Annotated in this window: 92 protein-coding genes, 1 tRNA gene and 4 pseudogenes; 54 read left to right on the top strand and 43 right to left on the bottom strand. The window is 72.9% G+C overall.

The features are described 5' to 3' along the window. From ACZ58N_RS32670 to ACZ58N_RS32660, 3 genes and pseudogenes are all read left to right on the top strand, one after another. Window positions 1-103, top strand: a pseudogene (locus ACZ58N_RS32670) (ABC transporter ATP-binding protein); the annotation flags it as partial. Beyond that, window positions 90-992: an ABC transporter permease gene (locus ACZ58N_RS32665; RefSeq protein ID WP_471167327.1), complete on the top strand. Its 903-nt coding sequence runs from the start codon at window positions 90-92 to the stop codon at window positions 990-992. The pseudogene ACZ58N_RS32670 and the gene ACZ58N_RS32665, both read left to right, overlap by 14 nt. 5 nt (window positions 993-997) lie before the next feature. After that, window positions 998-1,768: a sirohydrochlorin chelatase gene (locus ACZ58N_RS32660; protein WP_471167325.1), complete on the top strand. Its 771-nt coding sequence runs from the start codon at window positions 998-1,000 to the stop codon at window positions 1,766-1,768. A gap of 61 nt (window positions 1,769-1,829) precedes the next feature. On the opposite strand, the gene ACZ58N_RS32655 is transcribed toward ACZ58N_RS32660, so the two are convergent. Continuing rightward, window positions 1,830-2,831 carry a ketopantoate reductase family protein gene (locus tag ACZ58N_RS32655; RefSeq protein ID WP_471167322.1) on the bottom strand — a complete coding sequence of 334 codons (1,002 nt, stop codon included), beginning with the start codon at window positions 2,829-2,831 and terminating at the stop codon, window positions 1,830-1,832. A 44-nt stretch (window positions 2,832-2,875) separates the two neighbouring features. Between ACZ58N_RS32655 and ACZ58N_RS32650 the strand changes: the two genes are divergently transcribed. Then, on the top strand, window positions 2,876-3,724 hold the full coding sequence (locus tag ACZ58N_RS32650) for an aldo/keto reductase (RefSeq protein WP_471167319.1): 849 nt from the start codon (window positions 2,876-2,878) through the stop codon (window positions 3,722-3,724). A 28-nt stretch (window positions 3,725-3,752) separates the two neighbouring features. On the opposite strand, the gene ACZ58N_RS32645 is transcribed toward ACZ58N_RS32650, so the two are convergent. Next, window positions 3,753-4,328: a DUF1697 domain-containing protein gene (locus tag ACZ58N_RS32645; RefSeq protein ID WP_471167317.1), complete on the bottom strand. Its 576-nt coding sequence runs from the start codon at window positions 4,326-4,328 to the stop codon at window positions 3,753-3,755. Between the two features lie 69 nt (window positions 4,329-4,397). Continuing rightward, window positions 4,398-5,635 (bottom strand): annotated as a pseudogene (gene mgt / locus ACZ58N_RS32640) (macrolide-inactivating glycosyltransferase). A 263-nt stretch (window positions 5,636-5,898) separates the two neighbouring features. On the opposite strand from mgt, the gene ACZ58N_RS32635 reads away from it, so the two are divergent. Together ACZ58N_RS32635 and ACZ58N_RS32630 are read left to right on the top strand one after the other, a co-directional pair. Next, window positions 5,899-6,396: a hypothetical protein gene (locus tag ACZ58N_RS32635; protein ID WP_471167314.1), complete on the top strand. Its 498-nt coding sequence runs from the start codon at window positions 5,899-5,901 to the stop codon at window positions 6,394-6,396. Continuing rightward, entirely contained in the window at window positions 6,389-7,660 is a 1,272-nt protein-coding gene (locus tag ACZ58N_RS32630; protein ID WP_471167311.1) for an MAB_1171c family putative transporter, read from the top strand. Before ACZ58N_RS32635 ends, ACZ58N_RS32630 begins: the two co-directional genes overlap by 8 nt. 117 nt (window positions 7,661-7,777) lie before the next feature. Here the strand turns inward: ACZ58N_RS32630 and ACZ58N_RS32625 are convergent, their stop codons facing one another. Continuing rightward, complete coding sequence (locus ACZ58N_RS32625; protein WP_471167309.1) at window positions 7,778-8,668, bottom strand: helix-turn-helix domain-containing protein; 891 nt, start codon at window positions 8,666-8,668, stop codon at window positions 7,778-7,780. A 246-nt stretch (window positions 8,669-8,914) separates the two neighbouring features. Here ACZ58N_RS32625 and ACZ58N_RS32620 point away from each other — a divergent pair, with 246 nt between their 5' ends. Further along, window positions 8,915-9,769 carry a phosphotransferase enzyme family protein gene (locus ACZ58N_RS32620; protein WP_471167307.1) on the top strand — a complete coding sequence of 285 codons (855 nt, stop codon included), beginning with the start codon at window positions 8,915-8,917 and terminating at the stop codon, window positions 9,767-9,769. 53 nt (window positions 9,770-9,822) lie between these two features. On the opposite strand, the gene ACZ58N_RS32615 is transcribed toward ACZ58N_RS32620, so the two are convergent. Beyond that, entirely contained in the window at window positions 9,823-10,536 is a 714-nt protein-coding gene (locus ACZ58N_RS32615) for an exonuclease domain-containing protein (protein ID WP_471167336.1), read from the bottom strand. 372 nt (window positions 10,537-10,908) lie between these two features. After that, window positions 10,909-12,168, bottom strand: a complete 1,260-nt coding sequence (locus ACZ58N_RS32610; RefSeq protein WP_471167304.1) for an SAV2148 family HEPN domain-containing protein — start codon at window positions 12,166-12,168, stop codon at window positions 10,909-10,911. A gap of 306 nt (window positions 12,169-12,474) precedes the next feature. Between ACZ58N_RS32610 and glgX the strand changes: the two genes are divergently transcribed. Beyond that, on the top strand, window positions 12,475-14,589 hold the full coding sequence (glgX, locus tag ACZ58N_RS32605; RefSeq protein ID WP_471167301.1) for a glycogen debranching protein GlgX: 2,115 nt from the start codon (window positions 12,475-12,477) through the stop codon (window positions 14,587-14,589). Here glgX and ACZ58N_RS32600 read toward each other — a convergent pair. Beyond that, window positions 14,574-15,860: an MFS transporter gene (locus ACZ58N_RS32600; RefSeq protein ID WP_471167298.1), complete on the bottom strand. Its 1,287-nt coding sequence runs from the start codon at window positions 15,858-15,860 to the stop codon at window positions 14,574-14,576. The two genes, glgX and ACZ58N_RS32600, sit on opposite strands and share 16 nt — an antisense overlap. Window positions 15,861-15,942: 82 nt before the next feature. On the opposite strand from ACZ58N_RS32600, the gene treY reads away from it, so the two are divergent. Beyond that, entirely contained in the window at window positions 15,943-18,261 is a 2,319-nt protein-coding gene (gene treY / locus ACZ58N_RS32595) for a malto-oligosyltrehalose synthase (protein WP_471167295.1), read from the top strand. Window positions 18,262-18,384: 123 nt separating this feature from the next. After that, window positions 18,385-19,665 (top strand): M14 family zinc carboxypeptidase, encoded by a 1,281-nt coding sequence (locus tag ACZ58N_RS32590; protein ID WP_471167293.1) that lies wholly within the window; start codon window positions 18,385-18,387, stop codon window positions 19,663-19,665. 202 nt (window positions 19,666-19,867) lie between these two features. Here the strand turns inward: ACZ58N_RS32590 and ACZ58N_RS32585 are convergent, their stop codons facing one another. Then, window positions 19,868-20,275 carry a GNAT family N-acetyltransferase gene (locus ACZ58N_RS32585; protein ID WP_471167290.1) on the bottom strand — a complete coding sequence of 136 codons (408 nt, stop codon included), beginning with the start codon at window positions 20,273-20,275 and terminating at the stop codon, window positions 19,868-19,870. A 76-nt stretch (window positions 20,276-20,351) separates the two neighbouring features. After that, on the bottom strand, window positions 20,352-20,915 hold the full coding sequence (locus ACZ58N_RS32580) for a DUF1707 and FHA domain-containing protein (protein ID WP_471167288.1): 564 nt from the start codon (window positions 20,913-20,915) through the stop codon (window positions 20,352-20,354). Between the two features lie 110 nt (window positions 20,916-21,025). Between ACZ58N_RS32580 and treZ the strand changes: the two genes are divergently transcribed. The 4 genes and pseudogenes from treZ to ACZ58N_RS32560 all read left to right on the top strand — a co-directional run bounded on the left by treZ (window position 21,026) and on the right by ACZ58N_RS32560 (window position 24,020). Continuing rightward, window positions 21,026-22,777: a malto-oligosyltrehalose trehalohydrolase gene (treZ, locus tag ACZ58N_RS32575; RefSeq protein WP_471167285.1), complete on the top strand. Its 1,752-nt coding sequence runs from the start codon at window positions 21,026-21,028 to the stop codon at window positions 22,775-22,777. Between the two features lie 39 nt (window positions 22,778-22,816). Further along, on the top strand, window positions 22,817-23,179 hold the full coding sequence (locus ACZ58N_RS32570; protein WP_471167283.1) for a hypothetical protein: 363 nt from the start codon (window positions 22,817-22,819) through the stop codon (window positions 23,177-23,179). 9 nt (window positions 23,180-23,188) lie between these two features. Beyond that, a pseudogene (locus ACZ58N_RS32565) lies at window positions 23,189-23,872 on the top strand (glutamine amidotransferase-related protein); the annotation flags it as partial. Between the two features lie 75 nt (window positions 23,873-23,947). Further along, a tRNA-His gene (locus ACZ58N_RS32560) sits at window positions 23,948-24,020 on the top strand. Window positions 24,021-24,111: 91 nt separating this feature from the next. Here the strand turns inward: ACZ58N_RS32560 and ACZ58N_RS32555 are convergent. Beyond that, window positions 24,112-24,867 (bottom strand): alpha/beta fold hydrolase, encoded by a 756-nt coding sequence (locus tag ACZ58N_RS32555; RefSeq protein WP_471167280.1) that lies wholly within the window; start codon window positions 24,865-24,867, stop codon window positions 24,112-24,114. A 155-nt stretch (window positions 24,868-25,022) separates the two neighbouring features. Beyond that, window positions 25,023-27,086, bottom strand: a complete 2,064-nt coding sequence (locus ACZ58N_RS32550; RefSeq protein ID WP_471167277.1) for a phosphocholine-specific phospholipase C — start codon at window positions 27,084-27,086, stop codon at window positions 25,023-25,025. 424 nt (window positions 27,087-27,510) lie between these two features. Here ACZ58N_RS32550 and ACZ58N_RS32545 point away from each other — a divergent pair, with 424 nt between their 5' ends. The 7 genes from ACZ58N_RS32545 to ACZ58N_RS32515 all read left to right on the top strand — a co-directional run bounded on the left by ACZ58N_RS32545 (window position 27,511) and on the right by ACZ58N_RS32515 (window position 36,519). Beyond that, window positions 27,511-30,339 (top strand): GTPase-associated protein 1-related protein, encoded by a 2,829-nt coding sequence (locus ACZ58N_RS32545; protein WP_471167275.1) that lies wholly within the window; start codon window positions 27,511-27,513, stop codon window positions 30,337-30,339. 164 nt (window positions 30,340-30,503) lie between these two features. Then, window positions 30,504-30,974 carry a pyridoxamine 5'-phosphate oxidase family protein gene (locus ACZ58N_RS32540; protein ID WP_471167273.1) on the top strand — a complete coding sequence of 157 codons (471 nt, stop codon included), beginning with the start codon at window positions 30,504-30,506 and terminating at the stop codon, window positions 30,972-30,974. A gap of 157 nt (window positions 30,975-31,131) precedes the next feature. Then, a complete protein-coding gene (locus tag ACZ58N_RS32535; protein ID WP_471167271.1) occupies window positions 31,132-32,154 on the top strand; it encodes a 3-oxoacyl-ACP synthase III family protein in 1,023 nt (340 codons plus the stop codon). Continuing rightward, window positions 32,151-32,897: a glycosyltransferase gene (locus tag ACZ58N_RS32530; protein WP_471167267.1), complete on the top strand. Its 747-nt coding sequence runs from the start codon at window positions 32,151-32,153 to the stop codon at window positions 32,895-32,897. Before ACZ58N_RS32535 ends, ACZ58N_RS32530 begins: the two co-directional genes overlap by 4 nt. Beyond that, complete coding sequence (locus tag ACZ58N_RS32525; protein ID WP_471167264.1) at window positions 32,897-34,393, top strand: AMP-binding protein; 1,497 nt, start codon at window positions 32,897-32,899, stop codon at window positions 34,391-34,393. The genes ACZ58N_RS32530 and ACZ58N_RS32525 overlap by 1 nt, the downstream gene beginning before the upstream one ends. 93 nt (window positions 34,394-34,486) lie before the next feature. Further along, a complete protein-coding gene (locus ACZ58N_RS32520) occupies window positions 34,487-35,605 on the top strand; it encodes a cytochrome P450 (protein WP_471167262.1) in 1,119 nt (372 codons plus the stop codon). Further along, window positions 35,602-36,519 carry an NAD-dependent epimerase/dehydratase family protein gene (locus ACZ58N_RS32515; RefSeq protein ID WP_471167261.1) on the top strand — a complete coding sequence of 306 codons (918 nt, stop codon included), beginning with the start codon at window positions 35,602-35,604 and terminating at the stop codon, window positions 36,517-36,519. The genes ACZ58N_RS32520 and ACZ58N_RS32515 overlap by 4 nt, the downstream gene beginning before the upstream one ends. Here the strand turns inward: ACZ58N_RS32515 and msrB are convergent. The 4 genes from msrB to ACZ58N_RS32495 all read right to left on the bottom strand — a co-directional run bounded on the left by msrB (window position 36,491) and on the right by ACZ58N_RS32495 (window position 39,787). Then, window positions 36,491-36,907 (bottom strand): peptide-methionine (R)-S-oxide reductase MsrB, encoded by a 417-nt coding sequence (gene msrB, locus ACZ58N_RS32510; protein ID WP_471167258.1) that lies wholly within the window; start codon window positions 36,905-36,907, stop codon window positions 36,491-36,493. The two genes, ACZ58N_RS32515 and msrB, sit on opposite strands and share 29 nt — an antisense overlap. A gap of 15 nt (window positions 36,908-36,922) precedes the next feature. Next, on the bottom strand, window positions 36,923-38,317 hold the full coding sequence (gene murC / locus ACZ58N_RS32505; RefSeq protein ID WP_471167256.1) for a UDP-N-acetylmuramate--L-alanine ligase: 1,395 nt from the start codon (window positions 38,315-38,317) through the stop codon (window positions 36,923-36,925). Window positions 38,318-38,387: 70 nt separating this feature from the next. After that, the gene (locus tag ACZ58N_RS32500; protein ID WP_471167254.1) at window positions 38,388-38,855 is read right to left on the bottom strand and encodes an indole-3-glycerol phosphate synthase; all 468 of its coding nucleotides are present in this window, start codon (window positions 38,853-38,855) and stop codon (window positions 38,388-38,390) included. 149 nt (window positions 38,856-39,004) lie between these two features. Next, complete coding sequence (locus ACZ58N_RS32495) at window positions 39,005-39,787, bottom strand: pyrimidine reductase family protein (protein ID WP_471167252.1); 783 nt, start codon at window positions 39,785-39,787, stop codon at window positions 39,005-39,007. A 36-nt stretch (window positions 39,788-39,823) separates the two neighbouring features. Here ACZ58N_RS32495 and zapE point away from each other — a divergent pair, with 36 nt between their 5' ends. The 5 genes from zapE to ACZ58N_RS32470 all read left to right on the top strand — a co-directional run bounded on the left by zapE (window position 39,824) and on the right by ACZ58N_RS32470 (window position 45,014). Beyond that, a complete protein-coding gene (gene zapE, locus ACZ58N_RS32490; protein WP_471167250.1) occupies window positions 39,824-40,927 on the top strand; it encodes a cell division protein ZapE in 1,104 nt (367 codons plus the stop codon). A gap of 59 nt (window positions 40,928-40,986) precedes the next feature. Next, entirely contained in the window at window positions 40,987-41,412 is a 426-nt protein-coding gene (locus ACZ58N_RS32485; protein WP_281210716.1) for an OsmC family protein, read from the top strand. A 173-nt stretch (window positions 41,413-41,585) separates the two neighbouring features. After that, window positions 41,586-42,962 carry an alkaline phosphatase PhoX gene (locus ACZ58N_RS32480; RefSeq protein ID WP_471167247.1) on the top strand — a complete coding sequence of 459 codons (1,377 nt, stop codon included), beginning with the start codon at window positions 41,586-41,588 and terminating at the stop codon, window positions 42,960-42,962. Window positions 42,963-43,113: 151 nt separating this feature from the next. Next, window positions 43,114-44,088, top strand: a complete 975-nt coding sequence (locus ACZ58N_RS32475; RefSeq protein WP_471167244.1) for a PPK2 family polyphosphate kinase — start codon at window positions 43,114-43,116, stop codon at window positions 44,086-44,088. 17 nt (window positions 44,089-44,105) lie between these two features. Continuing rightward, entirely contained in the window at window positions 44,106-45,014 is a 909-nt protein-coding gene (locus ACZ58N_RS32470) for a polysaccharide deacetylase family protein (protein WP_471167241.1), read from the top strand. A gap of 21 nt (window positions 45,015-45,035) precedes the next feature. Here the strand turns inward: ACZ58N_RS32470 and ACZ58N_RS32465 are convergent, their stop codons facing one another. Together ACZ58N_RS32465 and ACZ58N_RS32460 are read right to left on the bottom strand one after the other, a co-directional pair. Next, the gene (locus ACZ58N_RS32465) at window positions 45,036-45,227 is read right to left on the bottom strand and encodes a hypothetical protein (RefSeq protein WP_471167238.1); all 192 of its coding nucleotides are present in this window, start codon (window positions 45,225-45,227) and stop codon (window positions 45,036-45,038) included. 44 nt (window positions 45,228-45,271) lie between these two features. Beyond that, the gene (locus ACZ58N_RS32460; protein ID WP_471167235.1) at window positions 45,272-45,946 is read right to left on the bottom strand and encodes an AIM24 family protein; all 675 of its coding nucleotides are present in this window, start codon (window positions 45,944-45,946) and stop codon (window positions 45,272-45,274) included. 71 nt (window positions 45,947-46,017) lie between these two features. On the opposite strand from ACZ58N_RS32460, the gene ACZ58N_RS32455 reads away from it, so the two are divergent. The 5 genes from ACZ58N_RS32455 to ACZ58N_RS32435 all read left to right on the top strand — a co-directional run bounded on the left by ACZ58N_RS32455 (window position 46,018) and on the right by ACZ58N_RS32435 (window position 52,059). After that, window positions 46,018-46,815 carry a peptidyl-tRNA hydrolase gene (locus ACZ58N_RS32455; protein ID WP_471167232.1) on the top strand — a complete coding sequence of 266 codons (798 nt, stop codon included), beginning with the start codon at window positions 46,018-46,020 and terminating at the stop codon, window positions 46,813-46,815. Between the two features lie 131 nt (window positions 46,816-46,946). Further along, on the top strand, window positions 46,947-48,272 hold the full coding sequence (locus tag ACZ58N_RS32450) for an MbnB/TglH/ChrH family RiPP precursor modification enzyme (RefSeq protein WP_471167334.1): 1,326 nt from the start codon (window positions 46,947-46,949) through the stop codon (window positions 48,270-48,272). Further along, entirely contained in the window at window positions 48,269-49,303 is a 1,035-nt protein-coding gene (locus ACZ58N_RS32445) for a TIGR04222 domain-containing membrane protein (RefSeq protein ID WP_471167230.1), read from the top strand. Before ACZ58N_RS32450 ends, ACZ58N_RS32445 begins: the two co-directional genes overlap by 4 nt. Before the next feature lie 83 nt (window positions 49,304-49,386). After that, on the top strand, window positions 49,387-50,127 hold the full coding sequence (locus ACZ58N_RS32440; protein WP_471167227.1) for a TIGR04222 domain-containing membrane protein: 741 nt from the start codon (window positions 49,387-49,389) through the stop codon (window positions 50,125-50,127). Between the two features lie 174 nt (window positions 50,128-50,301). Further along, window positions 50,302-52,059, top strand: coding sequence for an alpha/beta hydrolase (locus tag ACZ58N_RS32435; RefSeq protein ID WP_471167224.1), 1,758 nt, complete (start codon window positions 50,302-50,304; stop codon window positions 52,057-52,059). Window positions 52,060-52,157: 98 nt separating this feature from the next. On the opposite strand, the gene hemQ is transcribed toward ACZ58N_RS32435, so the two are convergent. Next, on the bottom strand, window positions 52,158-52,871 hold the full coding sequence (gene hemQ, locus ACZ58N_RS32430; RefSeq protein WP_362883806.1) for a hydrogen peroxide-dependent heme synthase: 714 nt from the start codon (window positions 52,869-52,871) through the stop codon (window positions 52,158-52,160). Between the two features lie 23 nt (window positions 52,872-52,894). Continuing rightward, a complete protein-coding gene (gene hemG, locus ACZ58N_RS32425; protein ID WP_471167220.1) occupies window positions 52,895-54,343 on the bottom strand; it encodes a protoporphyrinogen oxidase in 1,449 nt (482 codons plus the stop codon). 140 nt (window positions 54,344-54,483) lie between these two features. Here hemG and ACZ58N_RS32420 point away from each other — a divergent pair, with 140 nt between their 5' ends. Both ACZ58N_RS32420 and ACZ58N_RS32415 read left to right on the top strand, forming a co-directional pair. Continuing rightward, entirely contained in the window at window positions 54,484-55,539 is a 1,056-nt protein-coding gene (locus ACZ58N_RS32420) for a DUF4349 domain-containing protein (protein ID WP_471167217.1), read from the top strand. A 57-nt stretch (window positions 55,540-55,596) separates the two neighbouring features. After that, window positions 55,597-56,976: an FAD-dependent oxidoreductase gene (locus ACZ58N_RS32415; protein WP_471167214.1), complete on the top strand. Its 1,380-nt coding sequence runs from the start codon at window positions 55,597-55,599 to the stop codon at window positions 56,974-56,976. Window positions 56,977-57,069: 93 nt separating this feature from the next. Here ACZ58N_RS32415 and hemE read toward each other — a convergent pair whose 3' ends face one another. Continuing rightward, complete coding sequence (gene hemE, locus ACZ58N_RS32410; RefSeq protein ID WP_471167211.1) at window positions 57,070-58,134, bottom strand: uroporphyrinogen decarboxylase; 1,065 nt, start codon at window positions 58,132-58,134, stop codon at window positions 57,070-57,072. A gap of 91 nt (window positions 58,135-58,225) precedes the next feature. Between hemE and ACZ58N_RS32405 the strand changes: the two genes are divergently transcribed. The 6 genes from ACZ58N_RS32405 to ACZ58N_RS32380 all read left to right on the top strand — a co-directional run bounded on the left by ACZ58N_RS32405 (window position 58,226) and on the right by ACZ58N_RS32380 (window position 65,553). Next, the gene (locus ACZ58N_RS32405) at window positions 58,226-58,882 is read left to right on the top strand and encodes a DUF3000 domain-containing protein (protein WP_471167208.1); all 657 of its coding nucleotides are present in this window, start codon (window positions 58,226-58,228) and stop codon (window positions 58,880-58,882) included. Window positions 58,883-59,158: 276 nt separating this feature from the next. Next, window positions 59,159-59,821: a helix-turn-helix transcriptional regulator gene (locus tag ACZ58N_RS32400; protein ID WP_007267191.1), complete on the top strand. Its 663-nt coding sequence runs from the start codon at window positions 59,159-59,161 to the stop codon at window positions 59,819-59,821. A 92-nt stretch (window positions 59,822-59,913) separates the two neighbouring features. Continuing rightward, window positions 59,914-61,194, top strand: coding sequence for an HRDC domain-containing protein (locus ACZ58N_RS32395; protein ID WP_471167205.1), 1,281 nt, complete (start codon window positions 59,914-59,916; stop codon window positions 61,192-61,194). 110 nt (window positions 61,195-61,304) lie between these two features. Then, entirely contained in the window at window positions 61,305-62,063 is a 759-nt protein-coding gene (locus ACZ58N_RS32390) for a ferritin-like domain-containing protein (protein WP_471167203.1), read from the top strand. A 137-nt stretch (window positions 62,064-62,200) separates the two neighbouring features. Then, a complete protein-coding gene (locus tag ACZ58N_RS32385; RefSeq protein ID WP_281206056.1) occupies window positions 62,201-63,427 on the top strand; it encodes a thiolase family protein in 1,227 nt (408 codons plus the stop codon). Beyond that, on the top strand, window positions 63,424-65,553 hold the full coding sequence (locus ACZ58N_RS32380; RefSeq protein ID WP_471167199.1) for a 3-hydroxyacyl-CoA dehydrogenase NAD-binding domain-containing protein: 2,130 nt from the start codon (window positions 63,424-63,426) through the stop codon (window positions 65,551-65,553). The genes ACZ58N_RS32385 and ACZ58N_RS32380 overlap by 4 nt, the downstream gene beginning before the upstream one ends. 70 nt (window positions 65,554-65,623) lie before the next feature. Here ACZ58N_RS32380 and ACZ58N_RS32375 read toward each other — a convergent pair whose 3' ends face one another. Together ACZ58N_RS32375 and ACZ58N_RS32370 are read right to left on the bottom strand one after the other, a co-directional pair. Further along, entirely contained in the window at window positions 65,624-67,363 is a 1,740-nt protein-coding gene (locus ACZ58N_RS32375; protein ID WP_471167196.1) for a polysialyltransferase family glycosyltransferase, read from the bottom strand. Beyond that, complete coding sequence (locus ACZ58N_RS32370; RefSeq protein WP_471167194.1) at window positions 67,360-68,337, bottom strand: glycosyltransferase family 2 protein; 978 nt, start codon at window positions 68,335-68,337, stop codon at window positions 67,360-67,362. The genes ACZ58N_RS32375 and ACZ58N_RS32370 overlap by 4 nt, the downstream gene beginning before the upstream one ends. A 309-nt stretch (window positions 68,338-68,646) precedes the next feature. Between ACZ58N_RS32370 and ACZ58N_RS32365 the strand changes: the two genes are divergently transcribed. The 4 genes from ACZ58N_RS32365 to ACZ58N_RS32350 all read left to right on the top strand — a co-directional run bounded on the left by ACZ58N_RS32365 (window position 68,647) and on the right by ACZ58N_RS32350 (window position 72,792). Further along, complete coding sequence (locus tag ACZ58N_RS32365; RefSeq protein ID WP_471167191.1) at window positions 68,647-69,921, top strand: DUF6716 putative glycosyltransferase; 1,275 nt, start codon at window positions 68,647-68,649, stop codon at window positions 69,919-69,921. A gap of 106 nt (window positions 69,922-70,027) precedes the next feature. Beyond that, complete coding sequence (locus ACZ58N_RS32360; RefSeq protein WP_471167188.1) at window positions 70,028-70,810, top strand: acylneuraminate cytidylyltransferase family protein; 783 nt, start codon at window positions 70,028-70,030, stop codon at window positions 70,808-70,810. 3 nt (window positions 70,811-70,813) lie between these two features. After that, window positions 70,814-71,734: an N-acetylneuraminate synthase family protein gene (locus tag ACZ58N_RS32355; RefSeq protein WP_471167185.1), complete on the top strand. Its 921-nt coding sequence runs from the start codon at window positions 70,814-70,816 to the stop codon at window positions 71,732-71,734. Beyond that, window positions 71,731-72,792, top strand: a complete 1,062-nt coding sequence (locus ACZ58N_RS32350) for a hypothetical protein (RefSeq protein ID WP_471167182.1) — start codon at window positions 71,731-71,733, stop codon at window positions 72,790-72,792. Before ACZ58N_RS32355 ends, ACZ58N_RS32350 begins: the two co-directional genes overlap by 4 nt. On the opposite strand, the gene ACZ58N_RS32345 is transcribed toward ACZ58N_RS32350, so the two are convergent. After that, window positions 72,766-73,905, bottom strand: coding sequence for a PLL family lectin (locus ACZ58N_RS32345; RefSeq protein ID WP_471167179.1), 1,140 nt, complete (start codon window positions 73,903-73,905; stop codon window positions 72,766-72,768). The genes ACZ58N_RS32350 and ACZ58N_RS32345 overlap by 27 nt on opposite strands. 134 nt (window positions 73,906-74,039) lie before the next feature. On the opposite strand from ACZ58N_RS32345, the gene ACZ58N_RS32340 reads away from it, so the two are divergent. Beyond that, entirely contained in the window at window positions 74,040-75,182 is a 1,143-nt protein-coding gene (locus ACZ58N_RS32340; RefSeq protein WP_471167177.1) for an LCP family protein, read from the top strand. Between the two features lie 46 nt (window positions 75,183-75,228). Here ACZ58N_RS32340 and ACZ58N_RS32335 read toward each other — a convergent pair whose 3' ends face one another. The 6 genes from ACZ58N_RS32335 to ACZ58N_RS32310 form a co-directional block, all read right to left on the bottom strand. After that, the gene (locus tag ACZ58N_RS32335) at window positions 75,229-76,731 is read right to left on the bottom strand and encodes an amino acid permease (RefSeq protein WP_471167174.1); all 1,503 of its coding nucleotides are present in this window, start codon (window positions 76,729-76,731) and stop codon (window positions 75,229-75,231) included. A gap of 130 nt (window positions 76,732-76,861) precedes the next feature. Beyond that, window positions 76,862-78,778 (bottom strand): 1-deoxy-D-xylulose-5-phosphate synthase, encoded by a 1,917-nt coding sequence (gene dxs, locus ACZ58N_RS32330; RefSeq protein WP_281206068.1) that lies wholly within the window; start codon window positions 78,776-78,778, stop codon window positions 76,862-76,864. A gap of 252 nt (window positions 78,779-79,030) precedes the next feature. Next, window positions 79,031-80,311, bottom strand: coding sequence for a sugar ABC transporter permease (locus ACZ58N_RS32325; protein ID WP_471167332.1), 1,281 nt, complete (start codon window positions 80,309-80,311; stop codon window positions 79,031-79,033). Between the two features lie 26 nt (window positions 80,312-80,337). Next, window positions 80,338-81,126, bottom strand: a complete 789-nt coding sequence (locus ACZ58N_RS32320) for an ATP-binding cassette domain-containing protein (protein WP_389701611.1) — start codon at window positions 81,124-81,126, stop codon at window positions 80,338-80,340. Window positions 81,127-81,322: 196 nt separating this feature from the next. Then, on the bottom strand, window positions 81,323-82,432 hold the full coding sequence (locus ACZ58N_RS32315; RefSeq protein ID WP_471167170.1) for a sugar ABC transporter substrate-binding protein: 1,110 nt from the start codon (window positions 82,430-82,432) through the stop codon (window positions 81,323-81,325). A 118-nt stretch (window positions 82,433-82,550) separates the two neighbouring features. Next, window positions 82,551-83,765 (bottom strand): ROK family transcriptional regulator, encoded by a 1,215-nt coding sequence (locus tag ACZ58N_RS32310; RefSeq protein ID WP_471167167.1) that lies wholly within the window; start codon window positions 83,763-83,765, stop codon window positions 82,551-82,553. A 575-nt stretch (window positions 83,766-84,340) separates the two neighbouring features. On the opposite strand from ACZ58N_RS32310, the gene mgtA reads away from it, so the two are divergent. Both mgtA and ACZ58N_RS32300 read left to right on the top strand, forming a co-directional pair. Next, window positions 84,341-87,061: a magnesium-translocating P-type ATPase gene (gene mgtA / locus ACZ58N_RS32305; RefSeq protein WP_471167165.1), complete on the top strand. Its 2,721-nt coding sequence runs from the start codon at window positions 84,341-84,343 to the stop codon at window positions 87,059-87,061. Window positions 87,062-87,092: 31 nt separating this feature from the next. Then, window positions 87,093-87,815: an MgtC/SapB family protein gene (locus ACZ58N_RS32300; protein ID WP_471167163.1), complete on the top strand. Its 723-nt coding sequence runs from the start codon at window positions 87,093-87,095 to the stop codon at window positions 87,813-87,815. A 7-nt stretch (window positions 87,816-87,822) separates the two neighbouring features. Here the strand turns inward: ACZ58N_RS32300 and ACZ58N_RS32295 are convergent, their stop codons facing one another. From ACZ58N_RS32295 to ACZ58N_RS32275, 5 genes are all read right to left on the bottom strand, one after another. Beyond that, window positions 87,823-88,749 (bottom strand): carbohydrate ABC transporter permease, encoded by a 927-nt coding sequence (locus tag ACZ58N_RS32295; RefSeq protein ID WP_471167161.1) that lies wholly within the window; start codon window positions 88,747-88,749, stop codon window positions 87,823-87,825. A 12-nt stretch (window positions 88,750-88,761) separates the two neighbouring features. After that, window positions 88,762-89,706 (bottom strand): carbohydrate ABC transporter permease, encoded by a 945-nt coding sequence (locus tag ACZ58N_RS32290; RefSeq protein WP_471167159.1) that lies wholly within the window; start codon window positions 89,704-89,706, stop codon window positions 88,762-88,764. A 43-nt stretch (window positions 89,707-89,749) separates the two neighbouring features. Continuing rightward, on the bottom strand, window positions 89,750-91,201 hold the full coding sequence (gene ngcE, locus ACZ58N_RS32285; RefSeq protein WP_471167156.1) for an N-acetylglucosamine/diacetylchitobiose ABC transporter substrate-binding protein: 1,452 nt from the start codon (window positions 91,199-91,201) through the stop codon (window positions 89,750-89,752). A gap of 331 nt (window positions 91,202-91,532) precedes the next feature. Beyond that, window positions 91,533-94,247 carry an aconitate hydratase AcnA gene (gene acnA / locus ACZ58N_RS32280; RefSeq protein WP_471167154.1) on the bottom strand — a complete coding sequence of 905 codons (2,715 nt, stop codon included), beginning with the start codon at window positions 94,245-94,247 and terminating at the stop codon, window positions 91,533-91,535. 154 nt (window positions 94,248-94,401) lie between these two features. Then, complete coding sequence (locus ACZ58N_RS32275) at window positions 94,402-95,403, bottom strand: LacI family DNA-binding transcriptional regulator (RefSeq protein ID WP_471167151.1); 1,002 nt, start codon at window positions 95,401-95,403, stop codon at window positions 94,402-94,404. A 190-nt stretch (window positions 95,404-95,593) separates the two neighbouring features. On the opposite strand from ACZ58N_RS32275, the gene ACZ58N_RS32270 reads away from it, so the two are divergent. The 5 genes from ACZ58N_RS32270 to ACZ58N_RS32250 all read left to right on the top strand — a co-directional run bounded on the left by ACZ58N_RS32270 (window position 95,594) and on the right by ACZ58N_RS32250 (window position 102,533). Beyond that, on the top strand, window positions 95,594-97,600 hold the full coding sequence (locus ACZ58N_RS32270; protein ID WP_471167149.1) for an amidohydrolase: 2,007 nt from the start codon (window positions 95,594-95,596) through the stop codon (window positions 97,598-97,600). A gap of 355 nt (window positions 97,601-97,955) precedes the next feature. Continuing rightward, window positions 97,956-99,485: a helix-turn-helix domain-containing protein gene (locus ACZ58N_RS32265; RefSeq protein ID WP_281206080.1), complete on the top strand. Its 1,530-nt coding sequence runs from the start codon at window positions 97,956-97,958 to the stop codon at window positions 99,483-99,485. A gap of 171 nt (window positions 99,486-99,656) precedes the next feature. Beyond that, window positions 99,657-100,148, top strand: a complete 492-nt coding sequence (locus ACZ58N_RS32260; protein ID WP_471167147.1) for an NUDIX domain-containing protein — start codon at window positions 99,657-99,659, stop codon at window positions 100,146-100,148. Between the two features lie 130 nt (window positions 100,149-100,278). Then, window positions 100,279-100,974 carry an excalibur calcium-binding domain-containing protein gene (locus tag ACZ58N_RS32255; protein WP_471167146.1) on the top strand — a complete coding sequence of 232 codons (696 nt, stop codon included), beginning with the start codon at window positions 100,279-100,281 and terminating at the stop codon, window positions 100,972-100,974. Window positions 100,975-101,153: 179 nt separating this feature from the next. Then, on the top strand, window positions 101,154-102,533 hold the full coding sequence (locus ACZ58N_RS32250; protein ID WP_471167144.1) for a cytochrome P450: 1,380 nt from the start codon (window positions 101,154-101,156) through the stop codon (window positions 102,531-102,533). A 108-nt stretch (window positions 102,534-102,641) separates the two neighbouring features. On the opposite strand, the gene ACZ58N_RS32245 is transcribed toward ACZ58N_RS32250, so the two are convergent. Then, entirely contained in the window at window positions 102,642-103,163 is a 522-nt protein-coding gene (locus tag ACZ58N_RS32245; protein WP_471167142.1) for a hypothetical protein, read from the bottom strand. A gap of 74 nt (window positions 103,164-103,237) precedes the next feature. Beyond that, window positions 103,238-104,788 carry an MFS transporter gene (locus ACZ58N_RS32240; RefSeq protein WP_471167329.1) on the bottom strand — a complete coding sequence of 517 codons (1,551 nt, stop codon included), beginning with the start codon at window positions 104,786-104,788 and terminating at the stop codon, window positions 103,238-103,240. A 113-nt stretch (window positions 104,789-104,901) separates the two neighbouring features. Here ACZ58N_RS32240 and ACZ58N_RS32235 point away from each other — a divergent pair, with 113 nt between their 5' ends. After that, window positions 104,902-106,953 carry a S9 family peptidase gene (locus ACZ58N_RS32235; protein WP_471167139.1) on the top strand — a complete coding sequence of 684 codons (2,052 nt, stop codon included), beginning with the start codon at window positions 104,902-104,904 and terminating at the stop codon, window positions 106,951-106,953. Window positions 106,954-107,060: 107 nt separating this feature from the next. Here the strand turns inward: ACZ58N_RS32235 and ACZ58N_RS32230 are convergent, their stop codons facing one another. From ACZ58N_RS32230 to ACZ58N_RS32210, 5 genes are read right to left on the bottom strand one after another with little or no spacing between them, the layout of a single operon-like run. Continuing rightward, entirely contained in the window at window positions 107,061-108,086 is a 1,026-nt protein-coding gene (locus ACZ58N_RS32230; RefSeq protein WP_471167137.1) for an ABC transporter ATP-binding protein, read from the bottom strand. Beyond that, window positions 108,083-109,111, bottom strand: coding sequence for an ABC transporter ATP-binding protein (locus ACZ58N_RS32225; protein ID WP_471167134.1), 1,029 nt, complete (start codon window positions 109,109-109,111; stop codon window positions 108,083-108,085). Before ACZ58N_RS32225 ends, ACZ58N_RS32230 begins: the two co-directional genes overlap by 4 nt. After that, window positions 109,111-110,097, bottom strand: coding sequence for an ABC transporter permease (locus ACZ58N_RS32220; RefSeq protein ID WP_471167131.1), 987 nt, complete (start codon window positions 110,095-110,097; stop codon window positions 109,111-109,113). The genes ACZ58N_RS32225 and ACZ58N_RS32220 overlap by 1 nt, the downstream gene beginning before the upstream one ends. Next, entirely contained in the window at window positions 110,094-111,155 is a 1,062-nt protein-coding gene (locus ACZ58N_RS32215) for an ABC transporter permease (protein ID WP_471167129.1), read from the bottom strand. Before ACZ58N_RS32215 ends, ACZ58N_RS32220 begins: the two co-directional genes overlap by 4 nt. A 22-nt stretch (window positions 111,156-111,177) precedes the next feature. Next, complete coding sequence (locus ACZ58N_RS32210; RefSeq protein WP_471167126.1) at window positions 111,178-112,920, bottom strand: ABC transporter substrate-binding protein; 1,743 nt, start codon at window positions 112,918-112,920, stop codon at window positions 111,178-111,180. 190 nt (window positions 112,921-113,110) lie between these two features. Here ACZ58N_RS32210 and ACZ58N_RS32205 point away from each other — a divergent pair, with 190 nt between their 5' ends. Next, on the top strand, window positions 113,111-113,692 hold the full coding sequence (locus ACZ58N_RS32205; protein ID WP_471167124.1) for an HXXEE domain-containing protein: 582 nt from the start codon (window positions 113,111-113,113) through the stop codon (window positions 113,690-113,692). A gap of 133 nt (window positions 113,693-113,825) precedes the next feature. Here the strand turns inward: ACZ58N_RS32205 and ACZ58N_RS32200 are convergent, their stop codons facing one another. Next, a complete protein-coding gene (locus tag ACZ58N_RS32200) occupies window positions 113,826-114,434 on the bottom strand; it encodes an HhH-GDP family DNA glycosylase (RefSeq protein WP_471167122.1) in 609 nt (202 codons plus the stop codon). Between the two features lie 149 nt (window positions 114,435-114,583). Beyond that, a pseudogene (locus tag ACZ58N_RS32195) lies at window positions 114,584-114,814 on the bottom strand (transposase); the annotation flags it as partial. Between the two features lie 36 nt (window positions 114,815-114,850). Here ACZ58N_RS32195 and ACZ58N_RS32190 point away from each other — a divergent pair. Next, window positions 114,851-115,272, top strand: a 422-nt coding sequence (locus tag ACZ58N_RS32190; RefSeq protein ID WP_471167119.1) for a class I SAM-dependent methyltransferase, incomplete at its 3' end; no start/stop codon positions are given.

Here is a 115,272-nt window from a genome sequence, read left to right as displayed (position 1 = left end):
CATCCCGCAGCCGCGCCGCATCGAGGACGCCGACGTCGCCGAACTGTCCCTGGAAATCACCGAACACCTGCGTGGGGAGATCCGCCGCCATGGCCAGCACTGACACCACCACCGAGGCCTCCGCCCGGCGGAAGGGCGACGACCTGGCCGGTCTGGAAGCGGGCCTCGACGCCCTCGACGCGGTCCAGATCCGCCGCACGCCGATCCGCGAGGTCCTCCTCAAGAAGGTCCTGCCCCCGCTGCTGGCCGTCGGCCTCGTGCTGCTGGTCTGGCAGATCCTCGTCGCGACGAAGGTCACCGACGAGACCAAGCTCCCCGCCCTGTCCGCGGTCTGGGACAGCCTGTCCGACATGTGGGTGAAGGGCACCCTGCTGGAGGTCATCTGGACCAGCGTGTCGCGCGGTCTGCTCGGCTTCCTGCTCGCCCTGGCCATCGGCACGCCGCTCGGCCTGCTCGTGGCCCGGGTGAAGTTCGTCCGCGCCGCCATCGGACCGATCCTCCAGGGCCTGCAGTCCCTGCCGTCGGTGGCCTGGGTGCCGCCGGCCGTGCTCTGGTTCGGCCTGAACGACGCCATGATGTTCACGGTGATCCTGCTCGGCGCCGTCCCGTCCATCGCCAACGGCCTCGTCTCCGGCATCGACCAGGTCCCGCCGCTGTTCCTGCGGGCCGGTCGGACCCTGGGCGCCACCGGCCTGCGCGGGGCCCGGCACATCGTCATGCCCGCCGCACTGCCCGGCTACCTCGCCGGACTGAAGCAGGGCTGGGCCTTCTCCTGGCGCTCCCTGATGGCCGCGGAGATCATCGCCAGCTCCCCCGACCTCGGACTCGGCCTCGGCCAGCTCCTGGAGAACGGCCGCAACAACATCGACCTGCCGGGCGTGTTCCTCGCGATCATCCTGATCCTCGTGGTCGGCATCGCCATCGACCTGCTGATCTTCAGCCCGGTCGAACGGTGGGTGCTCCGCTCCCGCGGCCTGCTGGTCAAGAGCTGAGTCCCGTGTCCCGCGCACTTCTGGTCATCGCCCACGGCAGTCGCGACCCGCGGCACGCGGCGACCGTGCACGCCCTCGTCGGGCGGGCGCGGGAGCTGCGGCCCGGGCTGCGGGTGGAAACTTCCTTCCTGGACTTCAACGGCCCGACCGTCTCGCAGGCCCTGGCCTCGCTGTACCTGACCGGCGTACGGGAGGTCGTGGCGCTGCCGCTCCTCCTGACGCGGGCCTTCCACGCGAAGGCCGACATCCCGGCCGTGCTGGCCGAGACGACGAACCGGCTCCCGGGCCTGTCGGTCCGGGTCGCGGACGTCCTCGGTCCGTCCCCGCTCCTCGTCGCGGCCCTGGAACGCCGCCTCGCCGAGGCCGGTCTCGGCCTCACCCCGGCGGACCGCGCCCGCACCGGTGTGGTGCTCGCGTCCGCCGGATCCTCCGACCCGGAGGCGATCGCAGTGATCGCTGAAATCGCGCGGGAGTGGCGGCACACCGGTTGGTGCGCCGTGCGACCTGCGTTCGCCTCCGCTGTTCTCCCCCGCACCGAGGACGCCGTACGGTCCCTGCGCGCCGAGGGGGTCCGCCGGATCGCGGTGGCCCCCTACGTCATCGCGCCCGGCCGGCTCCCGGACCGCATCGCCGCGGGCGCGGCGGAGTCCGGCGCCGACGTGGTGGCCGACGTCCTGGGCGCGGCACCGGAGCTCGCCCGCCTGCTGCTCCGCCGCTTCGACGCGGCCGTGTCCTCCCGGACCACGCCGGCCGTCCGCGACGCGCTGACGGCCTGACCCGACGGCCGAAACCTGAAGGCCCGGGCCGCGCGGCCCGGGCATTCGGGTTTCGGCGGGGTCAGCCGCGGGCCGCGGCCTCGTCGGCCAGGGCGGTCAGGTCCTCCACGGACATGGCGCCGGGCGGCAGGGACTCCCGGGCGAAGATGTTCGCCGCGTGCCGCAGCACGTCGTTGACCGGGGTCGGCACTCCGTGCAGGCGGCCCAGGAGCGAGATCTCCCCGTTGAGGTAGTCGGCCTCGACGGATCCCGTCCGCCGGGCCAGGCTCTGCCAGGACGACCCTCCCCGCACACCGGCGGGCTGTTCGACCTTCCCGTCCCGGGCGTCCGCCTGCTCGGCCTCGGAGGCGTGGTCGATGCCCGCGGCCCCGAACGCCGCCTTCGCCTCCCGGACGGCGCGCAGCATCAGCGCCGCCTTCGCCGGGTCCGGTTCGGGTCCGGTGGTCGCCTGGATGGCGTTGCCCAGGTTCCCGAGCAGCTTCGCGTACTTCCAGCGCATCACGTCCTCGACGACGGGCGCCCCGAATCCGGCCAAGGCCAGGTCCGCGGCGATGTCCCGGATCCGCCGGTCGGCGCCGCCGGTGGCCTTCCCGAGGTGCAGGATCCCGGTGAGGGGGGCGCACAGCGCGGAGACCACGCCCGGCTCCAGGAAGGTCGCGGGCAGCCACACGCAGACGCCGTACACGCGCGCGAAGCGTCGCAGGGCGAGGCGTTCGCTCTCGACGCCGTTCTGCGCGCACAGCAACGGCAGGCGCTGGGCCGCGGTGCCGCCGCCGTCGACCTCCGCGTCCCCCCACGCGTCCAGCGCGGCGATGGCGTCCTGGGTCTTGACCGTCAGCAGCAGCACGTCGTCGGGGCGCAGGGCGCCGAGTTCCCCGGGCGCGGTGACGACGGGCAGCCGGTGCACCAGCGTCCCGTCGGCGGTGGTGAGGCGCAGCCCGTCCGCGCGCAGCGCCTCGGCGTGCGCGCCGCGTGCGACGAGGACGGTGTCGAGGCCGGCTCCGGCGAGACGTCCGCCGATGGTCGCGCCGATCGCCCCGGCGCCGATGATGATGTAACGCATGCCCCGAGCCTGGCACACCGGGTGGGTCGGGGTACCGTCGGGCCATGGTGGACACGGTGTTCGACGTGGGTGGGGATCTGCCGGTGGGTCGTCTGGGCTTCGGCACGGGCGGTCTGGTCGGGGCCGGCTACTGGGGTCCGCGGGGCGGCCGGGTCGAGGCGCACGCGGTGCTGCGGGCGGCGGTGGAGGCCGGGGTCACCCTGATCGACACGGCCGACAACTACGGCCCGTCGCTGGCGGAGGAGCTGATCGCCGAGGCCCTGTACCCGTACGGGGAGCACCTCGTGATCGCGACCAAGGGCGGGGTGGTGCGGACCGGACCGGACCAGTGGCACGTGGCGGGGCGTCCCGAGCAGTTGCGGGCGATGTGCGAGGCGAGTCTGCGGCGGCTGCGGGTGGAGCGGATCGATCTCTATCAGTTGCACCGTTTCGATCCGGCGGTGCCGATGGCCGAACAGCTGGGCGCTCTGGAGGGGTTGCGGGCGGAGGGCAAGATCCGGCACGTCGGGCTGAACACGGTGTCCGCCGAACAGGTGCGGTCGGCGCTGGAGTTGTCGCCGATCGCCTCGGTGCAGAACCCGTACAACCTGCTGGACCGGTCGTCGGCCGAGGTGTTGGCGCTGTGCGAGGCGCACGGGATCGCGTTCCTGCCGTACTACCCACTGGGCAGCGGGGCCCTGACCCGGGAGGGCGCGGCGGCGGTGACGGCGGTGGCCGCCGCGCACGGTGCGGGCCCGGGGCAGGTCGCGCTGGCCTGGTTGCTGCACCGTTCGCCGGTGCTGTGCCCGACCCCGGGCACCGGTTCGCCCGCCCACCTGGCGGAGAACCTGGCGGCCGGGGCGATCCGGTTCGAGCCGCGGGAGCTGGCGCTCCTCGACGCGCTGGCTCCGTAGGGCCGGCCGGTCGGGGCGGGGCCGGCCGTCAGGGGCGGGTCAGCTCGACGAGTTTGACGACCGTGTTCCAGTTGCGGGTGGTCACGTCGAGGCCCTTGACGACAGCGGGCCGGGCGAGGGCCTCGGCCAGTTTCGAGCGGCCCAGGCCTTCGGGGGCGTAGAGGTAGACGACGCGGTCGCCGATCCGGTACTCCTCGGGGAGGTGGGCGGCCGGGTCCACGGACCGGAAGCGCTCCTCGGCGGGCTGTTCGGAGAAGAAGGTGGCGTGGAGCTGCTTGCCCTCCAGTTCGGCGGCGGGGAAGGGGCAGGCGTCGGCTACGGCTTTCAAGTGGTCCCCGTCCACGACCAGGCACGCCACCCGGAAGCCGAAGTGGGCCTCGATGGCGGTCTCCAGTTCGCGGGCGAGCGCGTCGGGGTCCTGCCGGGTGCTGCTGAAGACGGCGTTGCCGCTCTGCAGGTAGGTCCGCACGTCACCGTGGCCGAGCGCCTCGATGAGCGGGCGCAGCTGCGCCATGGGGACCTTCCTGCTGCCGCCCACGTTGATGCCGCGCAGCAGCGCCGCGTACTTCCGGGGGGTGTTCGGGGTGCCCGTCCTGTTCGTCATGGCGGCACCTTAGGGGCCGGGTACGACACTTCGGGTGCGCCCGTCGCGGCGCGGCGGCCCGGGGCCCGGCTACGGGAGTTCCGCCTCGATGAGGTCGGCGGCCCGGTGGGTGCCGCCCTCGGCGGCCGTGTCCGCGCGGAGGGCTTCGGCACGGACGGCGACCTCGGGGTCGGCGAGCAGGCCGAGGACGGCCTCCCGCAGGGTCGTGGCGTCCGCCTCCTCCATGGGGAGGTGGCGGGCGACGCCGAGGGAGGCGAGCATGTCGGCGTTGCCGAACTGGTCGACGGCCTGGGGGACGGCGACCATCGGGGTGCCGGTGGCGAGGCCTTCCTGGCTGCCGCCGGCGCCGGCGTGGGTGATGAACGCGTCGGCCCGGTGGAGGATGTCGAGCTGGGGTACCCAGCGGTGGACCTCGGCGTTGGCGGGGACGGGGCCGATCTCGGCCTCGTCGGTGAACCTGCCGATCTGCAGGACGACGTGCCAGTCGGGGAGTTCGGCGAACGCGTCGAGGCAGGCCCGGTAGAACGCGGGCTGCTTGGTGAAGGTGGAGCCCAGCGAGACCAGGAGGACCTTCTTGCCCTCGGCGGCGGGCGGGCGGGTCCAGGTGCCCTGGGTGGCGCTGCGGTCGCCCTGACAGGCCCCGACGAAGCTGTGCACGGTGGTGTCGACGCGGTCGGCGTGCGGCTGGAGGGCGCGCGGGATGAGGACGATGCTGCGGCGGGGGCGGCCGACGAAGGGGTCGGGGTCGTCCGCGATGCCGTTCTCGTCGAGCCAGGAGCGGAAGCGGGCGTAGTAGGCCCGGCCGCGTTCGGTGGCGCGCAGTGCGGCGGTCATCGGCTCGGCGACCTCCTCCTCGTAGCCGGTCCAGGCGACCAGGTTCGGGGAGAGGGACACGCAGGGGACGCCCCACCGGCGGGCGAGGACGATCGCCGGGTAGGAGGTGATGTCGTGCAGGACGAGGTCGGGCTCGTCCCCCTCGAAGGCGGCGGCGAGCTGCGGCAGGGCCTGGACGGCGTCGTTCAGGAAGGGCTCGATGTTGTCGATGAGTTCGGTGCCCCAGGCCTCGGGCTCCTCCTCGGTGGGGAGGGTGGAGTTCCAGATCACCGGGGTGGCGCCGGTCTCCGCGATCTTGTCGGCGTACGGAGCGGGGATGGCGTAGCTGACGCGGTGGCCCCGGGCGACGAGTTCCCGGATCACTTCGATGCTCGGGTTCACGTGGCCGGCGGCGGCGATGGAGAACATGGCGATGTGTGCGGGCTTCGCTGAGGTCATGGCAGGAGCCTAACGAGACGAGACGTCTCGTGCAACCCAGTTCCGGCAGTCGACCCGGAGCACCCGCGTCCACCCGGGTGTCCCCGCCTTCGCCCGATCGCGCACACTGGCCTAGGATTTCGAACTTCCGCCCGATGGCGGCGGGGTCGCTTCCGGGACGTCCGGGCAGAGTGCGGGGAGGTGCCGCGGGGTGCCGCGAGGAACGTTCCTCCGTCGATCGGACCGGACCGCGAACGGTTCGCCCGCCCCGGTCCGCAACCGGGCCGTCCGTAGGGAGGCCCGCCGCGCGGTCCGCTCCATGCCACTGCCCCACCCCTTCAGCACGGCCGCGCTGATCTCCGCCATCGAGGCGGAGCGCGGGCGCCGGATCGAGCTGGTGACCGCCCCGGACAGCCTGCTCGGGCAGAGCGACGTATGCGGGCTGTGGGTCCACCACGAGCGGCTGCTCCTGGACCTGATCCTCATCCCGGAGAGCATCTCCGGGTACCACCGGCAGCGGGTCGTCTTCCACGAGCTCGCCCACCTGTGGTGCGACGACCCGACGACACGACCCGACGGGGCGGCCGCCCTCCTGCCGGAACTCCCACCGGAACTGACGGCCCGCCTGACCGGGGCGGGCCCGTTCATGGCCCGCCACCGCTACGACACCCATGTCGAACGGCGCGCCGAGATGATCGCCGACCTGCTCCACGAGGAGGCCTTCGCCACCGACCGGATCGAGGACGGCACCCTGCGCGGCCTCGACGACACCCTCTCCCGCCCCTTCTCCCGACCGGCCAGGAGTGGACTTGTCTGACGTCTTGACCTACGCGATCGTGCTGCTCCTCCTCGTGCAGGCGCTCTGGCGCATCCCTTCCGCCCTGCGCGGCAGGACGAGCGAACGCTCCCTGTGGGGCGCGTTCGCCGTGCTCGGCTGCGCCTGGTTGCTGCGCACCGACCTGGGCCGCCACCTGGTCGACGGCCTGGGCGTGGACGACCTGTCCACGCTGCTCAAGCACTGCTTCGTCGTGGCGGGCATGTGCGTGCTCCTGCGGTACGTCGCCGCCGTCTACCGCGGGGCCGCGGGCGACGGCTCCGCCTCCCGGGGGGCCCGCGTGACGGTGGCCGTCCAACGCCACGCCGTCACCGGGGCCGCGGCGGTCATCGCCGTCATGGCCGCCGTCTTCCTGCTGGTCCTGGATCGCGGTCCGGTGCCGGAGGGCTCGCAGTTCATGGCCCGGCACGCCGGCGAGGCCGGCCTGGCCGTCTACATGCCGCTCTTCTACGGCTACAGCGGGGCCGTGATCGCACTGTGCGGCCACCAGTGGGCTGGCGCCGCCCGCAGGGCCGCCCGCCGGACGCTGCGGACCGGACTCACGGTCATGGCGTTCGGCATGGCCGCGGGCGCGCTGTACGCGGCGGTCCGGGCCGCCTACGCCGTCGTGGTCGCCTTCCACCCGGTCCCGGAGGCCGCCGCCGACTTGCAGGAGACCGCGAGCGACGTCCTGCTGTACACGTCCTTCCTGTGCTGGACCCTGGGGGTCATCGCCCCGGCCGGCCAGGCGGCCGTCAACCGGGTACGGGCGTACCGGATGCTGGCGGAACTCCACCCGCTGTGGCGGGACCTGGCCCTGACCGCCCCGGACCTGGTGCGCCGGGCACCGAGCCGACTGCTGCCCGGCCGGCCGCTCGCCGGCCGCGTCAACACCCTGCGCGACCTGATCGCGCACGACGCGTCCCCCCAGGTGCGGTTGGGGCGGTACGTCACGGAGATCCGCGACGTCATCCACGCCATGCGGCGCCGGGCCCCGGACGACCTGTACCAGGTGTCGCTCGAACTCGCGGAGAGCGAGGGGCACGAGGGCCGGGACGCGGAGGCCGTCGCGCAGGCGTACTGGATCCTGTCCGCGCGGCTGAACATGCGGGACCCGGTCCGCGACCCCGGCGTGCCGGCGGAGTTCCCCGACGCCGGGGAGGACTTCTTCGCGGACGAGGTGCCGTGGCTGCTGCGCGTCGGCGAGGCGTACGCGCGGGCCGATCCCGCGGTCGCCGAGGAGGTGCTGGAGGATTCCCTCGCGTAGGCGGGCGGCCTCCGACGTGACCGGGCGACGAGGGGACCGGGCGACGACGCGACCGGCAATGCGCCGACCGACCGACGGCGGGCCCGTCACCGCGCCGACCGGTCGGCGCGGCGCGCGTCACCTGGGACGCATGCCGTCGACGACGCCGCCGATGAAGTCCAGCAGCTCGGCGGGCAGACCGTCGCCCCCGCCGCGGGCGGCGATGCCCGCCAGGCCGCCGCGCACCAACCGCATGCCGCTGATGATCCGGTGCACCTCGGCGTCGTCGCTCCGGAAGAAGAGCGGCGGCACCGCCAACGCCGCGGCGAGCGCGTCGAGCACCTCCTCGGAGGCCGCCTCCACCTCACCCGTCCGCAACCGGCGGACCAGCTCCTCGCTCAGCACCGCGGACCCGACCTCGGCGTTGCCGCGCGCCGCGATCGCGGCGTCGGAGGGGTGCGGCGCCGTGTAGGTCTCCGTCAGGAGGTGGACGATCCGCTCCGACAGGGTGCCGGGGGGACGTCGACGCGACTCCCCCGCCGCGGCAACCGGCCCGGGCTCCCCCACCGGGGCGACCGCGGCTGCGGGGGCGACCGCGGCGTCCGGCGGTGCGGGGTTGAAGGAGCGTTCCTCCGCGGCCAGCAGCGCCTCGACGCTCACGCCGTACGCCTGCGCGAGGAGCGGCAGGAACTTCTCCGAAAGGCGCCGCCTGCCCCGTTCCGCGTTGGCCACCGGGCCGGCGCTGCGCGTCCCCGTGATCGCCGCCGTCCGGTACTGGGAGTACCCGGCGTCGCAGCGGAGGTCGGCCAGGTCCGGGGGCAGCGAGCGGGGGAACAGTTCGTCCAGGTCGGCACGGAGCGCCTGCGCCAGCGCCGGGAGCTTCTCGCCGTCCGGCAGGGACTTGCCGCTCTCCCATCCGGCGACGGCCGGGACGGTGACCCCGAGCCGGTCCGCGACCTCGCCCTGGGTCAGGTCGGCGGCGCGACGTACTTTGCGGAGCAGGTTTCCGTCGACGTGACGAACCGGCATGGGCTCTCCTGGGCTGGCTCGGCAGGTGCTGCAACTCTAACGAGTGGACCACTTGATCGGTTCTGCAAATTTAGATAACTTCATTTCAGCGAACGGGGGTCGCTCCTCCGGGCCTGGCACCGCGTTGCGGCGCAGGGCCTTGCCGTGGGCCGGCGTGTGGGGGGACGCGTCGGTCCACGGGTCCGGGGACTTCGCACGGGATGCGAGACTGGGCGGATTCACGACGGTCCGGACCCGGAGAACGAGATGGACGAGGCGCAGGCCAGGAACGTGCTGGAAGCAGTCGGCCTGGGCGCCGGCGCCGAGTTGGTGGCGCTCGGCGAGAACGCGGTCTTCGCCGCCGGGGACCTGGTGGTGAAGGTGGGCCGCGCGGATCCGGCGATCGTCGGGCGGGCCGCGCACGAGCTGGCCGTCGCCCACTGGCTGGAGCAGGCCGGCATCCCGGCCGTCACCGCCGCCGAGGCGGAACCCCGGATCGTCTCCGGACACCCCGTGACCCTGTGGCGCCGACTCCCGGACGCGGTCCGACCGGCCGGCCCGGAGGACCTGGCCGGACTGCTGCGGCTCGTCCACACCCTGCCCGCGCCACCGTTCGCCCTGCCGCCTCGGGAGCTCCTGGGCGGCGTGGAACGCTGGCTGCGGCTGGCCGGCGACTCCGTGGACCCGCAGGACGCCGCGTACCTGCGGGCCCGCCGCGACGCCTACGCCGGCGAAGTCGCCCTCCTCACACCCCACTTGACGCCCGGCCCGATCCACGGTGACGCCCTGACCCGGAACGTCCACGTGGGCCCCGACGGACCGGTCCTGGTCGACCTGGAGACCGTCTCGGCCGACCTGCGGGAGCACGACCTGGTGGTGATGGCCCTGGCCCGCGACCGGTACGGGCTGCCCGCCGATTCCTACGAGGCGTTCGTTTCCGCGTACGGATGGGACGTACGGGAGTGGGACGGCTGGCGGGTACTGCGCGGCGCCCGCGAGACGGCCAGCTGTGCCTGGGTGTCCCAGCACGCGCCGGCCAATCCGAAGGCGCTGGCCGAGTTCCGCCGCCGCGTCGCCTCGCTGCGCGAAGGCGACACGGAAACCCGCTGGCACCCGTTCTAGGGACCGTCGCCGGGCCTGCCGCCCCCGGTATCGGGGAGTGCTGACCGGTGCGGTCAGCCTCTCCGGGGGATGAGCGGCCAGGCCGGCTCGACGACCGCCGCCGGATCCACGGCGCGCCGCAGATAGGCCTGCAACGACACCGACTGTTCGGCCGCCGCGCGTATCTGGAGCTCGTGCAGGTCCGCCAACGGCATCAGGCCCACGGGCTCGTGCTTCTCGCCTATGCGTCGCACCACGCGGGCGGCGGCCACGGCGTCGGCCCTCGCGTCGTGCGCGTCGTCGAGCGACACCCCGTAGTGGGCGCACAACGCGTGGAGGGCCCGCTTGCCCTTCCGGTACTTGTCGATGTGCTTGTCGATCACCAACGGGTCGATGACGGGCGAAGGCCCACCGCCCAACCGCTCGCTGATCGACGCGACCTCGTGCCGCCGACACTCGCGGTCCAGCAGGGACAGGTCGTAGCGTGCGTTCATCACCACGAGGGGCGTCCCCGAGAGCAGCCCCTCGGCCACGGCCCGCGCGATCTCCTCGACGGCCGAAGCCGCCGGTGCCCCGTGCTCGCGGGCATGTGCCGTCGAGATGCCGTGGATCGCCGATGCCTGCTCGGGTATGGCCACCCCGGGGTTCAGCAACCACGTCCGCTCGGCCGAGACGGCGCCGGACGCGTCCAGACGCACGACCGCCGCCGTCACGATGCGGTCGGTCTCGACGTCGGTGCCGGTGGTCTCCAGGTCGAAGGCCAGCAACGGCCCACCGATCCAGCCCATCACGCGGCCCTCGTTCCGGCGTGGAGCGTCGACCGGCAGCGCGCCGCGCCGTCCCGCCCCTCGATCACCGATGCCGTCACGATCCAGGATTCCCCCGGCTCCCCACCGGTCGTCCCCGGGTCGAATCCGACCCGTGCTCCCCCGTGCCACGCCACCATGACGTGCCCTCCCCCGTTTGTCCGGTCAACGGGTTTCAGCCTGACACGGCCCACTGACACCGCCGCCGCCGGGGTTCGACCACCGCGTCGGGCGCCGCCGGAACGCGCTCCGGGTCCGCCGGCGCGTCGAGCCCGGACGGCGTGGCCGTGCCCGCCCCCGACCGGGCGCGCCGCCGTGGCCGCGGGCGCCGGCGACCGTGACGCCGGCCCCTCGTCACGAGACCGGGCGGGAGTCCTCCCACACCGACTCGAACTCCTCGCGGTAGGTCGTGAAGAGTCCGTGTTCGGCGTCCTTCGGTACGCCGCGGCCGCCACCGCGCAGCACCAGCACCGGGGCCTCCATGCCGCGGGCCCTGCGCAGGTACGACTGGACGACGGCGATGCCCGAGGTCTCGCCCTCCACCAGGTAGGCGGTGAAGCGCGGGGTCTCGTCGAAGACGTGGATGTCGAAGCGCGAGGGGTCCCGCAGGCCCGCCCGGACCCGGCGCACGTGCAGGATGTTCATCTCGACCGAGCGGCTCAGCTCGCCCTTGCGCAGTCCCAGCTCCCGCTCGCGGCGTTTGACGGCGCTGCTCGCCGGGTTCAGGAACAGCAGTCGGACCCGGCAGCCCGCCTCGGTGAGCCGGACGAGTCTTCGACCGGAGAAGTTCTGCACCAGCAGGTTCAGGCCTATGCCGATGGCGTCCAGCCGCCGTGCCCCGCCGAAGAGGTCCTCGGCCGGGAGCTGCCGCTGGAGCCTGACCCGGTCGGGGTGGACCGAGATGACGTCCGCGTACCGGTCACCGACGAGGTCCTCGACCGCGTCGATCGGCAATCGGTCCGCCGCCGGGCTGCCCGCGCCCGCGCCGAGGACTTCCAGCAGGCGCGCGGAGGCGCGTTCGGCCTGCTCCAGCACGGGGCGCGACAGCGCCCGGTTGCGGGACACCACGTTCCGGGTGACCTCCAGCTCGTCGAGGGCCAGCTCGATCTCCCGCCGGTCGTCGAAGTAGGGCTCGAAGCAGGGCCAGTGCTGGACCATCAGCTCCCGCAGCTGCGGCAACGTCAGGAAGCTGAGTACGTTGTCGTCGGCCGGGTCGAGGAGGTAGCCCTTGCGGCGGCTGACCTCGCGCACCGCGACGGCCCGCTGCACCCACTCCTGCCCCGCGGGGCCGGCGGCCGCGACCACCCAGTCGTCGCCGCCGTGCACGGGTTCGTAGACGGGCCGCAGGACAGCGCCGACCACCGACCGCAGGCGCTGCTCGATCAGGTTCAGCCAGATGTAGGCGCGTCCCGCGCGCTGGGCACGGATGCGGACCTCGCTCCACGCGTCCGCGCCCCAGTCCAGCTCGGCGCCGGCCCGTACGCTCCCGGCCTCCGGCGGGGCCACCGACACCGTCCCGGCCGCCACCCCCGCGGGGGCCCCTCCTGGGGCATCCGCCGGGCCACCCTCGTGACCACCGTCACCAGGGGGCAGCTCCAGACCTCCCGAGCTCACCCGTGCACCGCCTTCTGCGTCTGGACGCCCGTCTCCAGTGATCACGGAAGGGTACTCCGCGCGCGCGGTCCGATGCAGCCCGAAGCGGCCGTCGGGTGAGCCCATGCTCCTTGCCCCGGCAGCCCGTTGACTCATTATGTGATGCGCGGACTGTCCGTTGACCGGCCTATCGGTTCTCCGGGTCACCCGGTAGGAGCATCCCAAGTCCACGCGTGGAGACCCTCTTTCGGGGAAGATCTGGCAGTGACGTGGTCCACGCCGGATCAGCCGGGACATCCTCCGACCCCGAGGAAAGAGTCGTTATCCATGCAAGTCTGGCCGGGACAGGCGTATCCGCTCGGCGCCACGTACGACGGCGCCGGGACCAACTTCGCGGTCTACTCCGAGGCAGCGCGCCGCATCGAGCTGTGCCTGCTGGCCGACGACGGCTCGGAGACCGCCATCGAGCTGCGCGAGACGGACGCCTTCGTCCGCCACGCCTACCTGCCCGGGATCATGCCGGGCCAGCGCTACGGCTTCCGGGTCCACGGCCCGTACGAGCCCGAACGGGGACAGCGCTGCAACGCGGCGAAGCTGCTGCTGGACCCGTACGCGCGCGCCATCAGCGGGAAGGTCGACTGGGGCGAGGAGGTGTACGGCTACCACTTCGGTCGTCCCGACTCCCGCAACGACCTGGACTCCGCCCCGCACACGATGAGTTCGGTCGTGGTGAACCCGTACTTCGACTGGGCCAACGACCGGCCGCCGCGCCACGAGTACCACCACACGGTGCTGTACGAGGCGCACGTCAAAGGCCTCACCATGCGGCACCCGGACCTCCCGGAGGAGTTGCGGGGCACCTACGGGGCCCTGGCGCACCCGGCGGTCATCGGGCACCTGACGAAGCTGGGCGTCACGGCGTTGGAGCTGATGCCGGTGCACCAGTTCGTCAACGACCACCGGCTGGCGAACGACGGCCTGAGCAACTACTGGGGCTACAACACCATCGGGTTCTTCGCGCCGCACAACGGCTACGCCTCGGGTGACCGCGGGCAGCAGGTGCTGGAGTTCAAGTCGGCGGTGCGGGCGCTGCACGAGGCCGGGATCGAGGTGATCCTGGACGTGGTCTACAACCACACGGCGGAGGGGAACCACCTCGGTCCGACGTTGTCCTTCCGCGGCCTGGACAACGCCTCCTACTACCGGCTGGGCGACGACGCCCGGCACTACACGGACACCACCGGCACCGGGAACTCACTGCTGATGAGGTCCCCGCACGTACTCCAGCTGATCATGGACTCGCTGCGGTACTGGGTGACCGAGATGCACGTGGACGGCTTCCGGTTCGACCTGGCGGCCACGCTGGCCCGGCAGTTCCACGAGGTGGACCGACTGTCCTCGTTCTTCGACCTGGTGCAGCAGGACCCGGTGGTGAGCCAGGTCAAGCTGATCGCCGAGCCGTGGGACCTGGGCGAGGGCGGCTACCAGGTGGGCAACTTCCCCCCGCTGTGGACCGAATGGAACGGCAAGTACCGAGACACCGTACGGGACTTGTGGCGGGGGCAGCCGCGGACGCTCGCGGAGTTCGCGGGCCGGCTGACGGGCTCCTCGGACCTCTACCAGGACGACGGTCGGCGGCCCTTGGCCTCGATCAACTTCACCACCTGCCACGACGGTTTCACCCTGCACGACCTCGTGTCCTACGACGAGAAGCACAACGAGGCCAACCGGGAGGGCAATCGGGACGGCGAGACGCACAACCGGTCGTGGAACTGCGGCGTCGAGGGGCCGACGGAGGACCTTGAGGTCCGGGACCTGCGCGAGCGCCAGATGCGCAACTTCACCGCCACCCTGATGCTGTCGCAGGGGGTGCCGATGCTCAGTCACGGGGACGAGTTCGGGCGGACGCAGGGCGGCAACAACAACGCCTACTGCCAGGACAACGAGGTGGCGTGGGTGGCCTGGCCGGAGCCGGGCAAGGAGCCGCCCGCGTTGCTGGAGTTCACCCGGCGGATGGTCTGGCTGCGCCGCGACCACCCGGTGTTCCGGCGGCGCCGGTTCTTCCACGGCCGGCCGGTCGAGGGCACCCACGACGAGCTGTCCGACATCGCCTGGTTCACCCCGCACGGCGAGGAGATGCGGGCCAGGGACTGGCAGGCGCAGAGCGCGCGGGCGCTGACCGTGTTCCTCAACGGGGAGGCGATCTCGGAGCCGGGCACCCGCGGGGAGCGGATCACCGACGACTCGTTCCTGTTGATGTTCAACGCCGGCGCGGAGCACCAGGACTTCACGATCCCGGCCGGGCACGGGGCGCGCTGGCACCTGGTGGTGAACACGGCGCGGGCGGACGTGCTGCCACCCGGTACCGGGCCGCAGTACGCGGCCGGGGACCGGGTGGCGCTGACGGGGCGCTGCCTGGTGGTGCTTCAGCGTCCGGCGTAGGAGGTGCTGTCCTCCCCGACGGCCGGGGAGGCGCTCCGCTGGGCCGGGATGAACGGCTTGGCGGGAGTACGGGCGGACGGGACGCGGGTGACGAGCGCCAGGGTCAGACAGAGGGCGGCCGCCCCGACCGCCACGGCGAACGCCCCCGACGGCCCGTACCACTCGGCGAGCCGACCGGAGACGGCGAGGGCGACGGCCTGTCCGGCGACGAGGGAGCTCGCGGCGTAGGCCATCGCCTCGGCGAGCCGGGCGGGTTCGACGACCCGCTCGGTGAGCGCGAACGCGGTGATCAGGTGGGGGGCGTAGGCCGCGCCGAGCACGGTGACGACCGCGTAGAGCGGCCACAGCGAGTCGGTGAACAGCAGCGGCACCGACAGGACCAGCGCCGCGGCGGTGGCCGCCCGCCAGCGCAGCCGCAACCCGAAGCGGGCGGGCAGCGCGCCCAGGGCGAGACCGACGAAGGCGCTGACGACGCCCATGGCGGCGTACACGAGCCCGGCCTGGCCGGGGACGCCCAACTCGGCGGTCAGCGAGGCGATTCCGGCCTGGCAGGCGCCGAACATGGCGCCTTGGAGGGCGAGGGAGCCGCGGACGGCGTGGACGACGCGGGGATGGCGGTTCCGGCCGCCCGCCTCCGCCTTCGGTCGCGCGGGGGACCCCGGCGTGGCGGCGGCGGTCGGGTGCAGGGCGTAGGCGGTGCCGAAGACGACGACGAGTCCGGCCGCGCCGGCGAGGGCGACGGCCGGGTGCGCGACGAGCGCGGCGAGTCCCACGAGGGCCGGGCCGAGAACGAAGGAGACCTCGTCGAGGGTGCCTTCGAGGGAGTGGACGGCGCCGATGACGCCCTCGTCGGACTCGGCCCGGTGGGCGAGGGCGACGGAGCGGGTCCGGGCGAGCGGTCCGATCAGCGGTACGGACGCGCCCGTGACCGCGCCGATCGCGGCGAGCGGGACGGTCGCGAGGCCGCCGAGGGCTCCGGCGACGAGGGCGGCGGTGGCGACGGCGTTGACGGCCGCCGCGGTCAGGACGACGGGCCGCTGCCCGTGGCGGTCGGCGAGCCGGCCGAGGACGGGACCGAAGACCACCTGGCCGGCGGAGAGGGTGCCTCCGACGATGCCGGCGGTGGCGAGGGAGCCGCTGGTCTGGGCGACCAGCAGGACGCTCCCGAACTGGGACATCGCGACGGGCAGTCGGGCGAAGAAGGAGACGAGGGGGAGTAGGGGCCCGGTCAGGGCGATGACGTTTCGATAGGTGTTGACGGTTCCAACCACTTGATCAACGCTAACCCGCCGCAGTCACCCGGATGCATTGGGTAATGGCACGGAATCCGGCAGGCTGGGTACGTACGTTCTCATGAGCCTGCCGCAGCACAGCACCCGAACGGAATCTGATGTTCCGAAACCTGTCACTCCGGCGTCGACCTACCGCCTCCAGCTGTGCCCGGAGTTCCCGTTCGAGGCGGCCGGGGCGGTAGTACCGCACCTCGCCGCGCTCGGCGTGTCGCACCTGCACCTCTCCCCCGTCCTGGAGGCGGCCCCCGGCTCCTCGCACGGGTACGACGTCACCGACCACGCCCGGGTCCGGGCCGAGCTCGGCGGCGAGCCGGGCCTGCGCGCCCTGGCCGCGACGGCCCGCGCCCACGGACTCGGCCTGGTCCTGGACATCGTGCCCAACCACATGGCGGTGCCGTCGCCGCTGAGGCTGAACCGGGCGCTGTGGGAAGTGCTGCGGGAGGGGCCGCACTCCCCGTACGCCCGCTGGTTCGACATCGACTGGGCGGCGGGCGGCGGGCAACTCCTGCTGCCGGTGCTCGGCGAACCCGCGGACACCTACGACATCCGGGTCGGTGGGGACGTACTGCGCTTCGGGGAGCAGGAGTTCCCGCTGCGGGCGGGCACGGCCGGGTTGCCGCTGCCCGAGCTGCTGGCCGCCCAGTGGTACCGGCCGGCGTGGTGGCGCGAGGCCCGGACCGGACTCAACTACCGTCGTTTCTTCACGATTTCGGACCTGATCGGGGTCCGGGTCGAGGATCCGGCCGTGTTCGCCGCCACCCACGCGAAGGTCCTGGAGCTGGTGCGGGACGGGGTGATCCAGGGCCTGCGCATCGACCACGTGGACGGACTGGCCGACCCCGGGCAGTACCTGCGCAGGCTGCGGGCCGCCGCCGGCGACGGCTGCTGGGTCGTGGTGGAGAAGATCCTCGCCCGCGACGAACGACTCCCGTCGGCCTGGCCGGTGGCGGGCACCACCGGGTACGACGCGCTGCACCGGATCGACGGGCTGTTCACCGATCCGGCCGGCGCGGCCGAGCTGGCCCGCGCGTTCGAGCGCACCACCGGGCTGCCCTCCTGGGAGGAGACCGCCGCGACCGCGGCGCGGGAGGTCCTGACCGTGGACCTGGCCGCCGAACTGGCCCTCCTGGAGCACCGGGCCGGCCCCGGGGCGGCCCCGGCCGTACGGGAGCTGCTGATCGCCCACCCCGTCTACCGCACCTACCCCGACGGACCGGGGCCCGACCCGCAGACCCTGGAGGAGGCCGCCCGGTGGGCCGGGCGGCCCGCGGTGGACGGCGTACGGGACCTGCTGCGGGGGGATCCGGCCTTCGCGGCCCGGTTCGCCCAGACCTCGGCGGCCCTGCGCGCCAAGTCCCTGGAGGACCGGGCCTTCTACCGCTGGGCCCCGCTGCTGTCGGCCACCGAGGTCGGCGGGGAACCGGGCGCGCCCGCCGTGCCCCTCGGGGAGTTCCACGCGTACTGCGCCGCCCTGGAACGGGACTGGCCCGCCTCGGGGACCGTACTGTCCACGCACGACACGAAGCGCAGCGCGGACGTCCGGGCCCGGATCGCGGTGCTGTCCCAGGCGCCGGAGCTGATGGCCGAACCGGGGCCGCGGGCGGAGGACCCCCAGCTCGCGTGGGTCGCCCGGCAGAGCTCGCTGGGGCTCGGCGAGGCCCCCGAGCGGGCGGAGCGGCTGGCCGCCGCCCTGCTGAAGGCGGCCCGGGAGGCGGGGCTGCGCACCTCGTGGACCGATCCCGACGAGGCGTACGAGGCGGGTGTGGCGGCAGCGGTCCCGAAGGGCGGGGACGGGCTCCCCGTCGAGCTGGCGGACGCGGCCCGGGCCGGTCTGCTCGGCATGACCCTGCTGCACCTGACGATGCCCGGGGTGCCCGAGGTGTACCAGGGTGCGGAGAGCGAGTACCGGGCCCTGGTCGACCCGGACAACCGGCGCCCGGCGTACTTCGCCCACCGGGAGCTGGCCGCCCTGGACGCGGGCGCGGACCCGGACGGCGTGTCGCAGGAGAAGCTGGCGCTGACCGCGGCCCTGTTGCGGCTGCGCCGCGACCGGCCCGCCCTGTTCACCGGGTACGCCCCGCTGGAGGCCCGGGGGCCGGCGGCGGAGCACTGCGTCGCCTTCGCCCGTACGGGCGGGCTCGTCGCCGTGGCCACCCGCCTCTCGCACCGGCTGGCCGGCGCCGGCGGCTGGCGGAGCACCACCCTGGCCCTGCCGCCGGGCCGCTGGACGGTGGTGCCGGGCTGCGGCGCCGGCGCCGCGGACACCTCGTACGAGGGGGCCGTGGACCTGGCCGGGCTGCTGGCCGGGCGCCCGGCACTGGCGCTGATCCGCACGGACGCGGGGACGGGCGCGGACGCCGGGCGGGCAGGAGGGGCGTAGGGCGGTTCCCGACGCGGCGGGGCGGGTCGGGGCGGGGGCGCGCAAGGCGTTGGCCAGGGATTTTCGGAGGGGATTCGGAGAAGTGCGGGGTGCGGGGAGCAGTAGGGGGTGCGCGCGGCGGGCATGGCATCCCCTGTGACCCTCCTCCGTGAAATGCGCTACCCGACACCACACGAACTCGCCCTGGCCGCACGCGCGCTGGCGGACGAACACCCCGCCCGGGTCCGGATCCGCCGGGTCGGCACCTCCCGGGCGGGGGCGCCCCTCCGGCTGCTCTCCGTCGACCCCGGCAACAGCGCCCGCGACGTCCTGGTCGTCGCCGGGGCCCACGCCAACGAACCCGTCGGCGGGGCGACGGCCCTGTCCCTCGCCCGTCGGATCGTCCGGGACCCCGCCCTCGGCGCCGGGGCGGGCTGGCACTTCCTGCTCTGCGCCGACCCGGACGGGGCGGAGCTGCACCGCACGCCCCGCCCGTACTCCCTGCTCGACTACCACCGGAACTTCTTCCGTCCGCCGGGACCCGAACAACCCGAGTGGGCACCGTCCTTGCTCGCCCCGGACCGGCTGCCGCCCGAGACGCTGGCGCTGACCGCCCTCATCGACGAGCTGCGGCCCGTTCTCCAGGTCTCCCTGCACGGCACGGACCTCGGCGGGTCCTGGGTACAGCTCACCCGGGACATACCGGGGCTCGCCGGGCCGTTCGGAAGGTCGGCGGCCGAACTCCGCATCCCCGTCGAGACCGGGGCCTCCGACGCCGCCGGCTGGCCCTCCCCCGGGCCGGGGATCTTCGTGATGCCGGAGCCGGGGGCCGGGCCCGGCGGCGCCTTCCACCCCGAGGACACCCGGCTCAGCACCTGGTACCGGGTCCACCGCCACCACGGGACCACCGCCATCGTCGAGGTCCCCATGTGGGCGTCCGACCTGGTGGACGATCCGGCCCCGCACCCGGACCCCCGGCACGCCCTGCGCGTGCTCGCGGCCCGGCTCACCGAGGACGCCGCACGCGTGGCCGGACCACGGGACACGGTCGGGGGCTCCGACCCCGCGTCCGCCGCCCTGCTGCGCGCCGTCGACTGGACGCTCGCCCTGATCCCCCGGATCACCGCCGAATGGACCGGGCCCGGCGCTCCCGTCGACGCCACCGCGGCGGCCATCGGCAGCATCGACGCCTTCGGACGGCGGCTCTCGCTGCGCGCCGCCGCGATGCTCCTGCGGGTCCTGCGCGTCCAGGGCCACCCGGCCGCCCCGGCCCTCGACCGGCTCGTGACCGGCTGGTGCGAGGAGTTCTCGGCCCGCTTCCAGGCCCGCCGGGTCCCGGTGGCCACCCAGGTGGAACACCAGTGCCGGACGGTCCTGGCCACGTACGAGCGGCTCACGCACGCCTCGTGCGCCGAGCGGGTGTAGGCGAGCGGGCGAGGGCCGACCGACCCGTCCGGCACCCGCCGCCCCCGCTCCGACCCGGTGGGGGGGGCGGCCCGCGGCCGTCGCCGGGCCGTCCCCTCCGGATCCTGTCGGACCCGCGCCGCCCGACGGGACCCGGAAGGGACAGCCCTTAGACCGGCCGGCTGTAGCGGCGTTTGGGCAGGCCCTGCGCGCCGAGGCGGTCCTAGAAGCGGATCGCGCCCTCGTTCCAGTCGGGCGTCTGCCACTCGACGTGGTCCAGGCCCAGCTCCCGGGCGAGAGCGGTCACCCCGTCCATGAGGGCCCGGCCGAGCCCGTGGCCGCGGGCCCCGTCGGCCAGGTAGAGGCAGTCCATGTGGAGGTGGTGCCGGGCGTCCCAGAAGGAGAACTCGGCGGCGCAGGCGGCGTATCCGACCACGGAGCCCCCGGGCGTCTCGGCCGGCAGCACCCATTGCCGGGGGTCCTCGGCGAAGAGCTGCGGGCCCAGCCGGGCGGCCAGACCGGGCGGGCGCGGGGCGGAGCGCTCGTAGGCGATGTGCTCGTGGATCAGTTCGACGAGACGCGGCAGGTCCTCGGGGCGCGCCGGGCGCACCGCGGGCGTGGGTTCTTCCATGACGTCATCCTGCGCCCCGCGGCGGCCCACCGCGCCGCCGGGTACACAGCGCCGTCTGGCCCGCCCCGAGCCGGCGTCAGGTCGCGGACAGCCGGAAGTCCATCCGGCCGAAGCCGATCTGGTCGCCGTCCCGGACCACCGCCGAGCCGGACACCCGACGGCCGTTGACGGTGGTGCCGTTGGTGGAGCCGAGGTCCTTGATCACCCAGACGCCGTCGCGCATGCTCAGTTCGGCGTGCGCCCGCGAGACGGTCTCGTGGCTGAGCCGCAGGCCGTTGCCCGGGTCGCGGCCGATCCGCAGCGGCCCGGCGCCCGGGTGCGGCAACAGCAGCCGCGGCAGCCGCTCCACCTGCCAGGCGCGGCGCACCCCGACGGAAACGGCGGACGCACGGCCCACCCAACCGAACAGTCGCCGGCTCCAGGGGGCTTCGCCCCCCTCCCTGGCCTGGAGGTCGGCGGTGAGCACCGCGAGGTCCTCGGCCCGGCGGGCGGTGAGAGCGAGTTCCATCCGGCGCAGGAAGGTGTCGTGCGAGAGCCGGCCGAGCGCCGCACCCTCTCTGAGCTGGCCAAGCACCCGGTCGCGCTCGGCGTCGGAGAGCCGCGGCGCGGGAAAGGCGGGGAACTCGAAACTCGATGTCACAGGGTGATTGTCGGCCCGTCGGGTGCGGAGTGTCCAGAAGTCCTCCGGAAGGCCCGGAATGATGGGCACGATACGCATGCTGGACACCGCCGGAGACGAGGGGACCGTCCGTGCAGTTCGAGGTATGGGCACCGCTGACAGGTCGGGTCGCCATGCGACTGAACGACACCGCCTACGAGATGACACCGGATCGGGATCCCGGCCGCGCCGGCTGGTGGACCCTGGACGCCCCGGCCGCCGACGGCGACCGGTACGGCTTCCTGCTGGGGGACGACCCGGTGGTCCGCCCCGACCCGCGCGGGCGGCGCCTGCCGGACGGGCCCGACGGCCTGTCCGCGGTCGTAGACTTCGGGCCGCTCACCCCGCGGGGTCCGGCGCCGCGCACCCGGCTCCAGGACGCGGTCCTGTACGAGCTGCACGTCGGGACCTTCACCGCCGAGGGCACCTTCGACGCGGCCGCGGCCCGGCTGGGGCACCTCACCGCGCTGGGCGTGACGCACGTCGAGCTGATGCCGGTGTGCTCCTTCCCCGGCCGGCACGGCTGGGGGTACGACGGGGTGGCGCCCTGGTCCGTGCACGAGCCGTACGGCGGCCCGGCCGGGCTGGCCCGGTTCGTGGAGGCCGCGCACGCGGCGGGACTGGGCGTGGTCCTGGACGTGGTCCACAACCACCTGGGTCCGTCCGGGAACCACCTCCCCGCCTTCGGGCCGTACTTCACCGACACCCACCACACGCCGTGGGGCTCGGCGGTGAACCTTGACGCGCCGGGTTCCGACGAGGTGCGGGCCTACCTCCTGGGCAGCGCGCTGGCCTGGCTGCGGGACTACCGGATCGACGGGCTCCGACTGGACGCGGTGCACGCCCTCGTCGACGGGCGGGCCCTGACGTTCCTGGAGGAACTCGGCGCGGCAGTCGACGAACTGGCGGTGGAGACCGCCCGGCCGCTGTTCCTGATCGCCGAGTCCGACCGGTGCGACCCGCGCACCACGGCCTCCCGCGCCCAGGGCGGACTGGGCCTGCACGCGCAGTGGAACGACGACTTCCACCACGCCCTGCACTGCGCGCTGACCGGCGAATCGCAGGGCTACTACGCCGATTTCGCGCAGGCCCCGCTCGGCGCCCTCGCCAAGACCCTGACCCGGGCCTTCTTCCACGACGGGACCTGGTCCTCCTTCCGGGGCCGGACCCACGGCCACCCGGTGGACCGCAGGCGCACCCCCGCACACCGGTTCGTCGGGTACACCCAGACCCACGACCAGATCGGCAACCGGGCGCTCGGCGACCGGCTCTCCGGCTCGCTCTCCCCCGGCCTGCTGGCGTGCGCGGCGACGGTGGCGCTGACCGGGCCCTTCGTCCCCATGCTGTTCATGGGCGAGGAGTGGGGGGCCGGCACGCCCTGGCAGTACTTCACCGACCACCCCGATCCGGAGCTCGCGGAGGCGGTACGGGCCGGTCGGCGACGGGAGTTCGCCGCACACGGTTGGAAGGCGGAGGAGATCCCCGACCCGCAGGACCCGGCGACCCGGGACCGGTCCTGCCTGGACTGGGCGGAACCCGAACGGGCCGCGCACGCCCGGCTGCTGGCCTGGTACCGGACACTGGTCTCGCTGCGCCGCACCCAGCCGGACCTGCGCGACCCCGACCTCGCGGCGGTCCGCGTCGCGCACGACGAGGAGCGCCGTTGGCTGACGTTCCGAAGGGGCGAGGTCCGCGTCGCGGTGAACCTCGCCCCGGAGCCGGTGACGATCGCGCTGGGCCGCAACGGCGTACGGGTCCTGGCCTCCTGGGAGCCGGCCGAGCATCCGGGGCCGGACGGGCGGATCCACGTACCGGGCGAGTCGGCGGTGGTCCTGGCTCCCTGAGGGGCACCGCCGACGTGCACGGCACGCGGGGCCCGCGCAGTGCCCGTCCCGGGATCCCGCCGTGAGTCGGGCGGCGAGCGCGGCCGTGGCGCCCGTCACGGCCTTCGGCGCGAGCAGTTCCGTACGGTGCACCAGGCGCGGCGCGGCCAGCGGGTGCCCGGCGGGCAGGAGCACGGCCGGCTCCTCCTCGCCGATCCCGGTGACGGTGAGCGGAGCGACGTCGGGCAGCCGCAGCGGGTCGCTCGGCACGGCCGGCCCGTCGAGGAGCCCGAGGTCGCAGCCGCCGGTGGCGACGGCGGCGGGCACCTGGTCCGGGGCAGCACGCGCAGGGTGACCCCGGTGGCGGGCAGGACCGCGAGCAGCGCGGGCCCCACGGGGCCGGCGGGGAGGCGGCGAGAGTGACCCGGCCGGGCGCCGGCCGCGCGCGACGGGCTCGTCCTGGACGCCTTCTGGATCCCCACCGCCGACGCCGGGGCCGAGGCGACCGGCGGCACCCTGGCGGGGTTCGCCGCAGTGGGTGCTGCCCGGCAGCCCGTACGCCGGTGAGGCCGGGGTGCTCGCCGCGATCCGGGTGGCGCGGGAGGAGGGCATCCCCTTCCTCGGCACCTGCGGCGGCTTCCAGCACGCGCTGCTGGAGTACGCCCGCAACGTCTGCGGGCTGCCCCACGCGGCACACGCCGCGAACGAGCCGGGGGCCGTCGACCCGCTGATCGCGCCGCTCGCCTGCTCCCTCGTCGGGCACGAGGGGCTCGTCCGGGCCGAGCCCGGCTCGCTCGCCGAGTCCGCGCCGGAGCCGAGCGGACGATGGAGCGCTACCACTGCGGCTGCGGACCGGCGCCGCGGCACCTGCCCTCGCTCGCCGCGCACGGCCTGCGGCTGTCGGGGCACGACGAGGACGGTCAGGTCCGCGTCGCGGAGCTGCCGGGGCGCCCCTTCTTCCTCGCGACGGTGTTCCGGCCCGAGCTCGCCGGCGACGGCACCCGGCCGCACCCGATCGTGCGGGCCTTCGCCGTGGCCGCGGCGGCACGGGCCGCCCGCCGCGAGGAGCGGTTCGTCCTCGTGGCGGCTCCCACCGGCAGCCGGTCCGCCGGATAACGCGTCGCGGAACCACCCCTCTGATCGGCTATGCTGTGCTTGCACATCGAACGGGTGGTTCCGCCGCCCTTCGTGGTGGGTGTAGCTCAGTTGGTAGAGCACCTGGTTGTGGTCCAGGTGGCCGCGGGTTCAAGTCCCGTCACTCACCCTTTTTGATCCCGTGGGGCACGAGGTTTCCTCGTGCCCCACGGGTTTTTTCGCGTTCCGAGGCGGCGTACGGGGTGCTCGGCGCTGTGGGTCTAGCCGCGCAGGAAGGCCTCGACGTCGGTGGCGAAGGCGACCGGGGTCTCGTGCGGTGGGTAGTGGCCGGAGCCCGGGACCGTGACGACGCGGCAGTTCGAGTACCAGGCCTGCCACGTGGCGCGCATCACGTCGGCCGTCAGCGCCAGGTCGTACTCCCCCACCAGGACCAGCACCGGGACCGTGCTGCCCTTGACCGCCGAGGACAGATCGAGCGGCTGCCAGCTCGCGAGGTAGCCGGCGAAGGCCTCGGGACGGGAGATCGCGAGCGAGTGGGCGACCATCCGGTCCAGCCAGTACCGGCTCGCCCGGTGGCCGGTGACCAGGTCGAGGATGGCGAGGCGCTTGTCGGGGTCCTCGGCGGCGCCGTGGAAGAGGGCGTGGGTCCGGTCGTCCATGACGTAGGGCCCGGCCGGGACGGGGGCCGTGCCGATCAGCTTCTCGATCCGCTCGGGGGCCCGGACGAGCACCTGCTGGGCGGCCTTGGCGCCCATGGAGTGCCCGAGCAGGGAGAACGTGTCCCAGCCCAGCTGGTCGGCCAGTTCCAGGACGTCGTCGGCGATCTCGGGCAGGGTGTGGCGGCCGGGGACGTCCCGCCGCTCCCCGTAGCCGCGGTAGTCGAGGAAGGCGTACGAGAACTCCTCCGGGTCCAGGTGGTCCAGTACGGAGCCCCAGTTCGCGGAGGTCCCGAACCAGTCGTGCAGCACGATGACGCGGACGGGTCCGGTGCCGATCCGGCGATGGGCGATGGCCATGCGTTCCCCTTCGATGACGGGCGAAGAAAGCAACGCGGTACCTCTGCCCATCCGGCCCGCCGTCACACCGCACGGCCGGTTCCCCCCGCCCCACGACCACCTGGTTCCGGACGGTCGGCGGGGCCCCGGCCGGCAGCGGGCCCCCGGCCGGCGGGTCAGACGGTCCTGATCGCCGGGTCGGAGACGCCCGGGGCGCCCGTCTCCACGTGGCCGGCGAACCGGCGCAGGAACGTCGCGTCGGCGTCCGAGACGACCGTCACGTCGTACCAGCGGCCCGAGGCGCGCAGGTCCACCGTGTGGGAGACGCTCGCGCCCGCGTTGACCTTGAAGGTCTGGGCGGCGCCGCCGTAGGCGTTGGTCACGGTGAGGTTCACCGCGGTCGTGCCCCCGTTCTTCAGGGTCAGGGCCAGGTTGCCGCTCGTGTCCACGTGGCGGGCCGTCACCTCCGGGCCGGCCTTCTTCGCCGGTCCCTTCCAGGTGCGCAGGAAGCCGTTGGGGCCCCACACCGTGAGGTCGATCCGGTTGCCGGTGGAGGCGCTGGTGCTCCAGGTGTCGGACAGGGTCCTGCCCGCCTCCACCGTGTAGGGCCACGGGCCGTCGGTCCGGTTGCCCGAGGTGCTGTGGAAGTGGGCGCCCAGCGACGGACCGGAGGCGAAGGTCAGCGTGAACTTGCCGGTGGAGACGGTGGCCCCGCCGTCCACGTACGGGCTGTAGCCCAGGGCCCGGGTCGGCTTCCCGCCCGCCTCCTGCCTCGGCAGCGTCCCGGTCGCCGGCGGGGTCGGGTGGTAGGACGGGTGGCGGTCCTTGTCCGGCGGGACGTAGCCGGCCGTGGAGGGCAGCGCGGCGGGCGCGGAATCCGCCCGGGTGAAGTCGAACGCCGAGGTCAGGTCACCGCACACGGCGCGGCGCCACGGCGAGATGTTCGGCTCCCGCACGCCGAACCGCTTCTCCATGAAGCGGATCACCGAGGTGTGGTCGAAGGTCTCGGAGCAGACGTAGCCGCCCTTGCTCCACGGCGAGACCACGATCATCGGGACGCGAGGGCCGAGACCGTAGGGGCCGGCCGCGTAGCCCCCGCCGCCTGCGTACAGGTCGCGTGTGACGTCGGCCGTGGACAGGCCCCACGCCGAGGAGGTGGGCGGGTACGGCGGGACGACGTGGTCGAAGAAGCCGTCGTTCTCGTCGTAGGTGATGAAGAGGGCGGTCTTCGCCCAGACGGCCGGGTTCGCGGTCAGCGCGTCCAGCACCTGCGAGATGTACCAGGCCCCGAAGTTCGTCGGCCAGTTGGAGTGCTCGCTGAACGCCTCGGGTGCGGCGATCCACGAGACCTGCGGCAGGGTGCCGTTCACCACGTCCGCGCGCAGCCGGTCGAAGTAGCCCTCGCCCGCGGCGGCGTTCGTGCCCGTGCGCGCCTTCTCGTAGAGGGGGCTGCCGGGCTGGGCGTTGCGGTACGTGTTGAAGTACAGCAGGGAATTGTCGCCGTAGTTGCCGCGGAAGGCGTCGTTGATCCAGCCCCAGTGGCCCGCCGCGTTCAGGCCGTCGCCGATGTCCTGGTACACCTTCCACGACACCCCGGCCGATTCCAGGCGCTCCGGGTAGGTCTTCCAGCCGTACCCCAGTTCCTGGTTGCCGAGGACCGGGCCGCCGCCCGTGCCGTCGTTGCCGGTGTGCCCCGTCCACAGGTAGTAGCGGTTGGGGTCCGTCGCGCCGATGAACGAGCAGTGGTAGGCGTCGCAGACGGTGAACGCGTCGGCGAGGGCGTAGTGGAACGGAATGTCGTTCCGCGTCATGTACGACATGGTCGTGGCCGTCTTCGCCGGGACCCACTTGTCGTACTTGCCGTTGTTGTAGGCCTGGTGGCCACCGGCCCAGTCGTGGTTCAGGCCCTCCAGGAACTGCATCCCGAGGTCCTCGATCTGCGGGTGGAAGGGCAGGATGTCCTTCGTCCCGTTCGACTGGTGGAAGACCGACTTCCCGTTGTCCTGGAGCACGGGACGCGGGTCCCCGAAGCCGCGGACGCCCTTCATGGACCCGAAGTAGTGGTCGAAGGACCGGTTCTCCTGCATGAGGACGACGACGTGCTCGATGTCCTTGATGGTCCCGGTGCCGCCCTGCGCGGCCGGGATCGCGGCGGCGCGCGCGATGCTCTCGTTCAGCATCGCGACGGCGGCGGTCCCGCCGGCGATTTGGAGGAACCTGCGTCGGTTGAGTTCAGCCATGGGTGACGACCTCTGGAAGTGAGGGGGGGAGTCGAGGGGCGCCCCAAGAACAGCCGTCCCGGGGTACCGGACGGAGATCCCCGTCTGACGTCGGGCCGTACAGCGGGCGAACGGAAAGCCCCGCGAAACGGTTCCCGCACGGCCCCCGCATCTGCTGGAATGACCTTCACACACTGCACGGGGGGCGCAGACGTATGGCGGGGACCGAGCGCGGGCACGCCCTGGCCCGGTCCGGCGCACCCTCCGACCACCCGCCCGCCGCACCGGTGGTGCGATACGGGGCGCACGGAGCGGGACAACAGACACCGGACGTGCGGAAGTTCCGGAGGTCGGACGCGCCGGCCCGGTACGGGAGGGGTGCGCCGCCCCGGGGCGGGTGGGCGTGGACGCCCGACGGGACGACCGCCCGTTCGGAGGGGGACGCATGAACCTCGCCCAGCTCCACTACGCCTCGGGGGTGCCCGGCCCGGAGGGGTCCGGTCCGCGCTTCACCTCCGTCACCCCGGGCGTGCCCGCCGAGGTGCTGCGCGAGGCCGGGCAGCTGATCGGTTACGAGTCGCCCGCCGACGCACCGGCGCATCCGTCGGCGGAGCAACTGGCCGCGCTCCCGGTGGCGCTGAGCCTGAGCATCCTCTCCGACGGGAGCCGGCTGCTGGCCCGCTCTGCGTGCACGGGCACGGGCACGGGCAGCGACATGGGCATGGGCGGCGGAGCGACGGGCGCAGGGCCGGCGGGCCGCGGGGAGGTCGGCCCGCCCTTCCACGCGCACGCCGTGCACCTGCCGGGGGCGGCCGGTTCCGGGGCGGCCCAGGGCGCCCTGCCGATCACGGCCTGGGGCTCCCCCCAGTGGGCCTCTCGGACCCCGCCCGGCGGGCCTCCCCCGCCGCTCGCGGCGGTGCCCGCCCCGGGACGGCACGACGGCCCCGGGCTGGCCGCGTTCGTCGCGGCGCGGGGCGCCCGCCTCGCGGGGTTCTTCGCCGACGTGCGGCGGCTCGGCAAGGACCCCGAGGCCCCGCGGATCGTGCTCGTGGAGCACGACAGCCTGGACGTGGCCCGCTGGGTGATGCTGGCGTGCAGCGTGCTCCCGCACCAGCGGGGGCAGTGGCTCACCTTCACCACCTATACGCGGCGTCCCGACCTGGCCCCGCAGCAACTGATCGGCGTACGCCCCGGCGCGGAGGCCGAACTCGCCGCGCTCGCCGGGCGGGAACACCGCTACCGGATCCTCGACCCCGCACACGAGCCCCACACCCCGGCCGGCTCCGACGCGTCCGCCGGCCCGTGGGCACGGACCGCGGCGCTGGTCTGGCAGGCCGGCCGGCCCCACCTCTTCGCGGAGGTCCGTCGGCTGCCCGGCGACCCCTACGACGCGGGCCCGTTGGCCGCGCTCGCCCTGGCCGCCGGGCTGCCGTTGGACCCGGTGGCCCACGCGGAGGCCGCCGAGTGGACGGCCGAACACCGGGACGCGCTGCCCGGTGCCCGGGCACCGCGCCGCGCGACCGGGCCCGGCCGGACGCCACCGGCACCTCCCGCAGCGCGGCCCGCCGGCCCCCGGCACGCGCGGCCGGCACCGCAGGCGGAGGACGGCGTGCGCGACGACGCGCCGCGCCGGACCGCCGAGCCCGAAAGCGCGGGGGCGGTCCCACCGGGCGCCGGTGCCGGCGACAACGGCCCGCACGGGGTGACGGACCGGCGCACGCGGATGGCCGCCGCCCTCGGGGTGGGCCCCGTCGCGCCGTTGCCGGAGGTGGCGCGCCGGCTGGCCCTCGCGCTGCTGGGCGATCCGGAGCGGGCCTACGGGGAGGACGTACGGGACGGGCTGGCCGAGCTGCCTGCCCTGCGGATCCTCGTGCTGGACCGGCTGGACGCCCTGTCCGCGGGCGATCCCGCCGCCGGTGTCCGACTGTTCGAGCACACCGGGATGCGGCTCGGCGCCGCGGAGGCGGTACCGCACCTGCGGATGTGCGCGCGGGCCGCGGAGCCGGCATGGGCGGGGACGGACCGGTGCGTCGCGCTGGACACCCTCCTCGGGGACTGCGGGGTCTCCCTCTACGCCGAGCCGCTGGTCCTGCGGACCGGGATGCGGCTGGTGTGGGGCGCGGAGCCGCTCCCCGCGGACGAGGCCCGTCTGGTGCTGGCGACGACGGGCGCGCCGGTCCACCGCGATGCCGGTACCTGGGACCTGCTCGCGCTGGCGGCGGTGCGGGCCCCGGCCGGGGACCCGGCGGCGACGGACCTGGCGCGGGAGGTGCTGGGCCACTTCGCGGCGGAGCTCCCCGAGCGGCTGCGTCGGGAACTCCTGCTGGTGGGGACGGCCTCCGGGCCGGAGGCCGACGCCCGGCCCGACGATCGGGACGGCGACGCGGGCGGCGACCGGTACGCGGTGCGCGGGAACACCCGCCGCCCGGACGGCCACCCCGACGATCGCCCGGCCGACCGGACCACGACGGCGATCCGGGCCGGGACCGCCGGGCGGTCGACCCCGGACCCGGCCCCCCGGACGGCCGCGCGGCGCGAGGCCCCGGCGAACAACCGCGACGCCCGCGACGCCCGGGACGCCCGGGACGCCCTGCCGTCGGCACGGCCGGGCGCTGACGGAAGCCGCCCCGTGCGGGAGGTCGGGCGGCCGGACGTCCCCGCGCAGGCCCCCGAACCCCGGGACCCCGACCCCGAGGCGGACGCCCCGGGTGGTGCGGTCGCCGCCACGGCGGCCGCGCTGCTCTCCCCCGACCGGTCGGGCACGGCCGGACTGCGGGCGCTGATCGACAGCGAGGACGCCGAGTTGCTGTCGGCGTACCGGCGTGCGGCGCACGATCCCCGGGTCGGGGCGCTGCTGCGCCGCTCACCGCGCTTCCTCGCGGACTGCTTCGCCGTCTGGTCCTCGCACCCGCAGGCGGGCCCGCTGTGGCAGGAGACCCGGACCGACCTCCTGGAGGGCGTGCTCCGACCCGCCGTGCGGGACCTGTCGCCCGAGCGGCTCCTGGAGGCCGAGGAGGAGCTGGCCGGTCACGGGGCGCGCCGGGCGGAGGAGTTCCGGGCCTGGCGGCGGCCCAAGCCCCTCGCGGGGCTGCGTGAGCGGCTGTCGGGGCTCCTGCGCCGCCGCCCGCCCGCGCCGGACCCCGGTCCCGGTCCGGGTCCGGGGCGTGACACGACGGCCTCCGTTCCCGACCGCCCGGCGGGCGCCGACTGGGCGGGCGTCACCCGCCGCCGCGTCATCCCCCCGCCGCCGGACGAGCCGCCCCGGGGCCACTGAGCCCGGGCGGGGTCCGGCCTTCACGGCCACAACCCGCCCTGTGGCACACGTGGTTGGCCCGTGGACGGCGGAACGGGCGGCCGCACGGCGTGGCTGGTCCTCCGCCGGGCGGCCTGGGTCGGAGGTCGGATGCGGATCGGTGGATGTCGCCATAGTCTCGTCGCATGACGGAAGTTGACTCCCTCCCCGCCGGACCCCGCAGCCCCGAGCAGCGCAAGCGCGAGGCCTTGGATCGGCTCGCGCGGGACGTGGACGTATGGGTCGCCACGGCCGACGCCGGCGGCGAGCCCTGTCTCGTGCCGCTGACCTTCTGGTGGGACGGCGAGGCCGTGTGGCTCGCCACCCGTGACACCAATCCGACCGGACGCAACCTGAGTGCCTCGGGTCGCGTCCGGCTGTCCTTCGGCCATACCCGGGACGTCGTCCTGGTCCACGGCACCTCGCGCACGGTGTCCCAGGAGGAGCTGCCCGACGGGGTGGGCGAGGGGTTCGCCGCCAAGGACGGCTGGGACCCGCGCGACAGCGGGCCCGCGTACTTCTTCTACCGGGTCGTCCCGCAGGTGCTCCAGGCGTGGGGAACCGTGCCCGAGCTGACCGGACGGACCCTGATGCGGGACGGGAAGTGGCTGGTCTAGGACCTCGGGACGGCGGTGGGGCGGGGCTCGCGGACCGGGCCGTGACGGTCGGGGCCGGCGGCCCCGGCGGAGTGCGGGCCTCCTACTCAAGGCGTGCGTACGGGATCTGAGCATCCGTACTCAGGACCCGGCACCGGCGGCTTGTCATCGTGAGGGCATGCCTATTCAGCCGTGTGATCCGCCCCCGCGCGTCGGGATAACCGCCGTCGGCAGCCTGCTGCCCGGCGACGTCCTGACCTCCGACGACCTCCAGCGGGACGTGACCGGGTCCGGCGGCATCGCGTTGCCGCCGGGAGTCCTGTCCCGGGCCACCGGGATCGTGTCCCGGCGCGTCGCCGCCGAGGGGGTGTACGCCTCCACGCTGGCCGTCGGCGCCGCGCGCCGGGCGCTGGAATCCGCCGGGCTCACCCCGCACGACGTGGACCTGCTGGTCTTCGCCTCGGCGTCCCGGGACCTCGTCGAGCCGGCCACCGCGCACATCGTGCAGGCCGAACTCGGCTCCCGCGCACACGCCCTGGACGTCACGAACGCCTGCAACAGCTTCGTCAACGGCATCGACCTCGCCCGGACGATGATCCTCGCCGGGCGCTCGCGCCGGGCACTGGTGGTCACCGGGGAGACCCCGAGCCGGGCCGTGCGCAGGGCGCCCGCGGACTTCGCGGAGTTCCGCGACGGCTTCGCCGGCTACACGTTCGGCGACGCGGGCGCGGCCGTGGTCCTGGAGGGGGTGGAGACCGGCGGGATCCTCGACGTCGACACCGAGACGCATTCGGAGCACTGGGAGGTCGGCGGGATCCCGGGCGGCGGTTCGCGGCACCCGCGCGGGGACGCGTACACGTACTTCCGGGGGGACGGGCACGAGCTGCGCGGGGTGTTCGAGAAGGTCGGAACGGCGGTCGTCGACCGGACGTTGCACCGCACGGGTCTGGACTGGGACGACTTCGCGAAGGTGCTGGTGCACCAGGTGACGGTGCCGTACCTGGAGCGGTTCGCGGAGCTGACGGGGGTCCCCGCGCGGAAGTTGGTGGTGACCGTCCCGGAGCTCGGGAACGTGGCGAGCGCGAGCATCGGCGTGCAGTTGGACCGGGTGTTCGCGGACCTCGCGCCGGGGGAACGGGTGCTGTTCGTCGGTCTCGGCGGTGGCATCAGCATCATGACGATGGTCTGGGAGAAGTCGTGAGGGGCCCCCGCATGTGGGTGGTGGTGCCCGCGCACGAGGAAGAGGCCCGGCTGGCGGACACGCTGCGGGCGCTGGCCGCGCAGCGGGACCGGGACTTCACCCTGCTGGTCGTCGACAACGCCTCGGCGGACGGGACGGGCGACATCGCGCGGGCGTTCGCGGCGGACGCGCCGTTCCCGGTGCAGGTGATCGAGGAGCCGCAGAAGGGCGTCGGGTCGGCCGTGGACACCGGGTTCCGGTACGCGATGGCCCGGGGGGCGACCCTGCTGGCCCGGACGGACGCCGACTGCCTGCCGCGACCCGGCTGGACGGGTGCGGCGCGGGCCGCGCTCCTGGCACGGCCGGGGCTGGTGTGCGGTCGGATCGTGGCGCGGGGCGACGAGCACGGCCCGCTCGGGCGGGCCGTGTTCGCGGGGCTGGTGGCGGTGGCCGCGCTGTTCGGGCGGCTGCGGCCGGAGCACGCCCGCCGCCACGGCTACCGGGCCCCGTACCGGATGCACGCGGGGAACAACATGGCGATCACCGCGGACCTGTACCTGGCGGTCGGTGGGATGCCCCGGCGGCCCTCGCCGACGGACCGGTTGTTCCTGAACGCGGTGCGCCGCCACACCGACCGCATCAGCCACTGCCGGGCGATGGTCGTGGAGAACTCCACGCGCCGGCTGCGGGCTTACGGCCTCGCCGGTACGGCCCGCTGGTACCTCGACCAGGGCAGCGGCGCACACGGAACGGATCCCCGCTGATGCTGGACCGACTCGCGGACTCGCTGAGGTCCCGGCCCGAGCGGCCCGCCGTCCTGACGGCGACCCGTACGGGCGCCACCCGGGTCCGCGTCACCCGGGGTGAACTCGCCGACCTGGCCGACGCGTACGCCGCCGCGCTGCACGCGCGGGGCCTGCGGGCCGGGGACACCGTCGGGGTGGCGGTGCGGCCCGGACCGCGGGCCCTCGCGGTGCTGCTGGCCCTGTGGCGGCTCGGGCTGCGCGGGGCCGTCCTCGACCCGGGGGCCGGGGCGGAGGTGTTGCGGGCCCGGCTCGCGCTGGCCCGGCCGGCGCTGGTGCTGGCCGACGCCGCCGCGCAGGCGGTCGCGGGGTGGGCCGGGCCGCTGGCCCGCCGGTCCGGGCTGGAGCTGCCGGAGCTGTCCGGGCTGGGGCCGGTGGCGACGGTCGGGCCCCGGCTGCCGGGGTGCGCGCCGGCCCTGGGGACGGGGGCCTCCCGGGCGGGGGTGCCGGTCGGCCGGGACGACGACGGCGACGGCGACGCGGTGATCGTGTTCACCTCCGGGACCACGTCCCGACCGCGTGCGGTCGTGCACACCCGGTCCGGTCTCGCGGCCGGGATGGAGACGGTGGCTTCGCTGTTCGACTCCGGGGACGACGGTGCGCCCGTGCTGGGCGGTACGTTCTTCGTCCTCGTGCCCTCCCTGACGCGCGGGGCGCCGGTCGCCCTGCCGGCGCGCCGGCCGCGGGTCCTGGCCCGGCAGTTGGCCCGGCTTCGGCCGCGGGACACCTATCTGACGCCGCCGGGTCTGCGGGACGCCCTGGACGCGGGCGCCCGGTTCACGGGCCGGGTGTGGACGGGTTCGGCTCCGGCGAGCGCCGGGCTGCTGAACCGGGTCCGGGAGGCCGGCGCCGAGCAGGCGTGGGGGGTGTACGCACTGACCGAACTGTTCCCGGCGGCCGCGGTGGAGTCCCGGGAGAAGGCCGCCTTCGAGGGGGTCGGGGACCTGGTCGGCGCCCCGCTGCCCGGGGTGCGGGCGGTACGGGACGCCGGCGGGGAACTGTTGCTGGCCGGGCCCGCGGCCCGGCACCGCTACCTGGGCGAGGAACCCGATCCGTGGGTGCGTACGGGGGACCGGGCGCGGCTTGATCCGGCCGGGCGGATCGTGCTGGAGGGACGGTGCAAGGACATGGTGCTGCGGCGGGCGGAGAACATCTACCCGGGTCTGTACGAGCCGGCGCTGCACGTGCCGGGGGTGGAGCTGGGCGTGCTCGTCGGAATTCCGGCGGGAGACGGGGACGAACGGCTGGTGGCGTTGGTGCAGCCGCGCCGTGGTGTTCCGGAACCGGTCCTGCGGTCGGCGCTGTCGGGGCCGCTGCGGCGGATGGGCTCGGCCCGGCCCGACGCCCTGCTGTTCGCCCGGATCCCGCTGTCGGGTCGCTCCCGCAAGCCGGACCGGGCGGCGGCCTCGGCCCTCGCGGCGGCGCGCCTGGGTGCCTCGGCCCGGCGGGGGCTCTGACGTGCGCGCCGCTCGTCGGGGGCGCGCCGCGCACCCTTCTCCGGTATTGGGACCGGCGTACCGGCCCACCGACACGAAAGAGGTACACGTCCGATGAACGGCGCTGCCACGACCGATCGCCCGACGGCCTCCGATCGGGCGAGGGCCCGCCGCCGTGACCGTCGGGTCTACCTGCGCGGGCATCCGCTGTTGTTCGGGCTGCTGGCCGCGACGCGCGGCCGGGGTGTGCGCCGGCTGGGCGGGACGCTGCTGGTGCACGACGCGGATGCCTACCGGGAGGCGTTGACCCGGCTGCCGTTGGACCGTACGGCGGCGGGGACGACGGGCGGCGCGGCTCGGGCCGCGTTGCGCGGGGACGGAGACGTGCTGTTCGACCAGGAGGGCGGGGTGCACCGGGCCGACCGGCGGGCCCTGGCGGTCCGGCTGGGGGCTGCCGGGGTGGAGGGGCTCCGGCCGGTGTGGCTGCCGCTGCTGGCGCGCGGGTCGGCCCGGCTGGCCGGGGGCGGGGAGGTGGACGTGGTGGCGCTGACGCGGGAGGTGGCGGGGTCGGTGGCGGTCGCCCTGCTGCGGTCGGACGCGGATCCGGTGGTGTTGGCGCGGGCCGCGGCGCGGGCGGCGTCGACTTCGGTGCGCAGCCACCTGCCGGGCCTGCCGAGGCCCGGTGCGGCGGCTGCGGCGGCCGGGGCCGCGGCGCGGCTTCGGGAGCTGGCCGGGGCGGGGGACGCGCTGTCCTCGATGGTGGCGGTGGCCGCGGTGAACACCACCGTGGCGGCGGTGCCGCGGGCGGTGGCCTGGTGCGCGGACGCGGGGCTGTGGGGGCAGGCCGCGGACCCGGGGCTGCGACCGCGGCTGGTGGCGGAGCTGCTACGGGTCACGGCGGCCTCTCCGGTGCTGCCGCGGGTGGCGGCGGCGGCCGGGTCGGTGGGCGGCTGTCCGGTGCGCGGCGGGGACCGGCTGCTGCTGGTGGCCCGGCACGCGGCGGGGGCGCACCGGCGCGACCCGGATGCGCTGGATCCGGCGGGGTCGGAGGTGGCGCGGCTGGTGTTCGGCGTGGGGCCGCACGCGTGTCCCGGGGCGCGGCTGGCCTCCGTCCTGCTGGCCGATGTCCTGGCGGAGCTGGCCGTCCACCGTCCGGTGGTGGTGCGGGCGCGGGTGGACCGGCGGGCGGCGCTGCCGGGCTGGCGGTCGCTGACGGTGCGGGCGGGGGCGTGAGGACGCGGATCGCGGTGACGGGGGCGAGCGGGTTCTGCGGCGGGCAGGTGGCCCGGTCGGCGGCCGCGGCCGGGGCGTCGGTGGTGTGCGTGGGCCGGCGGCCGGGGCCGGTGGGCGAACACCGGTTCTGGGACGCGGCCCGCGGTGAGCCGGATCTGGCGGGGGTCGACTTCGTGGTGCACTGCGCGGCGGCCGTGGGCGATCCGGCGCCCGGCGGGCGGGCCGAGGCGGTGATGCGGGCGGTCAACGAGGAGGGGACGGCGCGGCTGCTGCGGGCCGCCGAGGGGCGGCCGGTGGTGTGGGTGAGCAGCGCCAGCGTGTACGACCCGCGGTGTTCGCGCGAGCGGGTTTCGGAGGAGCATCCGCGGGCGGGTCACCTGAACGCGTACGGCCGTACGAAGGCGGCGGGCGAGGCGCTGGCGCTGGCCGGGGGCGCGGTGGTGCTGCGGCCCCGGGCGGTGTACGGGCCGGGCGACACGCAGTTGCTGCCCCGGCTGCTGTCCCGGGTCCGGGCGGGGACGCTGTTGCTGCCGGGGCCGGACGTGCGGCTGAGCCTGACGGCGGTGGAGAACCTCGCGGACGCCGCCCTGGCGGCCGCGGGCTGGCCGCCGGGCGCGTACAACGTGGCGGACGCGGAGCCGTACGGGCGGGACGCGGCGGTCGGGGCGGTGCTGCGGGCGCACGGAGTGCGGGCCCGGATCCGGCACCTGCCGCTGCCGGTGGCGCTCGCGGCGGCCGGGGCGGCGGAATCGGTGGCGCGGCTGACGGGCTCGGAGCCCTTCCTCAGCCGGTACGCGGTGGACCAGCTCTCCCGTCCGGTGGTGCTGGACGTGAGCAGGGCCCGGTCGCGGGGATGGAACCCGCGCCGGACCCTGGAGGACCACCTCAGTTCCCTGCGGACTCCTTCGGGGTGAGGCGCAGGGAGATGCTGTTGATGCAGTACCGCTGGTCGGTGGGGGTGGGGTAGCCCTCACCGTCGAAGACGTGCCCCAGGTGGGAGCCGCAGGTCGCGCAGCGGACCTCGGTGCGGACCATGCCGTGGGTGGTGTCGGCGATCAGCTCGACGGCCTCGGTGTCCTTGGGGTCGAAGAAGGACGGCCAGCCGCAGTGCGATTCGAACTTCTCCGTGGAACGGAACAGCTCGGACCCGCAGCCGCGGCAGGAGTAGACGCCCTCCGTCTTCGTGTCCGTGTACTCACCGCGGAAGGCCGGCTCGGTGCCCGCCAGGCGCAGCACCTGGTACTCGGACGGGGTCAGCTCCGCCTGCCACTGCTCGTCCGTCTTCTGGACCTCGTACGCCATGACGTTCCCGCTCCCTCAGTTCGACAGGCGGGCGAGGATCTGCGGTCCGAGATCCGTGACGTCGCCGGCGCCCATCGTGAGAACGAGATCACCGGGCTTGGCCATTCCCGCGATGACGTCGGCGACGGCCTCCTTGGCGTGCTCGGCGGTGACGTCGGCGCCCGCCGCGCGGGCCGCGGTGATGATGATCTCGCTGGTGATCCCGGGGATCGGGTCCTCGCGGGCGGGGTAGATGTCGAGGACCACGGAGGCGTCGGCGAGGGCCAGGGCCTGGCCCATCTCCTTGCCGAGCTCCTGGGTGCGGGAGAAGAGGTGGGGCTGGAAGACGACCAGGATGCGGGAGTCCCCGGCGGCGCCGCGGATGGCCTCCAGGTCGGCGGTCATCTCGGTCGGGTGGTGCGCGTACGAGTCGATGACCTGCACGCCTGCCTCCTCGCCCTTGAGCTGGAGGCGGCGCTTGACGCCCGTGTACTTGCCGAGGGCGGAGGCCAGGTTGTGGGCCGGGATGCCGAGCGCGACACCGGCCGCGAGGGCGGCGACGGCATTGTGCGCGTAGTGGCGTCCGGGCACGGACACGGTGAAGGTGAGCATCCGGCCCTGGAGGACGACGGTGACCTCGCTGGTCAGGCCGCGCGGGGTGATCTTGGTGATGCGGACGTCGGCGTCGGCCTCCTCGCCGTACGTGACGACGTGGAGGTCGGGGTTGCCGGCGACCCGGGCGGCGATCTCGGCGGCGCCCGCCTGGCCGTGGGCGACGACGAGGGTGCCGCCGGGCACGATCTTGGCGACGAAGGTCTCGAAGGACTCGTAGATCTCTTCCATCGACGCGTAGTTCGCGTGGTGGTCGAGCTCGGCGTTGAGGATGATCGCGACCTGCGGGGTGTACTTGTGGAAGCTGCGGTCGCTCTCGTCCGCCTCGGCGACGAAGATGTCGCCCTCGCCGTGGTGGGCGTTGGAGCCGGGGGCGTCCAGGTCGCCGCCGATGGCGTACGAGGGGTCCAGGCCCAGCGCCGACAGGGAGACCGCCAGCATCGAGGTGGTGGTGGTCTTGCCGTGCGTACCGGCGACGGCGATGGGACGCAGGCCGTCCATCACGCCGGCGAGGGCGTCCGAGCGGTGCACGACGGGGATGCCGCGTTCGGCGGCCCGGGCGAGCTCGGGGTTGTCGGCGCGGATGGCACTGGAGACGACCACGCAGGTGGCGTCGTCGGCCAGGTGCCCGGCGGCGTGCCCGACGTGGACGGTCGCGCCGTGGGCGCGCAGCGCCTGGGCGGTCTCGGAGTCACGGGAGTCGCTGCCGGCCACCTTCGCGCCGCGCTGCGCGAGGATCTTCGCGATGCCGGACATGCCGGCGCCGCCGATGCCGATGAAGTGGGGCCGTTCCATGGCGGTCGGCAGGCCGGGCTTCATTCAGGTCGCTCCTGGATCGTGTACGGGGTGCAGCGGACTGCGGCGGGCTGTGCGGTGTGACCGCACCAGCCTATTCGTTGTGGGCGAAGAGCTTGAGCACCGGAACCCCGACCTTGTGCCGGGCCCGGGAGGCCCAGTCCCGGTGGAAGAACTCCTCGACGAAGTGCGGGGCGGTCAGGACGATCACCTCGTCGGCGCCGGTCTCGTCCACGACGGCCTTCAGCTTGTCGAGGGGATGGTTCTCGACGATCTGTCCGACGGCCGTGGCCCCCTTCGTGCGCAGGGCGACGAGGGAGTGTTCGAGGGCCGTCTCGGCGGGTCCCCTGGCGTGCTCCCCCTCGGGTACGTCGCCCTCGTGGAGGGCTTCGGGCAGTTCGCCGAGCGCCACGTCGTCGATGGCGCGGAGCAGGCGGTCCTGGTCTCCCCGGGGTTGCATGAGCACGACGAAGGAGACCTGGTCGTCTCCGTGCAGGGTGGTGACGAAGTCCACGTCCACCGTGGTCAGCGGCTGCTCGATCATCAATACGCTCGTGAACACGGACGCCCTCTCCTTCATGGGCCGGGGCCGGTCGGCCGGCCCCTGCGGAAACCATCCTGCCCCGCTGTCCCGCGGGGCCGTGCGCAGTTATGTGTGCCCAGGTATGTGCCCGGCGGAAGCAAAGCGGAACGACAAATTCCGCCTCTTTCTCAGATCCGACGGTAACGGGTGAACAGGAACCCGGCCTCCTCCAGGACCTGGGCCGGGACGAGCCGGTGCGGAACCGTGACGGTGGGCCCGCCCGCGATCCGCTGGGCGGCACCCGCCGTGAGCGTCGGGGAGATCGTCAGGCACAGCTCGTCCAGTACGTCGGCGGCCACGAACTGGCCCAGCAGCCTCGGGCCGCCCTCCGTGAGCTGACGGCGCAGCCCGCGCCCGGCCAGCTCCCGCAACGCCCGGGCGGGGTCCACGGCCGCCCCGTCCCCCGCGACGACCACCTCGGCGCCGGCCTTGCGGGCCTCGGCCACCCGTTCGGCGGGCGCCGCCGAGCCCGTGAGGACCAGGGTCGGCACCAGCGGCGAGGTGAACAGCGGCAGGTCGAAGTCCAGCTCCATGCTCGCGGTGATCACCGCGATGGCGGGCGCCGGCCCCTGGCCCGCGGCCGCGCGGCGGGCCGCGAAGACCTCACGGGCCCGGGCCGGCCGGTACCCCTCCTGGCGAACCGTTTCCGCGCCGACGACCACGACGTCGGCCAGCGCCCGCAGGGTGCCGAAGATCCGCATGTCCGTCTCGCCGGAGATCGGCTGCGAACGGCCCTCGTGCTGGGCCGCCCCGTCCAGGGTCGAGACCATGTTCGCCCGCAACCAGTGCGCGCCCGGGGCCGGCTCGGGATAGGCGTAGGCATCCGCGAGCTCGTCGAGCGACCACGCGCGGTCGACCGCCTCCTGGGACGGGGCTGATGTCTGATCGGTCACAGGGAACAGGCGTCGCATCGGTGCAGTGTGCCACGCCCCGTAGAGTTAAGAGCTGTGTCAACATCTCTCCCCACCCCCGGCTCTGCCCCCGGGCACCCGACGGACGACGCGGGCCCGCAGGCCCTGTGCGCCCGCGAACCGCGCGTGCCCGCCGAACGGCTGGTGGCGGAGATGGTGCCGCCCCCGCGCTTCGACTCGGTGCGTTTCGACACCTACGAGCCCGACCCCGCCCAGCCCAGCCAGACCGAGGCCGTGAGCGTGCTCAGCGGCTTCGCCGCCGGCCTGGGCGGCGCGCACGCGAGCGGCTCCGGCAAGCGCCGCTGGTTCTCCAAGGCCCCCAAGGCGGCCCCCGCCGGACCGCGCGGCGTCTACCTCGACGGCGGTTACGGCGTCGGGAAGACCCACCTCCTCGCCTCCCTGTGGCACGCCACCCCGGCGGAGCCCGCGCTCAAGGCGTTCGGCACCTTCGTGGAGCTGACGAACCTGGTCGGCGCGCTCGGCTTCCAGCAGACCGTGCAGACCCTGGGCGGGCACCGACTGCTGTGCATCGACGAATTCGAGCTGGACGACCCGGGCGACACCGTCCTGGTGTCCTCACTGCTCAGCCGCCTGGTCGAGCAGGGCGTGGCGCTCGCCGCCACCTCCAACACGCTGCCCGGCAAACTCGGCGAGGGCCGGTTCGCGGCGGCCGACTTCCTCCGCGAGATCCAGGGACTGTCCGCGCACTTCCGGCCGCTGCGCATCGACGGCCAGGACTACCGCCACCGCGGCCTGCCCGACGCCCCCGCCCCGTTCTCGGACGAGCAGGTCGCGAAGGCCGCGTACGCGACCCCCGGCGCGAGCCTGGACGACTTCCCCGGCCTCCTCGACCACCTGGCGAAGGTCCACCCGAGCCGGTACGGCGCGCTCACGGACGGCATAGCGGCCGTCTGCCTGACCGACGTGGGCCCGGTCCCCGACCAGTCGACCGCGCTGCGCCTGGTGGTGCTGGCCGACCGGCTGTACGACCGGGAGGTCCCGGTTCTGGCCTCCGGGGTTTCCTTCGACCGGCTGTTCAGTGAAGAAATGCTCAACGGTGGTTATCGGAAGAAGTACTTCCGAGCCATATCGCGGCTCACCGCCCTCGCGCGCGACGCGAAGCCCCTGGTCTCCCAGTAGGTTTGGCACGGTCGGGGCGCTCGCCGCCCGACCGTTTCCACATCTGCGAAGGGACAACCATGGCCACCACGCGTCACGCGCACACCGTCTGGGAAGGCAACCTGCTGGAGGGCAAGGGTGTCGTCACCCTCGACTCCTCGGGCCTCGGCTCGTACGACGTCTCCTGGCCCTCCCGCGCCGAGGCCGCGAACGGCAAGACCAGCCCGGAGGAGCTGATCGCCGCCGCGCACTCCAGCTGCTACTCGATGGCGCTCTCCCACGGCCTCGCGGGCGCGGGCACCCCGCCCACCCGCCTGGAGACCAAGGCCGACGTCACGTTCCAGCCCGGCGAGGGCATCACCGGCATCCACCTCAGCGTGCGCGCCGAGGTCCCCGGCCTGGACGCGGAGGGCTTCGCCGCCGCCGCCGAGGACGCCAAGAAGAACTGCCCCGTCAGCCAGGCCCTGACCGGTACGACGATCACCCTGAGCGCCGAGCTCGTCTGATCACCTCCGTACGCGCCTCCCGTCCGGCCCCGGCGGCCGGACGGGACGCCACGGCGTACGGGGACCCGCAGGGGTGACGGATCCGCGGCCGCGCACGCGCCGCCCGGACCCGCCGCGCACCACGTGGTACCACGGGCCGGTCACATCTCCAGGGAAACAGCGGGGAGTTGCCGATGTCCGTCACCCGACGCGGCCTGCTGGCGGCAGGCGCGGTCAGCTTCACCGGGGCACTGGGCGCCCTCTTCGCCGGCGGCGCCCCCGCCGCCGGCGCGGCCGGCCGGGCCGGTTCCCCCGGCTACGGCCCGCTGCTGCCGGATCCGGACGGGCTGCTCGACCTGCCGGCCGGGTTCTCGTACCGGGTCCTCTCGCGCGCCGGACAGCCGCTGCGCTCCGGTGAGGGCCTGACGCCGGCCAACTGCGACGGCATGGCCGCCTTCGGGTCGGGTACCGGCACGGGCGCCGGTGGTGGCTCCGTCCGGCTGGTCCGCAACCACGAGAACCGCGCCACCGCCGCGCTGCGCGTCCCCGCCGTCGAGGGCCTGACGTACGACCCGGCGGCCCTGGGCGGCTGCACCGTACTGGAACTGGATCCGACCGGCCGGGTCATCGCCGAGCGTGTCGGCCTGGCCGGTACCGCCGTCAACTGCGCGGGGGGCCGGACCCCCTGGAACACCTGGCTGAGCTGCGAGGAGACCGAGGACCGGGCCGGTGACTCCGGATACTCCCGCGACCACGGGTACGTCTTCGAGGTCGACCCCGTCGACCCGCGCCGCCTCGGTGCGGTGCCGCTGACCGCGCTGGGGCGGTTCGCCCACGAGGCCGTCGCCGTCGACCCGTACCGGGGCGTCGTCTACGAGACCGAGGACGCCTTCGTCGAACCCTTCGGCCTGTTCCACCGGTTCCTGCCCGCCCGCCCCCTCGGCGGCCCGGGATCGCTGCGCGCGGGCGGCGTCCTGGAGGCGCTGCGCGTGCCCGGGCTCGACGACCTCTCGCGGGTGGACCGGACCGGGGCCGAGTTCCCGGTGGAGTGGGTCCCCGTACCGGACCCCTCGGCCCGGGTGACGCCCGTCCGGCTCCAGGACTTCGGACCGCGCGGCATCACCCACGCGCAGAAGCTGGAGGGCTGCTACTGGGGCGGCACCGGCGTGTACTTCGTCTCCAGCTACGCCCGCAGCCGGGAGGGCTCCGCCGGCGACCACCAGGGGCAGGTGTGGTTCTACGACCCGCTGCGCCAACGGCTCCGGCTGGACGTCCTGTTCGGCCCGTCGTCCGGAGTGCACCTGCCCGGCGACTCCCCCGACAACATCTGTCTGGCCCCGGACGGCGGCCTGATGGTGTGCGAGGACGGCGGCGGGGAGCAGTACGTCCTCGGTGTGTCCCGCGGCGGGGCGGTCCACCCGGTGGCCCGGAACGCGGACGACGTGGGAACGCCCGGGGACCCGCAGTGGGGGGAGTTCGCGGGCGTCACCTTCTCGCCCGACGGCCGCACCATGTTCGTGAACGCGTACACGCCGGGCACGACGTTCGCGGTGACCGGCCCCTGGCACTGAATCGAACCCCGCACGGGCACGGGCAGGCCCTAGGTCCGACCCTGCGCACCCGACCGCGCTCCCCGCCCCGCGCCCCCGGACCCCGCCGTGTCGCGAACCTGTTCGACCTCCTGGAAGATCGGACGGAGTCGATCGAAGGGGGTGGGTGACCGTGGCCAAGAAGGACAAGGGAGTCCGCGGGGGCGAGCAGGGCGGGGCGGCCCGGGCGACCGAGGGGTCGACGGCGGCCAAGGGTGGACGGGCGTCGAAGGGCGGGGCTCGCGGTGGGGGCGGCGGCGCCCTCGACGGGCCGGCGCTCGGGCCGGTGCTGCGTGTGCCGGTCGGCGAGCGGGTGGACCTGGCCGCCCTGGATCCGGCGGGGACGCCCGCGGGTCCCGCGGACAAGGCGTCCGGGTTGGCGGCCACGTCCCGGATGGCCGAACGGCTCGCCTCCCTCCAGGACCGGCTGTACGCGGCGAGCACGGCGGGCGACCGCCGCCGGGTCCTGCTGGTGCTCCAGGGCATGGACACCAGCGGCAAGGGCGGCACGGTCAAGCACGTGATCGGCCTGTTCAACCCGTCCGGCTGCCGGATCAGGTCCTTCAAGGCGCCCACGCCCGAGGAGCTGGACCACCCGTTCCTGTGGCGCGTCACGAACGCCCTCCCACTGCCGGGCGAGATCGGCATCTTCGACCGTTCGCACTACGAGGACGTCCTCGTCGCCCGGGTGCGCGAGCTGGTGTCGCGCAGCGAGCTGAAGCGCCGTTACGCCGAGATCAACCGGTTCGAGAAGGACCTCGCCGAGGACGGGGTGACCGTCGTCAAGGTCTTCCTGCACCTCGGTTACGAGGAGCAGCGTCGGCGTCTGCTGGCGCGGCTGGACGATCCGGACAAGCACTGGAAGTTCAGTCCGGACGACATCGAGGCGCGGGCCGCGTGGCCCGCCTACCAACGGGCGTACGAGCTGGCGCTGGAGCGGTGCTCGACGCCGGCGGCGCCCTGGTACGTCGTGCCCGCGGACCGGAAGTGGTACCGGAACTGGGCGGTCGGTCGGCTCCTGCTGGAGCACCTGGAGGAGCTGGCTCCGGCGTACCCGCCGGGTGACTTCGACGTGGAGGAGTGCCGCACCCGTCTGATTGCCACATAGTCATATATTTTGCCTACGTGACCACTTCTGTGCGCAAAGCGGCCGTCGTGGCCGTCATCGGTGCTGCCCTGGGTGCCGCCCTCACGGGATGCGCGGGCGGCGCCGCTCCGTCCCGGGGCGACGGCCAGGCCCGCATGGGGAGCCCCGCGGCCTCGGCCCCGGGCACCCCGCAGTCCGTCTCCCCCGCCCCGTCCGGGGCGTCCCCGCAGGCCGGCCCGCCCGGCAGGGCCCCGACCATGGCCCCCGGCCCGAACGGACTGACCCCGGTCTTCGAGCGGGCGCGGCAGCGCACCGACAAGACCGTCGCCCTGACGTTCGACGCCGACATGACCGCCGACCAGGGACCGCGCGCCGCCTCGGGGGAACGTTTCGACAACCCCGAGCTGATCTCCACCCTGCGCCGGCTCCAGGTCCCCTCGACGGTCTTCATGACCGGCCGCTGGGCCGAGGAGTACCCGGACCAGGCCAAGTCCATCGGCACCGATCCGAACTTCGAGATCGCGAACCACTCGTACAGCCACCACGCCTTCAAGGCGCCCTGCTACGGACTCCCCACCCTCGACGGCGCGGAGGCGCGGGCCGACGTGGACCGGGCCTTCGCCGCGTTCCGGACGGCCGGCGCGGTCAACACCGTGCCGTACTTCCGCTTCCCCGGCGGCTGCTACGACGACGGGGCGCTGCGCTCCCTCCGCGAGGCCAAGGTCACCGCCGTGCAGTGGGACGTGGTGAGCGGGGACGCCTTCGCGCAGGACCCCGACGCGGTGGCCGAGCAGGTGCTCGCCGGGGTGAAGCCCGGCTCGGTGGTCGTCATGCACTGCACGCGCAGCGCGGCCCCGGTCACCGAGGAGGCCATCCGGAAGATCGTCCCGGAGCTCCGCGCGCGCGGTTACCGCTTCGTGAAGGTGTCCGACCTGATCGGGAAGTAGTTCGGGCGGCGCGCCGCCCGGTCAGCCGGAGCAGGCGGTGCGCTGCGCCTCCTGCCACTCGCAGACCGGGCACAGCACGATGCCCGGGGTCGCGACCCCGTACTCGGTGGGCCTGCCGCACTCCAGGCAGTCGGCGTACGGCGGCCCGGGCATCCGCCCCGCGGGCGCGGCCGGGGCGGGGCAGTACGCGGCGTTCTCCTGCGATCGGTCCATGCCCACGAGCGTACCCACCCCGGCCGCGGCGGGCCGGGGCCCGTTCAGTGCTGCGCGGCCGCCTCGGTGACCTCGCTGGGGCGGACGATGACGAAGCCCTCGCCGCTCAGCTTCAGCTGGACGGCCTCCCCCGAGCCGCCTCGGATCATGGAGCCGACGGACTGGGAGCGGTGCAGGCCGGTCTCCAGTCGGGCGCTCCAGCCGACGACCGCGTCGGTGTCGACGAAGACCGGTTCCTGCGGGGTGACGGGAATGATGATCGGGCTGCCGTCACACACGACGGCGAGCTTGCCGGTGCCGGTGAAGAGGCTGTTGAAGAGGCCGCCGCCGGTCATGCCGGCGCCCTTGACCATCTTGATCTCGTAGGAGAGCGTCGGGTCGAAGCACAGGACGTTGCGGCCGTTGACGGTCAGCGCGTCACCGGGTTCGAAGTCGACGATGAAGCAGTTGCCGCCCTGGTGCGCGAACCAGGCCTCGCCCTGGCCGCGTACGGACATCAGCGCGAGCCCCTCGCCGGTGACGGCGCGCTTGAGCATGCCGCCTATGCCCTGGCCCTTCCGCTCGAACTGCAGGTTCCCCCGGAAGGCGATCATCGCGCCCTGCCGGGCGAGCACCTCCCCGTTGACGGTGTACTTGACGGACTTGGCGTTCTGCAGGGTCATGCCGGGCGCGGCAGCCGGCTGGGCCAGGTTCTCGGACGCGAAAAGGTCGCTCTTCATGGATGCGATCCTCGCGCGGGCGGGGTACCCGGAGCATCCTCCTCAGGTCGGAGGCCGGCATCCTTGGCGGGATGAGCAGCCGGCACACGAACGAGACCACAGACGTACCCGCGGACGGTGACGCACCGGTATCCGCGGGCGTCCCCGCCGACGTACCCGCGGTCGGGGCGGGCAGCCCCTTCCGCCTGGAGCACGTACTGCGCGACGAGGCACCCCAGTTCGTCCTGCCGCTGGTCGTCCGGATCGAGAAGACCGAGCCGCCCGCCCGGACGGACGCGCTGGAGACCGCGGCCCGCGCGGTGCTGGTCCTGCTGGCCGACGAGAGGGCGCACGGCGAGGGCGAGTGGGCCGAGGCCGTCCGCGACTGGCAGGACGCCCGGATCCGCAAGGTGGTCCGGCGGGCGCGCGGCGCGGAGTGGCGCAAGGCGGAGACCCTGCCGGGCATCACCGTGAGCGGCGAGGCCTCCCTGGTCCGGGTCTTCCCGCCGGTGCCGTTGGACGGCTGGCCCAAGGAACTGGCGAAGCTCCAGGTCTCGGGCACGGATCTGGACGACCCCGGTCCCGTTCCGCCGGCCGCCGCCGACCTCCCGGTGCTGTGGCTGAACCCGGACCTCGACATGTCGGCCGGCAAGGCGATGGCGCAGGTCGGGCACGCGGCTCAATTGGCCTGGTGGGAACTCACCGCGGCAGAGCGGACCGCGTGGCGGGACTCCGCTTTCCGGCTGGCGGTGCGCACTGCCCCGCGCGAGCGGTGGGCCGGGCTCGGCGGGAGCGGGTTGCCGGTGGTCCGGGACGCCGGTTTCACGGAGATCGCCCCGGGGTCCTGCACGGTCGTCGCGGACCATCCGGCCCTGCGGGCACGGCTCTGAGGCTCCGGCGGGAACCTCAAATCATGCTCTGAACGTCCCCCCACGCGGATTGGCCGGGCTCCGACAGGGTCATCACACCGGCACACGGTCCGACGGACCGAAGAGAAGAGGGGGGCGGCGACATGAAGCCCATGACGCGCCTGGGGGTGGGGATCGGCTGGCGGCCGGAGATCGCGGACGCGGTCGAACGGCTGCCCGGCCTGGACTGGGTCGAGGTGGTGGCGGAGAACGCCTGCCCCGGCCACCTGCACCCCGGCTTGCTGAGGTTGCGCGAGCGCGGCGTCCACGTCGTACCGCACGGTGTGTCGCTGGGCCTCGGCGGAGCCGACCGGCCCGACGCCGGGAAGCTCGCCGCGCTCGCGGAGCGGGCGGTGGCGCTGGGGGCGCCGCTGGTCACCGAGCACATCGCCTTCGTACGGACCACCTCGCCCGCGCTGGAGGCCGGCCACCTGCTGCCCGTGCCCCGCACCCGCGACGCGCTGGCCGTGCTGTGCGAGAACATACGGATCGCGCAGGACGCGCTGCCGGTGCCGCTGGCGCTGGAGAACATCGCCGCGCTGCTCTCCTGGCCCGGGGAGGAGCTGACGGAGGGGCAGTTCCTGACGGAGCTGGTCGAGCGGACCGGGGTACGGCTCCTCATCGACGTGGCCAACCTGCACACCAACCGGGTCAACCGGGGCGAGGACCCGGCGGCCGTCCTCGACGGGATTCCGCTGGAGGCGCTGGCCTACGTGCACGTCGCCGGTGGCGTGGAGCGCGACGGCGTGTGGCACGACACCCACGCGCACCCGGTGCCGCCGGTGGTGCTCGACGTCCTCGCGCAGCTGCGCGAGCGGGTGGACCCGCCGGGGGTGCTGCTGGAACGGGACGACGACTTCCCGCCGGAGGCCGAGCTCGCCGGGGAACTGGAACGGATCCGGGCCGTGGTGGGCGAGGCCCCCGCCGCCCGGCCTGCGGCGGCGCCCGACGGGGGCCCGGCCGCGGACACCGGGGCCGGCCGGCCCGACGAGGACGCCACCGCGCCCGACGGCGATGCCCCCGACACCGGGGCGGCCCGCACCCGGCTGGGGCTGGAGCAGGCGGCCCTGCTGTCGGCGCTGGTCGCCGGCACCCCGGTGCCCGAGGGCTTCGACCGGCAGCGGATCCGCGTCCAGGCGCGGGCGCTGGCCGCCAAGCGGGCCTCCGTCGTGGCCAAGGTCGCGCCCGAACTGCCCGAGCTGCTCGGCGGCCCCGCCGCCTACCGCACGGCCTTCCTCGCGTACGCCCGCCGGCGCCCCATGACGGCCGGCTACCGTCGTGACGCCCTCGACTTCGCCGAGCACCTGCTCATCCAGGACCTGCCGGCCGACCCGGCCGCCCGCCGCCGGCTCACCACCTGGTGGCGGGACCGCGCCGGGGCCCGGCCGCCCCGCCGGATCGTCCGCTGGGCCCGCGCCCTGGTGGGGAGAGCCGCGTGAACGCCCTCATCGCCCTCGTGTGGATCGCTGTCGCCACCTCCACGGTCCTCCTCCTGATCGCCCAGCGGCGGGCCCGACCCGCGGTGGCCGGGCCCGCTCCGCGGCTGCACGACCTGTCCGAGGCCGCCTTCATGGCGGGCGGTCCCGGAGCCGTCGTCGACGCCGCGCTCGTCTCCCTCCTCGGCGACGGCCGGCTGGTGATCGGCGGTCCGGGGATCGTCCACGTACGGTCCGGGGCCCGCGCCGACGACCCCGCCGAGCGGGCCGTGCTGCTGGCCCTGCGACAGGCCCCCTCCGGCTGGCTGTACCGGATCCGCTACGCCGCCATGCTGGACCCGGCCGTACAGGAGATCGGTGACGCCCTGGCCGCCCGCGGCCTCGTCGCCGAACCCGGCACGGGCGGTGGCCGGCGGCGCTGGGGCAAGCTCCAGGCCCTGCTCTGCGCGGTGCTGGCGTTCGCGTCGCTCCCGATCACCATCGTGACGCTCGCCCTGGACGCGGGGCCCCGGATACCGTTCGCCCTCGCCGTGCTGCCCGCCCTCATCACCGGCCTGGTGATGGGCGTCGTCTGCGCGAAGCGCGCCCGCCGGCGGATCACCCCGGCCGGGCGGGCGGCGCTCGGGGAGATCCGGGCGCAGCACGTGGGCAACCCGGCCCCGCACGTGCAGACCGCCCTGTTCGGGCTGCGTGGTCTGCAGGATCCGTACCTGAGCTCGCACCTGGTGCCCGCGGCCCGCGAGGCACGGCTCGCCGCCGCCCAAACGCGGACGGGCGGGCACCGGCCGCACTCCTCGGGTTCGTCCGGGTCGTCCGACGAGTTCGCGGTCCCGGTCGTCTGGTGCGCGTCGTCCGACGGCGGGGGCGGCGGCGGTTCCGGATGCGGTTCGGGACCGGGGTGCGGCTCCTCGTCGGGCTGCGGCAGCGGTGGGGGCGGGGGGTCCGGTTGCTCGTCGTCCGGCTCCAGCTGCGGGAGCAGCAGCAGCTCCAGCTGTGGGAGCAGCAGTTCCAGTTGTGGGAGCAGCAGCTCCTGAACGTCCGTCATCACAGGTCACGGGGTGCTCACATGTGCGCGGCGCCCCTGACCATCGGCTCCGACAACGGGTAGGAATCAGGCATGTTCTGGGTCCTGTTCCTCCTGCTGGCGTGGGCCGGCGTGCTGCTGGCCTGCGTCCGGCTCCTGCGGGCCACGACCGAGGCCGCCGGTTCCGTCGAGAGCTTCGTCATCGAACACCGGCTGAGCCTGTACGAGGCCGCGTACCTGGCCGGCGGCCCGGACCGGGTCGCCGTGGTGACGCTGCTGTCCATGGAGCGCGGGCGGCGGCTGCTCCTCGCCCACACCGGCTGGGCCACCGTCGTCGATCCCGTCGGCCGGGACCCGCACGAGCGGGCCATGCTGGAGGCGTTCGGGCCGCAGGGGCAGGCCACCGTTCGGGAACTGCGGACCGCGGCGGCGGGTCACGAGGCAGTACGGGTCCTCGCGGACCGGCTGGGGTCGGCGGGGCTCACCGTCCCCGACGCGGTGCGGGACGACCTCGCGGAGGGCCTGCGGGGGGTTCGCCGGGCCACCTGGCTGGTCCTCGCCATGGCGGCGGCCTCGCTGGCCGCGGCCCCCGCCGGCAGGGGCACCACGGTGACCGTGCTGTGGTGGTTCTCGCTGCCGCTGCTGCTCACCCTGAGCTGTCAGGCCGTCGCCCGCTTCGAAGGGCACCGGCACTCCCCCTGGGCGTCCCCCTCGGGCCGTCGGCTGCTGCTGGAGCTGCAACGCGAGGACGGCGTCCCGGACCCCCTCACGGCGGTCGCCGTGCACGGGGTGCGGGCCGTGACCGACCCGGGGCTGCGGGCCGCGCTCACCTGACGGCCCGTCGGGTCGGCGGACCCCCGCCGCCACGACGGGACTTCGACGGGGACGCGCCGGCCGGGGCCGATCGGGCGGTAACGGCGGCCGGGCCCGGGGCGCCCGGCGGTGCGCCTGTACAGGGCGACGGACCTGGCATCTCATCGGACCAGCCGATGAGACGAAGGAGCCGCCATGCGGATGCCGACGCCCGCCCGCGACCGCACGACGCCCACCCGCCGCGCCGCCGCCCTGGCGGCGCTCTCCCTCGCCCTGTGCCTGCCCTCCCCGGCACTCGCCGCCCCCACCGCGCGGCCCGGTCCGGCGGACCGCGCCACCGGGGAGTCCGGGGCCCCTTCGGGCTCCGCCGGGACAACCGGATCCCCCGCCCCCGGCGCCCGGACCGCCGCCGAGGACGCCGGGGCCGTGCGCGTCGCCCTGCGCGCCGCCCACGCGGCCCGCGGCGGAGCCGGGAAAGGGCTGGTCTTCGGGCGCTGCCCCGTGGTCGAGGAGCTGCCCGACCCGGTGCGGTGCGCCGCCCTGCGCGTCCCGCTCGACTACGCCCGCCCCGACGGCCCGCAGATCTCCCTCACCGTCAGCCGGGTCCCGGCCACCGGGCGAGGGGGCGCCGCGCGCCAGGGCGCGCTCGTCCACAACCCGGGCGGCCCGGGCGCCTCCGGGATGTACTTCCCGCTGTTCGCCGGGCTCCCGGCCTGGCGCGGCATCGCCGCCGCCTACGACCTGGTCGGCTACGCCCCGCGCGGGGTCGGCCGGTCCGCCCCGCTGTCCTGTCACGACCCGGCCGCCCCGGCTCCGGCCGGCCCGACCCGGGTTCCCGCCGAGCCGTCCGCCGCGTACAAGCGGGAGCGGGTCGCGGCGGCCCGGACGTACGCCCTGGGATGTGCGCGGCGGGCCGGAGCGGCCCTGGCGCAGTACACGACCCTGAACAACGTCCGGGACCTGCACGTGCTCCGGGCCGCGCTCGGCGAGGACCGGCTGACCTTCATGGGGGCCTCGTACGGCACCTACCTGGGGGCGGTGTACGCGACCCGCTACCCGGGGCACGTGCGGCGCATGGTCTTCGACTCGGCCGTGGACCCGGACCCGCGCCGCGTCTGGTACCGCAACAACCTCGACCAGGCCCCGGGCTTCGAGCGGCGTTGGTCCGACTTCCGGACCTGGGCGGCCCGCCACCACGCCACGTACGGGCTCGGTGCCACCGCGGTTGCCGTGCGGGCGAGTTACGAGCGGGTCCGGGCGGCGGTGTCCCGGGAGCCGGCGGGCGGGGTCGTCGGGACGGGCGAACTGCACGCGGCGTTCCTCCAGACCGCCTACTACGACGACGTCTGGCCGGAGCGGGCGGCGGCCCTGGCGGCCTTCCTGCGGGGTGATCCCGGGCCACTGGTCGAGCAGGCGGGGCCGCGCACCCGGGACGCGGCGCGGGCCGCGAACGCGACGGCGGTCTACACGGCGGTGCTCTGCAACGACGCGCCCTGGCCCACCGAATGGGAGACCTGGGACCGGGACAACACCGAGTTGGCGCGCCGGGCGCCCTTCGAGACCTGGGTGAACGCGTTCCTGAACCTGCCCTGCGCGTTCTGGCCGGTGGCGGAGCGGCAGCGTCCGGTGGCCGTCGGGGCGGGGCCCGCGGGGCTGCCCCGGACGCTGATCGTGGCGGCGGAACGGGACGGGGCGACGCCCCATCGGGGCGCGCTGGAACTGCAACGGCGGCTCGGCCCGCGGGCGGCGCTGGTCACCGAGGAGGGGGCGGGCAACCACGGGGTGGCCGGCGGACGCAACGCGTGCGTGGACCGGCGGGTGGAGCGGTACCTGCTGACGGGCGCCACTCCGGGGTGGCGCACCACGTGCGCGCCGCATCCGGAGCCCGCACCGGTGTCGCTGGACGACCGGGCAGCGGGCGCTCCCAGGGCGCTGCTGCCGCCAGTCGTCTGAACTTCCGGGCGGGGTCTCCGGCTGCGTCGATTCGGGGGCAGGGCCTCCCGATCCCCGGAGGAGGTCATACCCTCCGGTCCTTCCCCCCAGGGGAGGTATCAGGCGAGTCCGGCCACCAGATCGGCGACGGACTTGCGGCGCCCGGTGTAGAAGGGCACCTCTTCGCGGACGTGCATGCGGGCCTCGGAGGCACGCAGGTGACGCATGAGGTCGACGATGCGGTACAGCTCGTCGGCCTCGAAGGCCAGCATCCACTCGTAGTCGCCCAGCGAGAAGGAGGCGACGGTGTTGGCACGGACGTCCGGGTAGCCGCGGGCCATCATGCCGTGGTCCTTGAGCATGCGGCGACGGTCCTCGTCGGGCAGCAGGTACCAGTCGTAGCTGCGCACGAAGGGGTACACGCTGACGTACTCGCGGGCGACCTCGTCGGCCAGGAAGGCCGGGATGTGCGACTTGTTGAACTCGGCGGGGCGGTGCAGCGCCATGTTCGACCAGACCGGCTCCAGGGCGCGGCCCAGCTTGGTGCGGCGGAACAGGTTGTAGGCGGTCTGCAGCTCGTCCGCGGTCTCGGCGTGCCACCAGATCATGACGTCGGCGTCGGCGCGCAGACCGGAGACGTCGTAGGCGCCGCGGACGGTGATGTCCTTGGCGGCCAGCTGGTCGAACAGCTCCTGGACCTCGTCGGCGAAGCCGGTACGGTCCTCGGGCAGGACGTCCTTCAGCTTGAAGACGGACCACAGGGTGTAGCGAATGACCTCGTTGAGGTCCTTCGCCTTCTTCCCCGCGTTGGGAATCTTCTCCGGTGCAGTCATGCGTCCATTGTCCCGTGTGCTGATCAGTGGTCTGCGCCAGGGGTGGCCAACGAGGCGATCACCACATCGGCGGCCTTCCCCGCGCTCGCGACGCAGGCCGGGATGCCGACGCCGTCGTAGAGGGCGCCGCACACGGCGAGGCCGGGCAGGGCCGCGACGGCGGCGCGGATCCTGGCCACCCGGGCGAGGTGGCCGACCGGGTACTGGGGCAGGCCCCGGTCCCAGCGGGTGACCGTGGAGGCCACGGGGCGGGCGGTGAGGCCGACGGCTTCGCCGAGGTCGGCGAGCGAGACGTCGACGAGTTCCGCGTCCTCCCGCTTCAGGTCGTGTTCGTCGCCGTGCCGGCCGACGGAGGTCCGCAGCAGGAAGAGGTCCGGATCGGCGCCGCTCCAGGCCCACTTGTTGCTGGAGAAGGTGGAGGCCTTGATCGTGCGCCCGTCGACGGGCGGTACGAGGAACCCGCTCGCGCCGCCGTCGGCGATCGACGGCGGCAGGTCGGCGCGGCGGAAGGCCATGGTGACCAGCGCCATGGAGGCGTACTCGGCCTCGCGCAGTTCGGCGCAGGCCGCGGGGGCGAGCGCGGCGAGCAGGTCCGCGGCAGGTCCCGCCGGGGTGGCCAGCACCACGGCGTCGGCGTCGATGACGTCGGAGCCGGTGACGACGCGCCATCCGCCGGCGGTCCGCAGCACCTCGTGGACGGGGGCCGAGGTGCGCAGCTCGGCGCCCGCGGCCCGGCAGGCCTCGGCGACGGCCAGGGGCAGCCGGCCGATGCCGCCGTCGATGCCCGCGAACACGGGTCCGCCGGCCTGCGGCTGCCGGGCGGCGCGGGCCTGGAGGTCCCGTACGGCCTCGCCGAGCATCGGGTGGGAGCGGGCGGCGTCGAAGAGCTGGGGCACGGCGGCGCGCATCGAGATGCGGTAGGCGTTGCCCGCGTACACCCCGCCGAGGAGGGGTTCGACGAGCCGGTCGACGACCTCGTGGCCGAGGCGGGCGGCGACGTACTCGCCGACGGCGACGTCCTCGCCGATCTCGACGGGCGGCAGGTCGCGTTCGGCCTCGATCCGGGCCAGGCCCTCGCCGGAGAGCACGCCGGAGGCGGCGAGCGGCCCCGGTTCCGCGGGGACGCCCATGACGTGGCCGCGCGGCATGGGGCGCAGGGCGCCGCGGGTCCACAGGTGGGCGGTGGCGGTCGCGGGCGGCTGGAGGGCGTCGCCGAGGCCGACGGCGCGGGCCAGGTCCACGGCCTCGGGGCGGCGGGCGAGCACGGATTCGGCGCCCAGGTCCACCGGGAGGCCGGCGAGTTCGCCCGCGTGCAGCTTGCCGCCCAGACGGGGTCCGGCTTCCAGGAGGGTGACGCGGAGGCCGTCGGTCAGCAGCCGGTGGGCCGCGGCGAGGCCGGCGATGCCGCCACCGATGACGACGGCGTGGCCCGGGGACGCCGGGTGGCCCGTACGCGTGTCCGCTTCATCCATGGACACATCGTCTCAGACCACCCGGTGAGGCCGGACCGTGACCTCATCGCGACCGGTCCGGAACCCTGCGTGCGAAACCGGGGGCGGGGCGCCGTACGTCGAACGGGCGACATTCGGCGGATTCCCCGGGGGTACTCACGATGCGCACGCTCCACAGACACCGTACGGCCGCGGCAGTCGCGGCCCTGTCCCTGGCCGGGGCCCTCGCGCTCACCGGTTGCGGGGCGGACGGCTCCGGCTCCTCGGCGGACCGGGGCGCGGCGGCGCCGAAGGGCGCCGAGGCGGGCAGGGCCGGGGCGGAGGCGGTCGCGCCGCCGGCTGCGGCCGACGCCAAGGCCCCGAGCGGCGCGGCCACGCCGGGCGCCCCGCAGGCGCCCGCCGTGATCCGCCCGCACGTCATCCGCACCGGGACGATCGGCATCGAGACGGCCGAACCGCAGAAGGCCCTCGCGGCGGCGCGTACGGCGGCGGAGGGCGCGGGCGGCTACGTCGGCAACGAGTCCACCCAGCGCGGCAGGGAGGGGCGGATGACCTCGACGCTGACGCTGCGGGTGCCCGGCGAACGCTTCGACGCGGTGATCGGCGCCCTGGAGGGCGGCGGGAAGCTCCTGAACCGCAAGGTCGAGGCGCAGGACGTGACCGAGAAGGTCGCCGACATCGACAGCCGGGTCAAGTCCCAGCAGGCGAGCGTGGCCCGGGTGCGGGAGATGATGGAACGGGCCACGGCGCTGGGCGACGTGGTCATGCTGGAGGGCGAACTGAGCCGGCGCCAGTCCGACCTGGAGTCGCTGCTGGCGCAGCAGACCGCGCTGAAGGACCGGACCTCGCTGGCCACCATCACGCTGGCCGTGTCGGAGCCCTCGCCGGCGGCGACGGAGGAGAAGGACGAGGAGACCGGCTTCGGCGACGCGCTGGCCGCCGGGTGGGCGGTGTTCAGCACGGTGGTGCGCTACCTCCTCCTCGCCCTCGCGGCCGTCCTTCCGTTCGTGGTGGCCGCGGCCCTGATCGCCCTCGCGTTCAAGGCCCACCGCCGGCTGCGGCCGGCGAAGCGGAAGTCTAAGCCGGCTGCCGGCCCGACGTGGGTCCCGCGCCAGGAGGGCGCCGCGGAGGCGCCCGTCGCACCGGCGCCGGGCACGGGCTCCGACCCTGCTCCGGCCCGGGACTCCGACGGATCCGGGGCGGACCGGGAGGGCTGAGCGCGCGGGGCGCCCGTACCGTGGCCCCGTGGACGACGGCACGGAACGGGGCGGACGATGACGGCGGAACGACTGGTGGTGGTCGGCGGTGACGCGGCGGGGATGTCCGCGGCGTCACAGGCCCGGCGGATGAAGGGCCCGGCGGAGCTGGCGATCACCGCCTTCGAGCGCGGGCACTTCACCTCGTACTCGGCGTGCGGCATCCCGTACTGGATCGGCGGTCTCGTGGCCGAGCGGGACGACCTGATCGCCCGGACCCCGCAGGAGCACCGGGAGCGGGACATCGACCTGCGCACCCGCACGGAGGTCGTCGAGCTGGACCTGCCCGGGCGCCGGGTCCGGTCCCGCGACCTGGACTCCGGGGCCGAGTCGTGGACCGCGTACGACAAGCTGGTCCTGGCGACGGGGGCCCGCCCGCTGCGCCCCCGACTGCCCGGCATCGGCGCCCACGGGGTGCACGGGGTCCAGTCCCTGGACGACGGGCAGCGCCTGATGACGTCCCTGGAACGGGCCCGGGGCCGCCGGGCGGTCGTGGTCGGCGCGGGGTACATCGGCGTGGAGATGGCCGAGGCCCTGGTCGGGCGGGGCTTCGAGGTCACCGTCCTGCACCGCGGCGAGCAGCCCATGGCCACCCTCGACCCCGACATGGGCGGCCTGGTGCACAGCGCGATGAACCGGATGGGCATCCGTACGGTGTCCCGCGCCGAGGTGACGGCCGTCCTCACCGACGAGGAGGGCCGGGCCCGCGCCGTGACCACGGCGACCGGTCAGGAGTACCCGGCGGACGTGGTGGTCCTCGGCATGGGCGTGGAGCCGCGCACGGCCCTGGCCCGCGCCGCGGGCCTGCCGCTGGGCACCTCGGGCGGCATCCTGACGGACCTCTCGATGCGGGTGCGCGGCCACGAGGACGTCTGGGCGGGCGGTGACTGCGTGGAGGTCCTGGACCTGGTGGCGGGCCGCACCCGGCACCTCCCGCTGGGCACGCACGCCAACAAGCACGGCCAGGTCATCGGCGCCGGCGTGGGCGGCGGTTACGCCACCTTCCCCGGGGTGGTGGGGACGGCCGTGAGCAAGGTGTGCGACCTGGAGATCGCCCGCACGGGGCTGCGCGAGCGGGACGCGCTGGAGGCGGGCCTGCGGTTCGTGACGGCCACCATCGCCTCCACCAACACGGCGGGCTACTACCCGGGCGCGGTGGAGATGACGGTCAAGATGCTGGCCGAGCGGCGCACGGGCCGTCTGTTGGGCGTGCAGATCGTGGGCGGCGCGGGCGCCGCGAAGCGGGTCGACGTCGCGGCCGTCGCCCTCACCGCGGGCATGACGGTGGAGCAGGTCGTCGCGCTGGACCTGGGCTACGCCCCGCCGTTCTCCCCGGTGTGGGACCCCGTCCTGGTGGCGGCCCGCAAGGCGGTCTCGGCGGTCCGGGCCGCCGTGTAGGGGCCGCGGCCGTCGAACCCCGTGACACGCCGACGCGCCGCAGGACGGGGTCCTGCGGCGCGTCGTTGCCGCTCCGGTCGGGGCGGCGGGGGATCAGCGGGCCGTGCGGGTGTGGACGTGCTCCACGAGGCGGGTCAGCGCGTCCGGGTTCGTGGTCGGCAGCACGCCGTGGCCGAGGTTGAAGATGTGGCCCTCCAGGCCGGCGGCGGCGGCGAGGACCTCGTCGGTCTTGGCCTCGACGGCCTCCGTGGTGGAGAACAGCACGGCCGGGTCCAGGTTGCCCTGGAGCGCCTTGCCGGGGCCGACGCGACGGACGGCCTCGTCGAGGGCGACCCGGTAGTCGACGCCCATGACGTCGGCGCCTGCCTCGCCCATCAGGCCGAGCAGCTCGCCGGTGCCCACGCCGAAGTGGATGCGCGGGACGCCGTACGAGGCCACGGACTCCAGGACCTTCGCCGACGCCGGCATCACCGAGCGGCGGTAGTCCGCGGGGGCGAGCGCGCCGACCCAGGAGTCGAAGAGCTGGACCGCCGAGGCGCCGGCCTCGATCTGCACCTTGAGGAAGGCCGAGGTGATCTCCGCGAGCCGGTCCAGCAGCTCCGCCCACAGCTGCGGGTCCCCGTACATCAGGGCCTTGGTGTGCTCGTGGTTCTTCGACGGTCCGCCCTCGACGAGGTAGCTCGCGAGGGTGAACGGGGCGCCGGCGAAACCGATCAACGGCGTGGAGCCCAGTTCACCCGTGAGCATGCCGATCGCCTCGGTGACGTACGAGACGTCCTCCGGGGTGAGGTCGCGCAGCTGTGCGAGGTCCTCGCGGCGGCGGATCGGCTGGGCGACGACCGGGCCGACGCCCGGCTTGATGTCCAGGTCGACGCCGATGGCCTTCAGCGGGACGACGATGTCGGAGAAGAAGATCGCCGCGTCGACGCCGTGGCGCCGCACGGGCTGCATCGTGATCTCGGTGACCAGGTCGGGGCGCATGCAGGACTCCAGCATGGCCGTGCCCTCGCGCACCTTGCGGTACTCCGGAAGCGAGCGCCCCGCCTGCCGCATGAACCACACGGGGGTGTGCGGAACCGGCTCGCGCCGGCACGCCTTCAGGAAGGCGGAATCGTACGTCTGACTCGGCTGGCCCGTCGGGCGTTCGTTGGCACTCACGACCCAAATCTTCGCACGTATGAAGAAGTGCCCGGCCCGGTGCGGGTGTCCCTGCGCCGCAGGGGCGCTCGTTCCGCCTAGTCTTCCCGGCATGGCTGCGGCTCAGGGACGATTTTCAGATGGCGCTGACGGTGTGGACAGCGCGAAGGAGAGCTCGGTCCCGCTGCCGTTCCGGCGGGCGGTCGACGGCTTGAGGAAGGCGCGGCTGCGCCCGGGGATCGAGATCGACCCGACGAAGCCGCCGCAGAGACTGGCGCCGTACGCCTACGCCCTGGAGGCGGCGGTCGTCGACGGCGAGGACGACCTGGCCGACGGCCGGCTGATCCTGCTCCACGATCCGTCCGGGCACGACGCCTGGCACGGGACCTTCCGGCTGGTGACGCTCGTACGGGCGGAACTGGAGCCGGAGATGGCCGCGGACCCGCTCCTCCCGGAGGTGTGCTGGTCCTGGCTGACCGGGGCGCTGGACGCGCGCGGACTGACGTACGGGGAGCCCAGCGGCACCGTGACCATGGCGAGCTCCCACTACTTCGGTGGGCTCTCGGAGCGGCGACCGGCGACCCAGATCGAGATCAGGGCCTCCTGGACGCCGCGGGAGGGGGTGGGAGGGGTGCCGGAGACCTCGGCGCACCTGGCCGCCTGGTGCGAGTTGCTGTGCCAGATCGCGGGCCTGCCCCCGGTGGGGCCGACGGACACCGTCACGGGCGTGGTGTCCCTGCCACAGCGCCGCGGTCCGCACCACCCGTAGTCGAGGGGCCCCGCGGGGCCGTCCGGCCGCGGGCACGCACCGCGCACGACCGGTCGGGACCGTCACGGAGTGTCGGAACAGCGCATCCGTTGCGGGCTTCTGATCATCCCCTGATCGATCGTGCGTCCGAATTGCCCGAATTGTTACTCACTAAATCGTGATCATTCCCTAAAGCCGGGCGGGTGACGTGCCGAAGGAGTCAGTGACCATCCGCACGGTTCGCACCGGCTTCCTTCCCCCAGCCGGCCCGTCCCGCCACTCCCCCAGGAGGCCTAGGTGTCCGTTCTTCTCGAGCAGCCCGCAAGCCTGGTCGCCTACCGCCCGAACAAGCCGACGGCCATGGTCGTCGTGGCCGACCCGCGCGTCCGTTCCACCGTGACCCGTCATCTGTGGGCGCTCGGAGTTCGTGACGTGATCGAGGCGTCGTCCATCGCGGAGGCCCGCCCCCGCGTCGGCAGCCCGCGCGACATCTGCGTGGCCGACGTACACCTGCCCGACGGTTCCGGTCTCACCCTGCTCTCCGAGACCCGGGCCGCCGGTTGGCCGAACGGCCTCGCCCTGTCCGCCGCCGACGACATCGGCGCCGTGCGCAACGCCCTCGCGGGCGGCGTGAAGGGCTACGTCGTCACCGGTACGCGCACCAACATCGGGCTCCCCACCAGGCCCGGCGCCGCCCCCATCGGTGCCGCCGCCGCCCGTATGCACCGCCGCCCCCCGGGTGCCCCGAGCCACCCGGGCGGCTACCGCGAGCTCTCCGGCCGCGAGGTCGAGGTCCTGCGCCTCGTCGCGGAGGGCCAGTCCAACAAGGCCATCGGCGTCTCGATGGGCCTGTCCGCCCTGACCGTCAAGTCCCACCTCGCCCGGATCGCCCGCAAGCTGGGCACCGGCGACCGGGCCGGGATGGTCGCCGTCGCCCTGCGGACCGGGATCATCCACTAGGACCCGGAGATCGTCCGCCCCCACTCCCCCTCGCGCCCGTCGACGGAACGTTCCGGCGACGGGCGCGTCACATCCACGGATACCCTTGACCGGTGACCGACGCCCAAGAGACCGCAGCAGACCTGCGCACCACCACCGGGGGCGGCCCCCCGGACGACACGGTTTCGTCCGATGGGCCGCCGATCCCCTTGTTGGAGCCCCGCGAGGGCATCCCGCCGGTGGTGGCCGACGCCGACTCGCTCGCCCGGGTGGTCGCGGCCTTCGCGGCCGGGACCGGGCCCGTGGCGGTCGACGCCGAACGCGCCTCCGGATACCGCTACGGCCAGCGCGCCTACCTGGTGCAACTGCGCCGCGAGGGGGCCGGCTCCGCGCTGATCGACCCGGTCGGCTGCCCCGACCTCTCCTCCCTGGGCGAGGCCCTTTCCGGCACCGAGTGGATCCTGCACGCGGCCACCCAGGACCTTCCCTGCCTGCGCGAAATAGGCATGACGCCCACCTCCCTGTTCGACACCGAGCTCGCGGGCCGGCTGGCGGGCTTCCCCCGGGTCGGGCTCGGGGCCATGGTCGAGAGCGTTCTCGGCTACGTGCTGGAGAAGGGCCACTCCGCCGTCGACTGGTCCACCCGCCCGCTCCCCGAGCCCTGGCTGCGCTACGCCGCCCTGGACGTGGAGCTGTTGGTGGACCTGCGGGACGCGCTGGAGAAGGAGCTGGACCGGCAGGGCAAGCTGGAGTGGGCCCACCAGGAGTTCGACGCCATCGCCTCCGCCCCGCCCGCGCCGCCCCGCAAGGACCCCTGGCGCCGCACCTCCGGCATGCACAAGGTGCGCCGCCGCCGGCAGATGGCCGTGGTCCGGGAGCTGTGGGAGTCCCGCGACAGGATCGCCCAGCGTCGGGACGTGTCGCCCGGCAAGGTCCTCGGTGACGCGGCGATCGTCGAGGCCGCCCTGGCCCTTCCGGCGAACGTGCACGCGTTGTCGGCCCTGCCCGGGTACGGACAGCGGATGGGTCGGCGTCAGCTCGACCAGTGGATGGCCGCCGTGGACCGGGCGAAGGCCCTGCCCGAGAACGAGTTGCCGCAGCCCGGAGCCAGCCAGGCGGGCCCGCCGCCGCCGCGCTCCTGGGCGGACAAGGACCCGGCCGCCGCGGCCCGGCTGTCGGCCGCCCGTGCGGCCGTGTCCGCGCTCGCCGAGGGGCTGAACCTGCCCCAGGAGAACCTGATCACCCCGGACACCGTGCGTCGGCTGTGCTGGGAGCCGCCGCAGCGGCTGGATACCGGAACGGTGACCGAGGCCCTCGCGGCCCACGGCGCCCGCCCCTGGCAGATCGACCAGGTCACGGCGGCCCTCGTCACCGCCCTCGCGGCGACCGACTGAGCCCCGAGCCCTCCACGAAAGCCCCCGGCCGACGGCCGGGGGCTTTTTGTTACGGGGCCATGACACTCCGCACCTTTTGAACACGCTCAACAATCGCTAACTTCTTGAACATGATCAAAACTCGGAGCACGAGCGGGACCACGTACGCGGCATGGGTCGAGGAGTTCGAGGCCGAGCGGGACCGCCGCGCGGCGCTGGGGGACCCGGACTGGGGGCGCGGCGCGGCGCTGCCCGCCGCGATCGTCCGCAGCGTCCAGAAGTTCCAGGTCGGCGAGGACGGTGACGGCTCAGCACTGAGCGGCAAGGCGGACCGCGCCGGTGACGACTCGTACGCGGCGGCGGTGCGGCTGTTCATCGCCGAGGAGCAGAACCACGCGCGGATGCTGGCCCTGCTGCTGACGGCCGGCGGGGCGGGGACCCTGGACGGCCACTGGAGCGACGCCGCGTTCGTGCGGTTGCGTCGGCTGATGGGGCTGAAGCTTGAGCTCCTCGTCCTGATGGTCGCCGAGGTGGTGTCGCTGCGCTACTACCGGGCCCTGCGCGACGGCAGCCCCGACCCGCTCGCCTCGGAGGTCGCCCGCCGACTGCTGGCGGACGAGGAGCGGCACGTCCCCTTCCACTGCCGCCGCCTCAACGCGGGCCTGGCCCCGCTCCCCCGGCCGGCGCGACGGGCGGTGATCGCGGGCTGGCGGGTGCTGCTCGCCGGTGCGGCCGTCGTGGTGGCCGTCGACCACGGCCCGGCGCTGCGCGCGCTGGGCGTGGGGCGCGGCGCGTTCGTCACGGACGTGCTGCGCTCCTCGACCGTCATGGCCGCGGCCATGGTCGACGGGCCCGTCGCGGAGCCGGTGGCGGGACATCTGCCGGTGTGACCTTCGCCGCTCCTCGGGGAGGGGGTGTGCACATTGGTTACCCACAAGTAGCATGGGCCGGGTGAGCGGGCGCTCAGGACCACGTCCCGGGCCGCCCCCGCGCAGCAGTGCACACCCGCACCTGGAGGAGAGCCAACGTGCCTCGTACCGTCAGGGACGTCGTCTTCGTCGACGGCGTCCGCACCCCGTTCGGCAAGGCGGGCCCGAAGGGCATCTACCACGAGACCCGCGCCGACGACCTCGTCGTGAAGGCGATCCGGGAGCTGCTGCGCCGCAACCCGGACCTGGACCCCAAGAAGATCGACGAGGTCGCCATCGCCGCGACCACGCAGATCGGTGACCAGGGCCTCACGCTGGGCCGCACGGCCGGCATCCTCGCGGGCCTCCCGCAGTCCGTACCGGGCTACTCCATCGACCGCATGTGCGCCGGCGCGCTGACCGCCGTGACCGCCGTCGCGGGCGGTGTCGCCTTCGGTGCCTACGACGTCGCCCTCGCCGGCGGTGTCGAGCACATGGGCCGTCACCCCATGGGCGAGGGCGTGGACCCGAACCCGCGCTTCGTCTCCGAGAAGCTGGTCGACGAGTCCGCCCTGTTCATGGGCATGACCGCCGAGAACCTGCACGACCGGTACCCGACGATCACCAAGCTCCGCGCCGACGAGTACGCCGTGCGCTCGCAGGAGAAGGCCGCCAAGGCGTACGCCGACGGCAAGATCCAGCAGGACCTGGTCCCGATCTCGGTGCGCAACACCAACGAGGCGGCCGGTGAGACGGGCTGGGGCCTGGTCACCACCGACGAGCCGATGCGCCCGGGCACCACGCTGGAGAACCTGGCCGGTCTGAAGACCCCGTTCCGGGTGCACGGCAACGTGACCGCGGGCAACGCCGCCGGTCTCAACGACGGCGCCACCGCCGCGATCATCGCCTCCGAGGACTTCGCCCGGGAGAACAACCTCCCGGTCAAGATGCGCCTGGTCTCGTACTCCTTCGCGGGTGTCGAGCCGGAGGTCATGGGCTACGGCCCGATCCCGGCGACCGAGAAGGCCCTGGCCCAGGCCGGCCTGACGATCGACGACATCGGCCTGTTCGAGGTCAACGAGGCCTTCGCCGTGCAGGTGCTGGCCTTCCTGGAGCACTACGGCATCGCCGACGACGACGCCCGCGTGAACCAGTACGGCGGCGCCATCGCGTTCGGCCACCCGCTGGCCTCCTCCGGCGTCCGCCTGATGAACCAGCTGGCCCGCCAGTTCGAGGAGCAGCCGCACGTCCGCTACGGCCTGACCACCATGTGCGTCGGCTTCGGCATGGGCGCCACGGTCATCTGGGAGAACCCGAACTTCAACGCCGAGGGAGACTCCAAGTGAGCACCACCGCTGAGCTCCTGAAGGGCGCGGCCGAGCTGTTCCCGGACGAGGTCGTCACGTCCGCGCACGTCCGTCACCTGGACCTGCCGTTCGGCGCCGGGCGCTTCGCGCTCATCACGCTGGACAACGGCTTCGACCACACCAAGCCGACCACCTTCGGCCCGCAGTCCCTCGCCAACCTGAACGCGGCGATCGACCAGGTCGAGCAGGAGGCCGCCGCCGGCACCATCGTCGGCGCGGGCATCACCGGCAAGCCGTTCATCTTCGCGGTCGGCGCCGACCTCAAGGGCGTCGAACTGCTGAAGAAGCACGACGAGGCGCTGGCCATCGGCAAGGGCGGCCACGACGTCTTCAAGCGTCTGGCGGCCCTCGCGGTCCCGACGTTCGCCTACTACAACGGCGCGGCGATGGGCGGCGGTGTCGAGGTCGGTCTGCACTGCACCTACCGCACCGTCTCGAAGGCCATCCCGGCGTTCTCGCTGCCCGAGGTCTTCCTCGGCCTGGTTCCGGGCTGGGGCGGCTGCGCCCTGCTGCCGAACCTGATCGGCGCCGAGCGCGCGGTCTCGGTCATCATCGAGAACTCGCTGAACCAGAACCGCCAGCTCAAGGGCAAGCAGGTCTTCGACCTCGGCATCGCCGACGCCCTCTTCGAGGGTGCGGACTTCCTGGAGCAGTCGCTCCTGTGGACCGCGAACGTCCTGAACGGCACCACCGAGGTCGCCCGCGCGGACATCGACCGCGGCGAGGCCTGGGACGCGGCCGTCGCCAAGGGCCGCGCCATCGCGGACTCCAAGGTGCACGGCGCCGCTCCGGCCGCCTACCGCGCGCTGGACATCATCGCCGCGGCCAAGGACGGCGACCTCCAGGCCGGCTTCGACGCCGAGGACACCGCGCTGGCGGACCTCATCATGGGCGGCGAGCTGCGCTCGGGCATCTACGCCTTCAACCTGGTCCAGAAGCGCGCGAAGCGCCCGGCCGGCGCCCCGGACAAGTCCCTGGCCCGTCCGGTCACCAAGGTCGGTGTCGTCGGCGCGGGCCTGATGGCCTCCCAGCTGGCGCTGCTGTTCCTGCGCCGCCTGGAGGTGCCGGTGGTGCTCACCGACATCGACCAGGAGCGCGTGGACAAGGGCGTGGGCTACGTCCGCGCCGAGATCGAGAAGCTGCTCGGCAAGGGCCGCATCAACCAGGACAAGGCGAACCGCCTGAGCGCCCTGGTCAGCGGTGTCCTGGACAAGGCCGAGGGCTTCGCGGACGCGGACTTCATCATCGAGGCCGTGTTCGAGGAGATGTCCGTCAAGCAGAAGGTGTTCGCGGAGGTCGAGGCGGTCGCCCCGGCGCACGCGATCCTCGCCACCAACACCTCCTCGCTGTCGGTCTCCGAGATGGCCTCCAAGCTCCAGCACCCGGAGCGCGTGGTCGGCTTCCACTTCTTCAACCCGGTCGCGATCCTCCCGCTGCTGGAGATCGTCCGCGGCGAGAAGACCGATGACGCCTCGCTGGCCACGGCGTTCGGTGTGGCCCGGAAGCTGAAGAAGACCGCGGTCCTGACGAAGGACGCCCCGGCGTTCGTCGTGAACCGCATCCTGACCCGCTTCATGGGCGAGATCCAGAACGTCATCGACGAGGGCACCCCGGTGGTCACCGCCGAGAAGGCCATCGAGCCGCTCGGCCTGCCGATGTCCCCGCTGGTGCTGCTGGAGCTCGTCGGCCCGGCGATCGGTCTGCACGTCTCCGAGACCCTGAACCGCTCCTTCCCGGAGCGCTTCACCGTCTCCCCGAACCTGGCGGCCGTGGTCAAGGCCGGCAAGCGCGGCTTCTACGTCTACGATTCCGGCAAGCCGGAACTGGACCCCGAGGTCGCCGCGCTGCTGGTGCAGGGCGACTCCGTCCTGACCGAGGAGCAGGTCCGCGACCGCGTCCTGGACGCGGTGGCGCAGGAGATCGGTCTGATGCTGGAGGAGGGTGTCGTGGCCGAGGCCCAGGACATCGACCTCTGCCTCATCACCGGTGCGGGCTGGCCCTTCCACCTGGGCGGCATCACGCCGTACCTGGACCGTGAAGGCGTCTCGGAGCGGGTGAACGGCAAGAAGTTCCTCGCCCCGGGCGTGGCGAGCGTTCCCGCGTAACACCCGATCAACAGGAAGGGGCCCGTCCGCACCTCGGTGCGGACGGGCCCCTTCGCGCGTGCGGCCCGCGCTACTTGCGGCCGGGCCGGCCGTTCTTGACCAGACGCCGGGCCGCCGGCGAATCGGGGTTGAGGCCCAGTGCCTTCCCGGCGGCCTGGCGGCGCAGGTCGTCACCGGGCTTGCCGAGCTTCGCGGCGGTCTCCGAGATCCGCAGCCACACCAGCGCGCGCCCGCTACCGGCCGAGATCTCCATGGCCCGCGTCAGGCGCCGCTTGGCCTGTTCGGTCTCCTTGCGACGGATGTGGGCCTGGGCCATGCCGAGGAGGAGGTCGAGGTTCTCGTGCTCGGCGAGCAGCCGGGCACCGACCTCCAGGACGCCCCGGTCGTCCTTCGCCTCGACGAGCGAGGCGAAGCCGCTGAGGGTGATGTCCGTGAAGGGGACGTCGTCCGGCTCGTTGCGGTCCCGGCTGCCGCGGAAGGTCCAGCCCTTGCCCTTGCGCCACTTCCAGGTGCGGGGGCCGGGCAGGTCCAGTCGGGTCCGGGTGCGTTCGTTGAACTGCATGCCCAGCTCGGGGCGGCCCTCCCACTGGTCGACGGCCGCGGCGACGTACTCCTCGGCGACCGGCCGCAGGAAGGCGTACCGCTTGGGCTGCATGCAGTAGCCGACGGCCTGGACGTACGGGGTGACCTCCGCCCGGATGTGTCCGACGTCCAGCACCCGGTCGGCCGGATGACCGGTCGGCACCTCCAGGTCGGGCAGCAGCGCGTGGGTGATCGTCGCGGGGATGCGGTTGCTGTTGGCGTACGGGCGCATCCTGCGGATCACCTCCAGGGCGCCGATCTGCGCGACGGGGATGCCGTAGAGCGCGCGGGCGGTGAACAGGCCGGTGGAGAAGCAGCCGATCACCTGGCGGGGGGCGAGGTACTCGAAGACCGTCTCGGCGAGGACGGGCACGTCCAGGACGAGGAAGGCGACCCCGGCCTCCCGGGCGGCCAGGCCCAGGGCGTCGGCGAGGCTGGACGGGGCGCTGGGGTGCGGCTTGAAGACCACCGAGGTGAAGCCGAGCCGGAGCGCGTTGTGGAACATCCGCAGGTGCAGGTCCTCTTCCTCCTCCTCGGTGAGGATGCCGAGGGGGGAGAGGTACTGGCCGAGGAGGACCGCGGTGTCGGGGCCGTTGCGGGCCAGTGCCGGCGGGATCACCCGGTCGAGGACGGCCCGGCACTCGTCGGTGACCTCCGCCATCAGCTTGAGGACGGCCGCGGTGTGCACGGGCCGCGAGGGGATGTCGTACTCGGTGAGGAGCATCGGCAGCAGGGTGGGGACCAGGTCCAGGTAGAGGACCTGGGTGATCCGGCCGTGGATGCTGCGGGGCAGGTCGTTGCGGGTGGGCCCGTAGCTCATGACCCCGTCGGCGTACACGGCGAGCGTGGCGTCCGAGAAGATCTTGCAGAGCGTCTGGGCGGGTTTGACCTGGATCGACTCGACGACGAGTTCCAGGGGTCCGGGGCGGATGCCCATCTTCTCCGCCATGACGGTGCGCCAGAGCGGGGAGTCCTCGTCCCGCGGGGCCCACAGCGCCGGGTGGAAGGGGTAGATCAGGTCGTTCCAGTAGACGACGCGGTGGAAGCGCGCGAGGACGGCGGCGGCGCCCGGCATGTGGTGCAGGGGCGTCGCGACCTCGGGGATCTCGACGTTGTTGCACACCAGCAGGACGCGTTCGCGGTCGTCGTCGCCGAGCTGGCCGGCGTCGATGGCGGCGGCCACGGTCATGGCGCCGTAGAGGGTGGAGGCGGCGAATATGCGGGTCATCGGGCGGCGGCGCCCTGGTGCCGGGCCATCAGCGCCCTGAGCTTGTTCACGCGTCCGGAGTCCATTCCCGCCAACGTTCCCTCGACGACGTCCCGGGGCAGGTCCCACAGGATCAGGGCGCTGCGGTCCCTGAGCAGTTCGCGGGTGGCCTCCTCGTACGACTCGGCCCGGTCCATGTGAATGACGATGAGAGCGCACAGGGTCCGCATCGCCTTGAACGACAGTTCATATCCGCGCGGATGGTGTGCCAGCTCCTCGAAAATCAGGCGGAATGCCGGGAGGAAGTCGAGCTGGCGTTCGTCCGGGGCCTTGGTGAGGGAAGTCGACACGTCTCGGCGGTAGAAGACGCCGTGCAGGTCGACGACTCCGAATGAGCCGGTCCGCAGGTGCAGCTTGTAGAACCAGGGCCGGTCCTCGGCGGTCCTCAGGCTCTCGTCGAAGTAGAGCGCGTCGACGTCGAGGAGGCGCCGGCGGTCGTAGACGCCCGCCCAGGACTGGGGGTAGTCCATGAAGGTCGAGGCGTCCACGGGGCCTATCCAGTCCACGGGATTCAGCGGAAGGGCCCGGGGGGCGAGCGGCGCCATGACTATCCTGCGCTTCCTGCCGTACACGCGGACGTGGCCGGTGCGCAGGAAGTCGACTCCCGACTGGCTCATCCAGCCGACCAGTTGGGCGAGATAGCCGGGGGCGTACCAGTCGTCGCCGTCGAGAAAGGTGAAGAACCGTCCGCGGGCGGCCGCGAGGCCGATGTTCCGGGTGGCCGATATTCCCAGGTTCCGCTGATTCGTGATCAGTACCGCGCCGGGAATGCGCGGCACCATCTCGCGCAGGATCTCCGACGTCCCGTCGGTGGAACCGTCGTCCACGACGATGAACTCGAAATCCTCCCGGGCATTCAGCACCAAGGACTTGAGCGCCGTCCGGCAATAGTCTCGGACGTCACACATCGCGACGATTACCGAAAGGGTCACCATCGGAGGCACTCACCTTCTCCCCATTTTCAACACACTTCTCCGGAAGGGTTCCCGCGCGGGCCGTCGGCGCGACCCTCCAGTCTACGTTCGAGTAACAGGTCGCCATCATGACAGAACCACTCGGAAGCCCCGTACGGGCGCCTCGGTGTGACGTACAACTCCCCTGGCCGTCGAGGCCTATTCGTGACGTGTAAGGCCGGGATCAGCATGTAGGGTCTAACGGACCGCTCGGCAATCCGCCCTGTGTCCGCGCCCAGCTGCGGCTATCCCGACGGCAGTTGGGCCCGACCGACCGACCAGGAATCACCAGTGCGCATCCACGTGCTCGCAGACTCCGACACCCGCTGGAAATGGGGAGCGGGTCTGGCGGTGGGGCTGGCACCCGGCAGCGAGGTCCACGCACACATGTTGCGCGGCCGCAGCACGCCCACGGCACGACAGCTCGCGGAAGTCGGCATCTCGCCCGCCTCCCTCTCCGAGGTCACCCTGGCGGGCTTCGCGGCGGCTCCGGAACTCGACGAGGCGGATCTGATCATCCTGGGCACCGTCGGCGGCGCGACGCACGCGGCCCTGCACGCGCTCGCCCGCCGCTTCCGCACCGCCCGGCGGCGACCGATCCTGATGACCGGTTATGTCGGCGTCGTCTACGAGAAAATGGCCGACGGACTGCTCCTGCGCGCGGGTGCCGACATCGTCCTCGCCAACAGCCCTTTCGACAGGCGCCGTTTCGCGGACATATTCGAACCCCTCGGAATTCCCGCGTCGTGCATCGTCCAGACAGCACTCCCCTTTCTCGACCAACGTCCCTACGACGCCAACCGCACGCACGCCCGGCACCCCTATACGGTCTGCTTCGCCGTCCAGCCGTCGGTACCCGCCGATCGCAATGGCCGCCTCTACATGCTGCGTCGGGCGATATCCCACGCACGCTTGCGCCCGGGACGCGACGTACTCGTCAAACTCCGCAGCAAACCCGGTGAGGCGACCACCCACGTGGAAGCGCACCACTACCAGGTCCTCGCCGAACAACTCGAAGAACCGCTGCCCCCCAATCTGCATTTCGTGTACGGCAACATGTCGGAAACCCTGGACCGCACCGACCTGTTGGTCACCGTCAGTTCCACCGCCGCCCTCGAATCCATGCACCGTGGCATGCCGACCGCCATATTGAGCGATCTCGGCGTGCGCGAGGTGCACGGCAACCACTATTTCGCCGCTTCCGGATGCGTCACCGACTGGACGGCCATAGACGAGGGCGCCGCCCCCCTCGCCCACGAATCCTGGACGACCGACCAGGGAATCCGGGCCGTCGATCCGTACGGGGAACTCCGCACCCGGATCGACGAATTGTGGGGCATTCCGCTGCCGCCCATCACCCCCTACTACACGGCCGAGAGCGCCCCCGAATACGTCGGCACGCTGCTGCGCCGCAGGGGCCTCGCCCCGGACGGCTCCCCGGGGGCGGGGACCCTGACGCGCACCGCCGGGCCGATGCGGCGCACCTCCCGGCGCGTCATGAAGGTCGCCTACCGGTTCGGGGTCCAGCGGGTGGCCCCGAAGATCCAGCAGTGGGGCGGCGTATGAGCGGGCCCCGCCCGTCCGCCACGGCCGTGCCGACGGCCGTGCCCGTACCCGTCCGCGCGCTCGCATCCGTGCCCGTCCCGATCGCCGCACACCAGGGGGAGAACCCGTGAACGTCACCGCCGTCATACCCGCCCGGGGCGGCTCCAAGGGAATCCCCGGGAAGAACGTCGCCGAGGTCGGCGGCGTGCCCCTGGTCGCCCGGGCCGTGCTGGCCTGCCTCGGAGCCGCGCACGTCACCCGGGTGGTGGTGTCCACCGACGACGCGGCCATCGCCGCCGCGGCCCGGGAGGCCGGCGCCGAGATCGTCGAGCGCCCCGCGGAACTGGGCTCCGACCTCGCGTCCAGCGAGTCCGCCCTGCTGCACGCGTTGGACCGGCTGGAGGAACGGCACGCCGAGGCCGTCGGCGTCCTGGTCTTCGTCCAGTGCACCAGCCCGTTCGTGACGTCCGAGGAGGTCGACGAGACCGTCCTGGCCGTCCTGCGCGACGGCGCCGACTCCGCCTTCACCGCCGTTCCCTTCCACGGGTTCCTGTGGGGCACCGGGTCCGCCGGCCCGGCTCCGGCGGACTCCCCCACCGGCCCCGGTCACCGCGCGCACGGCGTCAACCACGACAGCTCCGTGCGCCCGCGCCGCCAGGACCGCACCCCCGAGTACCTGGAGTCGGGTGCCGTCTACGCCATGCGGGCCGACGGCTTCCGCCGCCACGGCCACCGCTTCTTCGGCCGGACCCAGCTCGTCCCCACCGCCCCGGAACGGGCCATCGAGATCGACGAACCCGGCGACCTCGCCCGCGCCCGGGCCCTCGCCCCCCTGCTCGACGCGCCGCACGGCGCACCCCGGGTACCGGCCCCGCCGGTACCCGGGCAGCACATCGGAAAGGAACTCTGAACAGTGGTACACAGCAGCCGCATCCGCCGGATCGGGAACAAGGAGGTCGGCGCGGGCCGGCCCACCTATGTGATCGGCGAGATCGGGATCAACCACAACGGCGAGCTCGCGCACGCACTGGCGCTCGTCGACGCGGCCGCCGACGCGGGCTGTGACGCGGTGAAGTTCCAGAAGCGCACCCCCGAGATATGCACCCCCCGCGACCAGTGGGACATCGAACGGGACACGCCCTGGGGCCGGATGACGTACATCGACTACCGCCACCGCGTCGAGTTCGGCGAGGCCGAGTACCTCGCCATCGACGCGCGCTGCGCCGAGCGCGGCATCGACTGGTTCGCCTCCCCGTGGGACACCGAGGCCGTCGCCTTCCTGGAGAAGTTCGACGTCCCCGCCCACAAGGTGGCCTCCGCGTCCCTCACCGACGACGAACTGCTCCTCGCCCTGCGCGCCACGGGCAGGACCATCATCCTGTCCACCGGCATGTCCACGCCCCAGCAGATCCGGCACGCCGTGGAGGTGCTGGGCAGCGAGAACATCGTCCTGCTGCACGCCACCTCGACGTACCCGGCCAAGGCCGAGGAGCTGAACCTGCGGGTCATCCAGAGCCTGGAGGCGGCCTACCCGAACGTCCCCGTCGGCTATTCCGGCCATGAGACCGGCCTCCAGACCACCGTGGCCGCCGTGGCCATGGGCGCCTGCGCCGTCGAACGGCACATCACCCTCGACCGGGCCATGTGGGGCTCCGACCAGGCCGCCTCCGTCGAACCCGGCGGCCTCACCCGCCTCGTCCGCGACATCCGCACCATCGAGACCGCCCTCGGCGACGGAGTCAAGCGCGTCTACGACTCCGAACTCGCCCCGATGAAGAAGCTCCGCCGCGTCCCGGGCGCCCTCGCCGTCGAGGGCGTGACGGCCTCGGCATGAGCGGCACCCTCGCCCTGGTGGAGAGCCCGGCTCAACTACTGAACGTCCTGGAGTGGGCCCACGTCCACCCGGGCGAGGCAGCGTCCCTCACCGTCGCCGTCCTGCAGCCGACGGATCCGCGCTCACGCGAACAGGTCCGCCGGCTGTGCCGGCACGCCGCGCGGGCCGGGGTGGCGTGGCGGCGCTACGAGGTCCGCGCCGGGTACCTGGAGCGGGCCCAGGAACTGGTCCGCCTCGGCCGGGCGGTCTCGGCCGCCGAACGCCTCGTGATCGGCGACCTGTTCTCCCGGACGATCCAGCTGCTGCTGCCGCGCTCCAAGGCCCGCGAGGTGGTCGTGGTGGACGACGGTACGGCCACCACGGAACTGGTCGGCCTGCTGGCGTCCGGGCATCGGTTGACCCGCTGGCACCAGGGCGAGGTGAGACCGTCCGCCAAGGCGGGCCCGGTGAGCCGCTGGCTCGCCCGCGAGGAACTGGCCCGCGCCACCTTCTTCACCTGCATGCCGGTGCAGGCCCCGCCGGGCACCGAGGTCCGCGCCAACACGTACGCGTGGTGCCGGGAGAGCTTCGGGCCGGTGCGCGTGCTCCCCGGGGCCGACCTCGCGGGCAGCTCCCTCGTGGAGACCGGCGTCATCGACGAGGACCGGTACGTCGAGGCGGTCGGCTGGATCGCCGACAGCCGCCGGGCGACCCGGTACCTGGCGCACCGCAGGGAGAGCCGGCGGAAGCTGGACCGGATCGCCGGCGCCACCGGCATGGAGATCGTCCACCCCGAACTACCGCTGGAACTCACCGCGTTGACCGAACCCATCGGTCTGTCCGTGCTGACCTTCGCGTCCACCGTCGCCTACACCCTGCCCATCGTGCTCGGCGGTTCGCCGGTGCGGGTGGAGCTGTGCGAGCTCGACGACGCCTGGATCACACCGGACACGGCGGAGCGGTCGGTGGACTTCCTGCGGAGGATCTCCGCCCAGGCCGTGCACCGCCACGGGCTGGCGAGGATCCCGCCCCAGGGGCGCGGCCGACGCCCCTCAGAACCGCTGCCAACGCCCCAGTGAGAGGGCGGCCCCGTCCTTCTGCCGGTTGACGAGCAGCTCGCCCCGGGCGCTGAGCGAGGCCACGACCACCCGGCCGTACGCGTCGAGGGCGAGGGCCGGGGACGCCAGCCCCTCCTCCCCGATCTCCGTCCACCAGAGGCCTGCGTCCTCGTGCTCGGTGGGGTAGGCGGCCAGGGCCGTACGGCCGCCGACGGTCCGCAGGGCCAGTACGGTGCAGTCGTGGCCGTCGACCACGGCGCGGGTCGCGGCGACGGCCCCGGAGGCGGGGCCACCACCGAGGGCGTGCGCGCCGGCGCCCTCGCGGTGGGCGAGGACGCCGCTGCCGTCGGCCGCGTGCCAGAAGTGGGTGAGCCGTCCGGGTGCCGTTTCGAGGGCGACCGGCGATCCGTCCTGGGCGAGGAACGGAAGGTCCTCGCCCCTGTCCACGGAGGCGCCGGGGGCGCGCCGGGTCCAGAGGGAGATCCCCTTCTCGCCGGGTGCGGCGAGCCCGACCCGGCCGTCGGCGGTGGAGGCGGCGCTGATCCCCTCGAAGGCCTTGCTGCCGTGCAGGTCCTCCCAGTCGCCCCAGTCGCCCTTCGCGCCCTGGCACTTCATGTGGATGCCCCGGCCCGCGTTGCGCACGAAGACGTGGGCCCCGCCCCGGGCGTCGACGGCGACGGCCGGCGGGCCGCCCCGGTGGGACATCTCCGGCTTCCGGTAGAGGGTGCCGAGGTCCTGCCACGGCGCCGGCGGACGGCCGGTCTGGTACTGCACCGCGTGGTGGTAGGTGACGGTGACACGCTCACCGTCCGGTGACCGGCGGCGGCGCCTGCCCACGAAGTGGGCGTACCCGTCGGGCCCCTGGCCCACCGCGAGATCGGTCAGGTCCGGTGCGGGGAACAGGTCGGGGCCGCTCCAGTCGGGACCGCCGGGCGCCCGCTCGGTCCAGCGCAGCAGGCCGCCCTCGGTGCGCGCGTAGGCGGTGAGGCGTCCGTCGCGGCCCGCCAGCAACCAGCGGCCGGTCAGAGGGCCCAGGGCGACGGATTCCCAGTCACCCGCGGGTGCGCGGGCGGCCTCCGGGCGGGCGGTGTCGGCAGCGGGTTTGCGCGCCTTGCGCGTGGATCGCGTCGCCATGGCCCGCCAGCAACCTTTCCCCTTCGCCATTCGAACAAATTGAGGATACCCCGGGGCTCTTGCGGGCCCTCCCTGCGCTTATCTTGTAGCCCGCTACATCCCCCGCATCCCGTTCGGAAGGCCGGTCACCGGGCATGACTTCAGACAGCACCGCCACGACGACGCTCCAGGAGGGCCCGTCGACCTCCCGGCGTGCGCCCCGCCCGCCCCGTTCGCGCGGCAGCCGGATCCGGCGGGTGCTGGCCTGGAGCGCGGCCGCGGTGGTCCTCGGCGCGGCCGGCACCGGCTGGTGGGTGTACAGCCACCTGAACGGGAACATCGACAGTGTCGACCTCAACCAGGCGATCGGCACCGACAACCGGCCGCCGAAGGTCGTGAAGAACGCGCAGAACGTCCTGGTGCTCGGCTCCGACTCACGGGCCGGCGCCAACGGCGACCTCGACCACGGCGATGTCAGCGGCGCCCGCTCCGACACCGCGATGCTGGTGCACATACCCGAGGGCCGGGCCAGGGCCACCGCGGTGAGCATCCCCCGCGACACCCTGATCTCCCGGCCCGAATGCAAGGACAAGGACGGCAAGGCCGTCTCCGCCGCGAACCGGGTCATGTTCAACTCCGTGTACACGCTGGCCGGCCCGGCCTGCGTGGTGAAGACCGTCGAGCAGATGTCCGGGATCCGCGTGGACCACTTCGTCGAGGTGGACTTCGCCGGCTTCAAGGGTCTCGTGGACGCCCTCGGCGGGGTCACCGTCACCCTCGACCAGCCGATGACCGGTGCGAAGGGCGGGCTCAAGCTGGACGCGGGCACGCACCGGCTGGACGGCACCGCCTCCCTGAAGTTCGTCCGCACCCGCTACGGCTACGGCGACGGCAGCGACCTCGGACGGATAGGCCTCCAGCAGCAGTTCATGCTCGCCATGCTGTCCGAGATCAAGAAGCAGGACGCCCTCGGCAACCCCGCGCGCCTCTACAAGCTCGCGGACGCCGGCACCAAGTCGCTGACCACCGACTCCGACCTGGCCTCGCTCACCGCGCTGTCCGACTTCGCGCAGAGCATGAAGGGCGTGGACCCGGCGACGATGGAGACCATCATGCTGCCCGTGGCCTACGACAAGGTGGACCGCAACCGGGTGGTCGTCGCCGAACCCCAGGCCTCCCAGCTGTGGGACGCGCTGCGCACCGACCAGAAGGTGCCCGCGGCGGCCAAGGACTCACCCGCGAAGGGCGGCGGCCAGGCCGCCAAGTCCCCGGCGCCCAAGCCGTCGCCCTCCTCGTAGCCGCGCGGCCGTACCGGCCGCGGGCCCCGGTCCGGCGGTCTCCCGTCTAGCGGTCCGTGCGCGGGCCCACCTCGCCGCGGCCGAGGCGGCTGTGGCCGCGCCCGTAGAGGAAGTAGACGACCACGCCGATCGCCATCCAGATCCCGAATCGGATCCAGGTCTCGGCCGGCAGGTTGAGCATCAGCCAGAGCGAGGCCGCGATCGACACGATCGGGATGAACGGCACCCACGGGGTGCGGAACGCCCGGTGCAGGTCGGGCCGGGTCCGGCGCAGGATGATCACGCCGAGGGCGACGATCACGAAGGCGAACAGGGTGCCGATGTTCACGAGTTCCGCGAGCTTCTCCAGGCTGGTGAAGCCCGCGAGGACCGCGATGAGGACACCGAGCAGGATCGTCGCCCGGTAGGGCGTGCGGTACTTGGGGTGGGTGACCGAGAAGACCCGGGGCAGCAGGCCGTCACGGCTCATCGCGAAGAACACGCGGGTCTGCCCGAGGAGCAGGATCATGCACACGGTGATCAACCCGACGGACGCGCCGAGGCTGATGGCGCCGGCGAAGAACGGTTGGTTCACCGATTTGAAGGCCTCGGCCAGTGGCGCGGTCGGTGACATCTCCGTGTATTTCTGCATGCCGGTGACCACCAGCGTGACGGCGACGTAGAGCACCGTACAGATGATCAGCGAGCCGAGGATGCCGCGCGGCATGTCCCGTTGTGGGTTCTTGGTCTCCTCGGCCGCGGTCGCCACGACGTCGAAGCCGATGAACGCGAAGAAGATCAGCGAGGCGGCCGTGAAGATGCCCATGACGCCGAAGTTGGTGGGCGCGTACCCGAAGAGCAGCTGGACCAGCGGCGCGTGGATGCCGCCGCCGGCCTCCTGCGGCTGGGCCGGTGGGATGAACGGGGAGTAGTTGTCGGCCTTGATGAAGAACAGGCCGGCGATGATGACGAGCATCACCACGGTCACCTTGATGGCGACGACGATCGCGGTGAGCCGGGCCGACAGCTTCGTCCCGATGACGAGGACCGCGGTCAGCACGAGGATCAGCAGGAACGCCAGCAGGTCGAAGGTGCCGCCGGCGTCCGGCCCGGACAACGCGGCCGGCATCTCCCAGCCGAGGTTGGTCTCCATGAGGTGGCGTACGTACCCGGACCAACCGACCGCCACCACGGCGGTGCCGAGCGCGAACTCCAGCACCAGGTCCCAGCCGATGATCCAGGCGGGCAGCTCGCCGATGGAGGCGTACGCGAAGGTGTACGCCGAGCCGGCCACCGGCACGGTCGAGGCGAACTCGGCGTAGCACAGGGCCGCGAGGGCGCAGACGACGCCCGCCGCCACGAAGGCGAGGGCGGTGGCGGGTCCGGCGTTGTTCCGGGCGGCGATGCCCGTGAGGACGAAGATGCCGGTGCCGATGATGACGCCGACGCCGAAGACCGTCAGGTCCCAGGCCGAGAGCGATTTGCGGAGCGCGTGTTCCGGCTCCTCCGTGTCACGGATCGACTGCTCGACCGATTTGGTGCGGAAAGGACTGTTCAGATCCGTACTCACCGACGCACCTCCGAAAGGTGGCGTACGCAGCACGCGGACGCGAACGGGCCGGGAGGCCCACCCTCCAAGGGTGATCTCCCGGCCCGTGACGTGCAACCGCGCGTGATCCGGGCGGGTGGCCCGGCGTCGACTAGTCGACGGTGGCGGCCTGCTCGCTGTCGTAGCGGCCGTCCAGCTTCGCGACGAGCCCCGTGACCTGACGTGCGATGTCCGGAGCGGTCAGGCCGATTTCGGCCATGATCTCCTTGCGCAGGGCGTGGTCGAGGAAGCGCTGCGGGATGCCGAAGTCGCGCAGCGGGACGTCGACCCCGGCGTCGCGCAGTGCTTGCGAGACGGCTGCGCCGACCCCGCCGGTGCGGCCGTTGTCCTCGACGGTGACGACGACGCGGTGGCCGTCCGCGAGCGGGGCCAAGGCCTCGTCCACCGGCTTGACCCAGCGGGGGTCGACGACGGTCGAGGTGATGCCCTGCTTGTCGAGCAGGTCGGCGATCTCCAGGCACATCGGGGCGAGCGCGCCGACCGAGACGATGAGTACGTCCGGACGGGTGACGTCGGCGGCCGGGGTGCGCAGCACGTCCATGCCGCCGATGCGGCCGACGGCCGGCACGGCCGGGCCGACGACGCCCTTGGAGTACCGCACGACCGTCGGAGCGTCCTTGACCTCGACCGCCTCGCGGAGCTGGGCCCGCAGCTGCTCCGCGTCACGGGGTGCGGCCAGGCGCAGCCCGGGGACCACCTGGAGGATGGACATGTCCCACATGCCGTTGTGGGAGGCGCCGTCGTCGCCGGTGACGCCGGCCCGGTCCAGGACGAAGGTGACCCCGCACTTGTGCAGGGCCACGTCCATCAGGACCTGGTCGAAGGCACGGTTGAGGAAGGTCGCGTAGACGGCGAAGACCGGGTGGACGCCGCCGGTGGCGAGGCCGGCGGCCGAGGTGGCGCCGTGCTGCTCCGCGATGCCGACGTCGTAGATGCGGTTCGGGAAGGCCTCGGCGAACTTGTTCAGGCCGACCGGGTGCAGCATCGCGGCGGTGATGCCGACGACGTCGGGGCGGTCGTGGCCGAGCTTGACCATCTCGTCGGCGAAGACGGAGGTCCAACTGGCGGCGGCGGTCTTCACCGGCAGGCCGGTGTCCGGGTGGATCACGCCGACCGCGTGGAAGCGGTCCGCCTCGTGTTCCAGGGCCGGGGTGTAGCCGCGGCCCTTCTGGGTGAGGCAGTGCACGATGACCGGGCCGCTGAAGCGCTTGGCGCGCGTGAGGGCGGACTCCAGGGCCTCGATGTCGTGGCCGTCGATCGGCCCGATGTACTTCAGGCCCAGGTCCTCGAACATGCCCTGCGGCGCGATGAAGTCCTTGAGGCCCTTCTTGGCGCCGTGGAGGGTCTCGTAGAGGGGCTTCCCGACGACCGGGGTGCGCTCCAGGAGGTCCTTGCCGCGGGCCAGGAAGCGCTCGTAGCCGTCCGTGGTGCGCAGGGTGGCCAGGTGGTTCGCGAGGCCGCCGATGGTCGGGCCGTACGAGCGCTCGTTGTCGTTCACGACGATGACGAGCGGGCGGTCCTTGGCGGCGGCGATGTTGTTCAGCGCCTCCCAGGCCATGCCGCCGGTCAGCGCGCCGTCGCCGATGACGGCAGCGACGTGGTGGTCCTCGCGGCCGAGGACCTCGTTGGCCTTGGCGAGACCGTCGGCCCAGCCCAGCACCGTGGAGGCGTGGGAGTTCTCGATGATGTCGTGGTCGGACTCGGCGCGCGAGGGGTAGCCGGACAGGCCGCCCTTGGAGCGCAGGTCGGAGAAGTCCTGGCGGCCGGTGAGCAGCTTGTGCACGTAGGCCTGGTGCCCGGTGTCGAAGAGGACCTTGTCCTTCGGGGACTCGAAGACCCGGTGCAGGGCGATCGTCAGTTCGACCACCCCCAGGTTGGGGCCGAGGTGCCCGCCGGTCTTGGAGACGGCGTCGACGAGGAAGGACCTGATCTCTGCGGCGAGCTGGTCGAGCTCCTCCTGGCTGAGCCGGTCCAGATCGCGCGGTCCCTTGATGCGGGTCAGCAGCACCCGTGCCTCCTTGCAGTTGCTTGCTGGTCTGTCGAGTCTAATGTTCCGCTCGCGAGGGCGGTCATCGGGCGGTACCCGGAAGGTCACGCCTTTGTCATACCTGTACACCCCGTCGCGTAATCACACATCCCAAACGGGCTCATACCCGTACACCTGTGCGCACACATGTACGCACAGGTGCCCGGCGCCACACGAGGTGGCACCGGGCACTGTGACGGGTCTTACCGCCTGGGGACGCCCCCGGGCGCGCGGTCAGGCGCGTCCGGCCGTCTTCTGGGTCTTGCGGGTGACCGAGTCGATGACCACCGTGGCGAGCAGGACCGCACCGGTGATCATGTACTGGATCGGCGTCGCGATCCCCTCCAGGGCCAGACCGTACTGGATGGAGGTGATGACCATGACGCCGAGGAGGGCGTTCCAGGTCCGGCCCCGGCCGCCGAAGAGGCTGGTGCCGCCGATGACGGCCGCCGCGATCACGTTCATCAGCAGGTCACCGGCGCCGGCGCTCTGGTTGGCGGCCGCGATCTTGGAGGCCCAGAAGAGTCCGCCGATGGCGGCGAAGGTGCCCGCGATCGCGAAGACCGTGATGCGGATCCCGTTGACGTTGATGCCCGCGCGGCGGGACGCCTCGACGCTGCCGCCGAGCGCGAAGACGTTCCGGCCGAAGGAGGTGCGACGCAGCAGGAAGTCCGTACCGGCCAGGGCCAGGACGAAGAGCACGACCGCGAGCGGCAGGCCCTTGTACTGGTTGAACACGGCGGCGGGGCCGAAGGTGAAGACGGCGAGCACGCCGGTGCGCAGCAGGATCTCGGTGAGCGGCCGCGAGGGAACCCCGGCGGCCTCCCTGCGACGGTTGTCGAGGAAGGTGGCCAGGAAGTACCCGGCCACCGCGACCGCCGCGAGGCCGTACCCGGCGGCGACGTCCGAGAAGAAGTACGTCGTGAGCTTGCCGACCACGCCGTCGGAGTCGAGGTTGATCGTGCCGTTGCTGCCGAGGATCTGCAGCATCGCGCCGGACCAGAACAGCAGGCCCGACAGGGTGACGGCGAAGGCGGGGGCGCCGATCCGGGCGAAGAAGAAGCCGTGGATCGCGCCGATGAGGGCGCCGCCGACGACGGCCGCGAGGATCGCGAGCCACTCGTTCACCCCGTGGGTGACGGAGAGGACGGCGACGATCGCGCCCGAGACGCCGCTGACGGAGCCGACCGAGAGGTCGATCTCGCCGAGCAGCAGGACGAAGATGATGCCGACGGCCATCATGCCCGTCGCGACCATGGTGATCGCGATGTTGGTGAGGTTCTCCGGGGAGAGGAAGTTCGAGTTGAGGCCCTGGAAGATGCTCCAGATGATGATCAGGCCGAGGACGACCGGGATGGAGCCCAGGTCGCCCGCCTTCATCTTGCGGCCGAACTCGCTCAGGTACCCGGAGAGGCCCTGTTCGCGCACCAGCAGTCGGGGGTCCACGGCGGGGATGGCGTCCGTCGCGGCGGCCGGGTTGACCGGGTCGACGTGCCCTGCCGGCCCCTTGCCCAGGGGATCGGCGGCGGGATTCTGGGTGCTCACTTGCGGGCCTCCCCGGTGCGGGCCGCCCGGCGGGTCACGGCGTTGTCCGTGGCTCCGGTGATGGCGGAGATGATCTCTTCCTGCGAGGTGTCGGCGACGTCGAAGACACCGTTGTTCCGACCCAGTCGCAGGACCGCCACCTTGTTGGCGACGGCCTTCACATCGGCCATGTTGTGGCTGATGAGGATGACGGCGTGGCCGCGCTCCCGCAGCCGCTCCACGAGGTCGAGGACCTGTGCGGTCTGCTCGACGCCGAGGGCCGCCGTGGGCTCGTCGAGGATGACGAGCTGGGGCTCGCCCAGCATCGAGCGGGCGATGGCCACGGTCTGGCGCTGCCCGCCCGAGAGCGAGGCGATGGGGATCCGGACACTGGGGATCCGGATGGACAGGGTGGTGAGGAGCTCGCGGGCGCGGCGCTCCATCTCCACCTCGTCGAGGACGCCGAAGCGCTTGAGCTCGCGACCCAGGAAGAGGTTGCCGACGACGTCGATGTTGTCGCACAGCGCGAGGTCCTGGTAGACCGTCGCGATGCCCAGGTTCTGGGCGTCGTGGGGCTTGTTGATGGAGACCGGGCGGCCCTGCCACTCGATGACGCCGTCATCGATGGGGTGCACGCCGGCGATCGTCTTGACCAGCGTGGACTTGCCGGCGCCGTTGTCGCCGACGAGGGCGACCACCTCACCGGAGTGGATTTCGAGTTCTACGTCGGTCAGGGCCTGGACGGCACCGAACCTCTTCGAAACCCCTCGCAACGCCAGCACGGGCGCAGCGGACACATGAACCATCTCCTTCGCCGCCTGACCGGCGGGGATGTCGTGCAAAAGAGCAGGAGCGGGGCGGATGGGGAACGACACGGGGGTCGTGGGGGCGGGGGTGGTGCAAGAACGTTTCTGCCCGGCGCCCCGCAGGTGGCGGGAAGTTGGGGCGGGGCGCCGGGCAGGCGCGGGGGGCCGCCCCGGCCTGAGCCTGGGGCGACGGGGCCTACTTGAGGCCGAGGGTGGCGCAGGCGGCCGCGTACTTGTCGGCGCAGATCTCTTCGACCGTGTAGACGCCGTCCTTGACGACGGTGTCCTTGATGTTGTCCTTCGTCAGCGAGACGACCGGGATGAGGACGGACGGAACACCCTTGGAGGTCGGGCTGTCGACCTTCTGGTTGATGATCCCGTCGATCTTCTCGCCCTTGGCGAGGGCGACGGCCATCTCGGCGGCGGCCGCGGCCTCGGGGGCGTACGGCTTGTAGACGCTCATGAACTGCTCGCCCGACACGATCCGCTGCACACCGGCGAGTTCGGCGTCCTGGCCCGTGACCGGGGGCAGGGGGGACAGGCCGGCCGCCTTGAGGGCGGTGATGATGCCGCCGGCCATGCCGTCGTTGGCGGAGTACACGCCGACGACCTTGTCCTTGCCGAGGGCCGAGAGCGCGCCCGCCATGTTGGTGTTGGCGTTCTCCGGCTTCCACTCCTTGGTGTCGTACTCCTTGCCGATGTTCACCTTGCCGTCGAGGACGGAGTGGGCGCCCTTCTTGAACAGCGCGGCGTTCGGGTCGGTCACGGAGCCGTTCATCATGACGATCTGGCCGTCCTTGGCCTTGTCGCCCAGCGCCTCCAGCAGGGCCTTGCCCTGGACCTTGCCGACTTCTTCGTTGTCGAAGGAGGTGTAGGCGTCGATCGGGCCCTCGGCGAGGCGGTCGTAGGCGACGACCGGAATGCCGGCGTCCTTGGCCTTCTTGACCGAACCCGCGATGGCCTTGGCGTCGACCGCGTCGATGATCAGCGCGTTCACCTTGTTGGTGATCATCGTCTCGACCTGGGAGTTCTGCGTGGTCGCGTCCTGCTTGGCGTTGGCGTAGACGACCTCGGCCTTGCCGCCGGTGAGGTCCGCGATCTTCTTCTCGATCAGCGGCTTGTCGAACTTCTCGTAGCGAGCGGTCTGGTTCTCCGGCAGGAGCAGACCGATCTTGATCGCGTCACCGACGGCGGCGGAGTCCTTCGGGCCGTCGCCGGCCTCCTTGGCGCTTCCACAGGCGGCCAGCGAAACGGCCATGGCACCGGCGGCGACGGCTACGGCGGCTCTACGCATACGCGTGTTCATTACTTGAACCTCCCTGACGAGGCCGCAACACCGCGGCCGAGGTGGATGTGAGTCAACCCCGGCCGCGAGTTTGTCGTCAAGGAGTGAATCCTTAACGAGATGACAACGGTGCCATCCGTTATCTAACTGAAGACATGACGGCGGGTGCCCTCACCCCGAGACCATTTTCCGCCAAAAGCGTCGAATCGCCCATCTCGCTGAGGACGAGGGCCAAGGCGCCGAGCACCTCGGCGCGGCCCCCCAGCGACCCCGTGAGGACCGACAACTGCCGGGCCGCGCTGGGGATCGCGTACCGCCCCACGGACTCACGAATGGGCGTCAGGACCAGTTCCCCGGCCTCCGCGAGCGAGCCGCCGAGCACCACGCGGCTCGGGTTCAGGAGGTTGCACAGGCTGGCCACGCCGCTGCCGATGTGCCGACCGACGTCGGTGACGACCCGACGGCAGCCCGGGTCCCCGTCGCGGGCCAGTTCGACCACCCGCTCCATCGTCAGGTCCGGTCCGTGGCTGCTCTCCAGGAGCGGCAACACGTAGCGGGCCGCCGCGAAGGTCTCCAGGCAACCCCGGTTGCCGCAGCGGCAGACGGGGCCCGACTCGTCGAGGGTGATGTGCCCGATCTCGCCGGCCGTGCCGCCGGGGCCCCGGTAGATCTGGCCGTTGATCACCAGGCCCGCGCCGACACCGCTGGCCACCTTGATGTAGGCCAGGTCCTTGACCCCCCGGCCGCTCCCCCAGACCAACTCGCCGAGTGCGCCGAGGTTCGCGTCGTTGTCCACGTAGACCGGCACGCCGAGTCGCTGCGAGAGCTCCTGGCGCGGATTGATCCCGGCCCAGCCCGGCAGGATGGCGGTGGAGCCCAGCGTTCCGGACTCCACGTCGATGGGGCCGGGCACGCCGAGACCCACACCGATGACCTTGTCCCGGCCCACGCCGACGCCCTCGATCAGCCGCCCCACCAGCGCCTCCGCCCGGTCGAAACCGTCCACCCAGGACGCGTCCACGTCGAGCGGCTCGGACTCCTCCGCCAACACCTGGTGCGCGAGGTTGCCGACGGCCACCCGCAGGTGGGTGTGGCCGAAGTCGACGCCGATCACGATGCCCGCATCGCCGCTGAGCGAGACGCTGCGGGCCCGGCGGCCGCCGGCCGAGGTGTCGATGACCTCGACGGTCCCGGCCTCCTTGAGCTCGCGGACGATGTTGGAGACCGTGGCCGCCGACAGTCCGGTGGCACGGGCGATCTCCGCCTGGGTCAGCGAACCGGCGAGCCGCACGGCCCGCACGACCCGTTCCAGATTCGCGCGATGCAGCGAGGACTGCGATCCGGGAGTCTGCACGACTCATCCACTCCTGCCCATAAGCGACGGCGAGCCGTCGCCCCCCTGGCCGGCCGTCGCGGCTGAGCGCTCCGAGACTCCGGCGTCTCTCCAACTTGTGAACCTTAAGTCGAGCCTTTGGGCCTCCACACGTCAAGAGGCTGACGCAGCACGAAAAGGACACCGGTGACCAAAAGGATGATCGGGTACCTCCCGGATCGTGTTACGGTCGCTGAGGCGCCGGTCCTCTGCGGCCTTTCCGGCCGGATCGGGCGCCCACCATGACGGCGCTACGCGAGGAGGTGTTCGGGATGAGTCCCGATCGAAGTCCTCGCAGTGCCCTGCTCGGCTGACCCTTCCGATCGGCCGACCCTCCATCGGATGATCACGGCGGCGCCCCCGGCGCACCCGTGCCCCTTCCATTGAGGCACCGCTCCCTTCCTTCCGCACGCCCCGCACCTCCCGTGCCGGGGCCGCGTCATCCATGCCCACCGGCGCGCCGGGCCCCTTCATGGCCACTCCGCGCCGACCTGTGATCACTCCACGTGCCCGTGCGGCTCCGTGCTGCCCGGACACCGTGGAGGGAGGTATTCGTCATGACCATGCTCACCCCTCGTACCCCCACGAAGCTCGCACCGCCGGGCCGCAGCCGCCGCGAGCGCAGGGCCGCCGAGTCGGAGGCCGCAACCCGCCTCGTCGGCGAGCGCCTCACCGCGCTCGGAGCCCGCACGGGTGTCCAGGTCCTCCAGGACCTGGACACCTCCCGCGTCGGTCTCACCCACGCCGAGGCCGCGCTCCGCCTGGAGCGGCACGGCGCCAACGTCGTGGCCCGGGAGCGCGCCCCCCGCTGGTGGGTCCAGCTCGCGAAGGCGTACGGGAACCCCTTCATCGGCGTCCTGGTCTTCCTCGCCGCCGTCATGTTCTGGCAGGACCCGGCCGACCCGGGCGTCGTGATCCTCGCCGTGATGGTGGGGATCAGCGGACTGCTCCGCTTCTGGCAGGAGTTCCGCTCGGGCCGCGCGGCCGACGCCCTGAAGCAGCTCGTCACCACGACCTGCGCGGTCCAGCGCCGGGCCGGCGGCGGCTCCGCGCCGACCACGTTCGAGGTGCCCATGGACCGGGTGGTCCCGGGTGACCTCGTGAAGCTGGCCGCGGGCGACCTGATCCCGGCCGACCTGCGGCTCGTCGCCGCCAAGGACCTGATGGTCTCCCAGGCCGCGCTGTCCGGGGAGTCGCTGCCGGTGGCCAAGGCCGACATCCGGGCGGACGACCCGGGCACGGTGACCGTCGACGACCCCGTCGAGGCCGACAACCTCTGCCTGATGGGGACCTCGGTCACGTCCGGGACCGCGACCGGCGTCGTCGTCGCCACCGGGGCCGACACCTGGTTCGGCTCCATGGCCGGCTCGCTCGTCGGCGCGCGTCCGCAGACCAACTTCGACACCGGGGTGCGCAAGGTCAGCTTCCTGCTGATCCGCTTCATGCTGGTGATGGTCCCGGTCGTCTTCATGATCAACGGCCTGACCAAGGGCGACTGGAACGAGGCCTTCCTCTTCGGTATCGCCGTCGCGGTGGGACTGACCCCCGAGATGCTGCCGATGGTGGTCTCCGCGAACCTGGCCCGCGGCGCGGTCGCGATGTCCCGCCGCAAGGTGGTCGTCAAGCGGCTCAACGCGATCCAGAACCTGGGCGCGATGGACGTCCTGTGCACGGACAAGACCGGCACCCTGACCGAGGACCGGATCGTCCTGGACCGCTACCTCGACGTCCACGGCGACGAGGACACCGAGGTCCTGGAGTACGGCTACCTCAACGCCCACTTCCAGACGGGCCTGCGGAACCTCATGGACCGGGCCGTCATCGACCGCGTGGACGAGGCCGAGGAGGTTGTCGTCGACGCACGGTTCTCGATGGTCGACGAGATCCCCTTCGACTTCGCCCGACGCCGGATGACGGTGGTCCTGAACCGCAACGGCCTCGCGGCCGGCCCCGCCCGCGCCGAACACGTGATGATCACCAAGGGTGCCGTCGAGGAGGTCCTCGGGCTGTGCACCCACATGGCGGACCGCGGCGGGCGCACCGAACTGACGGCGGAGCTTCGCCGGCGGGTGGCCCGGATCGCCGAGGACAACAACCGGCGTGGACTTCGGGTCCTCGCCGTCGCCACCCGCACCGTCGCCCGACCGCGCGACACCTACACCGTCGCGGACGAGGACGGGCTGACCCTGGTCGGTTTCCTCGCCTTCCTCGACCCGCCGAAGGCCTCCGCCGCCGCGGCCCTGACGGGCCTCCGCGACAAGGGCATCGCGGTCAAGGTGGTCACCGGGGACAACGAGCTCGTCGCGGCCCGCGTCTGCGCCGAGGTCGGCATCGAGGTGGGACACGTGGTCCCGGGCTCCGAGGTGGACGCCCTCGACGACGCGGCGCTGCGCGCGCTGGCCGCCCGCACGACGGTCTTCGCCAAGGCCAACCCCGTCCAGAAGGCCCGCATCGTGCGGGCCCTCCAGGCCGAGGGGCACACCGTGGGTTTCCTCGGGGACGGGATCAACGACGCGGCCGCCCTGCGGGACGCCGACGTCGGCATCTCGGTCGACACCGCGGTGGACATCGCCAAGGAGTCGGCGGACATCATCCTGCTGGAGAAGGACCTGACGGTCCTGGAGCAGGGGGTCGTCCAGGGTCGGACCACCTTCGGCAACACGATCAAGTACATCAAGATGACCGCGTCGTCGAACTTCGGCAACGTCTTCTCGGTGCTGGTGGCGAGCGCGTTCATCCCGTTCCAGCCGATGCTCGCGATCATGTTGCTGGTCCAGAACCTGGTCTACGACATCTCGCAGCTGGCGACCCCCTGGGACCGGATGGACGCGGAGTACCTGCGCAAGCCCCGCAACTGGGACGCCAAGGGCATCTTCCGTTTCATGGTCACCATCGGCCCCATCAGCTCGATCTTCGACATCGCCATGTTCGTGATCATGTGGAACGTGTTCGCCGCGAACAGCGAGGCGCACCAGGCGCTCTTCCAGTCCGGGTGGTTCGTCGAGGGCCTGCTCTCGCAGACCCTGGTCGTCCACATGATCCGCACCCGCAGGATCCCCTTCTTCCAGTCCCGCGCCTCGTGGCCGGTGATGGTGATGACGGTCCTCGCGGTGCTCACCGGCCTGTGGCTGCCGTTCTCGCCGCTGGCCTCCTCCCTGGGGTTCGTGGCCCTGCCGGCGAGCTACTTCCCGTGGCTGATCGGCGTGCTGCTCGCCTACTGCACGCTCACCCAGTTCGTGAAGACGCGCTACATCCGCCGCTTCGGCACCTGGCTCTAGGAACACCCGACGGTGGGAAGGAGGAGGGCCGATGACCCTGCTCAGCGAATGGGGGATGGCCGGGCACCTCGGAGCCGCGCTCGGTTTCGGAGCGCTGATCGGCCTGGAGCGGCAATGGCGGGCCCGGCTGGCAGGGCTGCGTACGAACGCCCTGGTGGCGGGTGGGGCCGCGCTGTTCGTGCTGCTCTCGCAGTACGGGTTCCTCGGGACCGTCTCCGAGGTGAACTACGACGGATCCCGGGTCGCCGCCCAGGTCGTCTCCGGGATCGGCTTCCTCGGCGCCGGAGTGATCATGCGGGACGGGCTCGGTGTGCGGGGCCTGAACACGGCCGCCACCCTCTGGTGCTCGGCGGCCGTGGGCTGCCTGGCGGGGGTCGGCCTCTTCGTCCTGGCGGCCTTCGGCACGGCGGGCGTGGTGGGGACCAACCTCCTGCTGCGCCCGCTGGGCCGGCGCCTGGACAGGGAGCCGCGCGGCGGGGCGGAGGTGGCGTCCGACTACCACTTCGAGGCGGTGTGCCCGGAGGCGGAGGAGGCCCGTATCCGCCACCGGGTGGTGGACGCGCTGGGCCGGCCCGGGTACCAGCTGCGGGAGATCCGCAGCCAGGACGGGCCGGCCGGCGGGCTGGTCACCGTATCGGCGCTGCTGACCGCCGAGGGGACGCAGGGGCGGACGCTGGAGGAGGCCGTCAGCAGCCTCTCGCTCGACCCCGCGGTCTCGGCGGTCAGTTGGTCGGTCCTGCCGGACCGGGCGTGATCCGGCGCTACTTGAGGGTCGCGGAGGTCAGGCCCGCCTGGATCTGGCGCTGGAAGGACAGGTAGACCACCAGCATCGGGATCATCGCGATGGTCACGCCGGCGAACAGCACCGGCAGGTCCGTCTCGTACCCCATCTGGTACTGGAGTTGGATCAGGCCCTGGGTGAGCATGTACCGCTCGGGGTCCGATCCGCTCTGGGGCTGCATCAGCACGGAGGGCAGGATGTACTGGTTCCACTGGCCCAGGACATTGAATATCCCCACGCTGATCAGGCCGGGCTTGGCCATCGGCAGCATCACCTGGAAGAAGATCCGGGTGTCGGAGGCCCCGTCGATCACCGCCGCCTCGTGCACCGCCGTCGGCAGGGTGCGGAAGAAGGAGTGCATGAAGAAGACGGTGAACGGCATCGAGTAGGCGACGTAGACCAGGATCAGGCCCTGGTAGCTGTTCAGCATGTCGAGGCGCTTGACCATGAAGAACAGCGGGACGAGCGCCAGGAACACCGGGAACATCGCCCCGCTGACGAAGAAGTAGTAGATGATCCGGTTGCCCTTGAAGGGGTACCGGGCCAGGACGTACGCCGCCATGGAACCCAACAGCATGGTGAGCGGCACCGAGAACACCATCACGATGAGGGTGTTGGCGAAGTAGTCGCCGATGCCCTTGTCCCAGGCCCGCCCGAAGGCGTCGAAGTTCCAGTTCGAGGGCCAACTGAGGGCCGATCCGCCGATCTGGGCGTCCGTCTTGAAGGACCCGAGCGTCAGCCAGAGCAGCGGCAGGACGATCAGTATCGCCCAGACGGCCAGGAAGCCGTGCGAGAAGACGTTGAGCACCATGCCGTCGGAGGTGCGGCTCCCGCCCCCCTTGGGACGGCCGCTGCCGCCGGACTTCTCGGCCGCGGCCTCACCGGGGGCCTTGATCACTGTGGTCATCGTGTCTCCCGCTCAGAACTCGATGCGCTCGCGGCGGGTGGCGCGCAGCGTGACAAGGGAAAGGATCAGGGTCAGGATCAGCATGACCACGCCCATGGCGCAGGCGTATCCGCTCTTGCCGAAGTAGAGGAAGTTGCGCATCAGGACCGTGGCCATGACCTCGCTGTGGTGGTCCGGTCCGCCGCCGAACTGGCCCGAGGTCATGGTCGACACGAGGACGAACATGTCCATCGCGGCGATGCCCAGGTAGACCGCCGAGGTCTGGACGGAGTCCCAGAGGAGCGGCAGCGTGACCTTCACGAAGGTCTGGGCGCGGCCGGCGCCGTCCAGCAGGGCGGCCTCGTAGATGTCCCTCGGGACGGACTGCATGGCCGCCGAGAAGAGGACCAGGTAGAAGCCGACGCCGTGCCACACGACCACGAGCAGCAGGCACCAGAGCACCAGGTCGGGTTCGTTGAGCCATTCGACGGGGTGGGCCGGGTCGACGACCCCGATCCTGGTGAGGAAGCCGTTCAACAGGCCGCCCTCGTCGCTGCGGTACACGGCGCCGAACAGCACCGCGAGGATCGCGAGGGAAAGGACCTGCGGGAAGAAGTAGACGATCTTGTAGAAGGCCGATCCGCGCACACCCCGGACGCCACCGGCCCCGCTGCGCCCTCCGGCGTTCACCATGAAGGCGAAGAAGAGGGCGAGCAGGATGGTGACCGTGGGGACGAACACCAGGAGCAGCAGGTTGTGCCACAGGGCCCCGAGGAAGACCTGGTCCTTCATCAGCGCCGCGTAGTTGTCCAGCCCGACGAGCTCGAACGTCGGTGACTGGCCCGACCAGTTGGTGAAGGAATAGCCGAACGTCTGGATGTACGGCCAGATGACGAAGGTCAGGTACAGCGCGAGGGGCAGGATGAGGAATCCGGCGATGAAGCCGCCCCGTCCCTTGCTCGTGGCTACTTGGCTCATGGTGTCCGTCCCTGATGGTTCCGGGTGCCCGGTGGACGCGGGGTCAGCTGCGCTTGTTGTTCTTGGCGTTCGGGTCCTTGGCCGCCTTGTCGACCGCGGCCTGGGCCCGCTTGATCCATTCCTTGGGCTGGATGCGCTGGGCCATCAGCTCGTTGGACGCGTTCTCGATCTCGGTGCCCATCTCGCTGTACCACTCGGTGTACAGGTAGTTGAAGGTGTTGTCCCCCGCGCCCTTGAGGGCCTCGACCGCGGACTGGGTGCCGGGCCGCAGCTTGACGTTCGGGTCGACGCCGTCCTTGACGACGGTGAGCGAGTTGGCCTGCTGGGCGAAGATCGTCGACCATTCGCGGGACAGCATCGAGCGCAGGAACTCCAGGCCGCCGGCCTTGTTGGCGGCCTTCTCGGGGACGATGAAGGGCTCGCCGGCGCCGGCCCGGATGGCCTCGAAGGGGAGCTTGCTGTCGGCCAGTACGGGCATCGGCAGGAACTTCATGTCGAAGTCCTCCGGGGTCTGCTTCAGCTGCTCGTTCTCCAGCCAGGAACCGGAGGGGATGAAGGCGGCCTTGTACTGGTTCCAGGCGGTCTGGGACTCCGTGTGGGTGAGGCCGTTGGTGCCGGGCATCAGGAGGCCCTTCTCGACGACCTCGTAGACCGCCTCGACCGCGGCCAGGGCCGCCGGGTTGCCCTCGAAGGCGTTCGGCTCCAGGTTGTCGATGGCCTTCATGGCCTCCAGACCGCCCTTCTTGGCGATCAGGTCCATGATGACGACGTTGATGTAGTACGGGTACTTGCCCTGGTGGGCGAGGCCGCCGATGCCGGCCTCCTTGGCCTTCGTGCAGACCGCGAGGAACTCGTCCCAGGTCTTCGGCGCCGTCCAGCCCTTCTCCTTGAAGAGCTTGCCGGAGTACCAGAGGCCGAAGACGGTGTAGACGTAGTTCAGGGCGACGAACTTGCCGCCCTGGGTGCCCTGTTCGATCGTGCCCTTGATGAGGGTGTCGCGCACCTTCTTGGCGGGGTCGTCGAGCGAGGGGGCGTCGAGCACCTGTGTGAGGTCGGCGAGCTGGCCGCCCTTGAAGAGCACGTCCAGCTTGATCTGCTGGGCGCCGGCGTCGTCGACGACGTCCGGCGGGTTGCCGCCGTTGAAGCGGGGCTGGAGCTTGGCCGTGATCTCCTGGGTGCCGAGGTGGGAGCTGGTGGTGCCCCACTTCTTGTCGAAGGCGGCCTCCCAGGCCTTGGCGTAGTCGTCACCGAACCCGCCCTTGAATACGACCACCTCCAGCTTGCCGCCCTTGGCGACGCCGAACGGGTTCTCGGGGGAGGTGGCGGCCTTGGACTCGTTGCCCTTCGGGGCCGCCTCGCCGCCGGAGGCGCAGGCGGACAGGAAGCTCATCGTCGGGACGGCGATCAGGCCGAGTGCCGCGGAGCGCTTGATCAGGTCCCGGCGGCCGAGGCCCTCACCGGTGCTGTTCTCGCCGTGGGCGGAGGTGGATCCCATGCTCAAGTCCTCGCCTTCGTCAGGAGTGTGAAGGAGGCGGGAAGACACGGCAGTTCCCGTGCATGCGGCATCACCGCAGGTCCCCGCCGTCCCCCGGCCCGGAGCCGCTCATTTCGCGGTGGTCCGGACGGGCACAGGTATAGTCCACTTCCGCTCGGCTGAGCAAGATCGTGCACAAGGATCGTCCCCGGCTTTTCCGAGTTGAGACCTCACCGTCACCTGGCCTGCTCCCCCAGGAGCGCCCCGAGCAAACGGAAGGGCCGTATCCCCTTGTACGGGGATACGGCCCTATGGTGCCGATCTCGGGCGGATCGCTCCGCCCGGCGCGCCCTTAGCCTCGGATGAGGTTGCGGAGCACGTACTGCATGATGCCGCCGTTGCGGTAGTAGTCCGCCTCACCCGGCGTGTCGATGCGCACGACCGCGTCGAATTCCACTCCGGTGTCGGTGGTCACCTTGACGGTGCGCGGGGTGGTGCCGTTGTTCAGCTCCTCCACACCGGTGAAGGAGAAGGTCTCCTCGCCGGTGAGGCCCAGGGTGGCCGCGGTGACGCCCTCGGGGAACTGCAGGGGCAGGACGCCCATGCCGATCAGGTTGGAGCGGTGGATGCGCTCGTAGGACTCGGCGATGACGGCCTTGACGCCGAGCAGCGCGGTGCCCTTGGCGGCCCAGTCGCGGGACGAGCCCGAGCCGTACTCCTTGCCCGCCAGGATGACCAGCGGGATGCCGGCGGCCTGGTAGTTCTGGGAGGCGTCGTAGATGAAGGAGACCGGTGCGCCCTCGACGGTGAAGTCGCGGGTGAAGCCGCCCTCGGTGCCCGCGGCGATCTGGTTGCGCAGGCGGATGTTGGCGAAGGTACCGCGGATCATGACCTCGTGGTTGCCGCGGCGGGAACCGTACGAGTTGAAGTCGCGGCGCTCGACGCCGTGCTCCGTGAGGTACTTGCCGGCCGGGGTGTCGGCCTTGATGGCGCCGGCCGGGGAGATGTGGTCGGTGGTGACCGAGTCGCCCAGCTTCGCCAGCACGCGCGCGCCGGCGATGTCGGAGACCGGGGTGGTCTCCATCGTCATGCCCTCGAAGTACGGGGGCTTGCGCACGTAGGTGGACTGCGGGTCCCACTCGAAGGTGTTGCCGGTCGGGATCTCCAGCGCCTGCCACTGGGCGTCGCCCGCGAAGACGTCCTGGTAGGACTTGTTGAACATGTCCTCGCCGATGGCGTTCGCCACGACGTCGTTGACCTCGGCCTCCGACGGCCAGATGTCGGCCAGGAAGACCGGCTTGCCGTCGGTGTCGGTGCCCAGCGCGTCCTTGGTGATGTCCACCTTCATGGAGCCCGCGATGGCGTACGCGACGACCAGCGGCGGGGAGGCCAGGTAGTTCATCTTGACGTCGGGGTTGATGCGGCCCTCGAAGTTGCGGTTGCCCGAGAGGACCGAGGTGACCGCGAGGTCGGCCTCGTTGATCGCCTTCGAGATCTCCTCGTCCAGCGGACCGGAGTTGCCGATGCAGGTGGTGCAGCCGTACCCGACGAGGTTGAAGCCCATCTTGTCGAGGTACGGGGTCAGACCGGCCTTGTCGAAGTAGTCGGTGACGACCTTCGAACCCGGGGCGAGGGTGGTCTTGACCCACGGCTTGCGGGTCAGGCCCTTCTCGGACGCCTTCTTGGCCACGAGCGCCGCGGCGACCATGACGTAGGGGTTCGAGGTGTTGGTGCAGGAGGTGATCGCGGCGACGGTGACGGCGCCGTGGTCGATCTCGAAGGAGGTGCCGTCGGCCAGGGTCACCCGGGTGGGCTTGGTGGGCACACCGTTGGAGGACGCCGGGGCGTCGGACGCCGGGAAGGACTCCTTGCCGGCCTCCTCGTCGTCGCTGACGTAGTTGCGTACGTCGACGGCGAACTGCTGGGAGGCGTTCGCGAGGACGATGCGGTCCTGCGGGCGCTTCGGGCCGGCGATGGAGGGGACGACCGTGGAGAGGTCGAGCTCAAGCTTCTCGGAGAAGTCCGGCTCGGCGGCCGGGTCCAGCCACAGGCCCTGCTCCTTGGCGTACGCCTCGACCAGGGCGACCTGCTGGGCGTCGCGGCCCGTCAGGCGCAGGTACTTCAGCGTCTCGTCGTCGATCGGGAACGTCGCGGCGGTGGAGCCGAACTCCGGCGACATGTTGCCGATGGTGGCGCGGTTCGCGAGGGAGGTGGCGGCGACGCCCTCACCGTAGAACTCGACGAACTTGCCGACGACGCCGTGCTTGCGGAGCATCTCGGTGATGGTCAGCACGAGGTCGGTGGCGGTGGTGCCGGCGGGCAGCTCGCCGGTCAGCTTGAAGCCGACGACGCGCGGGATCAGCATGGAGACCGGCTGGCCGAGCATCGCGGCCTCGGCCTCGATGCCGCCGACGCCCCAGCCCAGCACGCCCAGGCCGTTGACCATGGTGGTGTGCGAGTCGGTGCCGACGAGGGTGTCGGGGTACGCCTGGCCGTTGCGCACCATGACCGTGCGGGCCAGGTGCTCGATGTTGACCTGGTGCACGATGCCGGTGCCCGGGGGGACGACCTTGAACTCGTCGAAGGCGGTCTGGCCCCAGCGCAGGAACTGGTAGCGCTCCTTGTTGCGGCCGTACTCCAGCTCGACGTTCTGGGCGAACGCCTCGCGGGTGCCGAACTTGTCGGCGATGACCGAGTGGTCGATGACCAGCTCGGCCGGGGCCAGCGGGTTGATCTTGGAGGCGTCGCCGCCGAGGGCCTTCACGGCCTCGCGCATGGTGGCGAGGTCGACGACGCAGGGGACGCCGGTGAAGTCCTGCATGATCACGCGAGCCGGCGTGAACTGGATCTCCTCGCTGGGCTGGGCCTGCGAGTCCCAGTTGCCGAGCGACCGGATGTGGTCGGCGGTGATGTTCGCGCCGTCCTCGGTGCGGAGCAGGTTCTCCAGCAGGACCTTCAGGCTGTAGGGAAGGCGGGCGGAGCCCTCGACCTTGTCCAGCTTGAAGATCTCGTACGACTCGTCGCCCACCTGCAGCGTGCTGCGGGCGTCGAAGCTGTTCGCCGACACGACAGTCTCCTTCATGCATGATTTCGCGCGTATTACCGCAATCCTGCCGTGTGGCGCTCTGGCCAATCCGCTAAGGTGAGGCTAAGTTAGGTAACCCTTACCGGCGGGACGGCTGCGGTACGCCTTGGGCAGTTATCTCGATGTCGAGATAACTCTAGTACATGTCCGGGGGAAGGGACGAGGCACGCACCCTCAGTCCTGCCGCCACCGTGCGCTGACCCGGGGATTCCGCATGCCCTGATTCGATCAGTGTGACCAGCGCGGACACCGCCGTCACGGCAATCCGCTCGGGGCACAGCGTGACGGTCGTCACGGCGGGTTCGGACACCGCGTACGCGGGATCCTCGCTGGCGCAGACCAGCAGCAGGTCCCCGGGCGTACGGATCCCGTGGCGCGCCGCGGCGGCCAGCACCTGACGGCCGCCCGGGTCGTACACGCTGTACACCGCGTCGGGGCGGTCCGGCGCGGCGAACGCGGCGTCGAAGGCGTGCCCCGCCGCGTCCTCGGGGTCGAACACGACCGTCCGTGCGCTCCGCCCGTGCTCCGCGCACCACTGTTCGTAGGCCGAGGTGACGGCCCCGGTGTAGAACTCCCGGCCGTAACCGGAGTGCAGGGCGATCCGGCGGGCCCCGGACGCCGCGAGGTGGTCGAGCACCTCGCGGGTCGTGGCGGCGTGGTCGTTGTCCACCCATATGTCACCGGGGCGCGGGTCGGTGGGGCGGCCGTCGAAGACCACCGGGAGCCCGCGCGCCCGCAGGGCCCGCAGCACCCGATCGCCGTCCGGGCTGTCGAGCAGCAGCATCCCGTCGACGGCGAGGGTGTGCCACAGGGGCTCCGCGCCCCGGTCGGCCGGGAGGGTGGTCAGCGCGTAGCCGTGGGCGTGGGCGGCGGAGGTCGCCGCGGTGAGCAGGCGGGAGAAGTAGGCGACGCCCGCGAAGTCCCACGCCGAGCCTGCGTAGGTCGTGACGGCCACGCCCAGGGTTCGGGTACGGGGGCCGCGGTGGGCTCCGTACCCGAGGGCGGCGGCGGTCTCGCGCACCCGGCGGCGGGTGCCCTCGCCGAGCCGGCCGGTGCCGTTGAGGGCGTGCGAGACGGTGGCGGTGGAGACCTCGGCGGCGCGCGCGATGTCGGCGATGGTCGGTCCCGGTCCAGGCACGCGGCCATCGTACGGACGGAACGGTGGCGGGGCGGCGGCCGGTGCTGCCGATGGGGCGGCCGTGGGGGCTGCCGCAGCCGCCGCTCCTGCGGAATCCGTGGGGCGGGACGGGTACCGGTTACGGGCTTAACCAAGGAACGTCCTGACCTCGCCCCATCCACCGATCCCTTCTGTTGCGTTCGGAGCGGCCATGACGACACCCCTGCCCCTGCCCCGGCACACCCCCTCCTCCCCCACCGCGTCCGCGTCCGCGCCGCCGCCCGCGCCCACCCCGTCGGGCGCCCTGTCACGGCGGGGGCTCCTCGCGGCGGCCGGCGCGACGGGGGCGGCCGGACTGCTCGGCGCGGTCGCGACGCCCGCCGCGGCGGCGACCGCCGGCTCCTCGGGGCGCGCCTCGGCGGCGCTGGTCATCCACAACGCCCGGGTGTTCACCGGGGTGGAACAGGGCGGTCCGGGGGCCGCCGGTGGTCCGGCCCGGTCGGTGGCGGTCGGGCGGGACGGCCGGATCCTGGCCGTGGGTTCGGACGCGGCGCTGCGCCGGTACGTCGGCCGGGACACCGGGACGGTGGACGCGCGCGGGAACACCGTCATGAGCGGCATCCACGACGGCCACGTGCACCCGCTGGGTGCCGGGGACCGGTCGCTGCGGCCGTCCCTGGAGGGTGCGGAGACCACCGGGGAGGAGCTGCGGGCGATCCTCACCGGCTTCCTCGCGGACACCGGGGGCGAGGCCGCGGAGCCGGACCGCTGGCTGGTGGTCGAGGACTGGAACCCGGTCGGGCTGCTGCCGACCGGGACCGCACCGCACCACTCCCTGCTGGACGCGCTGGCGACCCGCCGACCCGTGATCCTGGTCGGCGGCGACGGGCACAACCTGTGGGCGAACCGGCGGGCCCTGGAGATCGCCGGTGTCACCGCCACGACCCCCGATCCGGTGGGCGGTCGGATCGTGCGGGGCCCGGACGGGCTGCCGACGGGCGTGTTCAAGGACGACGCCCAGGACCTGGTGAAGCGGCACGTGCCGGAGCCCTCCCGGGCGGAACTCGTCGCGGCGTGCGCCGCGGTGCTGGAGCTGGCGGCGGCCTCCGGGGTCACCACGATGATGGACGCCCTGGTGGGCCGGCACGAGCTGGACCTCTACCGGGAGTTGGCGGGGGCCGGCCGGCTGCCGCAGCGGATCGTCCCCGCGATCCGGCTCGACGCCGCGCAGGCGAAGGACCCGTCGGCGGCGCTCGCGTACGCGCGGGGCCTGCGGCGGGAGTTCGACGGGGTACCGGGCCTGCGGTTCGGGATGGTGAAGGTGTTCCTCGACGGGGTGATCGAGCACCCGGCGCAGACGGCCGCGCTGCTGGAGCCGTACCTGGACGGGGCGGGGAAGCCGACGGGGAACCGGGGCGAGCTCTACACCTCGGCGGCGGACTACGGCCGGCTGACCGCGGCCTTCAACTCGGCGGGATGGCAGATGCACGCCCACGGCCTGGGCGACCGGGCGGTCCGTACCGCTCTGGACGGGTACGCGTACGCGCGCCGGACGACCGGGCTGCGGGATCCGCGCAACGCGGTGGCGCACCTCCAACTCGTCGACCCGGCCGACCTGCGGCGCTTCGCGCAACTCGGCGTGGCGGCCTGCATGCAGCTCCAGTGGGCGGCGCGGGACACCTGGACGATGGAGGCACTGCTGCCGTACATCGGACCGCGACGGCACCGCTGGATGTACCCGGCGCTCAGCCTGGAGCGCGCCGGCGCGCGCCTCTCCGGCGGCTCCGACTGGCCCGTGGACGCCCTCCAGGTGTGGAACCAGCTGCGTACGGCGATCGACCGGCAGGGCGCCCACGGTTCGGGACCCCTGTACCGGGAGCTGGAGGGGTTGGGGCGGAGCAGCGTACTGCGGATGCACACCTCCGGGACGGCGTGGCAACTGCGTCAGGAGGGGCTGACGGGGACGGTGGAGCAGGGCAGGGCGGCGGACCTGATCCTCCTGGACCGCGATGTGACGCGCTGCCCGGTGGCCGACATCAGCGGCACGGAGGTACGACTCACCCTGGTCGGCGGCCGGGTGGTGCACGACGCGGATTCGACGGCGGGGAAGGCCGCTTCGGCCCGGATGGCCGTCCGGCCGGTGTCGGGTCCGCGCCCCGTCTCCGCGACGGCGGTGCACGGCGGCCGTCACCGCGCCTGCGGCTGCGCGACGAGCTGAGCCGCCGCCCGTCGGTCGGGGACGCCGACGAAGGGAAGGGGGCCCACGAAGGGAAGGGGGCGTCCGCGGGCGCGCGGCGCCCCTTTCCCTCCACTTCAACACGGCCCGCGCAAAACCGCCCCGTATGCGGCCTATCACCCCTTCCGTCACCCGAAGGGACGCACCCCCGCCACCACTCCCCGCCCCAACTCCACGACGGACCGGGGAGGCAGCCACCCGGCGGCGCCCGCACCCCCTCCCACCTCAGCGGAAACATCCGCCACACGGTGAGCCGGGCAGTGGATCTGACGGTAAGTAACACCCGCCTGCCACACCCAGCGCGAGCGGCATCTCATATCTGAGATACCGTGCACCCATGGCAGACGACTACCTCGTACGCATCGGCAAGCTCATCCGTGACGCCCGGCAGCACCGTGGCTGGACGCAGAGTCAGCTCGCGGACGCCCTGGGCACCAGCCAGAGCGCCGTGAACCGGATCGAGCGCGGCAACCAGAACATCAGCCTTGAGATGATCGCCCGCATCGGCGAAGCTCTCGACAGCGAGATCGTCTCTCTGGGCTACGCCGGTCCGATGCACCTGCGCGTCGTCGGCGGCAGGCGCCTGTCCGGCGCCATCGACGTCAAGACGAGCAAGAACGCGTGCGTGGCCCTGCTGTGCGCCTCGCTCCTCAACAAGGGCCGCACGGTGCTCCGGCGCGTGGCCCGCATCGAGGAGGTGTACCGCCTCCTTGAGGTCCTGAACTCCATCGGCGTGCGCACCCGCTGGATCAACGACGGCGTAGACCTGGAACTCATCCCGCCGGCGCGCCTCGACATGGACGCCATGGACGCGGACGCCGCCCGTCGGACCCGCAGCATCATCATGTTCCTGGGCCCGCTGCTGCACCGCATGGACCACTTCCGCCTGCCCTACGCCGGTGGCTGCGACCTCGGCACCCGCACCATCGAGCCGCACATGATCGCCCTGCGCCGCTTCGGCCTGGACATCACCGCGACCGAGGGCATCTACCACGCGCAGGTGGAGGCCGGCGTCTCCCCCGACCGCCCGATCGTGCTGACCGAGCGCGGGGACACGGTCACCGAGAACGCGCTGCTGGCCGCGGCCCGCCACGACGGCGTCACCGTCATCCGCAACGCCTCCTCCAACTACATGGTCCAGGACCTGTGCTTCTTCCTGGAGGCGCTGGGCGTCGAGGTCGAGGGCATCGGCACCACCACCCTCACCGTCCACGGCGTCCCGAACATCGACGTCGACGTGGACTACTCCCCCTCCGAGGACCCGGTCGAGGCGATGAGCCTGCTGGCCGCCGCCGTCGTCACCGAGTCCGAGCTGACGATCCGCCGGGTCCCGATCGAGTTCATGGAAATCGAGCTCGCGGTCCTGGAGGAGATGGGCCTCGACCACGACCGTTCGGCGGAGTACGTCGCTGACAACGGCCGCACCCGCCTGGTCGACCTCACGGTCCGCCCGTCGAAGCTCGAAGCCCCCATCGACAAGATCCACCCGATGCCCTTCCCCGGGCTGAACATCGACAACGTCCCGTTCTTCGCCGCCATCGCCGCCGTCGCCCAGGGCCAGACCCTGATCCACGACTGGGTGTACGACAACCGGGCCATCTACCTGACCGACCTCAACCGCCTCGGCGGCCGACTCCAGCTGCTGGACCCCCACCGCGTCCTGGTCGAGGGCCCGACCCGCTGGCGCGCGGCGGAGATGATGTGCCCGCCGGCCCTGCGCCCGGCGGTGGTCGTCCTGCTCGCCATGATGGCCGCCGAGGGCACCTCGGTCCTGCGCAACGTCTACGTCATCAACCGCGGCTACGAGGAACTCGCCGAACGCCTGAACTCGGTGGGCGCCCAGATCGAGATCTTCCGGGACATCTGACCCGCCCACGGGTGACGCGCGGCTTTCGGCGGACTCGTGCAAAATGGCAGCGCCCCCTCCCCGACGCAAACGGGGAGGGGGCGCCGTGCTGTGCGGGTCGGACGTACCGCCGCCCGTCCGGTCGCCCGGGCGGACGGACTGGGGGCGGAGAACGCGACCGAAGGGAACCCCATGGCCAACGGGTGGCTGCCGCCCGCGGAGTACGTCCGGACCATTGCCCGGGCCACCAGTTACGCCTGCCTCTACTTCACCGATGCCGTCGGCCGGCCGGTGCAGTTGCGGGCGGTGCACGCGTACGAGGAGTGGCAGTGGCCCGGCGGGAACATGGATCCCGGGGAGACGCCGTGGCAGTGCGCGGTGCGGGAGTGCCTGGAGGAGACCGGGATCGTCTTCGAGGGTCCGCCGCGGCTGCTCGGTACGCACTTCATCGGGCACCAGGGCGACGCCTGGCCGGCGAACCACATCGGGTTCGTGTTCGACGGGGGCACGCTGACGGACGAGCAGATCGACGCGATCGTCCTGGATCCTGCCGAGCACCGCGAGGTCGGGGTCCGTTCCGTGGCGGAGTGGGAAGCGCTCATGACCCCCGTGAACTTCCGGCGGCTCAAGGAGATCGACGCGGCCCGCAGGGAGGGGCGCGTGGCGTACATGGAAACCCCCTGACGCGGATGTGATGTCAGTGGAATATGACTGCAAACAGCTGACCCTGCGGGGCTGACACGAATAGACTGCGGCGTTTTCCGTTTCCATACCGTTTGACACCGTTGACATCGTTGACCTGGGGGGTCCAACCATGTTCCACCGTCGCAGCGTTGCCATATGCGGGGCCGTGGGGGCCGTCGCCCTGTTGCTCACCGGGTGCGAGGACACCGCGCCGAAGAAGGGGGCGGACGCGAAGCCCGCCGCCGCCGCGCCGTCCTCCGGCGCCCCGGCCTCGCCCAGCGCGTCCACGGCTCCGGTCATGCCGGCCGTCGTCGGGCTCAAGTTCGCCGCGGCCGAGACGGAGGTGAAGAAGGTCATCACCGGGAAGATCGAGACCCGGGCCGCGTATGCCAATGTCACCCTGCCCGCCGACCGTTCGCAGTGGGACGTCTGCTTCCAGACCCCGGCCGCCGGCAGCGCGGTGACGGCCCCGGGTACCGCCGAGCTGTCGATCGTCGCGGCGGGCACGGCGTGTCCGGACAAGGCCGGGGCCGCCCTGCGGCCGTCGAAGGCCCCGACGACGGCCGCCCCCAAGGCGACGCCCAAGCCGACGCCGACGCCGGCCAAACCCAAGGCGACGACCGGTTCGGGTACCGGTACCGGCGGGACCACCGGCGGCGGATCCGCGACCGGCGGGACGAGCGGCGGCACCGGTGGAGGTGGCAGCGCCTACTACGCGAACTGCGACGCCGCGAAGGCCGCCGGCGCGGCGCCCATCCGGCGCGGCGAGCCCGGCTACCGCGCCGGCCTCGACCGGGACAAGGACGGCATCGCCTGCGACAAGTAGGCGACCGCGGAGGCCGGGGCGGATCGGGGAGCGGACCACGGGGCCGGAGCCGGGTCCCCGGGCGGCCACCGACCGCGACGGACGACGTCGGTATTCGGCCGGCCGCCCCGCCTCCCCTCGCCGGGCCCGGTGACGGGGCGGCAGAATCGGCCCTTCGGTACGGTGTCGAGGGGGCGGCCATGGCAGTGGTGACGGGTGCGGGCAGAGCGGTTCCGGGGCTGGAGGGGATCCCGTTGCTCGGGTCGCTCCTCGACCTGACCTCGGACTCGCTCGGAACCTACCTGCGGGCCCGCGAGCGGCACGGTGACGTCGTACGGATCACCGCCGGCCCGCCCGGACTGCGCGCCGAGCTCCACTGCGTGTTCTCCGCGGAGGGCGCCCAGCAGGTGCTGGCCACGGAATCGGCCAACTTCCGCAAGGACAACGTCTTCTACCAGGAGATCCGGGACTCCTTCGGCAACGGCCTGCTGACCAGCCAGGACGCGGACTACCTCCGCCAGCGCCGGCTCGTGCAACCGCTCTTCACGCGGAAGCGGGTGGACGGGTACGCCGGGGCCGTCGCGGCGGAGACCGGGGCGGCCGTGGCCTCCTGGGCCGAGGCGCCCGACGGGGTCGTCGACGTCCACGACGAGATGACGCGCCTGGCCCTGCGGGCGGTGACCCGGATCCTGTTCGGCACCGACGCGGACGCCACCGTCGACGTCGTCGACCGGTGTTTTCCGGTCATCACGCAGTACGTGCTGCGCCGCGGCTACTCCCCCGTGAAGGCGCCCCGGTCCTGGCCCACCCCGGGCAACCGGCGGGCGGCGGCCGCCCTGGAGGAGCTGTACGCGGTCTGCGACCGGATCGTGTCCGAGCGGCGCGGGGCGGCGCCGGACGGCGGCCGGGGCGAGGACCTGCTGACCCTGTTGGCCGAGGCGCGCAGTGCGGACGACGGCGCCTTCGACGCCGCGGAGCTGCGCGACCAGGTACTGATCTTCCTGCTGGCCGGGCACGAGACGACCGCCACCTCGCTGGCGTTCGCCCTGCACCTGCTCGGTCGGCACCCGCAGGAACAGGCGCGGGCCCGTGAGGAGGTCGTACGCGTCCTGGGCGACCGGACGCCGGAGGCCGCCGACCTCGACCGGCTCCCGTACCTGACCCAGGTGCTGAAGGAGGCGATGCGGCTGTACCCGGCGGCGCCGGCGATCGGTCGCAAGTCGGTCGCGGCCACGGAGATCGGCGGGTACGCGGTCCCCGCGGGGGCGGACGTGATCCTCGCTCCGTGGGTGACGCACCGCCACCCGCGCTACTGGCCGGATCCGGAGCGTTTCGACCCCGACCGGTTCACCCCGGAGGCGGAGGCCGGACGGCCGCGCTACGCCTGGTTCCCCTTCGGCGGCGGCCCGCGCGCCTGCATCGGGCAGCACTTCTCGATGCTGGAGTCGGTGATCGCGCTGGCGATGATGCTGCGCGCCTACGAGTTCGAGGCCGTGGACGCGCAGGTGCCCGTGAGTGCCGGGATCACCCTGGAGACGCGGGGCCCGGCGCGCTGCCGGATCCGCCGCGCGACCGGCTGATCCCGGGGCGGTGGGCCCGCCCGTCCCGGCGCCCGAACGCGGGCCCGAACGCGGGCCCGGGCGGACCCGCCCGGGCCCGACCGGAACGCCGGCGGGCATCCGTCGGCGTCAGCGGTAGTCGTCCGGGTGGCCCTGCATCCACGTGTTGATCTTGTCGCGGGTGGCGATCAGGGTCGTCTGGTTCTTCTTCAGGTTCTCGAAGCTCCGGTCGCCGCCGAGCTGCTTGTCGAGTTTCGCGATCAGGCTGATCGGCTCGGGGAAGTGGCCCGGGCCCTTGGGGTCGGCCTTCATGGCGCGGTCCATGCGGTGCAGCTCGTCGTACACCCGGCCGAGGAAGTACGCGCAGTTGCCGGGCGTGCAGGAGTCGTCCAGCGTGGCCTGGAGGCCGGCGAAGGCGTCGCGCACGAGGGAGACGGGCTCCTCGCCGGGGGTGCCGGAGGAGGCGGGCACGGCGGCCGTCGGGGACCCGGCGGAGGAGGCGGGCGCGGAGGGCGACGCGGGAGGGGACGCCTCGGCGGACGGCGCGGCGGAGACCGGGGCGGATGCCGACGTCGACGTCGACGCGGAGGCCTTCGGGTCGTCGCCCCCGCCCCCGCAGGCGACGGTGAACGTCGCCAGGGTCAAGGTCATGAGTGTGGCCGCGGCACCCCGCGCAGTCGTACCGAACATGGTTCCCCCCGTGTCTGTGGTCAGCAGACGGGACCTTACCCACCCGGTTCCTCGCGGACGGTGGTCGGGGTGTGGTTGCCCTGGAGTCGGGCCAGGTCGGAGGGCCGAACCTGGATCACGAACAGCGCGATGAGCGCGCCGACGAGGGTGAACAGCGCCGCCACGACGAAGGCGGCGCTGACGCCTGAGGTGAGGACCTGGTCGCCCCACGGGTCGGGGAGTCGGCCCGTGCGCAGGAAGGCGGCCTTCTGCCCGGGGTCGGCGGTGCTCAGGAAGGCCGGGACCTGGCTGCGGGCCTCGTTGCGGCTGGCGGTGCCGAAAACGGTGACCAGGATCGACAGGCCGAGCGAGCCGCCCACCTGCTGCATCGCGTTGAGCAGTCCGGAAGCCGCGCCCGACTCCCGGTCCTTGACGTTGGACAGGGCCATCAGGGTCAGGGAGACGAACTGCAGGCCCATGCCGGTGGCGAAGATCAGCATCGGGCCGAGGACGCTGCCCAGGTACGTGGAGTGGACGTCGGTCTGCGTGAGCCAGGCCAGTCCGACCGCGCAGCACAGGGCGCCGGTGACCATGAAGGGTTTGGGTCCGAACCTGGGCAGCAGTTGGGAGGCGGTACCGGCCGCCAGCGCGATCATGACGCTGACGGGCAGGAAGGCGAGGCCGGCGCGCAGGGGGCTGAAGCCGAGGACGTTCTGCACGAAGAGGGTCAGGAAGAAGAACATGCCGAAGATCGCGCAGGCGAGGAAGAGCATGATCCCGTAGGTGCCGGCCCGGTTGCGGTCGGCGAACATGTGCAGCGGTGTGATGGGTTGGGGCGAGCGGCTCTCGTTGAGGACGAACAGGAGCAGCAGGACCACGGCCGCCCCGAAGGACCCGAGGGTGATCGGGTCGCGCCAGCCGTCCTGGGACGCGCGGATGAACCCGTAGACGAGGGCGACCATGCCGAGGGTGGACAGCAGTGCGCCGGCGATGTCGAAGTGTCCGGGGTGGCGGGCCGATTCGCTGATGACCTTCGGGGTGGCGATGGCGATCAGCAGGGCGATCGGGACGTTGACGAAGAGGACCCAGCGCCAGTCGAGCCATTCGACGAGGATGCCGCCCGCGAGCAGTCCGATGGCCCCGCCGCCGGCCGATACCGCGGCGAACACGCCGAAGGCGCGGTTGCGTTCGGGGCCCTCGCGGAAGGTGGTGGTGATCAGCGCGAGGGCGGTGGGCGAGGCGATCGCGCCGCCGACTCCCTGGAGGGCGCGGGCCGCCATCAACTGGCCCGCGTTCTGGGCGAATCCGCCGAGCAGGGAGGCGAGGCCGAAGAGGACCACGCCGAAGATGAAGACGCGCCGGCGGCCGAGGATGTCGCCGACCCGGCCGCCGAGCAGGAGCAGCCCGCCGAACGTGAGGGTGTAGGCATTGACGACCCACGAGAGGCTCTCGGTGGAGAAGTCGAGGGCCGTCTGGATGTGCGGCAGCGCGATGTTCACGATGGTGATGTCGAGAACGACCATGAGCTGGCAGGAGGCGATGACGAGCAGCGCCGGCCCGTGTCGGCTCCCCCGGACCGTGCCGTCGGTCCCGTTGCTGGTCGGCAGTGCGTTCGGGTCCACCTAGTCGACGCTATGCCCGGTGCGCAAGCGTCACCACTCGAATGGACTAGGCTACGTCACCTATCCCATGTGATATTTCACATGACACACTGTTTCGCATGGACGATTTCCTCAGCCTCTCCGCCGCCACGGGCCGTTTCACCCACGGCGCCCCGCACGGCTTCTCGTTCGGCGACGACGGCCGGCTCCTCTGGTTCCTCCGCTCGGACGGTCCCACCGACCCCCTCGCCGGCCTGTGGGTCCTCGACACCACCACCGGCGCCGAGACCCTCCTGGCCCACCCCCGCACCCTCTCCCCCGAGCCGGGCGAACTCCCGATCGCCGAGCGCCGGTTGCGTGAGCGGACCCGACTGGTGGCCGCCGGGATCGGCTCCTACGCCCTGTCCGGCGACGGCCGTCACGCCGTGTTCCCGTTGTACGGGCGGCTGTACGCGGTCACCTGCGACGGCGTCGGCGGCGCCGAGGAGCTCCCCGTCGCCGGGCCCGCGCTGGACCCCCGCCCCGACGCCGACGGCTCGCGCACCGCCTACGTCGCCGACGACACCCTCCACGTCGTCCCGGGCGGCCGGATCAGCCCCGACGACGGAGCCCGCTGGGGCCTCGCCGAGTTCGCCGCGGCCGAGGAACTCGGCCGCGCCCGCGGACACTGGTGGGCCCCCGACGGGGAGCGTCTGCTCGCCGCCCGCGTCGACGAGGACGCCCTCCAGCGGCGCTGGTTCACCGACCCGGCCCGCCCCCACCTGCCCGCCGAGGACTTCGCCTACCCCGAGGCGGGCGGGCCCAACGCCGAGGTCGAGCTGTGGGTACTCGGGCCGGGACGACCCGTGCGCCTCGACCGGGACACGGAGTCCTTCCCCTACCTGTCGGACGCCTCCTGGGCGTCCGACGGCGAAATCCTGCTGACCGTCCAGGACCGGCTCCAGCGGACCGTGTTGCTGCTCGCCGCCGACCCGGACACCGGCGTGACCCGGGAGCTGTCCCGCACCACGCACCCGCAGTGGGTCGATGCCCTCCCCGGCACCCCGGCCCGGCTCCCCGACGGCCGGATGCTGACCGCCGCCGACACCCCGGGCGGGCTCGCGCGCGCACTGGCCGTCGACGGGAAGCCCCTGACGGGCGACGGGATCCAGATCCGCCGCGTGGCCGGGATCCACGAGGGCCGGCTGCTGGTCGAGGCCGGCCTGCGCGACCCCTCCGAACAGCAGGTGCTGCTCCTGGACCCCGACACCGGGGAGGTGACCCCGCTCGCCGACGGACCCGGCGTGCACGGCGCGCTCGCCGCCGCCGGCTCCCTGCTGCTGACCTCGGCCGACGCCGACGGGATCCGCCGCACCCTGCACACCGCCGACGGCCGCCGCATCACCCCCGCCGACCGGTCCGCAGCGCTGCCGTACCGGGTGTCGCCCGTCCTGGAACGGGTCACCGAGCACGGGATCCCCACCGCGCTGGTCCTGCCCCGCGACCACGTCCCGGGCCGCAGGCTGCCCGTGCTGGTCGACGCGTACGGCGGACCCGGATACCAGGACATCAGCGCCGAGCCGGTCCGCTGGCAGGCCAAGCAGTGGTGGGCCGACCAGGGCTTCGCCGTCGTCACCGTCGACAACCGGGGCACCCCGTACGTCTCGCCCGCCTTCGCGCACGCCGTCCACCGGGGCTTCTCCGACGTCACCCTGGAGGACCAGGCCGCGGCGCTGCTCGCCCTGGGCGAACGGCACCCGGACCTGGACCTGGGCCGGGTCGGCATCCGCGGCTGGTCCTACGGCGGCTACCTGGCCGCCCTCGCCGTGCTGCGCCGCCCGGACCTCTACCGTGCGGCCGCGGCCGGGGCCGCCCCGACGGACTTCCGGCACTACGACACCGCCTACACCGAGCGGTACCTGGGCCTGCCCGCGGAGCATCCCGAGGTGTACGAGCGGGACTCGCTGATCCCGGACGCCCCGGGACTGAGCCGGCCGCTGCACCTGACCACGGGCCTGGCCGACGACAACGTCCACCCCTCGCACACCCTGCGGCTGTCCCGCGCCCTGACCGACGCGGGCCGCCCGCACCAGCTCCTCGCACTGCCGGGCGTCACCCACATGACCCCGGGCGGCACCCGGGAGAAGGTGATGGCGCTGCAACTGGACTTCTTCCGGCGCGAACTGGCGTAGAACCCGCTCCGGGGGCCCGCCCGGGCCGCGGCGGCCGGTTCGGCGGGAACGACGGGGCCCCGGGGACGTCGTCGTCCCCGGGGCCCCGCGCCTTCCCGTGATCCCCGTCAGTCACCCGGGAAGTGACAGGCCACCTCGCGCGAGGCGGCGGGCCGCAGCAGGGGCCGCTCCCTGCGGCACCGTTCCTGCGCCTTGGGGCAGCGCGGGTGGAAGGTGCAGCCCGGGGGCGGCGCGGCCGGGCTCGGCGGGTCGCCGAGCAGCACGATCCGCTCCCGCCGGCGCTCCGCCGCCGGGTCGGGCAGCGGGACGGCGGACAGCAGGGCCCGGGTGTAGGGGTGCTGGGGGTCCTCGTACAGGGACTTCTTGTCGCCGATCTCGACGATCCGGCCGAGGTACATGACGGCGACCCGGTCACTGACCCGTTTGACGACGGACAGGTCGTGCGCGATGAACACGTAGGCCAGGCCCAGTTCGGCGCGCAGCCGCTCCATCAGGTTGACGATCTGGGCCTGCACGGAGACGTCGAGGGCGGAGACCGGCTCGTCGGCGATCAGCAGCCGGGGACCGGTGGCCAGCGAGCGGGCGATGCCTATGCGCTGGGCCTGGCCGCCGGAGAACTCGTGCGGGTAGCGGTCGATGTGCTCGGGGATGAGCCCGACGAGTTCCATCAGTTCGGCCGCCCGGCGGCGGGCGTCCGCCGCGCTGCGGCCCTGCACCAGCAGCGGGTCTGAGATGATCCGGGCCACGGTCTGGCGCGGGTTGAGGGAGGAGTGCGGGTCCTGGAACACCATCTGGATGTTCCTGCGGACCGGCCGCAGGGCGCTCTGGGACAGCCGGCTGATGTCCCGACCGTCGAAGGTGACGGTGCCCGAGGTGGGTTCGAGCAGACGCACCAGCATCCGGCCCGTGGTGGACTTCCCGCAGCCCGATTCCCCGACGAGGCCCAGGGTGCGGCCGGCCTCCAGGTCGAAGGAGACCCCGTCCACGGCCCGTACGGGTGCGCCCCGGCGGCCGGTCACCGACCGCTTGCCGGGGAAGGTCATCGTCAGGTCCCGTACGGACAGCAGCGGTCCGCCCGCCCCGTCGGGCCGGGCGGCGGGCGCCCCGGTGGAACGCGTGGTGTCGGGGCTCATCGGGAAACCTCCGGGACGGCCGCGGGGCGGCTGTGGTGGCAGGCGCTCGTGCGGGCCGGGCCGGCGTACGGGTCCGCGTACGGGACGAGTTCGGGGCGGCGCGTCGCGCAGAGGGCCCGTTCGGTGTCGGTGCCGGTGGCGGCGCGCCCGCAGCGCGGGGCGAACGCGCAGCCCGGGGCGCGGACCAGCAGGGAGGGCGGGGAGCCGGGGATGGCCCGCAAGGGTGCGTCGTCGGTGTCGTCGAGGCGGGGCAGCGAGTCGAGGAGCCCGCGCGTGTAGGGGTGGGCGGGGTCGGCGAACAGGTCGTCGACCGGGGCCTGTTCGACGGCCCGGCCGCCGTACATGACCAGCACCTCGTGGGCCACGCGGGCGACGACGCCCAGGTCGTGGGTGATCATCACGACGCCGAGGCCGTGTTCCTGCTGGAGGCGGGCGATCAGCTCCAGGATCTGGGCCTGCACGGTGACGTCGAGGGCGGTGGTCGGCTCGTCCGCGATCAGCAGTTCGGGCTCGCAGGCCAGGGCCATGGCGATCATCGCGCGCTGGCGCATGCCGCCGGAGAACTGGTGCGGGTACTCCCCCGCCCGGCGGGCCGGTTCGGGGATGCCGACCTCGCCGAGCATGTCGACGGCCCGTTTGCGGGCGGCGGCCCGACCGGCCCGGAAGTGCACCCGGACGTGCTCGGCGATCTGCTCGCCGACCGTGTAGTACGGGTGCAGGCTGGAGAGCGGATCCTGGAAGATCATGGCCATCCGGCGGCCCCGCAGTTTCGACAGCCGCTTCTCCGGCAGGCCCGTCAACTCCTGTCCGGCCAGGGCGATGGAACCGGCGACCTCCGCGCCCCGGTGCAGGCCCATGACCGCGAGGGAGGTGACGGACTTGCCGGAGCCGGACTCGCCGACGATGCCGAGGGTGCGCCCGGCCTCCACGGTGAAGTCGAGCGAGTCGACGGCGCGCACCGTGCCGCGCGGGGTGGTGAACGTGACGCTGAGGTCGCGCACTTCGAGGAGCGGGGCGTCGCTCATCAGTACCTCACCCTCGGATCGATGACGGCGTACAGGAGGTCGACGGCGAGGTTGGCGACGACGATGAAGAAGGCGGCGAGCAGGGTGACGCCGAGCACGACCGGTTGGTCGGAGCTGACCAGCGCCCCGTAGAACAGCCGCCCGATGCCGGGCAACCCGAAGATGGACTCGGTGATCACGGCTCCGGCGAGGAGCCCGCCGAGGTCCATGCCGAAGATGGTCAGGATCGGGGTCATGCCGGAGCGCAGCCCGTGTTTGACGACGACGGTCCGCTCGGGCATGCCCTTGGCGCGGGCGGTGCGGATGTACGGCTCGGCCATCGCCTCGATCATGGAGCCGCGGCTCTGGCGGGCGTACATGGCGGCGTAGAGGAGGGCGAGGGCCGTCCAGGGGAGCAGCAGGTTGGCGGCCCAGCCGATCGGGTCGTCGGTGAGTGCCTGGTAGGTGGGGTAGGGCAGGAGTCCGGCGATGCGGATGACTCCGTAGATGAGCAGGACGGACGTGAAGTAGACGGGCAGGGACGCGGCGGCGACGGCGCCGACCATCAGGGCCTTGTCGGTCGCGGTGTCCTTGCGCAGGGCGGCGGTGACGCCGGCGCCGAGCCCGAGGGCCAGCCACAGGACGGCCGCGCCGAGGGCGAGGGAGGCGGAGACGGGCAGCCGGTCCATCAGCAGGTCCCACACGGGCAGCGAGCTCTCGTACGAGTAGCCCAGGCAGGGGAAGTCGCAGGCGACGGCGTACTGGCCGGTGCCGAGGGTGCGACCGGTGAAGATCCCGACGAGGAAGTCGGCGAACTGTTTCCACAGGGGCTGGTCGAGGCCCAGGTGCATCCGTACGTCGGCCAACCGCTCGGCGCTGCAGGTCTTGCCGCAGGCCGCGGCGGCCGGGTCGGAGGGCAGCACGTAGAAGATCAGGAAGGTGACCGCGGCGATGGCGAGCAGGACACCGGTCAGGGCGAACAGCCGGCGGGCGAGGTAGAGGATCACGTACGGCCGCCCCTCGGGTCGAGGATGTCGCGCAGGGCGTCACCGAGCAGGGTGAAGGCGAGCACGGCGAGGAAGAGGAAGACGCTGGGGATGACGAAGTACATGGGGTCGGTCTCGTAGAAGGCGACGGACTCGGCGATCATCTGGCCCCAGGAGGGGGTCGGCGGGCGCACGCCGACGCCGAGGTAGCTCAGCGCCGCCTCGGTGCTGATCATGCCGGGAATGAGGAGGGTGGTGTAGGCGATGACCGGGCCGGCGACGCCGGGGAGGATGTCGCGGGTCAGGATCCGCCAGGAACCCGCGCCGCCGACGCGGGCGGCGTCGACGTACTCGCGGTGTTTGAGGGAGAGGGTCTGGCCGCGGACGACGCGGGCGATCCCGGGCCAGCCGAAGACGCCGATGACGGCGGTCATGAGGACGATCCGGTTGACGTCCTTGGCCACGGACAGCATCGCGATCATGAAGATGAGGGACGGGAAGGACATCGTCAGGTCCATGAGGCGGGACAGGACGGCGTCGGTTCGGCCGCCGAAGTAGCCGGCGGCGATGCCCGCGGCGGTGCCGGTGATCACGACGATCGCGGTGGCCGCGAAGGCGATGAGGAGGGAGACCCGGGCGCCGTGGACGACGCGGGCGAACAGGTCGCGGCCGGTGACGGGTTCGACGCCGAGCCAGTGGTCGGGGCCGATCCCGCCGAAGGAACCCAGGGGCAGTCCGCCGAGGTAGGGGTCGACGGCGGTCTTGTCGAACTCCTCGGGGGACCATCCACCGAGCGCTCCCAACCACGGCGCGGTGACGGCCATCAGGACGAAGAGCAGGACGACGCAGAGGCTGACGCGGACGGCGGGCCGGCGGCGCAGTTCCCGCCGGGCGAGCTGCCAGGGGCTGCTGCCCGGGGGGACGTCCCCGGTGCGGGGGGCTTCGGGGGTCGGTGCGCCGTCCGGGGCGGCCGGGAGGCCGTCGCCCTGTCCGGCGGGTCCCCGGCCTGCGGGTTCCTGTCCGGCGGATCCCTGTTCGGCGGGTCCCTGTCCGGCGGCGCCCGGTGCGGTGGTGGTCATGGTGTCGAAGGCCTCCGGATCCTCAGCCCTGGCTCTTCGACGGGTCCTTGAGGCCGACGGTCGCGTAGTCGATGGTGCCGGTCCACACGGGGTGGCCGAAGGCACCCGCGACGTTCGGGCCGACGAGGAGCGGCTTGCGCTCCAGCAGGACCGGGACGGACGGGGACTTCTTCATGATCTCGGCGTCGAGGTCGATCCAGGCCTGGTTGGCCTGCTTGGCGTCGGCCATGGCGTTGATCTCGTCGATCCGCTTCATGGTGGCCTCGTCGCGGAACTGGCTGTTGTTGCCCTGGTTCCCCTTGTCCTTGATGGTGCGGCCGTCGAAGACGAAGGGGATCCAGGTCGAGCCGGAGGGATAGTCGGGGCACCAGCCGCTGAGGGACATGTCGGGGGTGGTCGAGAGGTCACCGATGACGTCGTAGTAGGCGCCCGGGTCGATGGTGTCGATGACGACCTCGATGCCGGCGCGGGACAGGCCCTGCTGGATGGCCTCCGCCTTGCCCTTGTCCCCGGTGGAGACGGCGAGGGAGACCTTCAGGGTCTCCTTTCCCGCCGCCTTGAGGAGTTCCTTCGCCTTGGCGGGGTCGCCCGCGGCGGGGATCTTCAGGGTGTCGGCCTGCTTGCCGCCGGAGAGGGCCGGGGGCAGGTAGGCGGTGGCGACCTCGTTGAGGGCCGGGCCGCCGCCCGCGGTGACCACGGCCTCCTTGTCGACGGCGTACTGCATGGCTTCGCGGACCTTCGGGTCGTCGAACGGCGCGCGGGAGTTGTTCAGGTGGAGCATCTCGGTACAGCCCTGGGACTCCGCGAGCAGCCGTGCCTTGACGTCCGGCTTGGGCAGCACCTTGGGGGCGCTCTCGGGCCGCATGTCGGAGTACTGGACGGCGGAGGCGTCGGCTCCGTCGCCGGCGATGATGCGGTCGTCGATCTGGCCGCCCTTGAGGCCCATGACCACGACGAACCTGTCGGGGTAGGCCTTGCGGACGGTGTCGGTCCTCGGGTCCCAGTGCTCGTTGCGCACGAGGACGAGCTTCTTGTCCCGGTCGTACGTCTCGATCCGGTACGGGCCGGAGGAGAACGGGCGGGCATCGTACTGGGTGCCCTTCTCCTGGGACTGCGGGACCGGGGCGAAGGTGGGCAGGGTGGCGGTCGCGGAGAACTCCGCGACGGGGCGCTTGAGTTCGAAGACGATCGTGCGGTCGTCCGGGGTCTTCACCGAGTCGAGGTGCTTGCCCTGGAGAGGGCCCTTGTACCCGTCGGTGCCGGCCAGGTACTGGGCGGCGTAGTCGGGGCCGCCGGTGAGGTCGGGGGCGAAGGAGCGCTCGACGTTGTACTTGATGTCCTGGGCCTTGATCGGCGAGCCGTCCTCGTACTTGACACCCTCCTTGAGGGTGAAGGTCCAGGTGCGGCCTCCGTTGGAGGGGGTACCGAGGTCGGTGGCGAGGTCGGGGACCAGCTCGCTGCCCGCCTTGCCCGGTTCGGCCTTGAAGGTGACGAGCGTGCGGTAGAGGAGGCGGGTGCCGAAGTCCATGGTCGGCATGACCCAGTTGCGGGCGGGGTCGAGGTGGGCGAAGTCCTGGTTGGACAGGACGGTGAGGGTGCCGCCCTTGACGGGGGTGCCGCCGAGGGTCTTGCCGTCGTTGGCCGCGGCCGGGTTCGCGGCGGAGGGTGCGGCGGAGCCCTTCTTCGGATCGGAGCAGCCCGAGGCGCCGAGTGCGAGTGCGGCCACGACGGCCGTGGCGAGGGCGAGTTGGGTGCGCTTGGTCATGGGTCACTCCAGTGAAGGGCCGCGCTTTAGGATGTGACCGGTAACATAGTAATGTGAAATTGTACTGACAAGGGTTCTGCGGCCCCGTTATCCAGCCGTGTCCAAATCCCGCCCTCTGGAAGGGTGTTGGCGATCGGCGGAGCGGGCCGGGCGGTCTGCCGTCCCCCGCAGGCCGGCAGACTGCCGGGTCATGAGCGAACACGAGATCGAGCGGGCCGCCGGGGGCGGGGCCGTGGGCTCCTGGGTGACCTTGGGGTTGCTCGCGGCGTGGGCCGTCCATGACGCGGAAGAGGTCGTCATGGTGCCGCGTTGGGTCCGGGGCGGGGTGCCCGAACTACGACAGCGCCTGCCGCGGGTGCCCGATCGGGTGTGGCGGCGCCTGGAGTCGATCGACCGGACCGAGTTCACGGCCGCGGTCGCCGTGATGGCCTGCGTGGTGGGCGCGGCAGCCGCCGACGGGTACCGCACCGGCGGCCGGTCCGCCTTCTACCAAGGGGCCCTGAACGGATTCGGGCTGCACGGCGTGGTGCACCTGGCGCAGGCCGCCGCGGTCCGGGGCTACACGCCGGGATCCGTCACCTCGCCCCTGGTGGTCATCCCCTTCACCCTCTGGGCCCGCGGCCGACTGCGCCGGGCCGGGGTCCTGCGCCCCTCGCGCCCGCGCGACGCCGTACAGGGCCTCGCCCTCGCCGCCGCCGCCACGGTCGGGGCCCACCGCGTGGCCCGCCGGGCCGTCGCCGTCGTGGGATCGGCTTCGCGCGCCGGGAGTTGACGGGTGTCCGGGCTCCGGGCTCCGGGCTCCGGGCTCCGGGCTCCGGGCTCCGGGCTCCGGGCTCCGGGCTCCGGGCTCCGGGCTCCGGGCTCCGGGCTCCGGCGGGATCGTGCGCGGGCGGGGCGCGCGGTGCCTACGAGGTGCCGGACGTGAAGCGCCAGACGGCGTGCTCCAGGCCGCCGGGTTCGTGGCCGAGGAGCACGGCGGCCTCCTCGTAGGCGGCGCGGAGTTGCCCGTAGGGAAGGTTCGGGACGCCGGCGTTCGCGGCGAAGGTCCGCAGGTGCACGTCCACGGCGACCTGCGAGCGGCCGACGAGGTTGCCGATGTAGTCGACGGACTTCGGCCCCACGCCCTTCACCGTGCGCAGGGCGGCGCGGTTGGTGCGGTGGCCGAGCCAGGCGTGGAGCTCTTCCCTGGTGTCCACGCCCCGGTCGGACAACAGGTCCGCGATGGCGTGGGCGGTCGCGACCCTGCGGGGGCTGTTGAAGTCCATGGCGACGGCCAGTTCCTCGGTGGCGATGCGCGCCCGGAATCCGCGAACGGTCCTGGCGTCGGGCCACCGTTCCTGAAGTCGCACGAGCCTCGGCAGGACGGTCGACCGGTACTTCCGACGGGCGTGGAAGCTCGCGTCGCAGATGACGGCTCCCATGTGCGTCCAGCCGCCGGGCGCGGGGAACGGTCCCCCGCCGAGGGCGTCCTGGACGTGCGCGGCGAGCAGTCGGGCGGGAGTGGGGGCGGTCATGGGCCCATGATGCCGCCCTGTCCGATCGCCCGGGGTGAAAGCGCCGAAGCCGACGGCCCAACGCCCCCGGGGGCGTGCCGGGGGGCCCGGGCCCGGGCCCCGGGGCGGCGGGCCCTGGAACAACAGCCTTGGGGCGGCGGTCCCTAGGACCTCACCCAGGTCCCGTCCGCTTCCCAGCGGGCGAACCGCTCGTGGACGGTCTGCCGAGGTCCGTACCGTTCGGGCAGGTCGCGCCAAGGAGCCCCGGTCCGCAGCCGACACAGCACCCCATTGACCACCTGCCGGTGATCACGCCACGGACGACCCCGCCCATCCGCCCGCGGCAACAGGGGCTCCACTCGCTCCCACGCCGCATCCGTCAGCTCACCTCGACCTGCCACAAGATCAATGATCACACCGGCTATACAGTCCCGCCTGTGACAAATCATCAGGACGAAACCAGGGTGGCCTACGACGAAGTCGTCGAGCTGTACGCATCGCTGTTCGCGGACCGGCTGGAGACACAGCCGTTCGCCCGGGCCATGATCGGCACCTTCGCCGAACTGGTACGCGCGACGGACAACCTGCGGGCGGCTGACGTCGGGTGCGGGCCCGGGCATTTGACGGCCATGCTGCACGAACTGGGCCTGGACGCCTTGGGGCTCGACCTTTCCCCCGGCATGGTCGATCACGCCCGGCGGGCCCATCCGGCACTGCGCTTCCAGGAGGCGCGGATGGAATCCCTGCCGATCGAGGACGGCGCGCTCGGCGGCGTACTGGCCCACTACTCGATGATCCACACCCCTCCGGGAGAACTCCCGGAGCTGATTGCTGAGCAGGTACGCGTCCTGGCGCCGGG

The sequence above is a fragment of the Streptomyces sp. NPDC040432 genome (genome assembly GCF_055595445.1).
Note: the sequence above shows the minus strand (reverse complement) of the source record. Positions and strands in the feature narration are given on the sequence as shown.

Excerpts from the sequence above, each read along its gene's own strand:
- ACZ58N_RS32665 (WP_471167327.1), top strand. The coding sequence starts at position 90 with ATGGCCAGCACTGACACCACCACCGAGGCCTCCGCCCGGCGGAAGGGC.
- ACZ58N_RS32655 (WP_471167322.1), bottom strand. The coding sequence starts at position 2,831 with ATGCGTTACATCATCATCGGCGCCGGGGCGATCGGCGCGACCATCGGC.
- ACZ58N_RS32650 (WP_471167319.1), top strand. The coding sequence starts at position 2,876 with ATGGTGGACACGGTGTTCGACGTGGGTGGGGATCTGCCGGTGGGTCGT.
- ACZ58N_RS32645 (WP_471167317.1), bottom strand. The coding sequence starts at position 4,328 with ATGACGAACAGGACGGGCACCCCGAACACCCCCCGGAAGTACGCGGCG.
- ACZ58N_RS32635 (WP_471167314.1), top strand. The coding sequence starts at position 5,899 with ATGCCACTGCCCCACCCCTTCAGCACGGCCGCGCTGATCTCCGCCATC.
- ACZ58N_RS32625 (WP_471167309.1), bottom strand. The coding sequence starts at position 8,668 with ATGCCGGTTCGTCACGTCGACGGAAACCTGCTCCGCAAAGTACGTCGC.
- ACZ58N_RS32620 (WP_471167307.1), top strand. The coding sequence starts at position 8,915 with ATGGACGAGGCGCAGGCCAGGAACGTGCTGGAAGCAGTCGGCCTGGGC.
- ACZ58N_RS32615 (WP_471167336.1), bottom strand. The coding sequence starts at position 10,536 with ATGGGCTGGATCGGTGGGCCGTTGCTGGCCTTCGACCTGGAGACCACC.
- glgX (WP_471167301.1), top strand. The coding sequence starts at position 12,475 with ATGCAAGTCTGGCCGGGACAGGCGTATCCGCTCGGCGCCACGTACGAC.
- treY (WP_471167295.1), top strand. The coding sequence starts at position 15,943 with ATGAGCCTGCCGCAGCACAGCACCCGAACGGAATCTGATGTTCCGAAA.
- ACZ58N_RS32590 (WP_471167293.1), top strand. The coding sequence starts at position 18,385 with ATGGCATCCCCTGTGACCCTCCTCCGTGAAATGCGCTACCCGACACCA.
- ACZ58N_RS32585 (WP_471167290.1), bottom strand. The coding sequence starts at position 20,275 with ATGGAAGAACCCACGCCCGCGGTGCGCCCGGCGCGCCCCGAGGACCTG.
- ACZ58N_RS32555 (WP_471167280.1), bottom strand. The coding sequence starts at position 24,867 with ATGGCCATCGCCCATCGCCGGATCGGCACCGGACCCGTCCGCGTCATC.
- ACZ58N_RS32550 (WP_471167277.1), bottom strand. The coding sequence starts at position 27,086 with ATGGCTGAACTCAACCGACGCAGGTTCCTCCAAATCGCCGGCGGGACC.
- ACZ58N_RS32545 (WP_471167275.1), top strand. The coding sequence starts at position 27,511 with ATGAACCTCGCCCAGCTCCACTACGCCTCGGGGGTGCCCGGCCCGGAG.
- ACZ58N_RS32540 (WP_471167273.1), top strand. The coding sequence starts at position 30,504 with ATGACGGAAGTTGACTCCCTCCCCGCCGGACCCCGCAGCCCCGAGCAG.
- ACZ58N_RS32535 (WP_471167271.1), top strand. The coding sequence starts at position 31,132 with ATGCCTATTCAGCCGTGTGATCCGCCCCCGCGCGTCGGGATAACCGCC.
- ACZ58N_RS32525 (WP_471167264.1), top strand. The coding sequence starts at position 32,897 with ATGCTGGACCGACTCGCGGACTCGCTGAGGTCCCGGCCCGAGCGGCCC.
- ACZ58N_RS32520 (WP_471167262.1), top strand. The coding sequence starts at position 34,487 with ATGAACGGCGCTGCCACGACCGATCGCCCGACGGCCTCCGATCGGGCG.
- msrB (WP_471167258.1), bottom strand. The coding sequence starts at position 36,907 with ATGGCGTACGAGGTCCAGAAGACGGACGAGCAGTGGCAGGCGGAGCTG.
- murC (WP_471167256.1), bottom strand. The coding sequence starts at position 38,317 with ATGAAGCCCGGCCTGCCGACCGCCATGGAACGGCCCCACTTCATCGGC.
- ACZ58N_RS32495 (WP_471167252.1), bottom strand. The coding sequence starts at position 39,787 with ATGCGACGCCTGTTCCCTGTGACCGATCAGACATCAGCCCCGTCCCAG.
- ACZ58N_RS32485 (WP_281210716.1), top strand. The coding sequence starts at position 40,987 with ATGGCCACCACGCGTCACGCGCACACCGTCTGGGAAGGCAACCTGCTG.
- ACZ58N_RS32480 (WP_471167247.1), top strand. The coding sequence starts at position 41,586 with ATGTCCGTCACCCGACGCGGCCTGCTGGCGGCAGGCGCGGTCAGCTTC.
- ACZ58N_RS32465 (WP_471167238.1), bottom strand. The coding sequence starts at position 45,227 with ATGGACCGATCGCAGGAGAACGCCGCGTACTGCCCCGCCCCGGCCGCG.
- ACZ58N_RS32460 (WP_471167235.1), bottom strand. The coding sequence starts at position 45,946 with ATGAAGAGCGACCTTTTCGCGTCCGAGAACCTGGCCCAGCCGGCTGCC.
- ACZ58N_RS32455 (WP_471167232.1), top strand. The coding sequence starts at position 46,018 with ATGAGCAGCCGGCACACGAACGAGACCACAGACGTACCCGCGGACGGT.
- ACZ58N_RS32450 (WP_471167334.1), top strand. The coding sequence starts at position 46,947 with ATGACGCGCCTGGGGGTGGGGATCGGCTGGCGGCCGGAGATCGCGGAC.
- ACZ58N_RS32440 (WP_471167227.1), top strand. The coding sequence starts at position 49,387 with ATGTTCTGGGTCCTGTTCCTCCTGCTGGCGTGGGCCGGCGTGCTGCTG.
- ACZ58N_RS32435 (WP_471167224.1), top strand. The coding sequence starts at position 50,302 with ATGCGGATGCCGACGCCCGCCCGCGACCGCACGACGCCCACCCGCCGC.
- hemQ (WP_362883806.1), bottom strand. The coding sequence starts at position 52,871 with ATGACTGCACCGGAGAAGATTCCCAACGCGGGGAAGAAGGCGAAGGAC.
- hemG (WP_471167220.1), bottom strand. The coding sequence starts at position 54,343 with ATGGATGAAGCGGACACGCGTACGGGCCACCCGGCGTCCCCGGGCCAC.
- ACZ58N_RS32420 (WP_471167217.1), top strand. The coding sequence starts at position 54,484 with ATGCGCACGCTCCACAGACACCGTACGGCCGCGGCAGTCGCGGCCCTG.
- ACZ58N_RS32415 (WP_471167214.1), top strand. The coding sequence starts at position 55,597 with ATGACGGCGGAACGACTGGTGGTGGTCGGCGGTGACGCGGCGGGGATG.
- ACZ58N_RS32405 (WP_471167208.1), top strand. The coding sequence starts at position 58,226 with ATGGCTGCGGCTCAGGGACGATTTTCAGATGGCGCTGACGGTGTGGAC.
- ACZ58N_RS32390 (WP_471167203.1), top strand. The coding sequence starts at position 61,305 with ATGATCAAAACTCGGAGCACGAGCGGGACCACGTACGCGGCATGGGTC.
- ACZ58N_RS32375 (WP_471167196.1), bottom strand. The coding sequence starts at position 67,363 with ATGACCCGCATATTCGCCGCCTCCACCCTCTACGGCGCCATGACCGTG.
- ACZ58N_RS32370 (WP_471167194.1), bottom strand. The coding sequence starts at position 68,337 with ATGGTGACCCTTTCGGTAATCGTCGCGATGTGTGACGTCCGAGACTAT.
- ACZ58N_RS32350 (WP_471167182.1), top strand. The coding sequence starts at position 71,731 with ATGAGCGGCACCCTCGCCCTGGTGGAGAGCCCGGCTCAACTACTGAAC.
- ACZ58N_RS32345 (WP_471167179.1), bottom strand. The coding sequence starts at position 73,905 with ATGGCGACGCGATCCACGCGCAAGGCGCGCAAACCCGCTGCCGACACC.
- ACZ58N_RS32340 (WP_471167177.1), top strand. The coding sequence starts at position 74,040 with ATGACTTCAGACAGCACCGCCACGACGACGCTCCAGGAGGGCCCGTCG.
- ACZ58N_RS32320 (WP_389701611.1), bottom strand. The coding sequence starts at position 81,126 with ATGGTTCATGTGTCCGCTGCGCCCGTGCTGGCGTTGCGAGGGGTTTCG.
- ACZ58N_RS32315 (WP_471167170.1), bottom strand. The coding sequence starts at position 82,432 with ATGAACACGCGTATGCGTAGAGCCGCCGTAGCCGTCGCCGCCGGTGCC.
- mgtA (WP_471167165.1), top strand. The coding sequence starts at position 84,341 with ATGACCATGCTCACCCCTCGTACCCCCACGAAGCTCGCACCGCCGGGC.
- ACZ58N_RS32300 (WP_471167163.1), top strand. The coding sequence starts at position 87,093 with ATGACCCTGCTCAGCGAATGGGGGATGGCCGGGCACCTCGGAGCCGCG.
- ACZ58N_RS32295 (WP_471167161.1), bottom strand. The coding sequence starts at position 88,749 with ATGACCACAGTGATCAAGGCCCCCGGTGAGGCCGCGGCCGAGAAGTCC.
- ACZ58N_RS32290 (WP_471167159.1), bottom strand. The coding sequence starts at position 89,706 with ATGAGCCAAGTAGCCACGAGCAAGGGACGGGGCGGCTTCATCGCCGGA.
- ngcE (WP_471167156.1), bottom strand. The coding sequence starts at position 91,201 with ATGGGATCCACCTCCGCCCACGGCGAGAACAGCACCGGTGAGGGCCTC.
- ACZ58N_RS32270 (WP_471167149.1), top strand. The coding sequence starts at position 95,594 with ATGACGACACCCCTGCCCCTGCCCCGGCACACCCCCTCCTCCCCCACC.
- ACZ58N_RS32265 (WP_281206080.1), top strand. The coding sequence starts at position 97,956 with ATGGCAGACGACTACCTCGTACGCATCGGCAAGCTCATCCGTGACGCC.
- ACZ58N_RS32260 (WP_471167147.1), top strand. The coding sequence starts at position 99,657 with ATGGCCAACGGGTGGCTGCCGCCCGCGGAGTACGTCCGGACCATTGCC.
- ACZ58N_RS32255 (WP_471167146.1), top strand. The coding sequence starts at position 100,279 with ATGTTCCACCGTCGCAGCGTTGCCATATGCGGGGCCGTGGGGGCCGTC.
- ACZ58N_RS32250 (WP_471167144.1), top strand. The coding sequence starts at position 101,154 with ATGGCAGTGGTGACGGGTGCGGGCAGAGCGGTTCCGGGGCTGGAGGGG.
- ACZ58N_RS32245 (WP_471167142.1), bottom strand. The coding sequence starts at position 103,163 with ATGACCTTGACCCTGGCGACGTTCACCGTCGCCTGCGGGGGCGGGGGC.
- ACZ58N_RS32235 (WP_471167139.1), top strand. The coding sequence starts at position 104,902 with ATGGACGATTTCCTCAGCCTCTCCGCCGCCACGGGCCGTTTCACCCAC.
- ACZ58N_RS32230 (WP_471167137.1), bottom strand. The coding sequence starts at position 108,086 with ATGAGCCCCGACACCACGCGTTCCACCGGGGCGCCCGCCGCCCGGCCC.
- ACZ58N_RS32225 (WP_471167134.1), bottom strand. The coding sequence starts at position 109,111 with ATGAGCGACGCCCCGCTCCTCGAAGTGCGCGACCTCAGCGTCACGTTC.
- ACZ58N_RS32215 (WP_471167129.1), bottom strand. The coding sequence starts at position 111,155 with ATGACCACCACCGCACCGGGCGCCGCCGGACAGGGACCCGCCGAACAG.
- ACZ58N_RS32210 (WP_471167126.1), bottom strand. The coding sequence starts at position 112,920 with ATGACCAAGCGCACCCAACTCGCCCTCGCCACGGCCGTCGTGGCCGCA.
- ACZ58N_RS32205 (WP_471167124.1), top strand. The coding sequence starts at position 113,111 with ATGAGCGAACACGAGATCGAGCGGGCCGCCGGGGGCGGGGCCGTGGGC.
- ACZ58N_RS32200 (WP_471167122.1), bottom strand. The coding sequence starts at position 114,434 with ATGACCGCCCCCACTCCCGCCCGACTGCTCGCCGCGCACGTCCAGGAC.